The following is a 115,343-nucleotide window of genomic DNA, read 5'->3' as shown; positions in this document are numbered from 1 at the left end:
TGAAGTCGCGGTACAGCACCGGCGAGAACTGGTCGGATTCGGCGCCGAGGAAACCGTAGAAACGATCGAAGCCCTCGCGGGTCGGCCACCTGTCGAACGGGCCCGCTTCGCTGATCTCCCAGGTGGGCGTCTGGTGCATCTTGCCGAAGGCGCCGGTGGCGTACCCGTTGCCCTGCAGCACCCGGGCGACCGTCGCGGCGGAGTCGGGGCGGGTGCCGTTGTAACCCGGTGCGGCCGTGGCTTGTTCGGCGATGACGCCGAATCCGACGCTGTGGTGATTACGTCCGGTCAGGGTGGCCGCGCGGGTCGGTGAGCACAGTGCGGTGGTGTGGAATCTGGTGTATCCGACCCCGTCGGCAGCGAGCCGTTCGGCGGTCGGTGTCCGGCACGGGCCACCGTAGGCGGACGAGGCACCGAACCCCACGTCGTCGATCATCACGAGCAGCACGTTGGGGGCGCCTGCGGGCGGACGTACCGGTTGTGGGCGGGCGAACGGCTGGGACTGGTCCCGGTAGTCCACCGCGACGGACACCTGTGGTTGCTGCTGGACGATCGGGATCGAATGACGATTCATGCTGCACTTTCGGATAGTCGAGTCGGACGGTCGGTCAGTGGGCCGGGCTGACGGCGCGCTCGGGTGTCACCGTCTCGTCGAGCCCGCCGGTGGCGGGTTTACGGCCGTGCCGCATCAGCCCGGCGACGACGACACCGACGACGCCGACGGCACCGGCCCACAGGAAGCCCTGAGTCAGGGCGGAATCGGCATAGAGCGCGGCGTGGGTCTGTTGATTCACCGCTGCGACGTGGTGCGACATCACCACACCGGTGAGAGTCACCGACACGGCCGATACGAGCTGCATGCTCACCCCGGCGATCGAGGTGCCGACCCCGCTGTCCGCGGCCGGCAGCGAGTCCTGCACGAGATTCGCGTTGGACGAGTGCAGGAAGCCGACGGCGAAACCTACGAGGGCGCTCAAGATCCCCACCTGCCACTGCACCGTGAGCAGCTGCGAGCCGAGCACCATCGCGCAGAGGAACAGGACGCCCGCACCGAGCAGCACCTGCCGGGCACCGAATCGCTTGGCGAGCCAGCCGCCGAGCGGGCCCGCGAACATGCCGACGATTCCCATCGGGCAGGTCCACAGCGCGTATTCCGTGGCGGAGAGACCCGCGCCGTACGAAATTCCGGGCAGCCCGGCGGGGGTCTCCAGCAGGGTCGGCATGAGCATCGAGTGCGCGTTCATCATGTACGACACACAGGCCACGGCCAGGATCGTCGGCCCGAAGCGGGGACCGAACAGAATCTTCAGGTCGATCAGTGGATGGGGCGCGACGCGTTGCCAGGCTACGAATCCCACCAGCATCACCGCGCCGACCACGACCAGCGCGAGGGTGCTACCCGAACTCCATCCCCAACTCTGTCCCTTGGTGACCGCCAGCAGCAGGATCGCGACACCGGGACCGAGCAGCGCGGTGCCCAGGTAGTCCACGGGCCGGTCGGCCCGCGCCGGGGTTTCGGGAACGACGAGCCAGTAGATCGGCAACAGGATCCCGACGTAGATCGCCATGAACCAGAAGATCCCCGCGAACCCGAAACCGTCGATCAGCCAGCCCGCGATGAAGGGTCCGGCGAGAGCGGACATACCGATACCCGTCGCCACGGTGCCGAGAGCGACCGGAACGAAGTCCCGCGGCATGATTTCGCGTACCAGACTGTAGGACAGCGCGACGATGCCGACGAGCGCGCCCTGCATGGCACGGCCCACGAGCAGCACGGTGAACGAGCCGGCCAGCGCGCAGATCACGCTGCCGGCCACGAAGACGACACCGAGGATCAGGATGATCCGCCGTTTGCCCCAGCGGTCGGAGGCCTTGCCCATCAACGGCACCGATGTCGCTCCGGCCAAGGTCACGATGGAGATCGCCCAGGCGATGTTCAGGGTGTCGTAGGCCTTCGCCATATGCGGCATCGCGGGGTAGACCATCAGGATTTCGAAGGTTGCGATCTCCGAGAACAGGATGATCACCGCGAGTACGGCGAAGAGCCGACGCTTCGGCACAGGTCCGTGGGCCGGATTCAAATCTAGCGCCATCGTGGTCCTTTGTTCGCAGGGTGTGCCGGGGCGGCGAGCCCGCATGGGCGGCACGGAGAAGTAGTGAAGTTCGCGAATCGGCGGGGATGCCCGGCCTCGAAATGGGGACCGTAGTCACATCTGCCGATGATGGCGCTGCGCGGGTCCCACTCAGCGGCACGAGCGTCGCCGGCCATCGATCGGCATCAGAGTAGCGCGAAAGCCGCAGTAAGAGAACGAATTAGAAAATTTAAGTCAGTGTCTTGACGAATAAGACACTGACTTATACTGTCGACGGGTATGACAGGTGTCGACGGCGCCAAGGCCGCGATGATAGAAGCGGCGGAACGATTGTTCGCCGAGCACGGCGTCGACGACGTCTCCATGCGAGACGTCGCCGCGGCCGCCGGGCAACGCAACAACTCGGCGGTGCAATACCACTTCAACGGCCGAGACGGTCTGCTGCGTGAAGTGTTCCGCAACCGGATGACCGATATCAACCAGGCCCGGCACCTCTACCTGGCGGAGATCGACCGCGACGGGCGCGGCGACGATGTTCGTGCGCTGGTCGAAGCCGGACTCCTGCCGCTCACCAGGTTCCTCGGATCGGCGCCGGAGGGCAGCCACTACGCACGCTTCATCGCTCGCGTCGCACCCACCGTCGAATTCTTCGGCGCGGATTTCGACGAGACCGCAGACGCCAACCTCGAGGTGGTGAAGCGCCTGGTTCGCGCGCTCGACCATCTCCCCCGGCGCACCGCGCGCGAACGGGTGGAACTGATGTTCAACATGGTCGTCTCGGCCCTCGCCGTCTTCGAGCAGCGACGCGCGGAAGGCCGCCCGGCCACGAAGACGACCTTCGACGACACCGTCGACCACCTGATCGACATGGCTGTGGGCTCGTTGTCCGCCGCCGACAGCAGACGGGCCGGCCGCCGGCGACGAGCCTCCGCCGGCACCCGTTGATTCACTACCCGAAGGGTGCACCATGACTACACTCACCTCGTCGCGCACTGTCGAAATCGGTGACCACAGCATCGAATTCGGCCCGCGCGGCCTGCGCCGCAATCCCGAGACGTTCCAGCCGCCGGAATATCGCCTGATCGATCTGCACCCGGTCACGCCGTTCATCGGCGCCGAGGTGCGTGGCGTCGACCTGCGCGAGCCGAGCGACGACGTGATCGCGGAATTGAAATCCGCACTGCTCGAATGGAAGGTGCTGTTCTTCCGCGATCAGGACATCACCGGAACTCAGCACCGCGACTTCGCGCAGCACTGGGGCGAGCTCGAGGTGCACCCACTCCTGCCGCAGGGCGAGGTTCCTTCGGTGGTCCGCTTCGAACGCGGCGAGGACAGTCCCGGAACCGAGAACATCTGGCATGTCGATGTGACCTGGCAGCAGCGCCCACCACTCGGATCGATCCTTCGCTCGATCGACGTGCCGCCCGCCGGTGGCGACACCCTGTGGGCGGATATGGGCAATGCCTACGATTGCCTGTCCGACGAGGTGAAGGCCCGGATCGACGGCCTCGACGCGGTGCACGACTTCATGCCTTCCTTCGGTCGCTCGATGGCGCCCGAACAGCAGGAACGAATGCAGCAGCAGTATCCGCCGGTGCGGCATCCGATCGTGCGCACTCACCCCGAAACCGGACGCAAGACCCTGTTCGTGAACAGTCTGTTCACCACCCACATCCCCGACCTCGAGCCGGCTGAGGGCAACCGCCTGCTTCAGCACCTGTTCGACCAGGCCAAGGTTCCCGATTTTCAATGCCGCTTCCGCTGGCAGCCGAATTCCATTGCGTTCTGGGACAATCGGGCAACCCAGCACTATGCCGCCAGCGATTATTTCCCGCACCGTCGGGTCATGGAGCGCGTGGCCATTCTCGGCGATGTGCCCCGCTGAGCTCACCACCACCCGCACGCAGGGCGCCGGCCCGGCCACGCGGCGACGATGGCGTCCCCGCGCGTTACGCGACGGCGACGATCCGGATCCCCGGTTCACTCTTGCGAACGAACGCACCTTCCTCGCCTGGCTGCGAACTGCGATGGGTTTGGTGGCCGGCGCCGTCGGATTCGAGGCCATCGGTGACGAAATCGTCGGCGCCGCAGCACAACTGGTACTCGTCACGGGCATGCTCGCCGGTGCGGCGGTGGTCGCGGGATTCGCATTCCTGCGATGGCTCGGTGTCGAGCGCGCGATGCGCACCGGGGCGAGCCTGCCGGTTCCCGCCCTGGGCGCGCTGCTGGCAGCACTGGTCGGTGCCGTCGCGCTCGGCATGCTGGTACTGCTGACGGTCGGATGAGTACCGAGGCGCGTGCCGACCCCGGTCTGCAGCCGGAACGCACGACGCTGGCGCGGGTGCGGACCGCGGCGTCCTTCGCAGCACTCGGGGCACTGTGCGTGCGGTTCCTGCCCGCGGCCGTGGGGATCGCGATGCTGGGCGGCGCGACCGTACTGCTCGCCTGCACACTGCGCCGCCATCGACGGGTGTGCGCGGAGTTCGAGCAGGGGTACGTGCGCCCGGACTGGTGGTGGAATGTGTTCCTGGTGCTGGCGGTGTTCTTCGCGACGGGAGCAGCGGCGCTGCACGTAGTGGGCGAGGCACTGTGAGGGGGCTGCGGATACGGTGCGGTGCTCGAACCTAGGGATGCGCACGGGTATCGCGCCGGATGCTCCGGGCCCATTCGAATCCGAGATTCGGTGCCACGGCCGACAAGCTCGACCGCTCACCGAAACCGCCGCCGTGTGCTCCGCCGCGGGCACTGGTAGAACCGACCGTGACCGTTGTCGACTGTTCGACCGGCCACGTACCCCCACGACAGGAAGGCCGCCACCAGTGGATCGCAGCTCATTTCAGAAACTGTTCGACCTGAGCGGGCGCACCGCGATCGTCACAGGAGGCACCCGGGGTATCGGGCTCGCGCTGGCCGAAGGGCTGGCCTGCGCCGGAGCGAATGTCGTTGTGGCGAGCCGGAAACCGGAGGCGTGCGACAAGGCCGCCGAACGGATGCGGGAACTGGGCGCCGAGGCGCTCGGGGTACCGACGCATCTGGGTGAGGTCGATGCGTTGCAGGCGCTGGTGGCCACGACCGTCGAGACCTTCGGCGGGGTCGATATCGTGATCAACAACGCCGCGAATGCGCTCACTCAGCCGCTGGAAAGCATGCAGCCGGCCGCGGTGGACAAATCCTTCGCGGTGAACGTGCAGGGCCCGGTATTTCTCGTGCAGGCCGCGCTCCCCTATCTGAAGCAGAGCGAGCATGCCGCGGTGCTGAACTTCGGTTCGATCGGTGCGTTCGGATTCTCGGGCGGCCTCGCGATGTATTCGGCGGGTAAGGCGGCGCTGTTGTCGTTCACTCGCTCGATGGCCGCCGAATTCGCCGCTGACGGCATCCGGGTCAATGCCGTCACCCCCGGCGCATTCGACACCGATATGGTCCGCAACAATCCGACCGAGGTCGTCGAGGCAATGGCCGCCGCACCACTGCTGCGCCGGCTCGGCACCCCGGACGAGCTGGTCGGCACCATGCTGCTGTTGTGCTCGGACGCAGGCAGTTTCATCACCGGCCAGACCTTCGTGGTCGACGGCGGAACCATGCCGCGCTGACGCAGCACACGGCACGAGGGCCCGCTCGCACCTGGCGAACGGGCCCTCGACAGTCCGAAAGACCGTGAAGCTTACGCGGTTTCGGTGATCGGCCGGTCGACCCAGCTCATCAGGTCGCGCAGCTTCTTGCCGGTGACCTCGATCGGGTGCTCGGCGTTCTGCTTACGCAGCCCCTCGAGCTCCTTGTTGCCGCCCTCGACGTTGGCGACCAGACGCTTGACGAAGGTGCCGTCCTGGATGTCCTTCAGGATCGCTTCCATGCGCTTCTTGGTGTCGGCGTCGATGACCCGCGGGCCCGACAGGTAGCCACCGAACTCGGCGGTGTCGGAGACCGAGTAGTTCATCCGGGCGATGCCACCCTCGTACATGAGGTCGACGATCAGCTTCAGCTCGTGCAGCACCTCGAAGTAGGCCATCTCCGGCGCGTAACCGGCCTCGACCATGACCTCGAAACCGGTCTTGACCAGTTCCTCGGTACCACCGCAGAGGACGGCCTGCTCACCGAACAGGTCGGTTTCGGTCTCTTCCTTGAAGGTGGTCTTGATGACGCCGGCGCGGGTGCCGCCGATGCCCTTGGCGTAGGACAGAGCCAGGGCCTGGCCCTCACCCTTCGGGTCCTGGTCGACGGCGATCAGGGCCGGGACGCCCTTGCCGTCGACGAACTGGCGGCGCACCAGGTGGCCGGGCCCCTTGGGCGCGACCATGCCGACCGTCACGTTGGCCGGGGCCTTGATCAGGTCGAAGTGGATGTTGAGACCGTGGCCGAAGAACAGCGCGTTGCCGTCGGTCAGGTTCGGCTCGATATCGGTGGTGAAGATCGACGCCTGCGCGGTGTCGGGGGCGAGCAGCATGATGACGTCGGCCCACTCCGAAACCTCGGCGGGGGTGCCGACGGTCAGGCCGGCCTCTTCGGCCTTGGCCCGCGACTTGGAGCCCTCCTTGAGGCCGATGCGCACCTCGACGCCGGAGTCGCGCAGGCTCAGCGAGTGCGCGTGCCCCTGGGAGCCGTAGCCGATCACAGCGACCTTGCGGCCCTGGATGATCGACAGATCGGCATCGTCGTCGTAGAACATCTCGACTGCCACTGGTTTGGTATCCCTTCCGGATCATCCCCGCTCGTACGGGGAATCTAAATGCGATTTTGTTCGATATGGTCGAGCCCCGCGCTACCGGGAGGCCCGACGCCGACTGTCGATCCCGACTGATCTAGCGGGTCGCCGTGATCGACTTGGGGCCGCGGCCGACGGCCACGACTCCGGACTGCACGATCTCACGGATTCCGTACGGTTCCAGCATCCGCAGCAGCGCTTCGAGTTTCGACCGGGTGCCGGTCGCCTCGATGGTCAACGCGTCCGGTGACACGTCGATGACCTTAGCCCGGAACAGGTTGGCCGATTCGATCACCTGGGTGCGCACACTGGCGTCGGCGCGCACCTTCACCAGGATCAGTTCGCGGGCCACCGACGCGTCGGCGTCCTGCTCCACGATCTTGATGACGTTCACCAGCTTGTTGAGTTGCTTGGTGACTTGCTCGAGCGGCAGGTCCTCGACGGTGACGACGATGGTCATCCGCGAGATGTCCTTCACCTCGGTGCCGCCGACCGCAAGCGATTCGATATTGAATCCACGCCGGGAGAACAGGCTCGCCACCCGGGCCAGCACGCCGGGCTTGTCCTCCACCAGCACGCTGAGGGTATGGGTGGTGCTCACAAGTTACTTCCCTTCTCATTCCCCTCGCGGGCCATCGCCTCGTGGATGACGGCCGGCTCCGCGACCTGCTCGTCGTCGTCGAACAGCGGGCGGATACCGCGCGCAGCCATGATCTCGTCGTTGGAGGTTCCGGAAGGGACCATCGGCCACACCTGCGCGTCCTTGCCGACGATGAAGTCGATCACCACGGGGCGGTCGTTGATCGACTGCGCCTCGCGGATCGCGGCCTCGACGTCTTCTTCCTTCTCCACCCGAATGCCGTGGCAGCCCAGCGCCTCGGCGAGCTTCACGAAGTCGGGGATGCGCAGGGTGTGGGTGCCCAGATCGGTGTTGGAGTAGCGCTGCTCGTAGAACAGGGTCTGCCACTGCCGGACCATGCCGAGGTTGCCGTTGTTGATCAGCGCGACCTTGATCGGCACAGCCTCGACGGCGCAGGTGGCCAATTCCTGATTGGTCATCTGGAAGCAGCCGTCACCGTCGACCGCCCACACCTCTTTGTCCGGCGCGCCCATCTTGGCGCCCATCGCGGCGGGCACCGAGTAGCCCATAGTGCCCAGGCCACCGGAGTTCAGCCAGGTGCGCGGCTTCTCGTACTTCACGAACTGCGCGGCCCACATCTGGTGCTGACCGACACCGGCAACGTAGATCGCGTCGGGTCCGGCGAGCCGGCCCAGCGTTTCGATGACGTACTCCGGCGACAGCGAACCGTCGGAGGTGGGGCCGTAGCCGAGCGGGAACTGCTCGCGGATGCCGCCGAGGTAGGTCCACCACGCCGACAGCTCCAGCAGCGGCGCCTCGGCACCGGTGAAGATCGGATCGGACTTGAGGGTTTCGATCAGTTCGGTGATGACCTCGCGGCAGTCGCCCACGATCGGGACGTCGGCGTGCCGGTTCTTACCGATCTCGGCCGGGTCGATATCGGCGTGGATGACCTTCGCATTCGGGGCGAAGGAATCCAGCTGGCCGGTGACGCGGTCGTCGAAACGCGCGCCGAGGGTGATGAGCAGATCCGACTTCTGCAGGGCGGCGACCGCACCGACGGTGCCGTGCATACCGGGCATCCCCATGTTGAGGGTGTGGCTGTCGGGGAAGGCGCCACGCGCCATCAGCGTGGTGACCACCGGAATGCCGGTCAGCTCGGCCAGCTCCAGCAACTCCGGCGAAGCCTCGGCCTTGATCACACCGCCACCGACGTACAGCACCGGCGTCTTGGCCTCGGCGATCAGCCGCGCGGCCTCCCGCACCTGCTTACCGTGCGGTTTGGTGACCGGACGATAGCCGGGCAGCCGCATCTCCGGCGGCCAGCTGAAGGTGGTCTGGGCCTGCAGCACATCCTTGGGGATGTCGACCAGCACCGCACCCGGACGACCCGAGGACGCCAGGTGGAAGGCTTCGGCGATGATGCGCGGGATGTCGATCGCATCGTTGACCAGGAAGTTGTGCTTGGTGCACGCCATCGTGATGCCGGAGATGTCGGCTTCCTGGAAGGCGTCGGTCCCGATCAGGCCGCGCGCGACCTGGCCGGTGATCGCGACCAGCGGCACCGAATCCATCTGCGCATCGGCGATCGGCGTGACCAGGTTCGTCGCGCCGGGGCCGGATGTGGCCATACACACACCGACCTTGCCGGTGGCCTGCGCGTAACCGGTCGCCGCATGACCGGCGCCCTGCTCGTGCCGGACCAGGACGTGACGGACTCGGGTGGAATCGAAGAGCGGGTCGTAGACGGGGAGGACCGCACCGCCGGGAATGCCGAATACGGTGTCGGCACCGAGCTCCTCGAGGGAACGGACGACCGACTGTGCGCCGGTCACCTTCTCGGGCGGGACCTGGCGGCGATTTCCGGCCACCGCGGATGCCGCGGGAGCCGGCGATGTAGCCGAGGGCGCTGGCCTGCGAGCCGAGGGCCCTGGCCGTGCTGTTGGTGCGCTCACCGTCTTTTTCCTCACTGCTTGTCGTTCACCCGGCCCTGGCGCCGGCGCGAACACTGTCTGAACACAACTTGTCCGAACACAAAAAAGCCCCCGTCAGCCAGTGGCTGAGCGAGGGTGGCGCGTCGCAGTTGCGAGCTGACGTATCGACCTCGAGTCGTCAGGCTCAGCGCTGGACGCGCCGGCCGATTACGAGAAGCTCGTTTCGATTCACGCACTCGACGGTATGCGCGCGTGAGTCGATGAGTCAAGTTACTTGACCAGTCGGTGTCTCATTATGTGAGACGGGGCGGTTCGAGTGTCGCTTCACCATGATGCGAGGATGGGGGTGTGTCATCGCCGCAGCAGTCCGTGCCACCAGCTCAATCGTCCCACACCACGGAGTCGGGAACCGATACGGGGCGTGTGATCAGTATCCCTCGACTCGGGCACCTGGCCGTCTTTCTGCTGCTGTTCTGCGTAGCGTTCCCGTTCTTCGGATGGCCACAGGTGCTCTGGTTCCTGTTCGCGATCCCGATCGCCGCCGCCTGGTGGGTGGAGCGCACCCGCACCACGGTATCCGCCGCGGGACTGGACCTGCGTACAGCGTTCGGCTCCCGGCACGTCGACTGGTCGCAGGTGCGGGGACTGCGCATCCCCAAGCGCGGTTTCGTGCGCGTACACCTCACCGACGACTCCGAGACGGCACTGCCCGCAGTGGGCTACGACCGGCTGAAGGACCTGGTCGCGGCCTCGGGCGGACGCATCCCGGACCCGTTCGCGAAGGCCGAGGCACGGGAGGAGCCGGAGCAGGCACCGGCAGGGCATACACAGGCAGCGCAGGATTCGACGGGGCCGGGCGAACAGAGCGTGGCAGACACCACCGAGACGAACAACACAGACACAGAGACCAGCAACACAGCGGCCAGCGGCACCAACACCACCACCGGAGAGGGCGACACCAGCTCCGCGAGTACCGGCTCGACCGAGCCCGAAGGCACGCGCTGACGTCTCACCTCTGTATCCGCCCACCTGGCGGACCGTTCAGCCGCGGAGCACGGACCGGCGCAGCGCGGCGCTGCTTCGTTCGGCGACCACGAGGTCGGCCCAGCGGAGGACCGGAGTAACGTCGAGGTGCCGAACAGACGCTCTGCTTTCGGCGGAGGCTCTGCGCCGACCACCATCGGCGAGACGCTCGACACGGCGGCCGATCAGCCCTCGGTCCCGACACCGGAGACCACCGGACGAGCACCGCACCGATGAGCAGAGCCGCCGCGACACAGCAGAGCAGCTCCCGCGAGCCGACCCACCGAGGATCAATTTCATGCCACCGCTTCGCTCACGCACGACCACCGCCGGACGTAATGCCGCAGGCGCACGCGCACTCTGGCGGGCCACCGGCCTCACCGACTCCGATTTCGGGAAGCCGATCGTCGCGATCGCGAACTCCTACACACAGTTCGTGCCCGGCCATGTCCACCTCAAGGACGTCGGCGAGATCGTGGCCGATGCGGTCCGCGCCGCCGGCGGTGTACCGCGCGAATTCCACACCATCGCTGTCGACGACGGTATCGCCATGGGCCACGGCGGCATGCTGTACTCGCTGCCCAGCCGCGAGATCATCGCCGACTCGGTGGAGTACATGGCCAACGCCCACACCGCTGACGCGCTGGTGTGTATCTCCAACTGCGACAAGATCACCCCCGGCATGCTCAATGCCGCCATGCGGCTCAACATCCCGGCGGTGTTCGTCTCCGGCGGACCGATGGAGGCCGGTAAGGCCGTGGTCGTCGATGGTGTCGCCCAGGCACCGACCGACCTGATCACCGCCATCTCCGCCAGCGCCTCCGGCCAGGTCAGCGACGAGGGCCTCAGCGAGGTCGAGCGCAGCGCGTGCCCCACCTGCGGCTCCTGCTCCGGGATGTTCACCGCCAACTCGATGAACTGCCTCACCGAGGCATTGGGACTGGCACTGCCGGGCAACGGTTCCACCCTGGCCACCCATGCCGCCCGCCGCGCGCTGTTCGAGCGGGCCGGCAGCACCATCGTCGACATCGCAACCCGCTGGTACCGCGACGACGACGAGTCGGTGCTGCCGCGGAACGTCGCGAACGCCAAGGCCTTCCGTAATGCGATGGCCCTCGATGTCGCGATGGGTGGCTCCACCAACACCGTGCTGCACACCCTCGCCGCCGCCCAGGAAGGTGAGATCGATTTCGATCTCGACACCATCGACGAGATCTCGCGCCGAGTGCCGTGCCTGTCGAAGGTGGCCCCCAACTCCGACTACCACATGGAAGACGTGCACCGTGCGGGCGGCATTCCCGCCATCCTCGGCGAGCTGCGCCGTGGTGGGCTGCTGGAAACCGAGGTCAGCACCGTGCACACCGCCACCCTCGACGAGTGGCTCGACACCTGGGACATCCGTTCCGGCAAGGCATCCGAACAAGCTCTCGAGCTGTTCCATGCCGCACCGGGCGGGGTGCGCACCACCGAGCCCTTCTCGACCGACAATCGCTGGTCGTCGCTGGATACCGATGCCGACGGCGGATGCATCCGCGATATCGCGCACGCGTACACCGTCGAGGGCGGGCTGTGCGTGCTGCGCGGCAATGTCGCCCTCGACGGCGCCATCCTCAAGACCGCCGGAATCGACGAGGACCTGTTCACCTTCGAGGGCCCGGCCGTCGTGCTGGAATCCCAGGAAGATGCCGTGTCGGCGATCCTCGGCAAGAAGATCCAGCCGGGCGACGTGGTCGTCATCCGCTACGAGGGCCCCGCGGGCGGCCCGGGCATGCAGGAGATGCTGCACCCCACCTCGTTCCTGAAGGGCCTCGGCCTGGGCAAGGTGTGCGCGCTGATCACCGACGGCCGCTTCTCCGGCGGCACCTCGGGGCTGTCGATCGGCCACATCTCCCCCGAGGCTGCCAGCGGCGGCGCCATCGGACTCGTCGAGGACGGGGACCGCATCCGCATCGATGTGCACACCCGCGCACTGGAACTGCTGGTCGACGACGAGGTGCTGGCCGAGCGCCGCGCCAAGATGGACGCCCGGGAACGGCCGTGGCAGCCGGTGAACCGCGACCGCCCGGTCACCACCGCACTGCGCGCGTACGCGGCGCTGGCGACGTCGGCAGACAAGGGCGCAGTCCGCCAAGTGCCGGACCGCCACTCCGCGAATTAAGCGTGCTGTACCGCCTCTCCGCGAATCAAGCGTGCCGTGGAGTGCGAGGAGACTCGGGTGTCGGTCTTACGTTCAGTGGTCGGCTGAGTTCTGGGGGTACCCGGTGAGTTACCCATGTGCGTGCGAAATCAGTTGTCACGTGGCGTAGCGAATCAACTGCTCGGGGCAGCCGCTGAAGGGCGCGATACTCGGCGGCTTCGGATACATGCAGTGCATCACTCGGGTGCGGCAGGGCCGTCCCTCTCGGTGGGGGACGACCCTTCTCGGTGGGGCCGCCGAAGTCAGCGCACAGAATTACAGCCGCACCTCTAGCTGCGCAAATGCTTGCTCAGGTCGCCGGTGAGGTCCATCTCCACGCGGCGGCGGGCGAAGGACCACGTGCCGTCTTTGCGGCGGAACTCGTCGTAGTACCGGCCGCTGACGATCGGCTGGAGTGGCTGGTCGGGCGCGGCCTGCAGGACCGTGAAGTACGAGCGGCTGGTGGCCGTGTCGGCTTCCTCGTCCACCTGGATCGACAGGTTGGTCACCAGGTGCTTGGTGCGGGGTGTGCCGTCGTCGTAGCGGATCACGGTGTCGGTCATCGTCTTCTCGACGGCCTCGCTGCCGGCCCGACCACCCTGGCTACCGCCGAACACTCCGTCGGCGAACAGCGCGCCGACGCCGGCGAAATCACCTTGATCGACACACAGTGCGTAATCGGCGATCAGGCTTTCGATCGCTCGGTAACTCGGGGGCTCGGCGATATTCGACATGCCGGGACTCTAGAACTTCCGGGGGTACGGCGTTCTAGAAAATCCCGATGAACGGGTTGCCGCCGTGCAGGAAGATCCAGCCGACGGCCGCCGCGGCCAATGCCAGGACGAAGGCGACGAGCGATCCCCACGAGGGACGCACCGCCCAGCCGCGGTTGCGGTCGAACGACAGCCGGCCGGGGCCGGTGAAGATGAGCGCGGCAGCCAGGCCACCGAGGATCGACTCCAATTCCACCGTCTTGTACTGGAAATCGGGTGCCATCCCCTGCTTCCACAACCACGCGTCGATGATCGAGGCCAGGACCGCACCGGCCGCCAGCGGTGTCGCCAGACCGAGAATGATCAGTGCGCCGCCGCCCACCTCGGACACGGTGAGCATCGCGGTGGACAGCTCGATATGTTTCCAGCCGCCTTGCTCCAGCATGGCGCGGGTGCCGTCCAGTCCCGGTCCGTGGAACCAGCCCGCCAGCTTCTGCAGGCCGTGGTAGAGGAACGTCAGGCCGATGACCAGGCGCAGGATGAGCAGGCCCAGATCCGTTGTTCCGCGACGGTATTCCCGCGTGCGGCGCAGCCGTTCGGTATCACCGGCCACCGGGGCGGGCGGAATGCTGGCGAAGGCGTAGGTGGGCTCGTCGTCAGCGGAGCCGGAGGTGAGCTTCGGCCCCTCGTGCTTACCCGGCTCCGACGACGACGGAACCTCCGGATCGAGCCCCAGGTCGTCCTCGGTGCGCGGAACGTCCTTACCCGCGGCCGGTTTCACCGACGGGAATTCGCCGGTCGGGTTGTCGTACGGGCTGTGTGCCGCCGGTCCGGTGGGGCCGCCGGTCGAGCCGGACGGTTCGTTCGATTCCGGTGGCTGGTTCGGCTTGTCGTTCACGGGCTCAGAGTATGACGTGTGGCGGCGCCGTGGGGGGTGTTGCACGGCGTGTCAGCTGCGGGCGCCGACCCCTACGAGCGTTCGCGGCGGTATTTCCGTAACGTTTGGGCAATGAGTGTGGTTGTCGTCGGCCGTGTCGCGTCGATCCTCGCCGTCACCGTCGGCCTGGTCGCCGGGTGTGCCGGCTTCGACGATTCCGCGTCCGGCCCGTTCTCCCCCGCACCGACCGTCGAGCCCGAGGGCCGCGGCCCCACCGACGAGCCGACCCCGCCACCGACCGGCCAGCGGCCGACCGGTCCGTGCATCGACCCCGACCCCGCGGTCGTGGTGTCGTGCCTGGACACCACCGGCGGGCTGACGGTGCTCCCCGGAGGTCAGCAGGCGCTGGTCACCGAACGCACCACCGGGCGCATCCTGAAAGTCACCGCCGTCGATCCCAGTCAGGCACCGCCGGAGCCGCAGGAGGTCGCCCGGGTGGATGTGGATGCCGCCGGTGACGGTGGGCTCACCGATGTGGCGCTGTCCCCGAGCTACGGCGAGGACGGGCTGATCTACGCCTACGTCACCACCGCCTCCGACAATCGCGTGGTGCGGATCGGATCGGGCGGTGACCCGAAGCCCATCCTGACCGGAATCCCGAAGGGCGCTACCGGCAATCACGGTGCCATCGACTTCGTCACTCCGACCACCATGGCGGTGCTGACCGGCAATGCGGGCGATCCGGGTGCGGCAGGCGATCCCGGTTCGCTGTCCGGCAAGCTGCTCGAGATCGACAATCCGGCGCCGGGCCACGCCGACCCGAAGGTGATGGCCTCCGGGGTCGGTTCCGCCGGTGACATCTGCCCCGACCACCAGGACACTGTCTGGTTCACCGACCGCACCGCCACCGAGGACCGGCTGCAGCGTCTGGCCGCCGACGGCACCGTCACCACCGGATGGACCTGGCCCGATAAACCGGGCGCCGGCGGATGCGCTGCCGCGGTCGACGGCGTGGCGGTCGCGATGTCGGGTGCCAAGGCCCTGGCCTTCGCCGACGCCGACCCGAAGACACACGCGATCACCACCACGCCGACGATGGTGGCGCAGAACAAGTACGGCTCCCTGGGCGGGGCGACCATGGGCGGCGACGGCAACGTATGGGTCGGGACCGTCAACAAGCCCGAGGCGCCCGGTCCCTTCGACGACCGAGTCGTGCGTATCCCACCGCCGCAGGGCGGCGCCGGGGGCGGACCGGACTAGCGCGCGGCCCCAGCACGTGGGCCGCCGGAACAGCGGCCCGCGCTGCGCTCCGGCGGCCGGGTTCGACGCGCATGCGTGTCCCGGCCGGGTTCTGGTTCAGCGTGTGCTGTTCGGGCGGGTTTCGCCCGAACAGCACAACAGCTCTGCTCAGGCAGCTCCGCAGGCGGCCAGCACCAGTTCGCGCACGCGGGCGGCGTCGGCTTGACCGCGGGTCGCCTTCATCACGTCGCCGACGATCTTGCCGGCGGCCTGTACCTTGCCGGAGCGGATCTTGTCGGCGATATCCGGATTCGCGGCCAGCGCCTTGTCCACCTCGGCCTGCAGCGCGGAGTCGTCGGACACCATGCCCAGGCCCTTGGCCTCCACGATCTGTCCCGGGTCGCCCTCACCGGCGAGGACGAAGTCCACGACCTGCCGGGCCACCTTGGAGTTGATGGTCTTGGCGTCGACCAGTGCGACCACCTCCGCGACCTGCTTCGGGCTGATCGGCAGATCCTCGAGCCCGACCTCGCGTTCCTTGGCCCGCTCGGTGAGGTAGTTGACCCACCAGGCCCGGGCGGCGTCGACCGAGGTTCCCGCATCGACGGTCGCGATGATCAGGTCCAGCGCGTCGGCATTGACCAGATCGCGGAACACCTCGTCGGACAGACCCCAGTCGGCCTGGATGCGGGCGCGGCGCAGCCACGGGTACTCGGGAATGGTCGCGCGCAGTTCCTCGACCCAGGCGGCGTCCGGGGCGACCGGTCGCAGATCCGGCTCGGGGAAGTAGCGGTAGTCCTCGGCGGATTCCTTGGGTCGGCCGGGCGAGGTGGTGCCGTCGGTCTCGTGGAAGTGGCGGGTCTCCATGACGATGGTGCCGCCGGCGGCGAGGATCGCGGCCTGACGACGCATCTCGAACCGGACGGCGACCTCGACGCTCCGCAGCGAGTTGACGTTCTTGGTTTCGGTGCGAGTACCGAATTCCGTTGCACCCTTGGGCATCAGCGAGACATTGGCGTCGCAGCGCAGCGAGCCCTGCTCCATCTTCACATCGGAGACGTCGAGCGATTTCAGCACCTCGCGCAGCGCGGTGACATACGCGCGAGCGACCTCCGGGGCACGCTCGCCGGCACCGGTGACCGGCTTGGTGACGATCTCGATCAGCGGCACACCCGCCCGGTTGTAGTCCAGCAGCGAGTGGCTCGCGCCGTGGATACGACCGGTGGCGCCACCCACGTGCAGCGACTTACCGGTGTCCTCCTCCATATGGGCGCGTTCGATATCGACCCGGAAGGTGGAGCCGTCGTCGAGCACCACGTCGAGGTAGCCCTCGGTGGCGATCGGTTCGTCGTACTGGCTGATCTGGTAGTTCTTCGGCTGGTCCGGGTAGAAGTAGTTCTTGCGCGCGAAGCGGCCCCACGGGGTGATCGAGCAGTTCAGCGCGAGACCGATGCGGATCGCCGACTCGACCGCCTGCTGGTTGACCACCGGCAGGGCGCCCGGCAGGCCGAGGCAGACCGGGCATACCTGGGTGTTCGGCTCGGCGCCGAAGGTCGTCGGGCACCCGCAGAACATCTTGGTCTCGGTGCCCAGTTCGACATGCACCTCCATGCCCAGCACCGGCTCGTACCGGTCGACGACGTCGGCATAGTCCATCAAGTCCACCGTGGGTGCAGTCATGTCTCCAGTTTATGTAAGGGCGGTGACTTCTCCGCGCCGCCCCGGGTTCACCGGCTTCGGCCGGATACGGCAAACCCCCGCGCGGCCGGTAATCGACCGCGCGGGGGGTTCGTGGAGACCGCTATGGACGTCGATCAGTCGACAGCAATCGCCTCGATGATCGGCATGCGGGCCGCGCGCAACGACGGCGGAATCGAGCCGAGCAGCGCCAGGATCAACGCCGCGACCGCATAGACCACCAGCATCGGGCTGGGCTGGTAGACCACCTCGATGGTCAGCGCCTGTCCCATCGCGACCGTCGCCAGGTACTGCGTGGCCGCCCCCACCACCAGGCCCAGCAGGGCTCCGGTCAGGCCGATACCGGCCGCCTCGGTGAGCACTGTGCGCAACAGGAATCGGCGGCTGGTTCCCATGGCACGCAGCACACCCAGTTCGCGCCGGCGTTCCAGCACCGACAGCATCAGCGTGTTCAACAGTGCCGCCGTCGACACCAGCACCACGATCCACAGGATCGAACCCGACAGCGATGTCCCCTGTTTCACGCCCTCCGAGACCGCGTCGAGGGCTTGTGCGCCGGTGTCGACGTGCATTCCCGGTGGCACCACCGCCCGGATCGCGTCCATCACCCGGTCCTTGTCGGCCCCGGGCTCCATGGCGACGCCGAGCACCGTCTCACCGGGCCGCTCGTACCACTGGCGCAGCACCTCGAGGTCCATCAGCACGATGCCCGACAGCGCCGAGAAGTACGGGATCACCTTCAGTACCTCTACCGAGTGAATCCCGGTGGGGGTGGGCAGATCCACCCGCGCACCCTGCTCGGCGTGCAGTGACCGTGCCACATCGCGGGAGAGCACTACGCCCGCGCCGGTCGCCATCCGGTCCAGCACCTCGGGGCCCAGTCCGTCGAGCAGTGAGGAGCGGATGTTCGACTCGTAGGCCTGCAGCATCACCCGGTCACCGCCGACGGTGGCGAACGCCATCTGCCCCGAGCCCACCTGTGCGACTCCGGGCACCCGGCGCACCTGCTCCTTCAGGTCGGCGGGAAGCAACGGGCCGGTGGGGAATTGCGCCAGTGAGGTAGGGCTGACATACGCGTCGCGCTCCCCGAGGTCGGAGAACGAGTCCTTCGCCGAATCGACGAGATTCGCCGAGGCGCCGCCCATTCCGACGGTCGCGGTGACACCGATCATCACCGTCATCGCGGTAGCCCAGACCCGGCGCGGTGCCCGTTCGATGGTGGTAGCGCCCAATGCTCCGGGCGCACCGAAGATCCGGGCGATCGCCGCAGCCAGCTTCACCATCGGGCCCATCGCCGCGAAACACACACCGACCGCCCCCGCGATCGACAGCGAGATCGCGAGCAGCGACCCTCGTCCCAGGTCCGCGCGGGCGATGAAGACCGCTGCCACGATCATCGCCAGCCCACCGACCAGCGAGACCACCTTCAACCAGGGCCCGATCGCATCAGCCTTGCCGACCCCCACCGGCGCCAGTGCCTCGATCGGCTGCACCTTGTACACCTGCCGGGCCGCGATCGCCGCGGCCGCGACACTGGCCACCACACAGGCCGCGATCGCCACCGGAATCGCGTACCACGGCACGATGTACTCGGTGCGGGTTTCGACGGCGGCCATCATGGCCGACGGGATCTGATTGATCGAGGTGCGCCCGGCGAAGATACCGACCACCGAACCGATCGCGCCGCCGATCAGGCCGATGATCGCGGCCTCGGCGATCAGATCGCGCACCATGGGCCCGCGTCTGCCGCCGATGGCACGCAGCAGCGACAGCGTCGGGCGGCGTTGCGCCACCGCCATACTCATCGCGTTGTAGATCAGGAAGGCCGACACGATCAGGGCCGCGGCCGAGGCCATCGTGGTGGAGAACCGGACCAGTTGGATGGCGCCACCGGCCTGAGCGGCGCGCAGGCTGGGATCGGCCACCACGGCCCGACCACCGACCGCGTCGGTGAGTGCCGACCGCAGCGCAGCGATGTCGGCACCCGGTTCCGGGACGATCTGGACGGAGTCCAGCATTCCCGCGCGGCCCGCCAATTCCTGTGCGACGGGCAACGACGCGACCACGATATGGCCACTGTTGATCTTGTCGGCGGTGGCGTCGTCGATCACCCCGGCGACCGTCACCCGCGTCGAGCCGAGAGTGAAACTCTCCCCCTCGTGGTGGCCCAGTGCCGCGCCGACCAGAACCCCGTTGGGCACGGTCAGCAGCTTCACCGCTTGATCGCGCATGGCTCCGTCGAGGTCGCTGCCCAGTGCGGACACCGACGCGTCGGCGCCGATCAACAGAGTGTGGTCCTCGCTGAGACCGATACCGGTACGGATCATCGGCACCGCGGCCTGCACCCCGGGGACCTGCCGCACGGCGGGCAGGACGTCCTGACCGAATCCGCTCTCGGTGATTCCGGAGATCTCGAGCTGCGCCTTGCCGCCCAGTGCGGTCGTGAGTCGCTCCACCGAACCCGTCACCGAGCCGGAGATGCTGAGCACCGCCACCAGCAGTCCGGCCGATACCCCCATCACCGCCATCGACATCGCGGTGCGGCCCTTGTGGGTGAACAGTTCGCCGATATTGAACAGCCGCAGCCGATCCCAGCCGGCCGCGATCACGCGCGTATCACCTCGTCGCCGTCGCGAGCATCCTCGTCGCCGGAGTTCACGGCGGGCCGGCCGCGGCGCGCACCGGCCTCCTCGTTGGAACCGATCCGCCCGTCGCGCAGCGTGATCACCCGATCGCAGTACTCCACCGCGCTCATATCGTGCGTGACCATGACCACCGAATTGCCGGCGCCGCAGATATCGCCGAGCAGTTCCAGGATGGCGGCGCCGGTTTTGGTGTCGAGATTGCCGGTGGGCTCGTCGGCCAGGATCAGCGGCGGATCCATGATCAGCGAGCGTGCCACCGCGACCCGCTGCATCTGCCCACCCGACATCTCCGCCGGCCGGTGCTCGGCGCGATCGGCGAGCCCGACCCGGTCCAGCAGTTCCAGTGCGCGGGGTTTGGCCTTACGTAATCCGGTGCCGTCCAGCAGTTTCGGCACCGCGACGTTCTCCCACGCCGACAGTGTCGGGAGCAGGTTGAAGAACTGGAAGATGAACCCCACCCGGTGCCGGCGAAATTCCGACTGCCGGTTGTCGTCGAGGGTGCCGATCTCTTCGCCCTGAAAGGTGATCGATCCCGAATCCGGTGAATCCAGCGCACCGAGCAGATGCAGCAATGTGCTCTTTCCCGAGCCCGACGGGCCGATGATCGAGGTGAACTCGCCCGCCTCGATGCGCAGGCTCACCTTGTCGAGAGCGCGAACCCGCTGTTCACCCACGCGGTATTCCCGGACGATATCGGTCAATTCCAACATGGTGGTCGCCCCACCCACTTTCTGCTGTCGGTCCGGTTCCGGCGTGATTTCACCAGCGCCACAACCGGGTCGGATCGTCGCTCAGCGTGCCAGTACCGGCTCGCGCTGCCAATGCCCGGCCTCGTGCGCAGCGAGAATCGCATGCAGTTCCGGCTGTTGCGCGGCCAGTTCGCGATAGGCGTCGGCGGCGGACTGGCCCTGGATCTGCGCCTGATCCAGTTTCGCGCGTAAATGGTTGTCCCACCGATATCGCAGCGCGGCAAGTATTCCGGCGGGTCCCCCGAAGAGCCGATCGGATCCGGGGAGACCGGCCAGCAACTCGGGGGCCGTCGGGTCGACGGCCGCGCGAGCGAGTACCTCGTGCAGGATTTCGGTACGAGCGTGCTGGTCGTGCCAAGTCATCGCACCCTCTCCTCGAGCCGGGCATCCAGCGCGGTCGCCGGACGCGATGCGATTCACGCTACGGTCGCCGCGCGCGCAAGTCGTCGTGCCGAGGACGTGATTGGAACTCCTACCGCGGTAGGACCCGCGCCCCGTTCCGGGAACGATGCGGCGCCGGCGTACCGCGGGCTAGCCTGACACCATGGCTCCGACGAACGCCCGTGACCAGGGCAGGGTCGGCCGATCGTTGAGCAGGGTCGGCCGCCGTCTCGTCGATCTGATCAACGATCCCGCCGCGACGTTCCGGCGCCGCGTGGAGGAACTGGCGTTCGGCTATCCGGCCTCGGTGGTGATCACCGCGGATATCGCGATGCTGGTGGTAGCGGTCGCGGCCGCCGCACTACGCGTGCAGTACTTCACCACCGGGGTGCCGTTCCTGGCGATGGCACTGCTGATCGTCTGCTATCCGCTGCTGTTCTTCTTCGATCTGCCCCCGAAGCCCGCGGTATTCGCCGTCTCCGCCCTGGCCGGTCAGGCGCTGTTCCTGCTGCAACCGGTCTCACCGGACTGTTCGTCGCTGGTGCTGACGGTGATGGTGGGCATGGTGGCCGCCATTGCACCCAAGCGGATCAGTCTGTTCTGGATGGTCGTGGCGGTCGCGGAGATTCTGATCTTCTACGCGTTCGGCTACGGCGACGACATGGTCCAGGTGTATGTCGTCGGCATCGTGCTGGGCTGGATGGTCGGGCTGATGTTGCAGTTCCAGCGCCGGTCGCTGGATCAGGAACGCGAGAATCAGCAGATCCGCGCCGCCCAGGCCGCCGACGACGAACGCCGGCGGATAGCCCGTGAGGTGCACGATGTGATCGCCCACTCGCTCAGCGTCACGCTGCTGCATCTGACCGCCGCACGCCACGCCCTGGAAACCGATCGTGACGTCGACGAAGCGGTCGACGCACTCGGCGACGCCGAACGGCTGGGCCGCCAGGCGATGGCCGATATCCGGCACACGGTGGGCCTGCTCGACCAGCGGCCGTCGTCCATGGCACCCGAACCCGGTCTCGACGATATCGCCGATCTGGTAGCCGATTTCGTCGGCGCCGGACTGCCGGTGCACTACGAACTGAGCGGGGACGCCACCATGGTGTCGGCGTCGACCGGGCTCGCGCTGTATCGGATCAGCCAGGAATCGCTGTCCAATATCGCCAAACACGCGGCGGGCGCCGAGTCGGTACTGACCATCAGTGTCACCCCCGCCGAGGTGTCGGTGCGGGTGCGTAACACGCTGCCGGAGGGCCCGGCCCCACGCACCGGACGCGGAATGGGCATCAGCGGGATGCGGCAGCGCACCACCGCACTGGGCGGGACGCTGTCGGCCGGGCGCGCCGGTGAGCACTGGCAGGTCCTGGCCCGCATTCCATTCACCCCGGACGAGGGCTGCTCGTCGATGCCGTTCGAGGATCCGCTGTCGCTGGTGCGCGAGGCGATCACCTCACTGACCCGCAAACGCCAGGAGGGCGCGTGAATTCCCCGACCCCGTCGACCGAGCCCACCGCGACGACCACCGTGCTCGTCGTCGACGACCAGGAACTGGTACGCGGCGGACTACGCCGCATCCTGCGCCGCCGCGACGGTTTCGTGGTCACCGAATGCGGCGACGGCGACGAGGTCCCGGCGGCCGTGGCCACCTCCCGCCCCGACGTGGTGCTGATGGATCTGCGGATGAAACGGGTCGGCGGGATCGACGCCACGCACCTGCTGCGGACCCGCGACGACGCACCGCCGGTGCTGGTGCTGACCACCTTCGACGACGATCATCTGCTCTCGGGCGCGCTGCGGGCCGGCGCCGCCGGGTTCATCCTCAAGGACTCCCCCGCCGAGGATCTGATCCGGGCGGTGCGCACCGTGGCCGACGGCGGCTCCTGGCTGGACCCGTCGGTGACGGGCCGGGTGCTGTCGGCCTACCGCTCCGCCCGCGCCATCCCGGACGACTCCCGCTCACGGATGGGCGAACTCACAGCGCGCGAACTCGAAGTGCTGACACTCATCGGCCGCGGACGAGTGAATTCCGAGATAGCCGATCGGCTCGGAATCTCCGAAGTCACCGTAAAAACCCATGTGGGGCACATTTTCGGCAAGCTTGGACTTCGAGACCGCGCAGCCGCTATTGTGTTCGCGTTTGACCACGGCGTGGTCGCACCCGGAGAATCGGGGCCCTGAGGGGCAGGCACTCCGGTTCGCAACCGGCACGGTCGACCACCTTGCCCAGGAGTTGGAGGTTTACCGGTGGAAGTGCCGAGATCCCGGGCCGGCACCAAGTTCGGTCCCTACGAAGTGCGTTCGCTGCTCGGACGCGGTGGGACCGGCGAGGTGTACGAGGCGTTCGACACCGGTAAGGATCGCGTCGTCGCGCTGAAGGTCCTCCCCGAGGAACTCGCGCAGGACCCCGGCTACCAGCGTCGTTTCCGCCGTGAATCCCAGGCCGCGGCAGGTCTGGACGAACCGCACATCATCCCCATCCACAACTGGGGCACGATCGACGGCGTTCTCTACATCGAGATGCGGCTGGTCCGCGGCGAGAGCCTGCGCACCCTGCTGCGCCGCCAGGGGCAACTTGATCCCGAACGCGCCGTGGCGATCGTCGAGCAAGTGGCCGCGGCGCTGGATGCCGCGCATGCCGCCGGGCTGGTGCATCGCGATGTGAAACCGGCCAACGTCCTGGTCACGCCCGCCGATTTCGCATATCTCGCCGACTTCGGTATCGCACGCTCCGAGAGCGACAACGCGGCGACGACCACCGCCGGCTACGCCGCCGGTTCCTACACCTATATGGCACCGGAGCGCTTCGACTCCGGCCCGGTCAATGCTCGCGCCGATATCTATTCCCTCGCGTGTGTGCTCTACGAATGCCTCACCGGGCGGCCGCCGTTCCCGGCGGAAAGCATCAGCGTGCTGATCCGCGGCCACCTGTCCACCCCTCCGCCCTTCGCCAGCGCGGTGCGTTCGGACGTACCCGCCGCGATCGACGAGGTGATCGTGCGCGCGCTGGCCAAGGCCCCCGCCGACCGGTACCACACGGCGGGCCAATTCCTGGCCGCCGCACGCCGGGCCCTCGGTCACGGCGGTCGCGCGCCGGAGCCTGTGGGCGAGGCGAACACCTCGACGATCTTCGGGGCGGAACTGCTGTCCGGCGACCGCCCGGCCGATACCGGCTCGATGCAGGCGGTTCCGGCCGCAGCGCGCGAGGAAGACCTGCTCCGCGCCGCGGAGCCGACCACCTTCCAGCCTTTCGGACCGGAGGGGCCGACGATCGCCGCCCGCTTCCAGCCGCGTGGATACGCGCCCGCGGCAAGCGGGTCCGCAGACGAGGCGGCACCCGCGGATGCCACCCCTACCGGGCCGGAAGCGGAACCGCCCACGCAGGCCGAGGCACCGGAGGGGCCCGCCCAGCCGAGCCCGCCGGCAGCAACCTCACGGGGCTACGAAACCACCGGCACGCTGCGGATCATCACGCCACAGAGTGGGGACGAACGCGATACCTCCGGTGATCTGCCGGTGATCCGCCCCAACGACCCGACACTGGTCCGGCCGGGCGAGTTCAACTACACGCCGCTGCCCGGCGAGGGCACACCGCCCGCTCCCGCGGCACCGAGTTTGCCGCTGCGCACACCCCACCCGGCGGTCAGCACACCGCCACCGGCGGTCAGCCGACCCCACCGCACCGACGACGAGCGCGGCACTACCGCCGAGCACCCCTCGGCGGCGCAGCCACCGGCAGCGGCCGCTCCGGCCGCCGGTGGTGCGGCGGCGGGCGGCGCGGCGGCGGTCGGTGGTACCGCAGCCGTTGCCGGCGCAGCGGCTGTCGCCGGTACCGCGTCGACTGCCGATGCGTCGTCGGGTGCCGGTGCCGCAGAACAGCCGGCCCGGGCGGACAGCGATCCGCGCACCCAGTATCTGGATCCCTCGCAGTTCCACACCACGCCCGCAACCGACGCCTCCGCGCGGACCGAGTCGGTCGAGGCAGCCGAACCGGCCGCCGCGGCCATGCGGCCGGACGACGAGGACAGCGACTACCGGCAGGCCGATCCGGCCGATGCCAACGACGCGCCCACTCAGCTCCTGGATCCCATCCGCATCGACGACGAGTCCGGGGCGGCTGCCGAGGGCGCGACCGAGTTCCTGGACATCTCGCAGTTCAGCCACGCCACCGGCGAGCACGCACCCGCCGGTGCTGCTTCTGCTACCGAACTACTGGATATCAGCGAGTTCGGTACGGGCAGCGGCGTGCGCGGTTTCGACGACGAGGACTACCGCGATGACGAGGACGACTCGGATTACCGCGGCGCCGGGGAGTACTCCGATCAGGACTACGCGGACGAAGACTTCGCCGACGAGGACTATCACGACGACCGCTACGGTGACGATCCGGACGACGACTCGGTCCGGGACGAGGGTTTCGCGTTCAGCTCCACCGAACGCGGCAGGACCAAGACCAAGACCGCGAAGCGGCAGCGGTCGGTCGCGGTACCGATCGTGCTGGGCGCGCTCGGCGCCGCCATCCTGGCGGGAATCGTGGCGGTAGCTTGGCAGTTGCTGGGTTCCTCCGACAGCGACACCAGCGACAGCATCGCCTCCCCGGCCCAACCGGCCGTGACCGCCCAGCAGCCGAATGCCGGTGCCGCCGCACCCACCACGAGCACCGCGCCGACCGGCTCGACCACGAGCACCACCAGTGCGACCAGCACCACGAGCACCACGGCGGCACTGCCCGTCGGTGCCAGCCCGTGTTCGCAGAGCTCGGGAGTCGAGGACTCCTTCGGTAAGACGGCCACCGGCTCGTCGGTCACCTCGTGCGGCTTCGCCGAGGCGGTACGCGAGGCCTATGCGCAGGCGGCCGAATCGAGCGGCGCGACCAACGCGGCCAGCCCCCAGGCCACCACCTCGATCGTCGCGGTGAGCCCGGTGACCGGCCAGTCGTACCCTATGACCTGCACCAGTGACAACCGTGTCGTCACCTGTTCGGGCGGTGACAACGCGGTCGTCTATGTCTATTGACCCTTCGCCCAACAGGCACCGGGGTCGGCGGTTGTTCTTGGCAGGTATGGCATTTCTGGTTTCGGCGTGCGCGGCGCACGGTGCGGTGATCGCCCCGGAGCCGGCCCGGCCGCGGCCTGCGACGGACATGGCGCACCGGCCCCAGCTGCCGTCCACGCCCAGTCCGGTCGCGGCCGTACCCAGCGGCCTGGCGGCTGATTTCGCGCAGTTGCGGTCCGAGTTTCCCGGGCAGATGGGCCTGGCCGTGATGGCGGTGGGCGGCGACCGGGCCGTCACCCTGGGTGATTGGCACGCCGGGGTGGCGTGGTCGACGATCAAGGTGCCGTTGGCGCTGGCAGCGCTGCGGCGTGATCCGGTGGGCCAGGCCGACCTGGCGACGGCGGCGATCACCGAATCCGACAACGATGCCGCGCAGGCGCTCTGGATCTCGTTGGGCGGCGGCAAGCCCGCCGCCGAGGCGGTCGAGGCCGTGCTACGCGAGGCCGGTGACACCACCACCGATGTCGCCGACCGACACAATCCGGACTCCGCCGCGACCATCGACCATCCCATGGTCTTCGGGGCCACGCAGTGGAGCCTCGGTGATCAGGTGGAGTTCGCATCGCGGCTACCGTGCCTGCAGCAGGCCTCGCGGGTACTGGGGTTGATGCGCCGGATCACCGACGAGCAGCGCTGGGGGCTGGGATCGTTCGTCGGAGCCGAATTCAAGGGTGGCTGGGGACCCGACGACGATACCGGCGCCTATCTGCTGCGACAGTTCGGAATCATCCCCACCTGGTCCGGCGGGCTGGCGATAGCGCTTGCCGCCCATCCGGATTCGGGGGACTACGACGACGCGATCACGATGATGGACCGGATGGCGGCCGTCGTGGCCCGGCATGTGCACGAGTTGCACGGCGGGGAATGCAGACCATAGCCGCGACGCATATACACCGGTCCCGGTGCCGCATTTGACCCGCTGACCGGTACGGCACAGAATGCCTCGATCGAGGGTGGTGCCGTGTCGGACCGCCCGGGATGTGGAGGTAGAACGGTGTACAGACCATTGCGGTCGGCATATCGGCGTCCGGCGCTTCGCCGCACGCTCTCCGCACTCGGCGCCGGCTTGTTACTCGCAACGGCCGCATGCTCGTCCAGCACACCCAGCCAGCCCACGACCACCACCGAGGCCCCGCCGGCCGAGACGACCGTCCGGGCGACCCCGTTCGCACTGCCCGGCTCGCTGGCCGCAGATTTCGCGGAACTGCAGCCGAGCCTCGGCGGCCGGGCCTCGATGTCGATCATGGCCGTCGGTGGGCGGGGCGCCGCGGATATGGGCGAGTGGAGCCCCGGTCCGGCCTGGTCGACGATGAAAGCTCCGCTGGCACTCGCCGTGCTGCGGACCAATGGCAACACTCGCACATATCAGATGACGGCCGCGCTCACCGAATCCGACAACCTCGCCGCCGACGGGCTGTGGCAGCAATTGGGCACTCCGGACCAGGCCGCCCACGCGGTGCAGGCAGTACTGCGGGAAGGCGGTGACGAGCGCACCACCGTGCCCGCGACCCCGCCCCGCTCCCAATATTCCGCCTTCGGGCAGGCCGACTGGTCGCTGAGCGACCAGGTGCGCTGGGCGTCCCGGCTGCCGTGCCTGCCCGATTCCGATACCGTCACCGCGCTGATGGGTCAGGTGGTGTGGGGCCAGCAATGGGGGCTCGGACGGCTCGGCGACGCACGCTTCAAGGGCGGCTGGGGCCCGGATCCGCAGGGGAACTATCTGGTGCGTCAGTTCGGCCTGCTCCCCACGGCCCGCGGCGAGGTCGCGATCGCGATTGCCGCACAGGCGAGTTCCGGAACCTTCGACGACGGTGTCCAGATTCTCAACCGGATGACCGACCTGCTCACCAAGCATCGCGACGATCTCCCCGCCGGTCGGTGCCCCGCCGGGCAGTGACCGGTATCCGTGCTCGGCGGTTGCTGTAACCGAAAGTTGACGGGGGCGAGGCTGCGGGACGAGGCCCGGCGGGGCAAGATGGCGGCATGCGCATCGGAGTCTTGACCGGAGGCGGAGACTGCCCAGGCTTGAACGCGGTGATCCGAGCGGTTGTTCGCACGGCGAACGGCCGCTACGGCGACGCGATCGTCGGGTTTCAGGATGGTTGGCGCGGGCTGCTCGAGGACCGCAAGATCCATATCCACAACGACGACCGCACCGACCGCATCCTCACCAAGGGCGGCACCATCCTCGGTACCGCCCGGACCAATCCGGAGGTGCTGCGCGAGGGCCTGGGGCGGGTGAAACGCACCCTCGACGACAACGGCATCGATGCGCTGATCCCGATCGGAGGCGAGGGCACACTCACCGCCGCGCACTGGCTGTCCGAGGAAGGTGTGCCCGTGGTGGGTGTGCCCAAGACGATCGACAACGATATCGACTGCACCGACACCACTTTCGGGCACGACACCGCCGTCACCATCGCCACCGATGCCATCGACCGGCTACACACCACCGCCGAATCACATCAGCGCGTCATGCTGGTCGAGGTGATGGGCCGCCACGCCGGCTGGATCGCGATGAACTCCGGAATCGCCTCCGGCGCGCATCTGACCCTGCTGCCCGAGGTGCCCTTCGACGTCGACGAGGTGTGTACCATGATCAAACGCCGCTTCCAGCGTGGCGATTCGCATTTCATCCTGGTGGTCGCCGAGGGCGCGAAACCCGCCGAGCAGGAGTCGTTCCACCTGCGTGAAGGCGGTGTCGACGAATACGGGCACGAGCGCTTCACCGGAGTGGCCCATCAGCTCGGGGTGGAGATCGAACGCCGTATCGGTAAGGAGGTGCGCACCACGGTGCTGGGCCATGTGCAGCGCGGCGGTAAACCCACCGCCTACGACCGGGTGCTGGCCACCCGCTTCGGCCTGCACGCCGCCGAGGCGGTGCACTCGGGCCACTTCGGGCAGATGGTGACGCTGCGTGGCACCGAGATCGGCCTGGTGCCCCTCGCCGAAGCCACCAAACAGCTCAAGCTGGTGCCGACGGACCGGCACGCCGAGGCGGCGGCCTTCTTCGGGTGAGAGTGCCGGACGCGCAGGCTCACGCCAGCGGCAGTCCGCGACACCAGGAGTCGAACTCGGGATAGGTCTTGCCACTGTCCAGGCTCGTCCAGTACTCGTTGTGCGCGACGATCAGATACGTTGCGCGCGAGGAGTCGGTGAATTCGATGACGTTCCAGAACTCGTTGGGCACCGCGGATTCCTGGGTCCGCCACAGGTGACTGCGGTAGGCGACACCGTCGGCGCTGGTCCCCGATTGCGCCGTGTTGGCCGGCAGTGCCGCGATCGCACTGCTCACCTCGGACGACGATTTGTAGGCCAGGACCGCGTATTCGGGTTTGTCCACCGCACCCCAGCAGTCCCACGCCTCGGTCCAGTTCCCGAGTTTCAGGTCGGCGGTCTGTCCGGGGGCCCGCAGGGCCGAGGTGTCGGTCTCACGGAAACAGGACTGGCCGTCGTATCCGTCGCCCAGGCTGCCCCCGGCCGCCGACGGCTTCACCAACTGCGGGAACGTGGACTGCATGGCGTCGGCATGCGAAGCACTACCCCGGTGATCCGCGGCGTCGGCAGCGTCGCTGTCGCTGTCCACCACGGCGAACACGGCCACGGCGACCACAGCCACCAGGAGCAGCACCGCGAGGACGATGCCCACCACCACACCGGTGGAGCGCTTACGCGGCTGGGGAAAGCCAGCGACCGGTGCCCCCGGGCCGTACGACGGCCGGCCCGGCGCTGCGGGACCATAGTTACCCGGGGTGGTGGGCCCGTAGTTGCCGGGTGCGGTCGGGCCGAAGTGACCGGGCGCGGTCGAGCCATACCCCATGGGAGGTGCGGAAGTCGCACCGTACCCGGCATCCGGTAACGCGGCCGAGTACGGGGTTCCCGGCGCACCGGTCCCGTAGGCCACACCGCTGCCGGTCGGGGAGCCATAGCCCGGCCCGGCCGTCGGATCGGACGGGTAGCCGGCCGGCCCGGACGTTGTGGCCGGGGCTGCCGGATACCCCGGAGGTGCCGGCGCCGCTGCCGGCCCGGCGGAGGTCCCGGCGACGACCGGCGCCGGTGGAAATTGCGGTGGCGCAGCGGTAGTCGGTACCGGCGCCCCGGGGAATCCGTTCTGCCCCGCTGCGGGAGCGCTCAGTGCCGCGCGCGCCGCGGCCGCGAATTCCCGGCAGCTGCCGAATCGTTCGACCGACCGCTTGGCCATCGCGCGGGCGATCACCGCATCCATCGCCCGGGACAGCCCCGCGCGGCGGGCGCTCGCGGGTGGGACCGGCAGTTGCAGATGTCCGCGGATCACCTCGGTGGGGTGTTCGGAGTCGAACGGCCCGGTGCCGGTGAGCAGCCAATACAGCGCGCAGGCCAGGGAATACTGGTCGGAGCGGTGATCCAGTTCGGCGCCGGTCATCTGCTCCGGTGAGGCGTAGGCGAGGGTGGCGGTGAACATCCCGGCCTGGGTCAGATGGGTGGAATCCTCACGCAGGCGGGCGATACCGAAATCGGTGAGGAACACCCGCTCGCCCTTCCCATCGACCGCGCGGGCCAGCAGAATGTTGGCGGGCTTCACATCTCGATGCATGACACCGTTGCCGTGTGCATAGTCCAGGGCGTCGGCGACGCCCTCGATGATCTGCACGGCACGTTCCACCGGCAGGGTCCGCGGATCGACGGTGGCGGCGTCGATCCCGTCGACGTACTGCATGCAGATCCACAGCTGGTCGTCCTCCACGCCGCGGTCGTAGACGGCGACGATGCCCGGATGGTCGAGCTGGGCACACAGATCCGCCTCGCGTTCGAAACGGGCCCGGATCTCGGCGTCGGTGTAGAGCTCCCGGTTCAGCAGCTTCAGCGCGGTCAACCGGGGCAGGCGTGGATGCCGCGCCAGATACACCGACCCCATCCCCCCCTGCCCGAGCAGACGCTGCACGGTGAAGCCGGCAAATACGTCACCGTTGTCCAACACCTGCGTTCCCCCTTCCGGCGACTACCAGGTGGGGATCCTACCCGGACCACTCACCCCGGCGTGACCAGCCCGGATTCGTAGGCGATCACCACGGCTTGCGCGCGATCACGCAGGTCGAGCTTGGAAAAGACCTTGGACACATGGGTTTTCACTGTCTGCTCGGCCACGAACAGGGACTCGGCGATTTCGGTGTTCGACATCCCCTTGGCGATCAGCTCGAGCACCTCGCGTTCGCGCGGGGTGAGCATTCCCAGCGCCGGCGACGGCTTGGGACGGACCCGGCGGCGCGTGACGTCGGCGATCAGGCGACGGGTGACCGTGGGAGCCAGCAACGCCTGCCCCTCGGCGACGACCCGCACCGCTCGCACCAGTTCGTCGGCGGGCGCATCCTTGAGCAGAAATCCGCTGGCTCCCAAGCCCAATGCCTCGTAGACGTAGTCGTCGATATCGAATGTGGTGAGCATCAGTACCCGGACCGGCGGATCGAATCCGGCGGCGAGAATGGCACGGGCGGCCTCGAGTCCGTTCATGTGCGGCATCCGCACATCCATCAACACCACGTCGGGGCGCAGCCGCTTGGCCTCGGTCACCGCCACCGCACCGTCGGCGGCGTCTCCGATGACACTGATGTCGGGTTGGGCGGCCAGCAGCGCGCCGAAGCCCTGCCGCACCATGGCTTGGTCGTCGGCGATCAACACGGTTATGGGCATGACCGCCTCAGGGGTCTCGGCGCACGGGTTCTCATCGCCGCCAAGTCTGACACGAACACCCAGTCAGTGGGCAGCGCCCGGCAGCACCACGGCCGGGGAACCGGTCGGAATCGGCAACCGCGCGTACACCTGGAACCCACCGTCGGACCGCGGTCCGGCGGCCAGTACACCTCCGATCGATTCTGCTCGCGTGCGCATCCCGGCGATACCACTGCCGTCGGCCCCGGAACTGACCACCGCCACGGTCGGGTCGTTGCCGACGACGGCCTCCGCGGCCTCCGGGGTGACCGTGATCGCGACCGTCACCGCCGCGCCGGGCGCATGCCGGGACACGTTCGACAGCGACTCCTGCACGATCCGGTACAACGCCAGGCCGACGGTGTCGGGCACGGCCTCCAGGGTGCCGTCGATCGTCCACTCGACGGTCATCCCCGCGCGCCGCGCGCCGTCCAGCATGGTCACCACATCCGCGGCCGTCGGCTGCGGTGCGTGCTCGGGTAGTTGTCCGTCGCTGCGCAGCACGCCGAGCATGCTGCGGATCTCGTTGAGCGCCTCCCGGGCGGATCCGCCGATGGCCTCGAACTCCGCCCGCGCGGCCGGGGAGATATCGGCCACCCGGTAGGGCGCCGTCTGCGCCTGCACCACCACCATCGACATGTGGTGGGCCACCACATCGTGCAGATCGCGGGCGATCCGCGCCTTCTCCTCGAGAATCGTGCGGCGCGCTCGTTCGAGCTCGTTCTCCTCTTCCTGCCGCACCAGCGCCTGCCGCGACATCACCAGCCACCGCACCACCAGTCCGAAGCCGACCAGTCCGGTCATCGCCAGCGGCCAGCCGAAGCCGGCTTCGGCGAAGGACGACCCGGCCGACATGGTGGTGCCGAACAGCACCGACGACGAGATCCAGGCAATGAGCACGATCTGCATCGGCGCCCGCACCGCCACCGCGAACAGCAGCGTGAACAGCACCAGAATGTGCACGACCTGGAAAGACAGGTCGTTGCCGGGCTGATGCGGTATCGCCAGGGCGATCAGCAACGCCGCGCCTGCCGAGATCGCCCAGCCCAGGGCGGGGTTGACGCGCACCAGAGCCAGGGGGAACACCGCCAGAGCAGCGATGAACGGCTGCGCGGCCGGCGGAACCTGATGGGTGACGTGCAGTGTCGGCCACGCCACCGCGAACAGAGTGCCGATCACCAGCACCGTCGCGATGTCGAACCACAGCCGGGTGCGGCCCGGAGTCCGCGCCGAGGTCCGGACTCGCCGCACCGCGCGTATCGCCATTGTCATGGGTACGAGCCTAGAAATCCCGGTTCGATCCGTCCTCACCCCCGCGGTCGATATCGCACCCCCTACCCCGGTATGAGCCCGGTCGCGAGGCACACCCCGGTAGCGCGGCCGAAATCGATCTTCGGCGGGAGGTCGGCAGCGGGCCCGGATTCCTAATTTCGACTGCTATGAACGAAGTGACGGCGCCGGACGGTGCCGACTGTGCGGACCACGCCCCGGCCCCACGCCGGGCCGCCTCCGGGCGCCGGCCTCGCTCGACCGGGCGCGAGCTGCTGCCCGCCCGGCGGCGCGGTGCACCGTGGCGCCGAGGTCTCGCCGTCCTGGTGCTGCTGGGCAGTCTCGTCGCAGTGGTGGCACCCTCGGCGGGCGCGGCCGCGGCGGACGACGGCCCCTCCGATACTCGGCACGCCGCAACGACGGAGGATGCCTCCGCAGGAGCAGCGGTTCGCGCACTGACCAGCACCGACCCGTCCCGGGTGGTCGTCCCCCCGGATTTCGCGGCGTCGCTGGGCTATCTGCCCGCGACCATCGACGGCAGTGCGGCGAATCCCTCGGGTGAGTGTTCCTCCCCCGTCGCACTCCCGGCCGAATTCGATACCGCCTGTAAAGCCCACGACCTGGGCTACGACCTGCTGCGCTACGCGGACCGGCACGGCGGGGCACTCGGCCCGTGGGCCCGCAAGGCCCTCGACCGCACGCTGGAACAGCGGATGGTCGCCGCCTGTGCGGATCGCGACGCCGCGGTGGCGCGGCTGCGGTGCACGACGATGGCCGCCGTCGCGGCCGCGGCGGTCGACCTGAACTCGCTGCGCCAGCACTACGCCGCGCCCAGGCCCGAACAGTTCCTCGGCGCAACGCTTTCCGGTACGGAGGCGGGGCCGCGGGTGGTACAGATCCTCGCACCGCTCGCGATGGTGCTGCTGATGGTCGCGGCGCTGTTCGCCATCGTGCGCCGTACGATCACCCCGCGCACGAGGCTCGCCGGCGGGGCGCCGGACGGGCCGCGGCAGGTCGAACTGCGGCTCGGCACACCGGCGCGGCAGGCCCGGCCCACACGTCCGATGGAACGCAGTCCCGAGCCGACGTGGCGAACCGGTGCCGTAGTCCGCGCGGCTGCACCTGACCATTCGACCGAGGTCCGCGCCCGGTCACCGCACCGCGGTCGCGCCTCTCTACTTCGTGCGGTCACGCTCGCGCGCCGCGGCCGCGCACTGCTGCGGCAGACATGCACTGCCGTGCGGCGCCGAACGGGTGCAGACCTCCAGCGCGCAGGTCACCTGCTACTTCGAGGCGGGCGGCACGGGCGAGGGCTGGTCCACACGGTCGTATCCCGCAGCCGCCTGCACCTGGGTCGAGTGACGCGTCCCCTGGTTCAGCGAACGCCCCGGTCCGCAGCGCACCGGACGACCCGCTCCGCGGCGCGGCAGGCGCCCCGGTCTGCTGCGCGGCGATTCGCGACACTGTGCTCACCTCGGGTAGGGACCATCGTTGCCGCGGCCTCGGGTATCGCGGTATCGCTGGCACCGGGACTACTGCCACGCACCGCGATCGCACAGGCGATACTGACCGCGCTGCTGATCCTGATCGCACTCGCGGCCGCCGGCGTAGGACGAAAAATACTGGGCTACTTCGGGGTCGGCACAGACCGGTGGGCACGGCACCGTCGCGCGGTGGTGATCGGGAGCACGGCGCTGGTATCCACCATCGCGGGGTACGACTGGTACTGGCAGAACCGGCTGCGTGGCGCAATGGATTTCCCCGCACTCGGCCCGTGGTACTGGCTGCACTGGGCGGTAGGAGTGGTGGCTGTGCTGGTGCCGGTAATGCTGTTCGCACGCGGACTGCACTGGGCGGCAGGGTATGCCGGGCGGCTACCGACCGCGGCGGCAATCGCGGTGACGGTGCTGGCCGGACAGTTCGCGGTTCTTCCGGCCCTGGTCGATCGGCAACAGAGCGCCTTCGCGGCAGCCGATACGACCATGGACCCGACCGTGGTGCAGCCGGTTTCACACTCCCGCTCCGGAAGTGCGGATTCCGAGGTGAGCTGGGCCTCGCTCGGGGCCGAGGGACGTAAATTCGTCTCCGACAAGGGCAGTTCGGCCCGGGTGTACATCGGTCTCGATTCCGCTCCGGATCTCGATTCCCGTATCGCCCTGGCACTGCGAGAGATCGAACGGGCCGGCGGGTTCCGCCGCGGACATCTGGTCCTGATGATTCCCACCGGGTCGGGCTGGCTGGATGCCAAGGCCGCGCACGGCCTGGACGAACGGTTCGGCGGCGACGCGACGCTGGTCGGCATGCAGTATTCGAAGGCACCGAGCTGGGTCACCTTCCTGTTCGCCCGCGAGGACGCGGAACGATCCGCGCGCGAGCTGTTCACCGCGCTGGAAAGCCGCCTGGCGACCATGGACCGTCCTCCGGAGCTCTTTGTCTACGGTCAGAGCCTCGGCGCGACCGCGGGCAGCGCGATCTTCGCGGGCGACGACGACGAACGTTCCCGGGTCTGTGCGGCACTGTGGGCCGGTCCGCCCGCCGCGGCGGTCCATCACGGCGGCGCGACCGTACTGGCCAACTCCTCCGATCCGGTGGTGCAGTGGTCACCGCAGTTGCTGTGGCGGGCACCCGATCTCACCGGCACCCGCACCGACGCACCCCACCCGCCGTGGTTGCCGGTGGTGAGCTGGGTGCAAACCACCGCCGATATGCTGTCGGCACTGGCTCCGGGACCGGGGCACGGCCATCGCTACGGCACCGATCAGGGCACCGCGCTGGGTTCGTGCTGATCAGCACCCGTGCCTGCGCCCAGCGCAACGTATGCTATACCGGTTCTCGCAGGTCAGAACTGTAAAGCGGCGGAAGGACAGCATGGACAAGCCCACGAAATCGGTGGAATTCGAGACCATGCTGCTCGGCCGCTACACCCTCAATCCGCGGTACCGCCGCGACGGCACCCGGCTCGATCGCAGCGCATATCTACTGCTGAGCCGACTGGCCATCGAGGGACCGATGTCGATCGGGCAACTCAGTGAGGCGTTCGGGCTGGACGCCTCCACGCTGAACCGGCAGACCGCGACCCTGTTGCGCGCCGGAAGCGTGGAGCGCATTCCGGACCCCGACGGTGGGATGGCCCGCAAGTTTCGCATCACACCGGACGGCCTGCAGGACCTCGAATCCGAACGCGAAGCCAATATCGAGGGGCTCAGCCGCGTCCTGACGGACTGGCCGGACGAGGACATCGTGCGCTTCGCCGGATACCTACAGCGCTTCAATACCGATATCGAGCGCCTCGACGGTCGCCCCTGGCCCCGACCCTGACCAGCCGTCTGCCCTGCGACACGCGTCGGTGCCGTTGCGTGCGCCGCGGTCACGGCCGAGTACACGGCGCCGGCGACCGAGGCGGCCGCGGCGCGGTCGAATAGGCGACGCTACTGATCCAGTGGGCCACGGTGGTGAGATACGCTGCGGCCCCGCCCAACCCGGCCGGTTCTCGGCGGGAAGGACGGGGCCGTGAGTGGTGAGGGGTGGTCAGTCGATCGGGCCGCGAGCCGCCTCGTAGGCAGCACCCACCCGGTAGAGCCGGTCGTCGGCCAGTGCGGGGGCCATGATCTGCAGCCCGACCGGGAGACCGTCATCCGCACTGAATCCCGACGGCACCGACATGCCGCAGTGCCCGGACAGATTGGTCGGCAGGGTGCACAGGTCCGACAGGTACATCGCCAGCGGATCGTTCACCTTCTCGCCCAGCTTCCACGGCGTGAACGGGCTGGTCGGCGAGACCAGCACGTCGACGCTCCGGTAGGCCTTGTCGAAGTCCTGCGCGATGAGGGTGCGTACCTTCAGCGCCTGACCGTAGTAGGCGTCGTAGTAGCCGGCCGACAGCGCATAGGTGCCGATCATGATGCGCCGCTTGACTTCCGGACCGAAGCCGGCCTCGCGGGTCAACGACATGACCTGCTCGGCCGAATGGGTGCCGTCGTCGCCGGCGCGCAGGCCGTAACGCATCGCGTCGAAGCGGGCCAGGTTGGACGAGACCTCGCTGGGCATGACCAGATAGTAGGAGGCCAGCGCGTATTCGAAGTTCGGGCAGGACACCTCGACGACCTCGGCACCCAGCTCCTTCAGCTGCGCCACCGCGGCGTCGAACGAGGCGAGCACGCCGGGCTGATAGCTGCCGGAATGCAGTTCCTTGACCACTCCGACCTTCACACCGGACAGATCACCGCGGGCACCCTCGCGCGCGGCCTGCACCACCGGTGCGACCGGAACATCGCGCGAGGTCGAATCCCGTGGGTCGTACCCGGCGATCACCTCGTGCAGCAGCGCCGTGTCGAGCACCGTGCGCCCGCACGGGCCGCCCTGGTCCAGGGAAGACGCGCAAGCCACCAGGCCGTAGCGCGACACGGTGCCGTAGGTGGGCTTGGTGCCGACGGTCGCGGTCATCGCGGCCGGCTGCCGAATCGAACCACCGGTGTCGGTGCCGATCGCCAGCGGCGCCTGGTAGGAGGCCAGCGCGGCCGCCGAGCCACCACCGGAACCGCCCGGAATGCGGCCGGTGTCGCGCGGGTTGCGGGTGGGGCCGTACGCGGAGTTCTCGGTGGACGAACCCATCGCGAATTCGTCCATATTGGTCTTGCCGAGGAGGGGGATGCCGGCGGCCCGCAGCTTGGCCGTCACCGTTGCGTCGTAGGGCGACACCCAGCCCTCGAGAATCTTCGACGCGCAGGTGGTGGGCATATCCGTGGTGGTGAAAACATCCTTGAGCGCCAACGGGACTCCCGCCAGCGGGGAGGCGACGGTGCCCGCGGCGATCGCGGCGTCGACCTCGGCGGCGGTGGCCAGCGCCTGCTCACCGGCCACGTGCAGGAAGGCGTTCAGTTCACCGTCGACCTCGGCGATGCGCTGCAGATGCGCCTCGGTGACCTGCACCGAGGACACCTCTCCACCGTGAATCTTGTCCGCCAGCTCGGCCGCGGTCAGTTTCGTGAGGTCACCCGTGCCGCTCATTCGCCCTCTCCCAGGATCTGCGGGACCATGAACCGCTGCTCATCGACGGCGGGCGCACCGGACAGCGCCTCACCCGGGGTGAGACCGGGGACCACGACATCCGGGCGAGTGACGTTCGTGTCCGGGTTCGGCGACGCGGTGGCGGGCACGTCGGCGGCGACCTCGGTGATGACCCGCACGTGACTCAGGATCGAATCCAGCTGACCGGCATACAGATCGAGCTCTTCGTCGGTGAGAGCGAGCCGGGACAGCCGGGCGAGGTGTGCGACCTCGTCGCGGGATATGGCGGGCACCGCGAAACCCCTTTCGGCAGGTTGGTGCATGTCGGTGGCGCAGGGCGCTGCGCACAGACCACCCTAATGGGGTCGGGACGGGCGGGGGCAGCGCACCCCCGCTGCGAAGCGGACACAAGGTTGACACCACAACGTCACCCGGTCTGCACTGGCACGGCGCCCGGGATCGGCCGACAATGGGTGTGGCATACGTCACTACGCCCGGTTCGGGTGGTTTGCGCTGAAGCAGCGGGTGTAAGTATAGCGAGACTCGGGTATCCGTCCGAAAGTCTCGGTCGCACAGGAAAGGAAGGAAAGCACGTGTCATTTCTGCTTCGCGTGCAACTTCCGGATCGCCCAGGAAGTCTTGGTTCACTCGCCCTCGCATTGGGCTCCGTCGGCGCCGACATCCTCTCGCTGGATGTGGTCGAACGCGGCGCCGGCTATGCGATCGACGATCTGGTGGTGGAGGTCTCCTCGGGCGCGCTGCCCGATACGCTGATCACCGCCGCCGAATCGCTCACCGACGTACGAGTCGATTCACTTCGCCCGTACTCCGGCATCCTCGACACCCATCGCGAGCTGGAATTGATCGATCAGGTCGCCACCGCGCGCGACGACCGGCTGCAGGTGCTGGTCGACGGCGTACCACGGGTGCTGCAGGTCGGGTGGAGCACGGTGATGGACATGGGCACCGACGGCGGCCGGCGCCTCGTCGGCAGCGCCAGCGCACCCGAGACACAGGCAGGCAGCGTGCCGTGGATGCCCCTGGAGAAGCCCCTCGCCCTCGATCCCGACGCCGACTGGGTACCACAGATCTGGCGCGATATGGATACCAAGCTCGCCGCTGCACCACTGGGCAACACCGGCAAGGCGCTGCTACTCGGCCGTCCCGGCGGACCCGATTTCCGTCCGTCGGAAATCGCGCGGCTGGGTTATCTGGCGGGGATCATCGCCACCGTACTCACCTGATCGACCAGGTGCGGACGCCGAGTGCAGTTGGCGCACAGGCCAGGTCGGCTAAGGAGCGTCACCACAGCCATCCGGCTCGGGCGGTGACACGGCTCAGGTGGTGGCGCGACGCATGACCGTGAGTGGCAGCCCGGCGTCGGTCTGCCAGTCCCGGTCGGCCGCGTGCAGGAACCCCGAACGCTGGTAGATGCGGCGGGCGGCGGCCATGGTCGGCATCGTGGTGAGCACGACCGCCTCGAACCCCTCGGCAGCGGCGGTGTCGAGCACAGCGCGAACCAGCGCGGTTCCCACGCCTGCGCCCCGGGCCTGTGGTGACACCGCCAGCATGCGGAACTCCAGCTCACCGGGCCGCGCGATATCGGCGTAGGGCGTGCCGGGCCGGGCAATGGTCAGCGAGCCGACCACCTCGGAATCACGCACCGCGACAAGTACTTCCGCGTCCTTCGCGCGCGTCTCGGTATCACCCAGCTCGGCAACATACGGGCTCTGTGCCGGCACATGCCCCTCACCGACGTAGATGTCCACCGTCAACCGTGCGACAGCCGCGAAATCGTCCGGTTCGGCAGCTCGCACCCGCACCAGGGAATCCCATTGCTCCATGGCCCCATGGTGCCATCCGCCGCTGACTAACTCTCCTGCTCGGCGGCGCCGCTCTCGGCGTCACCCGTCTCGGTGTCGGCGTCCGCGCTCGGTGGCGCCACCGCCTCGGGGCCGTCCGCGAGCAGGGTGCGGAATCCGTCCTCGTCGAGAATCGGTACCCCCAGCTCCTCTGCCTTGGCGGCCTTGGTCCCCGGCGCCTCGCCGATCACCACGAAGGCCGTCTTCTTCGACACGGAACCGGCCGCCTTACCGCCACGGACCAGAATGGCTTCCTTGGCCTCGTCACGCGAAAAACCTTGCAGCGAGCCGGTTACCACGATGGACAGCCCCTCGAGGTTGCGCGCGATGGATTCGTCGCGCTCGTCTTCCATCCGCACCCCCGCGGCGCGCCACTTGTCGACGATGGTGCGGTGCCAGTCGACTGCGAACCATTCCTTCACCGCGGCAGCGATGGTCGGGCCCACGCCGTCGACGGCGGCGAGGGTTTCGGTCGAGGCTTCCTCGATGGCGCTGATACTGCCCAGTTCACCGGCCAGCGCGCGGGCTGCGGTCGGCCCCACGTGGCGGATGGACAAGGCGACCAGCACACGCCACAGCGCTTGCTCCTTCGCCGAATCCAGGTTCTGCAGCAGCCGCTTGCCGTTAGCCGACAGCTCACCCTTCTTGTTGACGAAAAGTGTTGTGCCGAGCAGTTTGTCCTCGGACAGGTCGAACAGGTCGCCCTCGTCGGTGAGCACGCCCGACTTCAGCAGATCGCCGGCCGCCTCGTAGCCGAGTGCCTCGATATCGAAGGCGCCGCGCCCGGCCATGTGGAAGACCCGCTCCCGCAGCTGCGCGGGGCAGTAACGCTGATTCGGGCAGCGGATATCGGCGTCGCCCTCTTTCTGCGGCGCGAGTTCGGTACCGCATTCGGGGCAGTGCGTGGGCATCACGAATGCGCGTTCGCTGCCGTCGCGCACATCGGCCACCGGGCCGAGGACCTCGGGGATCACGTCCCCCGCCTTGCGGATGGTGACCGTATCGCCGATCAGCACACCCTTGCGCACCACCTCCGACGCATTGTGCAGGGTGGCCATCGCGACCGTGGAGCCGGCGACGGTCACCGGTTCCATCACGGCGAACGGGGTCACCCGGCCGGTACGCCCGACATTGACCTGGATGTCGAGCAGACGGGTGGTGGCCTCCTCCGGCGGATACTTGTACGCGATGGCCCACCGCGGCGCCCGTGAGGTGGTGCCCAGCCGGCGCTGCAACGAGAATTCGTCGACCTTGATCACCTGGCCGTCGATCTCGTGCTCGATATCGTGGCGATGCTCGCCCCAGTAACGGATGCGTTCGACGACGGCGTCGGCCCCCTGCACCCGCACGGTATGCGCCGACACCGGCAAACCCCACGCCGCCAGCGCCCGATACGCCTCGTACTGCGAGGTCGGACTGAACCCGGACATCCGGCCGAAGCCGTGGCAGATCATGCGCAGCCGCCGCCGGGAGGTGACCGACGGATCCTTCTGGCGCAGTGAGCCCGCCGCGGTATTGCGCGGATTCGCGTACGGAGACTTGCCCTCGGCGACGATCGCTGCGTTCAGATTCTCGAAATCCTCGAGCCGGAAATACACCTCACCACGCACCTCCAGCAGCTCCGGGATCGGGAACTCCGTCGTGGTGCTGAGCTGTTCGGGGATGTCGTCGATGGTGCGGGCGTTGAGGGTGACGTCCTCACCGGTCCGCCCGTCACCGCGGGTGGCACCGCGCACCAGCTTGCCGTTCTCGTAGACCAGGTTGAGCGCCACGCCGTCGATCTTCACCTCGCAGACGAAATGCGTCTGCGGGCCGGTCTCGGCCAGTACCCGCGACACCCAGGTGCGCATCTCCTCCTCGTCGAACACATTGTCCAGCGACAACATGCGCTCGAGGTGGTCCACCGCGGTGAAATCGGTGGCGAAACCGCCCCCGACCAGTTGCGTCGGTGAATCGGGCGTGCGCAGATCCGGATGCGCTTCCTCCAGCGCCAGCAACCGCTGGAACAGCGCGTCGAACTCGCCGTCGGAGATGATCGGCGCATCGCGCACGTAGTACCGGAACTGATGTTCGCGGACCTGCTCGGCCAGCTGCTGCCATTCGGTGCGCTCGTCGGCCGTCGCCGCATCGGCGGTATCGGCCGCCTCGGCGGCGCGTGCGTCCTCGATCCCGGATTCACTCACGTGTGGCAGGTTAGCCCAGCCCACCGACATGACCGTGGACCGTTCGCACCACGTCAGGCAACAGATCCGGAGGCGGGTTCGCGGGGGCGGCCACCTAGGCGTTCGTCCCGGACGGTGTGGCGGCGGGCCAGGTGGCGGGCGCGGATTCGAAGGTGCGCTCGGCGTTCGCGAGCACCGCGCGACCGAGTGCGTAGTTGCCGGTGCCGCCGATGATCGCACCCAACCCCATCGGGAGCGCCCGGCCGAACAGCAGCGCGCCGCGCTTGGCGATGAAGCCGACGACGAACTTGCGTGCCATCGGGTTGTCGATCGAACGCACCACCGGAAGTTTGTCCGCTACCGCCGAAGCCCAATCCTTGGCCGACTGCGCTGCGCCCTTGCCCAGCAACTGCGCACCGCCTTCACCCAGCACCACCGCGACGACCAGCGCCCGGCGCTGCTCCGGCCTCATCGACCGCATGCCGCGCAACTCCCCCACCGACACCGCGTACAGCGCCGACGCCTCCATGAAGAACACCGACTCCACGCCGCTGGCCGCCAGCCCGACCAGTGTTCCCACCCCGGGCACCGCGGCCGACAGGCCGGCGATCGTCCCGCTCGCGGTCACCGCGCCCAGATAGCGCCACTGCAGCCCCCGCTCGATATCGGCCGGTGTCCGTTCCGGGTGCTTGCGGCGCAATCGATCCACATACTTCGCCGCCAGCGGGGCCTGCACTCCGGTCCCCGCCCGCACCAGCACTTCGCCCGACTTCTGCAGTACGCGTTCGAACACCTCGACCAACCCCTTTCGCCGATACGAGCGACCCTACGGACAGGCGACGGGTCGTGCCAGGCCGACACGACCCGCGACGCCGCACCGCGCCCTGATGTCGCGGTCCGGCCGTGCAGGCGGCAGGATGACTCGGGTGCTGCGTAGTTTTCAGGTGACCAACCACCGATCCCTCGCCGAACCGCAGGAATTGCGGCTGGTCGGGAGCCGCGCGGGTGCACTCCCCGCACCGGTGACCGCCGTCCACGGTGCCGCCGCGAGTGGAAAATCCGGGCTGATCGACGCGCTGGCCCATATGCGCGACGCGGTCCTGCACTCGGTGACCGGCTGGGACCCGTACGCCGGCCCGGTGCGCACGCCGCATCTCGGATTCGCCGACCGCCCTTCGGAATTCGAGGCTACCTTCGTCGCCGAGGGCACCCCGTACAGCTACGGTTTCCGGCTCGACAACGCCGATGTGACCGCGGAGTGGTTGCACAGTCAGCCACGTAATCGCAAGCGCATCGTGTTCGAGCGCGAAGGCGACCAGATCCGGATCGGCCCGATGTTCGAAGCGGTCCGCTACGGCATCACCGCACTCGTCCCGCTGGTCCGGCCGAACGCGTTGCTCCTCAGCCTGACCGGGCAGATCTATGCGGAGGCACTGGTCCCGGCCTACCGGTGGTTCGCCACCCAACTCGACGTGCAGCACGGACCTGCCGATACCGCCACCATCGCCGAACGGCTGGGCGGGCACATCAGCCGCTCCCCCGACAACGCGGCCCGGTTACTGATGCTGTTGCGCTCGGCCGAACTGGGCATCGAAGACGTACTGCTGGCCGAGAACGATCCGATGTATGCCGACTACCTGCGCGAGCTGGACAGCGAAATCGCGACGCTGACACCGGCGCAGGCCCGGCAGGTGCAGGACATACCGGGACTGGATCCGATCGCGCTCGAGCGCGAGCTCAGTAATATGCGTGCGGCCCGCGACACCCTCTACGCGCGCATGGTGGCCCGGCGCGGTCCCGGGGTCGCGCTGACCCACGAGGGAATCGAGGCGGCCTTCGATATCGCCGACGAATCCGCCGCCACCCTCGCACTGCTCCGGCTGCTGCCCACGATTCTCGACGCACTCGACACCGGGCGGGTGCTGGCGGTCGACGATATCGACACCCACCTGACCGGAGACACCGCCGATCGCCTGATCCAGTTGTTCCAGAATCCGGAGACCAACGCCCGCGGCGGACAGTTGATCTTCACGACCCGCAACCGGACACTCGTCGATCGCGGGAACGGGCGCTCACAGGCGCGGCGGACCACTGTCTGGCAGCTGCGCCGCGATGCCGCGGGCCGGAGTGTCCTCGGTACCTCCTGACTGCGGTGCCGGACCGGCACTGCGCGACGCGACCGGCACCGGCACTGCGCAGCCCAACCGTCGCCGACGGGACGCAGCCCGACCGACGCCGACGGGGCGCCGCGGGCGTCTCCGGCCGGATAATCCGCTCGCCGCGAACGCGTCCAGCCACCGACGCCCGGTTTGTCCGCCTACCATGGACCTATGCTGCTGGAGATCGTATTCGTCATCCTGATCGCCGGGGCACTGGTGGCTCTGCTGATGAACTGGCGACGCAACCGGGGCTCCGGCGGATCGGGAGCCGGGGCAGGGTTCGGCGGATTCCAGCGCACCCCACCCGAGGCCGGCACGCTGCGCGTCACCGGCGCCAGCCCGCCGCCGACCGCCCAGGGCGAGCAGTTCGTCACCATCACCGGCACGATCACCGGCCCCACCGTCGCGGGCGAAACCGTCTACGGGCGCTTCGTCTGGGATGTCAACCAGTGGCCGTTCCCCGGCGACGACCTTCCGGTGGTGTACCCGCCGGGTAAGCCGCAGCACTGGCAGATCGGTCACCCCGCGGTGTAAGTCCAGCCGCCGCACCGGTGACACCCGTCCGGCCGGCCGCACCTGCAGGCTCGTAGCGGCCGGGACGTAGTGGCACCCGCCGGCCACCTACTCGGCCGTGAGCGATTCCGGTTCGTCGGCATAGCGGTGCGCAATCTCGGAGGTCAGTTCGAGTGCGCGGCGCGACCAGCCGAGCGACGCGGCCCCCAGTCCGCACGCCGGGGTCACCACGATCCGCTCGGCCAGGGTGCGTCGGCCGAAGCCCAGCCGGTCGACGAGACGCACTCCGGGCTCGGCCAGCTGCCGCCAGGTCGGCGGCGTGGTGGGCTCGGTGGTCGGCACCAGGCCCAGCGCGAGAATCTTGCCACTGTCGAGCAACTCGCCGACCGCATCGAGATCGCGGGTGCCGATAGTGGCTACATCGAACCCCACTGCCGCAGCGGCACTTCCGCGCAGGAACGACAGCGGCGGCCGGGACGCGCAGCTGTGAATCAACACCGGCCCGGGCTGGGCGGTGATCACCGTGTCCAGAATGTGCAGGGCCTCGGGTTCCGGGAGCGCACGCACCGTGTTGAGCACACTGGCCCCGCGCAAGGTACCCGCGAGCACCTCCGGCACCAGCGGTTCGTCCAGTTGCACCACGACCTCGGCGCCCAGCCTGGTCCCCACCTCGGCAGCATGGGTGGCGAGTCCTTCGGCCAGCGACTCCGAAAGATCACGCACCGCACCGGAATCGGTGAGAATGCGATGCCCGTTCATGAGCTCGACCTGCGCCGCGAGACTCAGCGGGCCGATCGCCTGCACCTTGACCACCCGCCCGGTGCCGCTGGAACCGGTTGCCTCCCACGCCTCTTCCAGAGCGTCGAGGTCGGTGCGCAGCAGATCGAACGCCCGCCGGGCGAGAGCCCCGGGGCGGGGACCGAGCCGATAGCCACGCGTGGTGGTGTCCAGCTGCATATCGACCAGCAAGGCCGAGGCGCGACCGACCATATCCGAACCCGCACCGCGGCCGGGCAACTCGGGCAGATGGGCCAGGTCCGGCAGCTCACCGACTATGGTGGCAGCCGCCTCCCGCGCATCGGTGCCCGGCCACGACCCCACGCCGGTGGCGATACCGGTACGCAGCGACCGAACTCCGACGTTGTTCTCGCTCAAGCTATTCACCCATCTCCGTCACACTCGAACACCAGGCGAACGGCGCGGCAGTGCTTCGCGCCGACGCTCAGCGCGCGGACGGCTGCACGGAATCTGCGGTGCCGGCCACGCTCGCCTGCTCGGTGCCGCTGATCGTGGCACTGCCGATCACTTGATCGCCGGCCGGGTCCGGTCGATAGGCGACCACGGCTTGCCCGCGTGCGACTCCGGTGAGCGGCTCGTGGAGCCGGGCGATGAGCCCGCCGTCGACGGCCGCCACGGTCGCCGGGGCCATACCGCCGTGAGCACGCACCTGCACCACGCAGTCGAACGGCTCGGTGGGTACCTCCCCGGAGGTCCACACCGCACGATCCGCGGACACCGTCCACACATCCAGATCCTCGGCGGGCCCGACGTGCACGGTGCCGGAATCCGGATCGATCCCGGTCACGTAGCGCGGGCGGCCGTCGGCAGCCGGACCCGGAAGGCCCAGTCCCTTGCGCTGCCCGATGGTGAACCCGTGTACTCCCTCGTGATCGGCGAGCTTGTTGCCGTCGTTGTCGACGATCGCGCCGGGACGCACTCCGATCGAGGCGCCCAGGAAGGCACGGGTATCACCGGAGGGGATGAAGCAGATGTCGTGCGAATCGGGCTTGTTCGCGACCGCGAGACCACGCTCGGCCGCCTCGTCGCGAATACGGGGCTTGGGGGTGTCGCCCACCGGGAACATCGCCCGCGACAACTGGTCGGCGGTGAGCACGGCCAGCACGTAGGACTGATCCTTGTCCGCGTCGACCGCACGCCGCAGCACACCGTCGTTCAGCTGCGCGTAATGACCGGTGACCACGGCGTCGAACCCCAGGGCCACCGCCCGATCGGCGAGGGCCGAGAACTTGATCTTCTCGTTGCAGCGCAGACACGGATTCGGGGTCTCCCCCGCAGCATAGGCGGCGACGAAATCGTCGATCACATCTTCTTTGAACCGGTCCGCGAAATCCCAGACGTAGAACGGAATTCCGAGCACGTCGGCGGCGCGACGGGCATCACCGGCGTCTTCCTTGGAACAGCACCCGCGCGATCCGGTGCGCAGCGTTCCGGGGTTGGCCGACAGGGCCAGATGTACCCCGACCACCTCGTGACCGGCCTCGACCGCACGCGCGGCGGCTACGGCGGAATCGACGCCGCCACTCATCGCTGCCAGCACTCTCATCGCGAACCTCCCTTCGCACCGGCCAATCCGGCCGCTTCGGCCCGTTCCACCACCGAGGGCAGAACTTCCAGCACTCTGTCGATATCGGCCCGGGTGGTGGTGTGTCCCAGCGAGAACCGCAGCGAACCGCGAGCGCGGCGCGGCTCGACCCCCATGGCGATCAGTACGTGACTCGGTGCGGCCACCCCGGCATTACACGCCGAGCCGGTCGAGCATTCGATGCCGGCGGCGTCGAGCAGCATCAGCAACGAGTCACCCTCACATCCCGGGAAGGTGAAGTGCACATTGCCGGGCAGCCGGCGTTCCCCGGTGCCACCGTTGAGCACCGCATGGGGCAGGTGCGCCCGCACCCCCGCGATCAGATGATCACGCAGCTCGGTGAGCTCGGCGGTGCGCTCGGGCAGCTCCCGCACCGTCTGGCGGAGCCCGGCGGCCAGCCCGACCGCCGCCGGCACATCGGAGGTTCCCGAACGCAGGTCCCGCTCGTGACCACCACCGTGCAGCAGGGGAACACAGCCCACCTGCCGGCCGAGGAGCAGCACGCCCGATCCGTGCGGACCACCGAACTTGTGGCCGGCGAAACTGGCGGCTGCCAAGCCGCCGGCCGCGAAATCGATGGGCAGCTGTGCGGCGGCCTGGACCGCGTCGCTGTGCATCGGAACATCGAATTCTCGGGCGATCGAGGCCAATTCGGCGATCGGCTCGATGGTGCCGACCTCGTTGTTCGCCCACATCACGGTCACCAGCGCGGTGTCGGCGGCATGGATGGCCAGCGCCTCGCGCAGCACCTGTGGCGAAACGATCCCGTCGGCGTCCACCTCCAGGTAGGTGATCTGCGCACCCTCGTGCTGCTCGAGCCACTCCACCGCGTCCAGAACGGCATGGTGCTCGATCGCGCTCACTAGAATGCGGGTGCGATGCGGTTCGGCGTCCCGGCGGGCCCAGAACAGCCCCTTGATGGCGAGATTGTCACTTTCGGTGCCGCCCGAGGTGAAGATGACCTCCGAAGGGCGCGCGCCCAGATCGGCGGCTACCGATTCGCGCGCCTCTTCCAGCAGGCGTCGCGCGGTGCGGCCGGAGCCGTGCAGCGACGAAGCATTACCGGCCGCGCTCAGCACAGCCGTCATCGCCTCGACGGCGGCCGGGAACATCGGTGTCGTGGCCGCGTGATCGAGGTAGACCGTCTTGGGGGCCGCTGCGACCGGACCCGGGAAAGCCGACATCATGACCGAACCAGCCTATCCCACCGTTGACCTGCACACCTCGAGGGCATCCTTCCACTTTCCACACGCTGCCGACGATTCATCCACGTTCGGCAACCAGTCGGACCGGCCGGCCTATTCCCGACACGCCCGGCCAGGGAATTCCTTTCCACTCGTCGGCGGAAATCCCCTCCCGGCACGATCGGGCTGTCGGAGACGAATCCGGAGCCGATGTGTGCTAATTGTTTGCGGAGCGTCAATAACCCCGATCGCGACGCCCCTGTCTACCGCCGCGGGGAAGAGTACCAGCCGAAAATTACTGAATGGCATAACATTTCGTAACATCGACAAAAGACTGTCTAGTTTGCGCTTCAACATGATCACGTCTAGGTTGGTAACTGAGCGATTACCGCAGCGGGGTTAACCTCATTTCCGGTGCCGCGCCGCCGTAGTCGCCGGGGGGACTCACAGAAATTCGACGATGCAGTCCGGGGCGTGGTGCACCTCCCGGACCACGAGGGTGAGGAGAACGGTGAACGGCGAACCGGGCACGGCAGCTCCGTCGGCGACCCTGCTGGTGGAGGAGATCATCGATCGCTACGGATCGGTGGAGCAGTTCTGTAATCAACTGCGCCACGATCTCGACGATCCGACGGTCGAACTGCCGCGCATCCCCGTCGTCCGTTCCAGCGGCCAACGGCCCGTCGGCACCGGCAACCTCGCCTGGTCACAGGCAACTCCGAAACCCCCTTCCCGGCCTGCTCCAGACCCACCCAGCCGCCCTGCCGTGCAGAATCCGGTGTCGATCCCCGAGGATCCCGGCGGGCCGGACAGTCGGGGCCCGGCCGAGTCGAACACGGCCGAGTCGAACACGCTGCGCGGACTGTGGCGCAGGCTCCGGTCCTTGTTCTGAGGCCGTCGGCCGGGGCACCGGAGCGGTGGTTCGAAAGCACTCGAACGCGCCCGGGATCGGGCGTTACCCGCCGCTCCGGGCCCTCGGGCGTACTGTCGCCCCATGCGTCTGAGCACCCGGAATCAGCTGGACGGAACCGTACTGTCGGTAACTCGCGGCGAGGCCATGGCCGTGGTCCGGGTGCGCCTCGACGGTGGTGACGAGATCACTTCCTCGATCACCCGCGACGCGGTCGAGGACCTCGGCATCGGCGAGGGGTCGGTTGTCAAGGTCCTGATCAAATCGACCGAGGTCACGCTGGGCGTCGAATAAGAGCCCTGCCGGCAGGCGGACCCGTTCGGCTCGGCGTCGAGCCCGGTGCGTGGTCGGCTCCTCGGCCCCACCGGGCGCTCACAGTAGCCTGGTGGGGCTCCGCGTGCCGCGGCGGTGCGCGTCTGCCGATGAAGGATTCTTCGATGCCCCTCACACTCCGTCCGGATTCGCGGCTGCGGTCGTCTCGCGACGGGCGGGTGCTACTCGGCGGTGCACCGTCGCGGATGCTGCGACTGACCCCGTCCGGAGCCCGAATGGTGCGCGCCTGGCTGGCCGGCCAACCGGTCGGGGACGCTCCCGCCGCGCGGGCGCTCGCGCAGCGATTGCTCACCGCGGGGCTGGTCCACCCGCACGCCACCGCCGGTCGCCGCACCGTGGACGAGGTGTCGATGGTGACACCGGTGAAGGACAACGAGGCGGGGATCGCCCGCCTACTCGCCGCGACCACCGAGCTCGCGACCCGGGTGATCGTCGACGACGGTTCGGTGACACCGCTGGCCTCGGCCACCGTCCGGCATCGCCGGGCCCGCGGTCCGGGTGCGGCACGCAACAGCGGGCTGCGGGAGGTGCGCACCGAACTCGTCGCATTCCTCGACTCCGATGTCGTCCCGGATCCGGGCTGGCTCGATACCGTCCTGCCGCTGTTCGATGATCCGGCGGTCGCGGCGGTCGCGCCGCGAGTGCGCACCTTCGCGCACGGCGTACTGGGCCGATACGAGGCTCGGCGGTCGAGCCTGGATATGGGCGGCGAGCCGGCGCTCGTCCGCCCCGGCAGCCGGATCGGTTATGTGCCGAGTGCGGCGCTGGTGGTGCGCCGTACCGCGCTCGCCGAGCTCGGCGGATTCGATGAGACGCTGCGCTACGGCGAGGACGTGGATCTGATCTGGCGCCTGGTCGCGGCCGGTCACGTGGTGCGCTACCAGCCCGAAGCGGTGGTGCGGCACGCCCCGCGTGCAACGCTGCGGGCCTGGTTACGCCAGCGCTACGACTACGGAACTTCCGCAGCGCCGCTGGCAGCACGCCATCCCGGGCAGTTGTACTGCGCCCGGCTGCCGCGAACCACCGGATGGCGCTGGCTGACGGTCGTCGCGGGGCACCCGGGCCTGGCTTCGGCAACGGTGGGCGCGCCCGTGCGCAAGCTGCGCGAACTGCGCGGGCACGGTCTCCCGTTGTCGACGGCGGTGTCGGTGGTCGGTGCGGCCGAACTGGCGGCGGTCGCTCAACTGGCCGACGCGTTACGCCGGATCTGGTGGCCGGCAGCGCTTCTCAGCCGACGCGGCCGACGCCTGCTGCTGGCGGTATACCTGCCGACCGCGGCGGGCGCGGCCGTGCGAGGACGTGATCCGCGCGCCGCGCTGCTCCGCATCGCCGACGATCTCGCCTACGGCGCCGGAGTCTGGGCGAGCTGCCTGCGCTCCCGGCGCGTCGAACCGCTGCTCCCGCAGCTGTACCGAACCGGAGTTTCCGCCGATGCGACTCGCTGACCTCACCTCCGCCGACCTCGGTGCACGGACCGCTCCCCCGTTCCTGGCAGTTCCACTCGGCGCCACCGAACAACACGGACCGCATCTGCCCCTGGGCACCGACACCACCGTCGCGGTCGAGCTGTGCGGCCGCCTCGCCGCGGCTCGCACCGATATCGTGGTGGCGCCCGCGATCGCGTACGGCTCCAGCGGGGAGCACTCCGGATTCCCCGGAACCCTGTCCATCGGTCACCGTGCGCTGGAACTGCTGGTCGTCGAATTGGTGCGCTCGGCAGACGAATTCGCGGGGGTGATCCTGGTCAACGGCCACGGCGGCAACTTGGCCCCGCTGCGTGCCGCGCAACGCCTGCTCACCGAGGAAGGCCGCACCACACTGCTCTGGTCCCCGACCGGGCCCGCCGACGACACCCACGCCGGACACACCGAAACCTCCGCCATGCTGCATCTGACACCCGACCGCGTCGCCATGCAGCGCGCCCGCCCCGGCAACACCGACCCGCTCCCCGCCCTGATCGCCGACCTGCGTAGCGGCGGGGTGCGAGCGGTGAGCCCCACCGGCATCTTGGGCGACCCGACGCACGCCACCGCAGCAGCCGGCGCGCAGATCCTCGAGCACTGGGCCGAACACCTGCTCGCAGCGGTGAACCAGCGTTTCCCGCAGTAGTCCGACCACGGACCGTACCCGGCTCCGTCGGCCGCACCCGACCGCCACCGTGCGGTCCTGGCGAATGGTCACCCATCTCACCGTATCGACCGAGAACCGGGCGTGCCGATTACATTGTCGCTATGGGCGATTGCACCGCGAGAGGCGTGCTGTGGCTGCTCGGATAGTGGGCGTGGTTCTTGGCGCGGGGGCAGGGCGACGGTTCGGACGGCCCAAGGTCACGGTCGCCGGTTGGCTCGATGCCGCGGTCGCCGCGCTGCGAGACGGGGGATGTTCGGAGGTCGTGGTGGTCCTGGGTGCGGCTCGGGTTCCGGTGGGGGCCGGGGTTACCGCCGTGGTTGCCGAGAATTGGGCGAACGGGGTGAGTGCGTCGGTACGGGCGGGAGTGGTTCGCGCGCAAGAGATGGGCGCGGATTACGTGGCCCTGCACGTTGTGGACACGCCCGATGTGGGGGCGCAGGTGGTAGCGCGGGTGATCGAGGCCGCGGTGGCATCCCCCCTGGGTGTGGCGCGGGCGAGTTTCGCCGGGCGGCCGGGGCACCCGGTGGTGATCGGGCGGCAGCACTGGGGGCCGATGCTTCCGACACTCACCGGTGATCGTGGTGCCGCGCGGTATCTACGGGCGGTCGACGTTCGGGCGGTCGAGTGCGGTGACCTGGCCGGCGGGCTCGATATCGACGAACCCCGGGAAGCGGAGCCGCCCGATCCGACGGTCGGCCGGGATCTCTGACCGGCACCCGAAGGGCCACCCGAGCACTGCGCGGACCGGACGCGGCCGGACTGCCGTGTCGACGTCGCGTGCGCCGGCCTCCCCCCTGCGGCAGCGAGCGGGCGCGGGAACCACGAGCAAAGGCTCGACCGTCGGCGAGGCCGAGCCTCCCGAAGAGTGCTACTTGTCTGCCTGCCGCGACCGTCGCGCGCGGGCCGAACGGTGTCCCTGTACCAGGGTCAGCAACAATACTCCGGCCAGCGCCGCGGCGATGGCGCCGTAACGCGCCGCGTTGCCGCGGCCGGCAGCGGCGAGCAGGTCCAGGGGCTCGGCGGGTGCGCGGGATGTGGACGCAACATGGAGGCGCTCTGCGATGGGCGCGGCCGCTGCGCTCGCGCTCGGCAGCGCCGATTCGCCCGCGCCGGTCAGCGACGCGGACCGCATCGTGCCGTCGACAGTGTTCGCCGGCTCGGCCGTACCGTCGACCACCGTGCTGGTGATCTCGTCGGCGAGATTGGCGGCGAACTGCCCGATCAGCGTTCCGGCCACATCGGCCAGTGCACCACGACCGAATTGGGCCGGCTTACCGGTGATCGACAGATCGGTGTCGACGAAAACCTCTGTGCTGCCGTCGTTCTCGACCAGCTTGCAGGTGATGGTGGCCTTGGCGGTGCCGTTACCGCGGGTCTCGCGGCCGCGGCCCTCCAGCACGGCGATACCGGCCTGTTCGTCCTGGGAGACGACCTTGATGATGCCGTTGTAGCTCAGCCCCACCGGCCCCAGCTTCACCTTGATCTTGCCGTGGAAGTCGTCTCCGTCCCGGGAGGTGATGGTGGCGCCGGGGACACAGGGCGCGATGCGCTCGAGGTCGAGCAGCACCGGCCAGGCCTGGGTGGCAGGGGCGGGAATAGTGAAGGTGTTGTCGAGTTTCACAGGTGTCCTCGCTGTCAGGCCCGTGCGGCCGGCGAGGACGTCTGCGCCTCGTCGCCGCCGGTGCTCGCTTCGGCATCGCTGCGCCGGCCGTCGGCAGCGGCACGCACCGCGCGCACGATGCCCTGATATCCGGTGCAGCGGCACAGATTTCCCGAGATGGCGTCGCGAATCTCGGTGTCGGACGGGTCGGGATTGTCGCGCAGGAATGCAGTGGCGGAGACGATGAAACCGGGAGTGCAGAATCCGCACTGCAGACCGTGTTCGGCCCGGAACGCCTCCTGCACCACCGACAGCTGCCCGTCGGCACCGGCGATTCCCTCGACGGTGGTCACCTCGGCGCCGTCGGCCTGCACCGCGAACATCAGGCAGGCGCGCACCGCCTCCCCGTCCAGCAGCACCGTGCACGCACCGCACACCCCGTGCTCGCAACCCAGGTGGGTGCCGGTCAGGCCGCAGTGCTCACGCAGGTAGTCGGCCAGGGTCAGTCGGGCCGGGACGGTATCGTTGCGGCGGAACCCGTTGACCCGCAACCGGATATCGACGTCAGTCATTACTCGCCTCCTCCATCGCGCGGTGCCATGCCCGCGCGACCATCGTCGCTCCGACCCGTCGCCGGTAGTCGGCCGAACCGTGCACATCCGCCGGAATGCCGGTCAGCTGTGCCGTTGCCGAGGCGCCGACCTCTCCGGCCGTGACCGACGTGGCGGGGCACCCCAGCAGCCCTGCCTCGGCGTCGCGAGCACGGACCGGGGTGGGGCCCAGCCCGAACAGTCCGATCGCGCAACGTTCGATCCGGGAGTCCCCGTCGAGCCGAATCGCGACCGCGGCGCCCGCCATCGCGAAATCACCGGCGCGACGCGCGAATTCCTCGATCGCGAAGCCGCAGCGTCCCTCCCACGTCTCGAAGGTGATCGCCGTGAGCATCTCGTCGGGTTCCAGCGCGGTGGTCCACATCCCGGTGAAGAAGTCGGCCGCGGCGATCGTGCGCCGCCCGCGTGGCGACAACGCCTCGATCTCGGCGTCGAGAGTCAGTGCCACCACCGGATATTCGCCCGCGGCATCGGCGTGTGCGATCGCGCCGCCGATCGTGCCGCGGTTGCGGATCTGGAAGTGCCCGATCAGCGGTGTGGCGCGGTGCAGCAGCGGCACCGCGCGCCGCACCTCCGCGGAGGCACCGACCGCCGCATGCGTGGTTCCCGCGCCGATGCGCACGGCTCCCGCGTGGGTGTCGATGCCGCGCAGTGCGTCCAACCGCCGCAGGTCGACCAGATGGTCGAAGACAGCAAGTCGCAGGGCCAGCATCGGCACCAGGCTCTGTCCGCCGGCGATGATCTTGGCCTCGTCGCCGAGTTCGGCCAGCAACGTCACCGTTTCCTCGGGAGAGCCGGGCGCGTAATAGTCGAACCTCGCCGGTTTCACACCGCCTCCTTCCCGGCGCCACGCGCCTGTTCCACCAGGCCCACGATGCGCGCGGGCGAGAGCGGCAGCTCGCTGATCTCGACCCCGAACGGCGTCAGCGCGTCGGCGACGGCATTGATCACCGCCGGTGCGGAGCCGATCGCACCGCCCTCGCCGACGCCCTTGAAGCTGCCGGGTCCCGGACTCGGCGTCTGCACATGTCCGACCTCGATCACCGGCACCTCCGTGGCCGTGGGCAGCAGATAGTCCAGGAAAGTGGTGGCGACCGGATTACCGTCCTCGTCGTAGGCGAGATGTTCGTAGAGTGCGCCGCCGATGCCCTGTGCGGTGCCGCCGTAGATCTGTCCCTCCACCACGTTGGGGTTGATCATCGGACCGACGTCTTCGCTGACGATGTAGCGCAGAATCCGCACCGCCCCGGTCTCCACATCCACCTCACAGGTGCACACATGAGTGGCGTTCGCCCAGATCGCCATCTGCCCGGTCTTGTGCCGGCCGTTGGCTTCCAGTCCGGGCTGCACGCCGTCGGGCAGGCTGTCGGCCTGGAAGTAGGCGATATCGGCGAGCTCGGCGAGGGTGAGCCCGTTGTCGGTGCCGCGCACACTCGCACGGCTGTCGGCGAATTCGATGTCCTCAGGGGCGGCATTCAATCTGCTCGCGGCGATCGCTGCCATCCGCTCGCGCAGGACGGCGGCGGTCTGTTCGACGGCACCCGCGGTCATCGAACCGGAGCGGCTGCCGCCGGTACCGCCGCCGAACGGGGTGATCGCGGTATCGCCCTGGATGGTCCGCACATCCGACAGGCGTGCCCCCAGCGCCGCCGCGGTGAGCTGCACGACCGTTGTCTCCAGGCTGTTGCCCGCCGAACCACCGGCCACGTACACATTGACCTTGCCGCTGGGTTCGATGCGGATGGTGGCACCCTCGGTGCTGAGGAAAGGGCTCGCACCGGTCGTCGGCTCCACATAGGTGCAGGTGCCGACGCCGAGGTAGCGGCCCCGGTCGCGTTCGACCCGCTGCTCGGCGCGGAAGGCGTCGTAGTCCAGCATCTCGACGGCCTGCTCGAGGGTTTCCAGCGGTGAGATGTTGTCGTAGGTCATGCCGTTGGGGTTCGCCCACGGTAATTCGTCGCGCCGCAACATATTCCGGCGCCGCAGCTCCACCGGGTCGATGCCGATCCGGCGCGCGGCGGTGTCGAGCAGAACCTCGCGAGTCACCGATTCGAACTGCCACGGGCCACGATAGGCGACGCGGCCGACGGTATTGGAGTACACGAATTTCGCGGAGAATGCGGCGTCGGTGATGCGGTAGGGCCCCGGGAACAGAATGCCGACGACGACGCCACCGGTGATCGGCGACGGTATCGGATAGGCGCCGACGTTCTGGACATGATCGACGGAGGCGGCGACGATCCTCCCGTCGGCGTCGAAGGCCATTGCCGCATCGGCCTTTTCGTGCCGCGCCAGCCCGGAAGCCATCAGATTCTCCTGCCGGTCCTCGATCCATTTGACCGGAACTCCGAGTGCGCGCGAGGCCAGCAGCACACAGGTTTCCTCGCGCAGTGGCAGCTGTTTGAGTCCGAAGCCGCCACCGGTGTCGCGGGCGATCACCCGGACCTGATGTTCGTCGATGCCGAGCAGCCGGGCACAGAAGGCGCGCACCTCGTGCGGCGACTGCGTGGAGATCCAGATGGTCATCTCCGCGGTCGAAGCCGACCACTCCGCGACGACACCCCGGGTTTCCATCGGCACCGGCAGGTAGGCCTGCTGAAAGATGCTCTGGCGCACCACATGTGCCGCGGACTCGAACAGCGGTTCCAGATCGGCGGCGGGCCGGCCGCCCATTTCCCCGGCAGAATTGGCCGCGAATCCGGCATGCACCAGATTCGGCGACTCCGGTGCGGTGGTGTAGTCGACCACCGCGTCGAGAGGTTCGTAGTCGATGACGATCAGTTCGGCCGCGTCTTCGGCGATATACCGGTCGGCGGCGATCACCAGGGCGACCGGGTCACCGACGAACCGCACTTCCTCCTCGGCGAGCGGTGGCCGTGGCACCGGGGGCATGCCCGCCATATCGAGGTCGTAGGAGATCTCGTGCGCACCGGGGTTGAGACCCGCGGCGGTGTAGACCGCCAGCACGCCGTCGAGTTCGAGTGCCTCGGAGATATCGATGTCACCGATCCGGGCGCGGGGCAGTGGGCTGCGCACGAAACAGGCGTGCATCAGGCCGGAGCGGGTCACATCGTCGACGAAGGTGCCGGCGCCGGTGACCAGGCGGGCATCCTCGATCCGGGGAACCCGGGCGCCCACGACGGACGCGCTGCTGGTGGTGGTCGTCGAGGTCATCAGCGACTCGCTCCTCTCGGTTGTAAGTAATATATGCCGAAAGTGAGTATGTAGCTACAGTATAGGGAGAATGGAATTCTCTCAGGAGGTGACCGTGCGCGAACTCGGCGGGCAACTGCGGCACTGGCATGCCGCTGGAACCGGCTACGCACTCGCCACCGTGATCGGCGTGCGCGGCAGCGCACCGCGACCGGTCGGCACCACCATGGCGGTCGACGAGTCCGGGCAGGTACACGGCAGCGTGTCCGGCGGCTGCGTGGAGGGCGCGGTGTACGAGGAATGTCTGGCGGTGATCGCCTCCGGGCAACCCACGCTGCACACCTTCGGCTACAGCGCCGACGACGCCTTCGCGGTCGGACTGACCTGCGGCGGAGAACTCGACGTCTTCATCTGCCGGATCACCGAAACCCAGTACGCGGCTGTCGAATCGGCGCTGGTTCCGGACGGCCCGGTGGCACTGGTGTACGACCTCGAATCCGGGGAATTGGCGGCGATCCGGTCCCGGACCGGTGTCGGCGCGGACTTCGACCCGGCCGTACTGACCGAGGCCCGCGCCATGCTCGACACCGCCACTACCGGGGTACGCACCATCGGCTGCACGGACCGGGAACGCACCGTCTTCGCGGCTTCCTTCGCCCCCGCACCCCGCATGATCATCTTCGGTGCCACCGATTTCACGACCGCGCTGTGCCAGGTCGGCCGCCTGCTCGGCTACCGCGTCACGGTGTGTGAACCACGCCCGATCTTCGCCGAGCGCGCCCGGCTACCCGACGCCGACGAGGTGGTACGCGATCGCCCGGACCGATATCTGCGCAGCACGCAGGTGGATTCGCGCACGGTGATCTGCGTGCTGACCCACGATCCCAAATTCGACATTCCGGTGTTGTCGGAGGCGCTGCGGCTCCCGGTGGCCTATGTGGGCGCGATGGGTTCGCGCCGATCCGACCGCGAACGCCGCCGCGAACTGCGAGCCGGCGGAATCTCCGAGGCCGAACTGTTCGGCCTGCACTCCCCCATCGGCCTCGAACTGGGCGGGCGCACTCCCGGGGAGACCGCGGTATCGATCGCGGCCGAGATCGTGGCCGGCCGCCGCGGCGGTTCGGGACGGCCGCTGTGTGAAACCGACCGCCCGATCCATACCGGTACCGAACTCGCATGCTGAACGAATTAGCATCCAGGCGTGGCGAAGTTGAACGTATCGGTCGACGTACCGTTGTCTCCCGACCTGGCATGGTCACATGCCTCGAACCTGGCCGAGCTGGATCGGTGGCTGGTCATGCACGAGGCGTGGCGTGGCCGAGTGCCCGAGGAGCTGACCCCCGGCACCGAGCTGGTCGGGATCGCCTCGGTGAAGGGATTGCGCAACCGCGTGCGCTGGACCGTCCGCACCGCGGAACCGCCCCGCAGACTGGTGCTGCGCGGCGCGGGCAAGGGCGGCGCCAAACTGGGGTTGGACCTCCGCGTGGCAGCCAAGGGCCCGGGCTCCGCGGTCACCGTTGACATCGACCTGGGCGGACGCCCGTTGTTCGGGCCGATCGGATCGGCGGTCGCCCTCGCACTGCGCGGCGATATCGAGCGTTCCCTGGACCGTTTCGTCGAGCTCTACTGCTGAACAGGGCCATCGAGCCCGGCTGTCACCGCGGCTCGAGCACGACGATCGGGATGACACGACTGCCGGCCTGCTCGCGATAGAACTCGAAGTCCGGCGTCATCGCCACGAAGGATCGCCACAGCTGCGGATACTCCTCGCCGGTGGCGATTCTGGCGCGCACCGCGCGGACCTCACCGTCGAGCCGGATGGTGACGTCCGGGTGGGCGAGCAGATTGTGGTACCACGCCGGGTGGTTCGGTTGCCCGGCCTTGGACGCCGCGATCGCCACCGCCGCACCGGCCTCGACGTACATCAGCGGCGAGGTGCGAGGAGTGCCGGATTTCGCGCCGGTGTGGTCGAGCAGCAGGATGCGCGCGGACTTGCGACCCGGCATATACCCACCGAGCCGGCCCTTGGACCAGCGGTACAGCGCCGCGTGGACCCGGGTCGACCGCCGCCCCGCGTAGATTCCCCGCCGGTTCGCGAACCGGGAAGCAGCGGAGATCGTTTCGGCGAATCTCGTCATGGGAACCAGTAAACACCGGATGTCCTGGTCGGATCCCGCTTCTCACGCCATTGCTCGCACGCCGGTGCGACTCGCGCCATCGTTCCGCAACAGCGGAGCAAAACACTTTCTGAATGCGTAGTTGCGGCAATATACTCCCACTTATGACAGATATGCGGATCAGTGAAGCGGCGGCGTTGCTGGGGGTCAGCGACGACACTGTGCGGCGCTGGATCGAGCAGGGCCGGCTGCCGGAGGTCCGGCTCGACAGTGGACGCAAGGGGGTGCGCGGCGCGGATCTGGCGACGCTGCTGAGCAAGCAGCGTGCCGAGGCTCAGGGGGCGGGTGTCACTGTCGCGGCGTCGGCGCGTAACCGGATGCGGGGCATCGTGACCCGCGTCGTCACCGACACCGTGATGGCACAGGTGGAGATGCAGGCGGGACCGTTCCGGCTGGTATCGCTGATCAGCCGGGAATCGGTGGACGAACTCGGTCTCGAGGTCGGCAGTGTCGCCGTGGCCTCGGTCAAGTCGACCCATGTGGTGGTCGAAATACCGGAAAGTTGACCAGAATGCACATGATGCGAAGCCTTGCCGGCACGGCCGCCGCCCTGCTGACCGTCGCGGGGTTGGCAGGGTGCGGCGCCGACGACTCCTCCACCGATGCGGGCTCGGGCCAGGTTTCCGGCACCGTCACCGTATTCGCGGCCGCCTCCCTGACCGAAACGTTCACCGACCTGGGACACCGGTTCGAGCAGGCACATCCCGGAGTACGGGTGGTGACCAGCTTCGGCGGTAGTTCCGCACTGGCGCAACAGATCATGGCCGGCGCCCCGGCCGACGTCTTCGCCTCCGCGGCACCGGCCAATATGCAGCAGGTCGTCGACAGCGGCGATATCAGCGCCGAGCCCGCGACATTCGTGAGCAATCGCCTGGAAATCGCGGTGCCGAAGGGTAATCCGGGCACGATCACCGGACTGGCCGACTTCGGGAAGAGCGGCCCGCGCCTGGCTGTATGCGCCGAGCAGGTGCCGTGCGGAGCCGCGGCGCAGAAGGTGTTCTCGGCGAGCGGGACAACCCCGCAACCGGATACCCGCGAAAAGGATGTGAAGGCCGTTCTCACCAAGGTCGAACTCGGCGAGGTGGATGCGGGACTGGTGTACCGCACCGATGTACAGGCGGCGGGCGACAAGGTGGAGGGCATCGACTTCCCCGAGTCGGCGCAGGCGGTCAACACCTATCCGATCGCGCCGCTGGCCCACGCACCCAACGCCGCCGCGGCCGCGTCGTTCGTCGAATTCGTGCACTCCGGCCCGGCGAAGCAGGTGTTCGCCGACGCGGGATTCGACACTCCGTGAGCCGGGCGCGGCGGCGGGCGGCAACGGGGCGGCGGCCCCTGGTGCTCGTGATCCCCGCTGTCTGCGCTCTGGCTTTCCTGGTGATCCCGTTGATCGGGTTGCTGGTGCGGGCGCCGTGGTCGACGCTGAGCGAACGGCTGTTCAGCGCCGAAGTCGGTACCGCGCTGCGGCTTTCGCTGATCTGTGCGACCTGCGCGACCGCAATATGCCTGGTACTGGGTATCCCGCTCGCCTGGCTGCTGGCTCGCGCCCGCATTCCGGGACGCGGCGTGGTCCGGGCACTGGTGACGGTGCCGCTGGTGCTGCCACCGGTGGTCGGGGGTGTCGCGCTGCTGCTGGTCTTCGGGCGGCGCGGGCTGATCGGCCAGTATCTCTACGGCTGGTTCGGTGTCTCCCTGCCGTTCACCACTCCCGGTGTGGTGGTGGCCGAAGCCTTCGTCGCCATGCCGTTCCTGGTCATCTCGGTCGAGGGTGCGTTGCGCGGTGCAGACACCCGGTACGAGGAGGCCGCGGCCACGCTCGGCGCCACACCCTGGTACACCTTCCGTCGCGTGACACTGCCCTCGATCCTGCCGGGCGTGATCGCCGGCGCGGTGCTGTGCTGGGCGCGGGCGCTGGGCGAATTCGGTGCCACGATCACCTTCGCCGGTAACTTTCCCGGCCGCACCACCACCATGCCACTGGCGGTGTATCTGGCCCTCGAGACCGACCCCGATGCCGCGATCGTACTCAGCCTGGTGCTGCTGATCGTGTCGGTCGTGGTGCTGGTGTCGTTGCGGGAGCGCTGGATCCGAGGTGCGGTATGACGGGGGTGCTATGACACTGCGGGCACGGCTGGGGGTGCGGCGCGCACATTTCCGCCTCGACATCGACATCGAGGCGGCACCCGGCGAGGTGGTGGCGCTGCTCGGCCCCAACGGCGCGGGGAAGACCACCGCATTGCGGGCGCTGGCGGGCCTGGTTCCGCTCGACAGCGGGCACCTGGCGGTCGGCGACCAGGTCTGGGACGAGCCGCCGGGTACCTTCGTTGCCGCCGAGGACCGCCGCGTGGGTGTGGTGTTCCAGGATTACCTACTGTTCCAGCATCTTTCGGCGTTGGAGAATGTGGCGTTCGGGTTGCGAGCACGGGGAATGCGCCGCGGCCCGGCCCGCGATCGCGCCACACACTGGCTGGACCGGGTCGGGCTCGTCGACTACGCCCGCGCCACGCCGCGCACCATGTCCGGTGGGCAGGCACAGCGCGTGGCGCTGGCGCGCGCACTCGCCACCGATCCGCAGGTACTGCTACTGGACGAGCCGCTCGCCGCCCTCGATGCCGGAACCCGTCTGCAGGTACGCGCCGATCTCGCCCATCACCTCGACGATTATCACGGCCACACCGTGCTGGTCACCCACGATCCGCTCGATGCGATGGTCCTGGCGGACCGGCTCGTCATCCTCGAGCAGGGCACGGTGGTGCAGCAGGGCGCACCGAGCGAGGTCGCGCGCCGCCCGCGCTCGGAGTATGTCGCGAATCTGGTGGGGCTCAATCTCTTTCGTGGGTGCGGTACGGGAACGACGGTAACGGTCGACAGCGGGGGCGAGCTGACGGTGTCCGAGCCCGCCGCGGGCGAGGTCTTTCTCGCCTTCGCCCCCACCGCCGTCGGCGTCTTCCCCCGGCGACCGGAGGGCAGCCCGCGCAACACTTGGCCGGTCACCGTCGCGGGCCTGGAACAACACTCCGACCGCACCCGGGTCCGCCTCGAAGGGACCCCGCCGGTCCTCGCGGATATCACCCCCGCCGCGGTCGCCGAGCTACGCCTGCAGCCGGGAATGCCACTGTGGGCCGCGGTCAAGGCCACCGAGATCAGCGTCTATCCGGCGTAACCCGGCTCGAGTCAGGCAGCCGTCTGCGCCGCCGCAGCCTTGTCCTTCTTCTGCTTGGCATAGAACATCTTCCCCACCTGCAGATACGACGCCTTGTCGGCCACCGCGGTGCTGAAGCGACGCACCACATCGTAGAAATGACCGTCCCGGCCGATCACCACCCGCTGCTTGCCCTTCATGGTGGTATCGACCATGCGCCGGGCCACCGCCTCGGGTTTGGCGGAGAACATCTCGGCCGCCTTCTCCGGGGCACCGAGCATTCCCGCGCTCTTGCGCACCAGATCCGTCCACACCGCACCGGGCAGCACCGTGGTGACGGTGACGTTGGTATCGGCACGCAGATCCTGTGCCATGCCGTAACCGAACAGTGCGAGCGCGGCCTTGGACGCGCCGTAGGTCGCAGACCCCGGCACGCCGACGATTGCGGACAGGCTGGAGGTGTTCATGATGACCCCCTCGGGCCGCTTCAGCAGATGCGGCAGGAACGCCCGCGACATCCAGACCGCACCGAAGAAGTTCACCCGCATGATGGTGTCGATGCGTTCGTCGCTCACGTCGATCGTGGTCTGGAACTGCTGTGCGATACCGGCGATATTGAACAACCCGTCCACATGGTCGTGGGCCGCGAGCACGCTGCCGGGGAAGGCCGCCACCGCGTCGCGATCGGAGATGTCGAGCACGTGGGTGGTGAACCGCGACCGATCCGAGACCAGTTCGGCCGTACCGGCGAGCGCCTGCGGGTCCAGGTCGGCGCCGGCGACGGTCGCGCCGCGGCGCACCAACTCCAGCGTGACACAGCGCCCGATGCCGTTACCGGCTCCCGTGACGACGAAGACTTTTCCCGAAACCTGCAACGTGGTGTCCTTTCGATTCTTCCGCGGGCTCGAATGCCCCGCCCGCTCGCGCGACGATACCGCCGCGCCGGCGGCGCCCTACGGCGCCATGTCGACCCAGCCGGTGAAGCCCGACGGGTCGTGGCGGCCCATCACCGCATGCTCGTACAGTCCCCAGCCTTCCTGTCCGTTGCAGGTGGCCTTCGCGACATGGTCGATGGTGCTGTAGGGCAGCAGCCCCACCAGCTCGGGCGCGGTCAGATCGTATTCGGTGGCCAGCGACCAGTCGCGGCCCTTCCATACGCCGTGCGCCCATTCCGGATCGCCGACGTAGCCGCAGCCGCGTTGCAGGTTCACGTAGGTCTGCGGCTCGACATCGACCACCAGGGCCTCACCCTTCGGGGTGGTCAGGTGGATGCGCGCACTCGTGGGGGTACGGGTGCCGGCGGCGTAGCTGGTCTCGAAGCGCGGCCAGCCCAACTGCTCGACCCGACCGTCGGCGAAGACCCGGGTGGCGTGGTTGAGCGTGCGGAACCCGTCCGGATTCTCCTGGGCGATGATCACCAGCATGAAATCGTCGAAACGCAGCGGCACATAGGTCCACCAATGCCCTTCGCGCGGCTCCTCGGCGCGGCGGCCGGCCGGATCGGGATCACCGCTGGGCCGGATGCCCCACGAGCGGTCGCGGCTGCCCAGCCACACCTCGGGGTCGACGGTGATGTCCTCGCCGTACACCGACAGGGTGCCCGACCAGGTCCCGACCTGCGCGAAGCGGGACGCCTCCAGAATCGGGCGCGGGCCGTCCATATTGATGTGCAGTTCCTCGAGCACCGCGTCGAAGCTGCCGTCCCAGGTGAGGTCGAACGACAGCTGGTCGTGCTCGCAGATCACCCGGACCTGCTCCAGTGGCTCGATGACCTCGATGCGGTAGCCCCCGACCTGTGATTCGGTACCGCGCTGGTCGTAGGCATCGGAGAAACGGACCGCCAGCTGTTTGTCGCCCTTGCGGACGGTCGCGAACGCGTCCACCACGCCGAGATTCGGATAGACGCCGAAACCGGAGACCAGGAACGTCCCGCCGTCCCGATTGTGGGCGTTGAAATAGTTGCGGTCGTAGAAGTTCCGGTCGGTCGTCGCGGTTCGCGCCATCGACAGCGGCGCCTGATGGACCGGGTACTCGTCGAGCCGGTGGGGCTTCATCACTTCTCCCATTCGTCGGTGCCGTAATCGGCGCGCACGCAAGTGGTCCATTACTGGCACACCCGGATCGGCGGCGGCCAGCACCAGGCCCACCCACCGGACACCACCGAACGCGACCTGGGCCGCAGCGAGCGCTCACCCGGCGGGGGCGGACTCCGCGCCGGGTATCGTTGGCCACAGCGTGTCCGGGTACGTGCGAGTGCCGGATCTCCGGGCCGTCGCTCGATGACGGGCTCGTTCTCCGGCCGAGAACAACGAAAGGTTCGTCGGCGTGCTGAACGAGCTACAGGAGTTCGTGACCGGTGCAGCGGACTCCCCCTGGGTATACCCCGCACTCTTCGCGGTCTGCGTCATCGACGCGTTCTTTCCGCCGGTCCCCAGCGAATCGGTCATCGCGGCCCTGGCGGCCATCGGCAGCTCGACCGGTTCACCCGCGTGGTGGTGGCTGATCCCGACCGCAGCGCTGGGGGCGATCATCGGCGACAACATCGCCTACGGAATCGGCCACACCATCGGGACGGAGCGATTCGGCTGGATGCGCACACCGAAGATCGCGCATGCGTTCGACTGGGCCCGCCGCATGCTCGACGAACGGGCGGCGTTGCTCATCATCACCGCGCGCTACATCCCGGTCGGCCGGATCGCGGTGAACGTGACCGCGGGCGCGACCGCGTATCCGTGGCGGAAATTCTTCCCGCTGTCGATGATCGGCGGTATCAGCTGGGCGATCTATTCGGTCGCGGTCGCCAGCCTGTTCGGGCATTGGCTCGAGAACCGGCCGCTGCTGGCCGCGGTCATCGGAATCGCCTGCGCCGTGGTGCTCGGCTTCGTCGTCGATCGCGTGGTCCGCCGCCTCTTCGGCCGGACCGACACGAACGGCGACGAAGCCGAGGACCGTTCGGACGACACCGCTTCCGAAGGTGAGACGCGTTGATTACGGTCGGACCGACTGTGGCACCGGCGTACTGAAATAGTGGGGCCCATGGATCTGTGGGACCGCTACGCCCGCGCCGTCACCGCGCGGCGAGCATGGATTTTCGCGCTGGCCCTGGTCGTCGTCGTGATGGGTGTGCTCGGGATGGCGGGATCCGGCGGCTCGGAGGCCGGGCCCGATTCGCTGCCCGGCGACTCCGAATCCGCCCAGGTGAAGCAGGCGCTGCGCGAATTCCCCGATGCCGGTGCGGCACCGGCGATCCTGGTGGTGACCCGGTCCGACGACCAGGAGCTCGATGCCGGCGACCGCGCCGCCGCCACCGCGGCACTCGAACGGATGCAAGCCACCGAACCTGCTGCCGCTCAGCAGCAATCGGCTCCTCCGGTCACCGCACAGGACGGCAAGGCGGTGATCGGGCAGGTTCCGGTGGACTCGAGCCTCTCCGGCTTCGATCTGAAGGACCAGATCTCGGAGTTACGCTCCGCGGCCCGCGACGGACTACCTCCGGCGCTCACCGCCCGCGTCACCGGCGGCCCCGCCTTCGGCGCCGATATCGCCGACGCCTTCTCCGGTGCCAGCATCACCCTGCTGGGTGTCACCGCCGCCGTCGTGGCCGTGCTGCTGATCGCCACCTACCGCTCCCCGGTGCTGTGGCTGGTTCCGCTGCTGGTGATCGGCGTGGCCGACCGGGTCGCCAGTGTGGCCGGTTCGAGCCTCGCCGCGCTGACGGGGCTGAGCTTCGACGGCTCCACCTCCGGCATTACCAGTGTCTTGGTGTTCGGCGCAGGCACCAACTACGCACTGCTGATGATCTCGCGCTACCGCGACGAACTGCGCCGCGAACCCGATCACCGGCTGGCCCTGCGCCGCGCGGTACGGCGGGCCGCACCGGCCATCGCCGCCAGTAACGCCACCGTCGTCCTCGCCCTGCTGGTGCTGCTGCTGGCGGCACTGCCGTCCACCCGCAGCCTCGGCGCATTCGGTGCGGTCGGCCTGGTCATCGCCCTGGTCTCGGTACTGCTGGTGCTGCCGCCCGCACTGGCAGTATTCGGTCGCGGACTGTTCTGGCCGTTCGTCCCCCGGGCCGATGCCGAGGCTGCCGCTCCCGAAGGAGTCTGGCATCGCGTCGCGGTGCGGGTCACGGCCCACCGGCTGGTCGCCGCGATCGGGTCGGTCGCACTACTGGCGGTGCTGGCGTGCGGGCTGACGGGCGTGCACAGCGGCCTCACCCAGACCGAGCAGTTCCGGGTCACCTCCGAATCGGAGCTCGGTTACGACACCCTCGCGCAGCATTTCCCGTCCGGCGCCTCGACTCCGGCGACGGTCGTCGCCGACCGCGCCGCCGCCGACCGCGTGCAATCGACCCTGTCCGCCACCCCGGGCGTCGACTCGGTGATCCCCACCGGGACCACGGACGATCTCGCACGCTGGGCGGTGACACTCGATGCGGCGCCCTCCTCATCCCAGGCGTTCGACACCGTGACCGCGATGCGGCAGGAGCTGAGCGGACTCGACGCGCATGCTCTGGTCGGTGGTTCGGATGCGCAGGAACTCGATGTCCGCGACGCCGCCGACCGCGACCAGAAGGTCGTGATCCCGCTCATCCTGGTCGTTGTCACGCTGGTGCTGCTGATGTTGCTGCGCGCACCGGCCGCGGCCCTGATACCGGTCCTGGCCACCGCTCTCAGCGCGGTCGCCGCGATCGGTGCCGGTGGCTGGCTGACCATCCACGTGCTGGGTTTCCCGGCACTGGACACCACGGTGCCGCTGTTCGCGTTCCTGTTCCTGGTCGCCCTCGGCGTGGACTACACGATCTTCCTGCTCGCCCGCACCCGGGAGGAGACACCGCAGCACGGCACGATCGACGGCATCGTGCGTGCGGTGTCGGCGACAGGTGCGGTCATCACCAGTGCGGGCATCGTGCTGGCGGCTGTGTTCGCGGTGCTCGGCGTGCTGCCGTTGATCACCCTCACTCAGCTCGGCGTGATCGTGGGCATCGGCATTCTGCTCGACACCTTCATCGTGCGCACCATCGTCATCCCGGCGATCTTCGCCCTGGCCGGGCCACGGATCTGGTGGCCGACGCGGCTGCAGGAGACGCAGGCACCGGCAGACAAGGCCTCGGCCGCTGTCGGATAGCCGTCACACCGCGCACCGGGGTGGACCCGGCAGCACGCCGGCTAGCGCTCGGCTATCGAGAGCAGGGCAGCCCGGACATACTGTGGACCGTCCGCGGGTAGCCGCCCGGTGCCGTCGTCGTGACAGTTCACCGTGGATTTTCCGGCTACGGCCGGATACGTCCAGATCGCCACCCATTCGGCGCCCTCGACAGCGAGCGGCTGGAAATCGCCCGGGACCGGCGGCTGCAGCGGCAGCGGCTGATTCGTAGGATCGGTCACTTCGCACGCCAATCCGGCGGCGCCGGCACCCCACCACTGCGGCGCATAGATCCCGACCAGGCCGTCCCCCGGCGCGGTGCCCACCAGCGCGTCCGCCGGGATGTCCACCGGCGTGGGTTGTCCGAGTTCGACCGGTTGCCCGGCGGCCGCGCGAGGATCACAGGCCGATCCGGTCGGCCCGGTCCCGCCGTCGGGGACACCACCCGGGCACGGCGGTGCTGCGGAACTGAACACCGGCGGGGTGGTTCCGGGCTCGCTCGTCGAGCTCTGATCGTTCGAACAGCCCTGCAGTGCGACGACAGCCGTCAGCACAGCCACGCCCACTGTCAGCGAAGGCAACCTCATATCGATACTCCCTGCGTCGAGACCGAGCGGGGCCATCACGATGCCGGCCGGAGTTAATTTTCGGCAATCATACCGTGCAGGCCTGCGTGCCGGATGTAGGAATCCCTGCATCCCTTCGCGCAGAAACCGACACGCACCCCGTCGTGCTCGATCGGCATCGACGCCGCCACATCCGGCACCAGCATCCCGCAGGTCGGATCGAGGAGCTTGCCCGCCGGGATCTTTCTGGCGTCACCGTTCACCACCGCGGCGCGGTAGTCCGCGGTGAGGAAGTCCAGCACATCGTCGGCCGTCGCCTGCTTCCCGTCGCAGCCGATCGATCCGTCGGGGACCCCGTTGATCCGCACCCAGAGCGAGCCGGGATCACGTTTCCACCCGTGCGCGGCATCGAGCCGGTTGACCGCGGCGCGCACCGTGCCGATGTAGAACCGCGCACCCTCGTCCTCGATCCAGGCCTGCGGGGTGGTGACGGTGACGATCAGCGGCGGCGGATCGCCCCGCCGGTAGGGGCCGTTGCCCGTGCGCCATCCGGTCAGTTCGTGGAATGCCAGGTGCGTCGCGAGCGCCGCGCGGCGCATCGTCTCCTCCGGGGCGTGCCCCGGCGCCGTCAGCGTATCGGTCACGCTCGAGCCGAACAGCTCACGATCGGCATCGTCGAAAGCACCTGCAGGGTGGGCGATTTCGAACAAGAACATGGTGACAACTCCTCGGTCGGACGGCAATATGGGCCTCGTGCCACCACCCTGCGCCGCCCGCCGGCCACTGTCGATGACCTCGGAGGTCATGGCCCACGGCCGCCCGCTGTGCCACGGTGGAACGGTGACCAGCACAGTGCAACCGGTGGGCGAGATCCTGCGATCCTGGCGCCGCCGCCGCGGTCGGTCCCAACTCGACCTGTCCCTCGCGACCGGGGTCTCGGCCCGACATGTGAGCCGGATGGAAACCGGCCTCGCGCAACCGAGCCGCGCGATGATCGAGCGCATCTGCACCGCGCTCGAGGTGCCGCTACGCGAACGGAACCGGGCCCATCTGGCCGCCGGTTTCGCACCGCAGCACACCGAACGTGCCCCGAGCGATCTCGGAGCGGTCACCGTCGCACTCGAGTCGCTGCTGCACGCCCACGAGCCGTATCCGGCCGTCGCCATCGACGTGTGCTGGGACGTGGTGGCGGCGAACGCGGCGATGCATCGCTTCCTCGGCCTGATACCGGAGGCGGTCGCCGGTCCCCCACTGAACATGTTGCGCGCAACCCTGCATCCCGACGGCCTCCTCGCACACCTGCGCAACCCCGAGCAGTGGCGGGCCAACGCACTCCGTCGGGTACGACGTCAGCTGGACCGCACGGCGGACCCGCGGCTGCGGGACCTGCTCACCGAACTCCGGTCGTATCCGGGATCCGACACCGACCGGGAGCCGCCGGTCGCGGAAGAGATCGTGGTCCCGATGCGGATGACCATCGACGGCGCGGACCTCGCCCTGCTGTACACCGTCACCGTTTTCGGCGCGCCCTGCGACATCACGGTGGACGAGATCGCGATCGAGACATTCCTGCCCGCGGACGACGCCACCCGTGAATTGCTCGTCACGATGGCCGCCACTGCGGCGGCAACCTCCCCCGCAGCAGGCTCGATCGTGTCACTGTCGCCCGCGACGTAGCGTCCCTGCGCATGTTCCGCTGGGCTGAACTCGTGTGGTATCGGGTGCAGCCCGATTCCTAACCTCGGTTCATCCGAGGAAGGGATCCGGAAATTGCAGTCGCTCGCTTGCCACACCTGCGACGCTCGTGTATTCGTCGCGAAATACAGCCCCGCTCACACGAGCGTCCAATGGACCACCGAGTCCGCACGGACGTGTCCGGAAATGGCGGCCGCGGCCGGCCGCAGCGCCTATCTGCTGCGCTGCGAAGCGCTCGACCGCACGATCGACGAGGCCGCCACTCGGGGCGCGATCACTCCGACCACGCGGTCCGAGCCCGATGTCGAACCCCTTGCCGCAGCAGAGGTCCGCACGATCCCCCGGTGACCTCGGTGCTTGTCCCGTTCGATCCACCCACACAATTCTGGAGCAGCCGATGACTGTCGAACACGAGCGGATCGAGGTCCGCAATATCGAGACCGGGAGCAACCCGACGCGTTTCGCGCGCGGCTGGCATTGCATCGGTCTGGCAAAGGATTTCCGGGACGGTAAACCGCACCAGGTCAAGGTCTTCGGCACCGAACTCGTCGTCTTCGCCGATTCGACCGGCAAGCTCAACGTCCTCGACGCCTTCTGCCGGCACATGGGTGGAAATCTCGCGCGGGGCGAGGTCAAGGGCGACGCGATAGCCTGCCCGTTCCACGACTGGCGGTGGAACGGCAAGGGCCGCTGCGAATCGGTTCCCTACGCACGCCACGCCCCCAAACTGGCCCGCACGCGGGCCTGGACCACCATGGAGCGCAACGGCATTCTGCTGGTGTGGAACTGCCCGCAGGGATCCGAACCGCCTGCGGAACAGGCGATTCCGGAGATCGAGGGATACGAGGACGGGCGGTGGACCGACTGGACGTGGACCACGATCCAGGTCGAGGGTTCACATTGCCGCGAGATCGTCGACAACGTCGTCGATATGGCGCACTTCTTCTACGTGCACTATCAGATGCCGGAATACTTCAAGAACGTCTTCGAAGGTCATATCGCGGGCCAGCATATGCGGTCCTACGGCCGGGACGACATCAAGACCGGCGTACAAATGGATATCCCTGAAGCGCAGACTATTTCGGATGCCTTCTACTATGGCCCGTCCTTCATGCTCGACACGATCCGCACCGTCGCCGACGGTCGTACGGTCGAGTCCAAGCTGATCAATTGCCACTACCCGGTCACCTCGAACTCGTTCGTCCTCCAGTTCGGCACCATTGTCGAAAAGATCGACGGCATGACCGACGCGCAGACCGCGGAGATGGCGACGCTGTTCACCGACGGACTCGAAGAGCAGTTCGCCCAGGACATCGGGATCTGGAAGCACAAGTCCCGCATCGAAAATCCGCTGCTCACCGAGGAAGACGGCCCGGTATATCAGCTCCGGCGCTGGTACAGCCAGTTCTACGTCGATCTGGAAGACGTCACCCCGGAAATGACCCAGCGATTCGAGTTCGAGGTCGACACGAGTCGCGCGCTCGAATCATGGCACCAGGAAGTCGCCGACAACCTCTCAGTGTCCGGACAGTGATGCCACCGCCGGCCCTGCCTGCACCGAGGCAGGGCCGGAATCGGTGTCACGAGGGCGCATTCCGTCGACGAATACCGAGATCATGGTGCGGGCGAGCTCGGACAGTGCGTGCTCGGCGTCCGGACGGAACCAGCGCGAGGCGTGCCAGACCGCGTCGTAGACGAGCTCCTGAAAGATCCGGGGATCGATATCGGCACGGAGGTCGCCGGTGACGACACCCTCTCTGATGGCATCGCGCCAGGCCATCTCCATGATGTCGGCGGAGGCCGCCATATCGGCCGCTACCAGGCGTTCCCGCATGTACTCTCCCTCGCGGCGCCAGATCGAGGTGGCGCCGTGGTACTGCTCGCCGGTCTCCAGCGCGATCGTGGCGAGCGCAACGAGCCGTTCGACCGGCGGCAGATCTCGCGCCAGTACCTCCGTGCATCGCGTCGAGAGATCCTCGATGTATTCGCGGATGAGTTCGGTGACGATCGCTTCCTTGGACGGAAAGTAGTGGTAGAGCGCACCCGAGTAGACACCCACCGCGTCGGCGATCTCACGGATCGTGGTCGCGGAAACTCCCTTGTGGGCGAAGATCTCGGCCGAGCGGTCGAGGATCAGCTGTTTACGTTCCTGAGGATCCACGATCGCTCCCCTGTCGGATTCGGGTGTGGCTCATCCACGACGCCGATTGTGCCACACGCGTTGATCAAGCGATCAACGACGTCGGCCGCCCGGAACCGTTCTCGCCCAGGGCTCGCCAGATCAGTTGCGCCGCCGAGCGGACCGGCATCGCCAGCGCCACCGCGTCCACCACCTCGACCGGCCCGGTCACCGAGACAGCTCCCACGCAGCCGCGACTGCTGCCGATCGGGGCCGCCACACAGGCGATACCCGGCACAGATTCCTCACGTTCCACGGCCAGCCGCCGCCGTCGAATCTCGGCGACCTCCTGGCGATCCAGCGCACCCACCGCGACCGGGGCCGGCGCGGTCGGGGGGCGGTCCGCGGAATGCTCCGGCCGGACGTGCGCCAGCAGCACCTTGCCCAATGCGGTCCGCAACGCCGGCCGCCTCCCGCCGATGCGCGAGGGCACGGCGACGAGCTCAGGGCCGACCTTGTCCAGGTAGCGCACATCGTTACCTTCCAGCACCGCGAGGTGCACGATCAAACCACTGACCGCGTGCAGTTCGTGCAGCATCGGATGGGCGGCTCGATGCAGGTCGTCGTGCCGTTGCGCGAGTGCGCCCCACTCGAACATGGTGCGGCTCAACGCATAGACATGCCGACGTCGGCTGACCCAGCCCAGCTCCACCAATCGCGACAACATGCGATGGACGGACGAACGTGGCAGCCCGGTCCGCAAGGACAATTGCGACAGGGTGAGTTCGTCCCCGCCACTGAACTCGTCGAGCAGAGCTGCGATGCGGTCGATGACCGCCGGGGAAGAGTCGTCGCCGTTGCGCACCTGTACCTCCATCGGCGAGCCGGACCGTGAACAGCCCGGATGCGACATTGATCAAGCGATCAATCAATAGATGTCGACACGATAGCAGGCAGTCGGGATCTTCCGAAGCGGTTTCGGGGCGCCACTCGGTGGCGCCGCGCCGGGGCCGCCGCTCAGTGGGAAAGTTTCGACGCCACCAGATCGACCGCCAGCGCCAGGTCGCGATCGACTCCCGGGGGTATCCGTCCCACCGAGCCGGTCAGCGACAGGGCCGCAATCTCGCGGCGACCGGCATCGAAGGCCATGGCCACACACCACACGCGTCCACCGGCACCACATTCGGCGATGTTCTCCCGCACGGCTGGTCGCTGCCCGACCCGCCGCGCCAGCAGCGCGGCCCCCTCCGCGGTGTCCCGGGCGGGCCGACGCTGCCCGACCCGGGTGGGCAGGGCGGTCGCGGCCCAGCGGCCGCCGACCTTTTCCAGATACAGCACGTCGTCACCGTCGAGAACCGTCAAGTGCACGGCCATGGCGGTGCGTTGATGCAACCGGTACGCGATGTCGACGGCCGCACGGTAGATCCGGTCGTGATGCTGTGCCAGCGAGCCGAGTTCCACCATTTTCGGCCCGAGGTAATAGGTGGTGCCGCTGCGGCGCAACCACCCGACCCGCACCAGCTGCGACAGCAACCGATGGGTCGAGGAGCGGGGGAAGCCGGTGTACTCCGACAGCTCGGTGAGCGTCAGACTGCCGGCCTCACGAAACGGTTCGAGTAACAACAGCACGCGGCCCATCACGGTGCGAGGCGGGTTGTGGATAGCGGTCACGAGCACTCCGAAGACGAGACGGCCCATTGATTGATCAAACAATCAATGGACGGGATCATAGATCGGCCCGGGTCTCGGAAGGAGGAATCCGCCGAAACCCGGGCCGGGGGTCGAGCAGTGTGAGCTACGGGCGAGCGTGGATCAGCCGGCCTCGAAGGATGTTGCGGGTCAGATCATTGCGCGGTACGGCCCCTGCGGATCGCCACCGAGCTGGGTGAGTGCCGCCGAGTGGTAGATCACCCCGGGCACGTGGATGGCGTGGGTCAGGCCGACATGAGCGTCCCGCCAGAACCGCTGCATCGGCGTCTTCAGATGCACCGCCGCCCCACCGGCCCGGGCGAAGACCTCGTCCATCGCACGCACCGCGCGCCACGCCGCCGCGATCTGGGTGCGTCGGCCGACCGCGCGCTCCTCGAAACCGATCTCCAGCCCGCGGTCGGTCTTGTCCCAGAAACGGTCGACCGTTTCCAGCAGCGATACCCGGGCGGCGGAGATCTCCGCCGCCGCCTCGCTGACGGCGAACAGGACATAGGGATCTTCCTTGATCGGCACGCCGGTGACCTGCACTCGCTCCTTCTGCGCGGCGACATAGCAGGCCAGCGCGCCCTCGGTCATCCCGATCAGCGACGAGGTGATCCCCAGGGGGAAGATGCACGAGAACGGGAAACGGTACAGTGTCTGGTCACGGCCCGCGTGACGCCATCCGTTGCCACTGAGCACGATCTCGGCGTCGATGGTCCGGTACTCCGGTAGGAACGCGTCCTTCACGATCAGGTCCTTCGACCCCGTGCCGCGCAGACCGATGACATTCCAGCTGTCCTGGTCGATCTCGTAGTCCGAACGCGGCAGCAGCACATGACGTACCTCGCCGGTGCGATTGCCGTCCTTGTCGCCGACGGCCGCACCGATCATGACCCACCCGCAGTGATCGGTGCCCGAGGAGAAGGACCACCTGCCGTTCAGGATGTAGCCACCCTCGACCGGAACCGCGACTCCCATCGGCGCGTAGGGCGATGCCATCCACATATCGTTGTCCTCGCCCCAAACCTCTTGCTGTGCGCGGGGATCGAAGAAGGCGAGTTCCCACGGATGCACACCCACGATGCCTGCGACCCAACCCGCGGCACCGTCGAGCGCGGCCAGCGCCATAACGGTCTCGGCGGCCTCGCGAGGATGCCCCTCCAGACCGCCGTACTCCTTCGGCTGGAACATCCGGATGATGCGGGAATCCCGCAGATGCTTCGCGGTGGTGTCGGTGAGCCGCATGAGGGTCTCACCTTCGACGGCGCCGGCGCGGATCTCGTCGGCGTGCTGCATGATGCTGTCCAGTACATGGCCCATGGCGGCACACACTCCCAGCGCGGAGGGCCCGGCACACCTGGATTTCCGTTGAACGGAAACGGCGGCGCCGGGACGCACCGATACCGGTAGAACGGTGCGAACGGCACCGCCCACGCGGGTGCCCGACAGCGGAACAGGAGCGCTATGACCGAGACCGCAGATGTGGTGGCTGCCCTGCTCGATCGAGTACAGGCACTGGAGGACAAGGCCGCGATCCAGGAGGTACTGACCGCCTACGGTCCCGCCGTCGACGCCGGCGACGCCGACGCCGTCGCCCGGCTGTGGGCCGACGATGCCGTGTACGACATCGATATCCGGGTGATGGAGGGGCGCGACGCGATCACCGACATGGTGCGCACCCCACCGCACCAGGACTTCATCAACGAGGGATGCGGGCACCTGCTGGATCCCGTCCACATCCGGGTCGACGGCGATACCGCGGTGGCGACCTGTCACTCACTGCTGTTGCGCCGCAACCTCGACGAAGACTCCTTCCGGGTCTGGCGCGTCACCGCCAACCGTTTCGAACTCGCACGCATCGACGGCAGATGGCTCATCCGGCGCCGCACCGCCCGGGTCCTCGACGGCAGCGCGGCCGCCCGCGAACTCCTCGCTCGCGCCGACCGCTGATCACCTGTTCGCGGCGGACGACTTCGGGAATTCCGGGCCGGCCTTCCGGTCAACGGGAAGGGGCGTTGGCCGGGCCCGGAACCGGACTTACCGTCAGCTCGGCACGAGTATGCAGCGCAAGGAGGCGGTGGAGCAGTGGTGAACTTCGATGACGAAGTGGATGTTCTGGTGGCAGGGTCGGGTGGTGGCCTGGCCGGGGCCTACACCGCTGCCCGGGAGGGGCTTTCGGTGGCCGTGGTGGAGGCGACCGACAAATTCGGTGGGACGACGGCATATTCGGGTGGCGGTGGCGCCTGGTACCCCTGCAACCCGGTTCTGGAACGTGCCGGCGCGAACGACACGCTCGAGGACGCGCTGACCTATTTCCGCGCGGTGGTCGGTGACCGCACCCCGGCCGATCTCCAGGAAACCTATGTCCACCGCGGGCGCGAGCTCATCGAATACCTCGAAAGCGACGACCATTTCGAGTTCCAGGCCTACCCGTGGCCGGACTATTTCGGATCGGCACCCAAGGCGCGCAACGACGGTATGCGGCACGTCGTACCCGCGCCGCTGCCGGCGGCCGAGCTCGGCGAACTGCACGACCAGTTGCGCGGCACACTGGACACCGACCGCTTGGGAGCCGAACCTACCGACACCCTGATCGGTGGCCGAGCGCTGATCGGTCGCTTCCTGAAGGCACTGTCGACCTACCCCGAGGTGCGTTTGCACCGCAACGCCGCCCTCGTCGAACTCGTGGTCGAGGAGGGCACCGTCGTCGGCGCCGTGATCGAGAAGCCCACCGGGACGGTCACGATCCGGGCCCGGCGCGGTGTGCTCCTGGCCGCGGGCGGATTCGAAGGCAACGACGAGTTGCGCCGGCACTACGGCGTACCCGGCCAGGCCCGGGACACGATGGGGCCGCCCGGAAACCAGGGGCGCGCGCATCAGGCCGGTATCGCCGCCGGTGGTGATGTCGACCTCATGGATCAAGCCTGGTGGTCACCCGGACTCACCCACCCCGACGGTCGCTCCGCGTTCGCCCTGTGCTTCACCGGCGGCATCTTCGTCGGGCCCGACGGCAAACGATTCGTCAACGAATCCGCACCCTACGACCGGCTCGGCCGCGCCGCCATCGAACGGCTCCGCGACGGCAGCCTGACCCTGCCGTTCTGGATGATCTACGACGACCGCGACGGTGTCGTCCCACCGATCCAGGCGACGAACGTGTCGATGGTCGAACCCGAGAAATACGAGGCTGCCGGGCTCTGGCATACCGCAGATACGCTCGACGAACTGGCGGCAGCGATCGGTGTCCCGGCCGCGGATCTCACCGCCACCGTGGCGCGGTTCAACGCCATGGTCGCGGCGGGCGCCGACACCGATTTCGGCCGCGGCGAAGAAGCCTACGACCGCGCCTTCACTCCGGGGCAGTCGCCGCTGGTCCCCATCGACCGGGCACCGTTCCACGCGGCGGCATTCGGGCTGTCCGATCTCGGCACCAAGGGTGGTCTGCGCACCGACCGCAACGCCCGCGTACTCGACCACGCCGGGTCGCCCATCGCCGGGCTGTACGCCGCGGGTAACACCATGGCCGCGGTCAGCGGCACCGTCTACCCCGGTGGCGGCAATCCGATCGGCGCGTCGATGCTGTTCAGCCACCTCGCGGTGCTGGACATCCTCGGCCGCGGAAAGTGAGGATTTTGCACCGTGAGTTCGCGCGAGGTCGGACAGGGTTTCGACGAGGAATTCGACGTCGTCGTCGTGGGGTCGGGTGCGGCGGGTGCGGCTGCGGCCCTGGCCGCGCATCAGGTCGGCGGCGACATTCTCGTGGTCGACAAGTGTGACGAGGCCACGGCGGGTGGCAATACCCGCGTATCCGGTGGCGGCTGGTGGGTCAATCGTGATCCCGAGCGGGCGCGAATCTTCTTGCGCGCCCTGAACGGTCCCTTTCCGGTCGCCGAGGACGTCGTCGACGCGTGGGCCACCGAGACCGCCGAGGTGTCGACCTGGTTGCGGGAGCTGGGAGCCGAGGTCGCCATGAGCGGCGACTACCACACCGAACCCGAATACCACGCGGTCGAGGGCAGCGACTGTTACGCCGGAATGGACACGATCGCCGGGCACATGGGAAACGGTCTGCTGCACGGCTTTCTGCGGGCGGCATTGACCGATCGGAATATCGAAACCCGGTACGAGACCGCCGCCACCGGCCTGATCGTCGAGGGCAGCGCAGTGGTCGGCGTCGAGGTCGCCGGTGCGGACGGTCCGCAGCGCATCGGGGCACGGGGCGGCGTCGTCCTCGCCACCGGCGGCTTCCAGGCCGATACCGGCATGGTGCGCGACTACCTGCGCGTCACCGATCACGTGCTGTGGGGGTCACCCGCCGCGACCGGCGACGGCCACCGGATGGCCCAGGCCGTGGGCGCCGACCTGTGGCATATGGGAAATATGATGAGCATCACCGGAGTTCGCGGTGATGACGGCAACGGCAACTACCTGGCGTTGTGGAACGCACACAACTATCTGTGGGTGGACGCCGACGGCCGCCGGTTCATCGACGAGACCACCTCGCCGTGTCACGGACATATCCTCCGCGGCGGCTCCTACGAACTGTTCCCGCTGCAACCCTTCCACCTGATCTTCGATGAACAGATGCGGACCGCCGGACCGTTGAGCCCGGCACCCGATGTCCTGCCGGTGGGCTGGAACCTGCTCATGAACGGGTCACGCTGGAGTGCGGACAACAGTGCCGAAATCGATCGCGGACTGATCGAGCGTGCGGACTCGATCGCCGAACTGGCCGAAACGATCGGCCTCGACACATCGACGCTGCAGCGCACCGTCGATGGGTACAACGCCGCATGTGCGCAAGGGACCGACGAACACTTCGGCCGCGCCCCGGAACAGCTCGGCCCGCTACGGCAAGGCCCCTTCTATGCACTGCGGGTCACGCCGCTGCTGGGGTGGACCAACGGCGGACCACGTCGTGACGGACGGGCACGTGTTCTCGACACACACGGTGCGGTGATCCCCGGCCTCTACGCCGCCGGTGAAATCAGCTCCACCTACAGCTGGTGCAAGGACGGCGGATTCCACATCGGTGACGCCCTGGCATTCGGACGTGTCGCCGGGCGCGACGCCGCCCGCAGGGCATGATCACCGCCGCCCGCACGGCATGACCACCGCCGCGCGCTACCGGTTCGTGAGTTCGGCGATCACCGTCTCGGGCCGGGGGCGGTCGGCGATCTCGGCGGCCACCTCGCGGGCCCGACGGCGGTATCGGCCGTCCTCGAGCGCCGCAGCGACAGCGGGTGCGATCCCTGCTGCCGCGTCGACCGTGATCGAGGTTCCTGATGCGGCGGCGCGCGCGGCATTGATGGGCTGGTCGGCGCCCTGCGGCCACAGCACCATGGGCAGACCGTGTGCCATGGCGCCGAGAATGGTGCCCACACCGCCGGCCCCGACCACCAGATCCGCACGCTCGAGCAACTGCTCGAGCGGGACGAAGGGCACGTACAGCACCCGCGCACCGTCCGGCCCGGACTCCTGTTCGCCGTCCGGGCGAGCGGTGGGGTGTCGCAGCGAGGAGCCCAGGGTCGCGATCACGTGGGCGCCGGTCTCAGCGACCGCCGCCACGGCCGCGGTGAGGGTGTCCGGGTCCGAGAAGATGGTGCCGAAGGTGACCAGCACGGTGGGTGCGTCATCGGCATCGAAGCCGGGCAGATCGAGTGCGACGTCGGTCGGCCTCCGGTGTGCTCGGGCCCGGACCGGCCGGACTGTGGTACCTGGCGACCAGTCGGGGTCCTGCAGCCCCGGTGGGCACGGGTCGATATAGCTCGCGGCCGCCGCGACCTCGCGAAGCTGCACCCGGTCGTACCGACCCGCAGCAGCACGATCGATCTCGTCGGTGATCACCGCGGGCAGCGCCGGACCGAGACCCGCACGATGCCATTCGATCCCCAGCCGAGCGGCGATCATCGGCCCCACCGCGTCGAACGGCTCGGCGACGACCAGCTCCGCACCCCATTCGGCGGCCCGATCGATGCTGTCCGCGACGGCGAGGTCGACCCGGGCACCACCGAAGATCTCACCGATCACCGCGGGCGTCGGATGGAACACATCCGCGCCGGTGCGCCGGGCCGCCTCCTCGGAGAATTCGTCCGGCATCACACCCGCAGCAAGGAATTCCACCTCCGGTGGAAGTTCCGGAGCGATCACGTCCCTGAAGCCGCCGCTCGTCACCAACCCGACGGCATGCCCGGTATCGACCGCTGCCTGCATGAGCGGAACCAAGGGCAGGATGTGGCCGAAGGCAGGAGTCGCGCTGAACAACAGTTTCATGGGCACCCGTTCATCGTCGCCGGCATCGGCGCCGGTTCGATCTGGTTGAGCTTGCAGTGCAATCGAATTCACCCTACGGCACCGCAAGTCGACGATCAGAACGTGTTGACCGGAGCCGGCGGGAATGTGACCGGCAGCGCCGTCAAAGCCCGGTGAAACGGCCCGGGGCGCCACACCGGGGTGCCGTCCGGCATCGCCGGGCGCATCTCGGGCAGTGCATCGAGCAGCTGGTCGATGGCGTCCTGCGCCACCAGGTAGGCCAGCGACTGCGCCGGACACGCGCGGGGCCCGACGCCCCACGCCAGATGCGAGCGGTTGCCGGTGTGGTCGGCGGCCCGGATCGCGGGATCGTTGTTGCAGGCAGCCATGCTCACCAGCACCGGCTGATGTGCGGGCAGCCAGACGTCCTCGATCAGGATCGGTTGGCGAGGGTAGGTCATCAGCAGATTCGCCACCGGTGGGTCGTCGAACAAGACCTCGTCGAGGGCGTCGCGAGTGGACATGCTCCCGCCCATGACATGTCCGCCGAAGCGGTCGTCGGTGAAGATCAGCAGCAGCGTGTTGACGATCAGGTTCTGCTGCAGCTCGATGCCTGCGCCGTACAAACTGGCCAGATGACTGACCATTTCGGTCTCGTCGAGGCCGGCCGGATGTTGCAGCAGCCGGGACGTGACGTCGTTGCCGGAGTCGGCCTGTTTGTGGGCCACCAGATGCTGCAATGCCTCGTTGATGGCTTGATTGCCTTGTTCGGCATCGATTCCCTCGAACATGGCGGCCATGCCACCGGCCACCCGTTGCCCGATCTCCGGCGGGCACCCCAGCAGTGCATTGACCACCGCGAACGTCAGCGGAAATGCGTACTGGCCGATGAGATCCGCGGTGCCGGCCTGACAGAAGGAGTTGATCAGGGGAATGGCAATCCGCTCCACAGTGGTATGGAACGCATACAGATCAACCTCGTTGATACTGGCGGTGACAGCCCGCCGGTAGCGTTCGAAGTCGGGCCCGGAACTCCTACTCGCGGTGGGACGCCACTCCATGATCGGCAACACCGGGCACTCGGCCGGAATATCCTGTTGCCAGGTGCGCGGATCGGCGGGGAAGTGCTCGGGATCGTTGAGAATCCGCAGCGCGGTCCGATAGCCGATCACCAAGGTGGCCGGTACCCCCGGCGCCAGCTCGATCGGCACCAAAGAGCCGTATCGTTGTCGCATTTCACGGTAGACGAGGTGTGGATCCGAGGAGAATTCCGGCGTGAAAAGCGGTACCCGCGGCTCGTCGGAGACGACCGGAGAACCATGGGCGACCGGACAGGAGGAAACATTCACGTTCGGCGTACTCATTCAGCCGGCCGACATGCCGTGGTCGAGCGCGATCGCCTGGCCCGTCGAGCCGGCGGACGCATCCGACAACAGCCAGACGATGCTCTCGGCCACATCCTGTGGTGTCAGCAGGATTCCGGTGGGATGCAAGGCAGCGGCCTCGGACTCGGTGAACATCCCGGCGTTGATCGCATGATCCAGCATCGCGGTGCGGACCACCCCTGGACAAACGGCGTTGACCCGAATCCCCTGTGTCGCATACTCGATCGCCGCGGTGCGCGTCAGCGCCACCACCCCGCCCTTGGCCGCCGAGTACGACGCGATGCCCAGCGGAAGACCGACCAAACCGGCTACCGAAGCGGTGTTGACGATCGCGCCGCTGCCCTGGGTGAGCATCTGCTGGATTTCGTACTTCATGGACAGCCAGACACCTTTGAGGTTCACCGCATGCAGGGTGTCCCACGCCTGTTCCGAACTCTCGTGCAACGCCACCCCCTGCTCTTCGATGCCGGCGTTGTTCACCGCGCCGTCCAGTCGGCCGAATCGGTCCACCGCTGCCTGGACCAGAGCCTGCAGGTCGGTCGCAGCGGTCACATCGGCGCGAACGAAGAACGCATCGCCGCCGCCGTCGGTGATCCTGGCAACCGTCTCGTTCCCGCCGTCCACGTCGATATCGGCGACGACCACACTGCCGCCGTACTCGGCAATGCGCTGTGCGGTTGCCGCACCGATCCCCTGTGCCGCTCCCGTGACGACGACGCTCTTCCCGGCTAGCAACGAATCAGCCACTGTAGGCTCCTTTTTCGAGATTGTAGCGTTGGTCGATGGGTTCGAAGCGGGCGAACATTAGCACGCGAGAACAGCTTTCGGCGGCACGCGCTTCCCGCCTGCGGCAGGCGGGAAGCAGCTGGTGAACGCTCGAGGAGAGCCGACACGTGGTACACCCGGACACAATCCCGCTGGATGTGCGCCGTGCGGCATACGCTTCGAAGTCCGAACCCGTCACCGACCCTGCTGCTCCGATCCGCTGGACCGATCCGGGGTAGCGCCGCATCGACCATGAGGAGCGAGACATGCAAGCCGTCGTAGTTCTCGATCGGGCCGCCGGCCTCGCCGGGCTGCACTCGGCCGACCGGCCCTATCCCCATGCAGCGGAGAACGACGTCATCGTGCGCGTCCACGCCGCCGGTTTCACGCCGGGCGAACTGGACTGGCCGGCGACCTGGACCGATCGCGCCGGGCGCGACCGCACACCGAGCATCCCCGGGCACGAGCTGTCCGGTGTCGTCACCGAGCTCGGATTCGGCACCACCGGGCTGAGCATCGGACAGCGAGTGTTCGGAATGGCGGACTGGGCCCGCGACGGCGCCCTCGCCGAATACGTCGCCGTCGAGGCCCGCAATCTGGCGCCGCTGCCCGCCGACGTGGACCACGTCACCGCTGCGGCACTCCCGATCGCCGGCTTGACCGCCTGGCAGGGGCTGTTCGATCACGGACATCTGAGCGCAGGTCATAGCGTGCTCGTGCACGGCGTCACCGGAGCTGTGGGATCGGTAGCCGCGCAACTCGCCCGGCAAGCCGGTGCCTACGTGATCGGCACCGGCCGCAGCTCGAGCCGCCGCCGGGCGGCAGAACTGGGCGTCGATGCCTTCATCGATCTGGAGACGGAGAAACTCGCCGACGCGGGCAGTGTCGATGTGGTCTTCGACGTGCTCGGCGGTGAGTTCCTGGAACCGTCCGCCGCACTGGTCCGCCCGGGCGGCACGCTCGTCACCATCGCACTCCCGACCGATATTCGGCCCGCGGACGGCCGGACGGTCTTCTTCGTCGTGGAACCCGACCGGGTGCGTCTCGCCGATCTCGTCCAGCGCGTCCGCGACGGCCGACTCACACCGGCGGTGGGTGCGGTGCGGCCGTTGTCGGAAGCCGCGGAGGCGCTGCAACCGGCCAACCGAGCGAGCGGGAAAACCATCGTCTCCGGCGGCGACCGGTGAGTGGGGCCGCGGACGCCCACCGGGCCATGGCCGAGGGATGTTTCACCAGCCTTGCGGTCGCCCCGGCAGTGAACGCCGTACGCACGATCGCCACCGACCTGAAGCCCGTAACTAACGTGTGTAGTCGAGAATCGAGCGAGCGAGGGCGTCAGGGGCCTCGAGCATCGCCATATGTCCGACGCCGCGAAGGTATTCGAGTTCGGCCCCCGGCACTGCCTCGTACTGGCGCGCCGAAGCCGGGTCCCATCGAGGGTCGGAATCCCCGAAGATCACGAGAGGCGGCTTCCCGGCGGCGAGGAGACGCTCGGGCACAGTCCCCGCGACGATGTAGTCCATGTTGGCGGCGAGAATTGCGCGGATCCCGCGATAGGTCGTCCTGCGCAGATCCGCCACAGCTGCGTCGGGCACCGTGATCGGGGCCGCTGCAGTCGCTGCCAGTCCGCGCAGGATCATCGAGTCGGTACGAATCGCCCACACGAGCGGGCCCAGGGGCGGCGAGGCGAGCGCCTTGACGATTGCCGGCTCGGGCAAGAGCGCTGCGGGACCCGGCCCCGTACCGACCAGGACCAGCTCGCCGACCAGGTCCGGACGACGCTCCACGAGAGCGGTAGCGACATACCCGCCGCTGGAGTGACCAACCACCTTCGGATTCCGGCACCCGAGCTCGTCCAACACTGCCGCTGTCCGGTCCGCCTGCTGGGGAACAGCGTAGGTGGACGGCGGCTCGGATCGGCCGCATCCCGGAAGGTCGATCGTGATCACCCGATACGCGGTGGCGAGCGACGGCACCAGCGGCGCCCACGTCGAACCGGTTGCGCCCGAACCGTGGATGAGCAACAAGGGCGGTGCTGCCGCGTCCCCATCGATGACAACGTGCACCCCGTGGACTGTCGTGTCGATACCTGTCGTGCCGGGGTTCGATTCGCTCATGACGACAGCTTCGCCGGAGACTCGTCGCCCCCTCTTGTACAAATGTCACATTTCCGTGGTCCCGAGGCCGACATGCGGCCGCGTCGTTCAGACCGCGCTTCGTGCCTGCGACGACCCGAGTGCGCGTATGGCCTCCGCGGTCGCCCACTGAGCTTCCGCCTGCGCGAGGGCAGCATGCGCCTGTGCCTGAGCGATCACGTTCCGCCGTTCCGCGCCGCTGGCCGCGTCGCCGGCGGTCAGGCCACTGAGCAGCGCCTCGGCGCGCTGCTTGTGAGTGGTGTAGTCATCCATCGCGCAATTCTCGCACGCCGGGCAGGGACGCGGTCGCAGTCGAAATTTCAAGGGGTGGACGCTGTTCCGAGATCAAAGCGGATGCCGGCGCGGAGCATATCCGTGGCCGACAGTCCGATCATGTCGCGAAAGGTTTCACTGAAATGCGACGGGGTGGCGAAACCGGCGTCGATGGCGGCGCGAGTGAGGTCGTGGCCGGCGGCCGCGCCGCGAACCGTACGGACGATGCGGCTCCACCGTTGATAGCCACGGAAGGTAGTGCCGTACTGCTGGGTGAACAGTCGCAGGAAATGTGTGGTGGACAGACCCATCTTCGCGGCGATCTGATCAGCTCGGAAGGTCCGGTCCGGATGGTCGCGGATGATGGTGGCGACCTCTTCGATGCGCGGATCGGTTACCGGCGCGGGACCGGCGACGGCACGGGCGTAGATGCGATCGGGGTCCACGTCCACGTCCTCGGCCAAGCACAACTCGACCAGTTCTCGTTCCCGTCGATGATTGAGTCCGAAAACCCCTGAGGAATAGGCCATCTCGTCGGAAATGGCCGTGGCGGGCGCACCGGCGGGCTCGACGAACAGTGCCAGAATCCAGCCCTCGGCGGCGACCAGCCGCTGTGTCGTGCGAGCGGGGGCGAAGAAACTGCCCGTGCGGATCCGGCCGTGTTCGGCGGTGTGCACAACGAGCGGGCCGTGCAGTCCGACGCTGAGCATGGCGACCGACGGGCAATGCGGTTCGACGCCGAGATCCGGCCCGATGTAGCCGACATGTCCGGCCCGCGCCCAGGCGACCGGCGCCCGAGCCGGACCGCAGATTTCCGAAAGCGGATCAGTGTCCACACCTGTCAGGGTATCGCTGCGCCACCGAGAGCGTCGGAGGCGAGAAGCACTACCGGAAGCACGGAGACACTCGATGCGCAGCGATACCGCCGAGACGAAAGCGAAATCCCCGCCCCCGAACGATCTCGAGCCGGCCCGGCAACAGTCCGGGTCATTGCGTCCCTTTGCCGGCAGCTTCGCCGCTGTACTGATCTTTCAGGTCATCGGCGCCCTCGCCGGACTGGCACCGCTACTCGCCGTCATCGAACTGGGCCGGATCCTGCTCTCCCCCAACCCGATCGATCACGGTCACGTCTGGGTTGTCGTTCTCGCGGGCGCGATCGGCCTGCTGGTCCGGCTGCTGTTCACGGCGGCATCGGCAGCCATCGGACATCTACTCGACGGGCGGGTACAGCTGTCGCTGCGCCGGCAACTGGCCGCGGGGCTGGGGCGGGTGCCGATCGGCTGGTTCTCCCGCCGCCGGACCGGCGAGCTGGCACAGGTGGTGGGCGACGATGTGAGCGCCGTGCACCCGTTCATCGCACACACGCCCGGCGAGCTCGTCTCCGCCTTCGTGGTGCCGCTGGTTTCGCTGATCTATCTGTTCACTATCGACTGGCGGCTGACGCTCGTCACGCTCATCCCGGTAGTCCTGGCGGTGGCGCTGGTGCCGGCGATGATGACTCCGGCCCGGCTGCGCGAACAGGAAGAGTTCGATGCGGCCATGGGGCAGGTGGCGAACTCCGTCGTGGAGTACGTGCAGGGCATCGCGGTGGTCAAGGCATTCGGCGGTTCCGGGCAGGCCCACCGCGCATTCCGGACGGCCGTGGATGATTTCGTCGGGACCTTCTTCCGCTGGGGCCGCGGTCTCGCCCCGATCGCCGCGGGCATGCAGCTCGTGCTGTCGCCGCCGTTCGTCCTGCTGGTCGTGTTGACCGGCGGTGCGATGTTGCTGGCGAACGGTTCGCTCGCACCCGCCGATCTGTTGCCGTTCCTGCTGCTGGGACTGGGCCTGACCGCCCCGGTGGCCGCCCTCGGCCACGGCTTCGACGAGATGCAGGCCGCGCGGCGCGCGGTCGGCCGGATTCGGGAGGTACTCGCTGTATCGCCGCTGCCGGAGCCCGCGCATCCCGTTGCACCCCAGGGACATCGGGTGGAACTGCGCGGTGTTCGGTTCGGCTACGACGCAGAGCACGAGGTGCTGCGCGGAATCGACCTGGTGCTCGAAGAGGGGACGGTCACCGCACTCGTCGGGCCATCCGGAAGCGGTAAATCCACCCTGGTACAGCTACTGCCACGCTTCTTCGATCCGACGCACGGGTCGGTCATGCTGGGCGGGACCGATCTGCGTGACATCGACAGCGATGTGCTGTACCGGAACGTCGCCTTCGTCTTCCAGGATGTTCGCCTGCTCCGAGCTTCGGTCGCCGACAATATCGCGCTGGCCGTACCACGCGCCGACCGCGCCGGTGTGGTGCGCGCCGCCCAGCTGGCGAACATCCACGATCGTATTCTCGAGCTGCCCCACGGCTACGAGACCGTGCTCGGCACGCAGGCCCAGCTTTCGGGCGGTGAGGCTCAGCGCATCGCACTCGCCCGCGCACTACTCTCCGACGCGCCCATCCTGGTGCTCGACGAGGCGACGGCCTTCGCCGACCCGCAGACCGAACAGGCAGTGCGGCAAGCACTGTCGACACTGGCAGCACAGCGCACCATTCTGGTCATCGCCCATCGCCTGGAGACAGTCGCCGACGCCGACATCGTCGTGGTGCTGGAGGACGGGGTGATCGTCGAGCACGGCCGGCCGGACGACCTGTTGGCCCGCGGCGGCAGGTTCGCCGCTTTCCGGCAGGCCCACCGATCAGCGATCGCGGACGGATCCGAAACCCCACAGGGAGATGAGTACCGATGATTCGAATGCTGCTGCGCGTCCTCGGACCCGAATACGCCGCGCCGGTGCGCCGCACGGTTGCCCTCATGACAGCAACCGCCGTGGTCGAAGGATTGTCCTACGGCCTGCTGGTTCCCATTCTGCGCGCCCTGTTCGGGGATACTCCCGCGCAGGCCCGTCCGTGGCTGGTCCCCTTCGGTGTCGCGGTCGCGGTCTACGCGGTGCTGCGCTATCTCAGTGATCTGTCCGGCTTTCGCGTCGGAACCACCCTGCTGCGAGGGATGTACTACCGGATCGGTGAGCATCTGGGCCGTCTACCTCTCGGCTGGTACAGCGGCGGCCGTGTCGGCGAGGTGTCGGTGCTGGCCAGTCGTGGAGTCCTGGAGGCCATGAGCGTTATCGCACATCTGCTGGCACCGTTTCTCTTCGCCGCGGTAACCCCCTTGACGATCGTCCTCGTCCTGCTGTCCTACAACTGGCAGCTGGGTGTGGCCGCGCTGGTCGCCGCGCCGATCGTGGCGGCGATCAGTGGCTGGACGGCCCACGCAACCGCCGCCGCAGATGCGGAGCGCTCCGAGCTCGACGCCGCAGCCGCCGAGCGGGTCATCGAGTATCTCCGGGCACAGCCGGTACTGCGAGCCGGCGGCCGAACCACTGCGCGCTTCACGCTGCTCGACGACTCGCTCCGCGAACTGGAACGCGCGTCGCGCCGGTCGACGGTGGCCGCACTACCGGGAGTCGTCGGTCTCACCCTCACAGTGCAGGCGATGTTCACGGCCCTGCTCGTCCTGGGCACCTATCTCGCCCTGGGCGGCGAAATCGGAGTGGCAGAACTCTTGGCGGTCCTGGTATTGGCCGCCCGCTGCGCCGATCCACTGCTGTCGCTATCGGATATCGGCGGCAAGCTCCGTGGCGCGCGCGCCGTGCTGGCCGGGCTCGACACACTGTTGCGCACCGAACCGCTGCCCGAACCTGCCGATCCTGTCCGGCCCGGCCGTCATGACCTGGAGTTCGAGTCCGTCTCCTTCCGGCACGGCGACCGGCAGGTGTTCGACAACGTGTCCCTCACGGTGCCTCCGGGCAAGCGGCTGGCCGTCGTGGGCCCGTCGGGTGCGGGCAAAACCACGATGCTGCAACTGCTCGCGCGGTTCTATGACGTGGACTCCGGCGCGGTGCGAATCGGCGGTGTGGATGTACGTGCGATGAACTCGCAGGAGTTGATGGCCCGGTTCGCCATCGTCTTCCAGGACGTCCATCTGTTCGATGGAACCATCGAGGAGAACGTGCGTCTCGGCCGCCCCGGCGCGACCGAGGCGCAGATGCGGGCCGCCGCCACCGCCGCGGGCCTGGACGAGGTGATCGAGCGGCTCCCCGACGGCTGGAACGCGCTGGTCGGCGAAGGCGGCATGCTGCTGTCGGGCGGTGAGCGCCAACGGGTTTCCATCGCCAGGGCGCTACTGAAGGATGCACCCATCGTGCTGCTGGACGAGGTGACCTCCGCCCTGGACCCGGTGAACGAGGCAGCGGTCCACGCCGGTATCGAGCGCCTCATGGCCGGCCGAACCGTAGTGATGGTGGCGCATCGCCTGCGCACCGTCCGCCGCGCCGATCACGTCGTCTTTCTCGACGGCGGTCGAATCGTGGAACAGGGAAGCCACGAGGAGCTGGTCGGCCGGGGCGGCCGCTACGCCGCGTTCTGGGCGATATCCCAACCACTGTCGGCCGTTGACAACCGCCGGGTGGAGAACGCTCGTCTCTAAGCGGTCCTCGCCGCGGTAGTCGCGGCGGTGGGTGTGTCGGTGGTTGCCGTCGGTCGGGCAAGAACCAGCAGGGCGATCGTCGCGACGGCGGCGCAGATCAAAATGCTCGTAGCCATCCCGGTCGCCGAGCTGCCGACCAGCGGTGACACCACGGCCGCCAGGCCGAACTGGCCCGCACCCATCACTGCCGAACCGGTCCCCGCCGCATGCGGAACTTGCGCCTGGCCGAGCGCGGTGGCATTTCCCATGATGAATCCGAGTGTCGTGGTCATCAGGAACATCAGCGGGAGGACCACCCAGCGCTCGGTCCCACCGACAGTCACCGCGAGTACCAGGGCCAGCCCGGTTGTCAGGAGGGTCAGCACGCCGAAGGTGAGGAGTTGGCGGGCATGGAATCGGCCGATCAGCCTGGTGTTGACGATATTGCCGCCGACGATTCCGATCGAGTTCACTCCGAATACGAGGGAGAACTGCCCCGGGCTCAGGCCGAGTGCGTCCTGCGCCACGAACGGTGATGCGGAGATATAGGAGAACAGTGCACCGAAGCCGAACATGAACGTCATCGTGTAGCCGATGAAGCGCCGATTCCCGGCTACCGACCGCATGTTGCGGGCCAGCGCAATCAGTCCGCCGCTGTGCCGCCGCTCCGGCGGCAAGGTCTCGGGGATCACCATCGTGATACCGAGAACCATCAGCACTCCGGCGCCTGCGAGCACCCAGAAGATTCCACGCCAGCCGATCGGACCGAGCAATGCGCCACCGAGCAGTGGCGCCAGCACCGGGGCCACCCCGCCGATAATCATCATGATCGAAAACAGCTTCGCGGCCTCATCGCCCTTGGCACGATCAGCAATCGCCGCGCGAGCCAGCACGATCGCCGCACCGCCGCTCAGCCCCTGCAGCAGTCGAGCGGCAATCAACACCTCGATGCTCGGAGCGAGTGCACACAACATGCCGGTGATCACGAACGTGACGGTGCCACCGAGCAACAGCTTGCGCCTGCCCCAGCTGTCGGACAGCGGACCAATGATGATCTGACCGATTCCGAGTCCGGCCATGAAGGTCGTCAAGGTCAACTGGACGGTCGAAGCCGACGTCACCAGGTCGTCTTCGACAGTGGGAAGACCCGGCAGATACATATCGGTGGCGAGCGGCGCGGTAGCGGACAACAACGCGAGAGCCATCAGCATGGGAACGGAAATAGCTCGGGACACATGTGAATCCAGCGGTGCGGACGTTCGAGTTTATTCCGACATTTCAGTTGATCTTCGTCACCGCCATGCCGGGCTGGTGCAGCGGGGGCCAATCCGACCGGACGACGGCTGCTGCCTCAGCCGTGGACGAAAAGCATTGTCAGAACGACGTGCAGGGCTGTTCCGGTCAGGATGCTGAGCACGGCATTGCGCCGCCACAGATGCACCGCAACCGTGACGGCGAGGGCCGGTCCGGTGACGGTCCACTGGGCGGGGGTGCTGTCGCGCAGGGTGTACGCGGCGAGAACGACCATCACACCGACGGGCATGTGCCGGCTCAGGTAGGCAACGGTAGCGCTGGTCCGCAGCGGTGCCAGCAGGGCGAACGGCAGTGCGCGCAGTGACCAGGTGATCGCGGCACATACCGCGACGGCCGCAATCAGGTAGCCGGTGTCAGGCACGAGTGAGCTCTTTCCTGGCGAAAGGTCGACCGATCAGCAGGGCAACGGTGAACAGCCCCAAGGCGACGGGCAGCATCTGCCCCGGGAGCAGGACTCGTGCAACCAGTGCACACAGCAGCGCCACGATCACGACCGGGATATCGCGTTCGGCACGGTAGCCGTCGACGGCGAGTACGACGAACAACGCGGTCAGGGCGAAGTCCAGGCCGTCGAGCTGTACCGGCAACAGTGCCGCGGCACCGGCGCCCACGACGGCGCCCGCGACCCAGTAGCCCTGACACAGGACCTGCAACCACAGGATGCGCCGGCCGCGCCACTCCCGCGCCGATGCGCCCGTGGTCAGTGCGTAGGCCTCATCGGTCAGCGCGAAGGTCGCATACCCCTTTGCCCATCGGCCGCGGACCCGGTGCAGCGGAAAGGAGAGCGCGTAGAAGACGTGGCGGAAGTTGACCAGGAACGCGGTCAACGCCACCTGAGCCAGCGGGGTGGCAGCGACGACGAGCCCGATGAGCAGGAACTCCAGGGACCCGGCGTAGACGACACCGGCGAATACCGGCGCCCACCACCAGGCCAGCTGCGAATGCACGACCAACACGCCCAGAGCCACGCCGAGGGGAAACAGTGCCAGCCCGACCGACCCGGAGTCGGCCAGCGCCGCCCGCAGATCCGACGGCGCCGGTTCGGCGCCGGGAGCCGCAGGATCGGACGGGGTGGTCTCCCTTGAACTATCCACCTGGTCATTTTATGTCTCTTAGCGGGTAATATGGTTTCCAAAAATGCCTCGTATCAGCGAATGTGAGACATCGATGCAGCTGGATTCGGTCGATAGAGATATTTTATTCCACCTCCGCCAGGACGGCCGCCTGACGAATGTCGAACTGGCCAAACGCGTGGGCCTGACCCCACCGCCCTGCCTGCGCCGGGTGAAGCGGCTCGAGGACGCCGGGATCATCAGCGGCTACCGGGCCCGCATCGATCCGGCGGCGACCGGTCGCGGGTTCGAAGTCGTCGTCGCGGTGGAAATCAGTATCAACGACCTGCAGACCGTGGAGGAATTCGAGAAGGCCATCGCCACTTACGACGAAGTCGTCGAATTCCACCGTCTCTTCGGTCGTCCCGACTACTTCGTCCGGGTCGCGGTAGCCGACCACGAGGTCTTCGAAACCTTCTTGACCGGCAAGCTCATGGGTTTGCGAGCCGTCGCCCGGGTGGATTCCCACCTGATCATGAAGAAGATCAAAACCGACGACTGAGCACCGGCAATTCAGTCCCGATTCGATCGGCAACGGTCCGAGCACCAGGGGGCCGCGGCGGAAACCTGTTGTCTCGGCGGGCTTCCGGCAAGGAGTTCCAGTGCGTGGGCGGAGGGTGATCCGGGTTTCGTCCCATAGACCATCAGTGTCTGTTCGGGGTCGTCTCCTGGGATCAACGCCTGGTAGGTGACGGTGAGGTCGCCGACGAGCGGGTGGTGGTATCGCTTGGTGCCGGTGCTGCGTTCGTGGACGTGATTGCGGGCCCACAGGCGCCGGAATTCGGGGCTCTGGATCGAGAGGGCTCCGACGAGGCGACCCAGTAGCGGGTCTTCCGGGTGTCGCCCGGCGTCCATGCGGAGCATGGCGGCGGTATCGGCCGCCACCTGCTCCCAGTCTGCGTAGAGCTCGCGTGCGTGCGGGTCGAGGAACACGAACCGGGCCTGGTTGCGCTCCTCGGGTGGCATGTTGTCGAAGTCGGCGATGAGACGTGCCGCAAGGTGGTTGTGCCCCAGGACGTTCAGCCCCCGTCCGAGCACGAAGGCGGGGCGGCGGACCGTCTCGAAGGTATCGAGCAGTGATTGCGTCGCCGCATGTAGTCGTTGTGGCTTTGCTGCCCGTCGACGCCGGGCAGGCGCAGGACGGGCGACCCTGTGGAGATGCGCTCGTTCGGACTCGTCGAGTCGGAGCGCGTCGGCAATCGCCTCGAGCACCTCCGGGGAGGCGCTCTTGCTGCGGCCCTGCTCGAGACGGGTGTAGTAGTCGACGCTCACGCCGGCGAGCATGGCGAGTTCTTCCCGGCGCAATCCATCCACCCGCCGCCGCCCGCCGTCGACGATACCGGCCCGCTCCGGGGTCATCCGTCCGCGTGCAGCACGGAGGAAATCCGATAGACGGGGCTCGAGTTGTTCGGACATATCCCCAGTCTCCTCGTCCTCGCCCGGAGGTGAGAGGCCGCTGGGGTGCCCAGTTTGTCCCAGGAAACGGTGGGCCTTCTCGGGGATCTCGTCCGCTTTCACGATGGATGAGTCGCGGTTCCGCGGCGGACCTTCAAATCCCTTCCGAAAGGAACTACTTCATGTCTGTCTGGATGATCACCGGTGCGGCACGCGGACTCGGGCTGGAGATCGCTCGTGTCGCCCTGGCCGGCGGCGAGCAGGTGGCCCTGGCCGCACGCCGACCCGAGGCGATCCCCGAGAACGTCCGCAACCACGCGAATGCACTGACGGTACGTCTCGACGTCACCGACGCGGCACAGATCACCGCCGCGATCACCGAGATCACGAGCCACTTCGGCTCGATCGACGTGTTGGTCAACAACGCCGGCCGTGGGCTACTGGGCGCACTCGAGGAAATCACCGACGCCGAAGCGCGTTCGCTGTTCGACGTCAACGTGTTCGGCCTGATCAACACGACTCGTGCGGTCCTGCCCGTCATGCGTGCGGCAGGTTCGGGCAAGCTCGTGCACATCGGCTCACGCTCGGGCTACGAGGGCGAGCCCGGGGTGAGCATGTACTCCGCATCCAAGTTCGCCGTCGCCGGCATCAGCGAGGCGCTCGCCGCTGAACTGGACCCCTTCGGGATCCAGAGCATGGTGGTCGAACCGGGCGTGATCCGCACCGACTTCCTCGACCTCTCCTCGGTGCGAATGCCCGAGGGCCGGATCGCCGCCTACGACGGCACCCCTGCCCACGACACGCTGGATTGGGCCGGCGAGGCAAACCACACTCAACTCGGCGACCCGGTCAAGATGGCGGCCTTCATCTACCAGGTCACCTCTGGGCCGCGGCTGCCGCTGCACCTGCCCATCGGGCAGGACGCGCTGGACCGCCGCACGGTGATGACCGAGCGCCTCGCACGCGAACTCACACCTGTGCGGGAGGCATCCGCCGCCACGGCGCACGTCGAGAGCGCGTGACCCGCCGCCGCGCCCCATAACGGAACCTTCACCGAGTACAACGGGTTCCGCAACCTCAGCGCACGAATGACCAAGTGGCACTGCCGCACCCGAAGCTACTCGATCCATGCCTGCCTTCCATGCCCTTGTATCCGGCGCGCCGCGCGAACGACATAGTCGGCTGGAACCGAGTGCCGGGCGCTGTGCGCTACGCGTGTTTCACGCTCAGCGCATACAGCTAACAGCGATCGGAGGTGTCGGGTTGCATTGGTGCGATGCGGACTCGACACGGGACACGGTGAGCGTGGAACGAGAACACGTTGAGGGGGAGCCGGTGCGACCGCGCACCTACACAGGACGGCTTGTTACCCGTCAACGCGAAAACCGCAGATCAGAAAGCTTCTGATCTGCGGTTTCGAAGTGGAGCTAAGGGGACTCGAACCCCTGACCCCCACATAGAGCGTCATGAGCCCACCAGCCCGGACAGGACCGGTGTGCGGAGCCCAACCCCAACGATCAGCTCAGCGCGGCGACCGCCTTAACCGGGTAGGGCAGGTACACGACTTCGCGAAGCATGCTCGGCTGTAACGGAATTAAGCGCTTTGATCGCAGCTTTCTGCGAAGGCAAACCCGCGCGGCGCCTCTCCGCGGGTTGCCCCCGAGACCAGCAGCAGGCAATCGGCCCCGCGCTGATCGTTGGTCAGAACGTCAAATTCCCCGACGGACGACAGGAAAGCGGCCCGGTTCACCTCGCCGAGATGGCCAGGAGCACGAGAAGAGGGCTGACCAGCACAAAGGGTGGAACCCGCCGATAGTGCCGCCTTCAGTTCTCGAACAGTCTCCTCTCGGCGAAAGCCTAAGACCGATGCCACCTCGACGACGAAAGCGCGGGGTTAGCGGTGGGCCCGCTCGAGTCTTGCATCTACCGCCTTCTTCCCGACGTGGCACGCGGCCGACGCAGTGCGATCAGAGCTTCTCGATCGCACTGTGGCGTCCGACTACGCCTGCGGGCAACGACGCACTTTGCACCCTGGCCAGGCTGATGACGACCGTCAGATACGCCCCACCACGAAAACTATCCAGGCATGCACCGAGTCGTGGTAGACAGCCTGGCCAGCGGCCAGCATCCGTGTGTCGGGGGTGCGTCTCCCTGGGTGATGAAGCCCTTACCGGGCCTCAAGCGAACAGAGCGGTGAATCGCCAGTCCAGTACCTGCTGTGGCGGTGCGTCCCCGCGATGGGAGAAAACAATCGATCGCAGGTCGAGGGTTCCGCCGGTTGGCAGTATCGACGCGTTCTCGACGTACAGGTCGCTGGTGAGGGTATCTCCTTCGGCGACTGCGGCCGTATGATCGCAGGATTGCCAGCCGAGTACTGTCACCATGTTCGGCAGCGCTCGTACTGCCTGATCGAGGGCGATACCGATGGAGTGGCCACCGTAGACGAGGCGACCGGTGGGACTCGTCCGCTCATCGTGGTGTGTGGCAGCGATATTGAGGGTGAGCCGGGCCAGTTCGGGTGCACTGCTGACGACATCGCCGCTCGAGGTGAACCTGACACCCACCAGCGACGGGTCGAAATGCGGTCCTGACACTGCGGATCGGTAGGCATCGAGATCGGTTCCTTCGGGCACTGCCCAGTCCGTTGCGTGCGATTCGCCGATCGTGGACAGATCGTCGGTACGGGTCACCTCGACCGGATCGACCGCGGGGTCGACCGGCAGCATGGCGCATCGGTGGAAGTCCAGCACGGTCCGTCCGTGCTGGTCCACTGTACTGATACGCAATACGGCTAGACCCGTCGCCGGGCGACCGGGTCTGATCGAGTTGCTTTTCAGGCCGACGACCGCGGTGGTGGTCGACAGCGTGTCACCGATCGAGGGCAGGCGATGTAGTCGCAGGCCGCGGTAGAAGAGGTTGGCTTTGACGTGATTGGTGGCCAGAGTCGATTGTCCGATCGCGATATCGGTGACAAGCCCGGGGTGCGCGACCGGGCCACCGGCGACCGTTGCCGCCAGCGACCTGTCGAGCATCAGGCGCAATCGATTGCCGACGATCGCCTGGTGCGCGGCAGCGAGCCCGTCGGTCAAGGTGACGGCGGGGGCGGTATCGAAGACCTGCCCGACGGCCAACCGGTCGAAGTAGGGCCCGCCGACGACAACAGTCCGGGTGTGGTCGAGAGTTGTCATTGCCTCGCTCCGATCTTGGTCAGCGTACGGCGGGCGGCGACGGCAAGAGCTTCGTCGAGCATCCGGCCGTCGAGTTGAACGGCTCCCACACCCTGTTCCTCCGCTTGTTCGAGTGCGGACAGCACCCGCCTGGCGAAGTCGACCTGTTCAACGCTCGGAGTGAACAATTCCAGCGTGGTGCCGGCCTGTGCCGGGTGCACAACCCATTTGCCATCGAACCCGAGATCCGCGGCCCAGTGGCCCGCACGGCGGAACGCCGGGTCGTCGGCGATTCCGAGGAAGGGACCGTCGATCGCCTGCACGCCCGCCGCACGCGCGGCATGTAGTACCCGGTCCTGAACATAGAGCCACTGTTCGGGCGGGGCCGCGGGCGACCGGCCCAGTGCGGCACCCAGATCGGCGTATCCGATGATCACGGCCTCGATCCGGGACCCGGCGGCGATCCGGTCGACATTGTGGATTCCGGCGGGGGTTTCCACCAGTGCCTGCAGTCGCACCTCCGTGCCGCCGGCCTTGTCGAGTATCCGGTCGGCGGCCTCGAGGTCCACGGTCGAGCCGACCTTCGGAATCACGATCGAGGACAGGGCATCCGCCACTTCGCAGAGTGCGGACAGGTCACGGCGGAACCATCGGGTATCCGGTCCGTTGACCCGGACGGAGACCGGCCGCCGGGGTCCGTACTCACCGACCAGCTCGGCCACGACCTCCCGCACCTCGTCCTTGCGACCGGCAGTGACAGCATCTTCGAGATCGAGAACGACCTCGTCGACAGAAGAATCGAGTGCCTTGCGGGCCTTACGCTCATCCGACCCGGGTGCGACCAGAATTACTCGCCGGCATGTAGCAATCACGATGAGTCCTGCCGATTACTTCGCGACGCGTGTCGGCGAATCGATAGTCACTGCTTCGACTCGTGACTCACGCAGTCGCAAGCATTCGGTGCTGTCCAGCGCCGGCGAGGCGCACAGGTAGAGCTGGTCGCCGCGTGCACCACCGGTTGCGCAGGCCAGGACGAGTCGGCTGGACCGTACCCGCTCGATTTCCCGGCCCTCCGCGTCGATTCGAACTGCGGCGCGGCCGAATACATCCGATACCCAGATATATCCCCATGTATCCATTCCGATGCCGTCCGGCGCGAAGTCGACGAACAGCTCCTTGCGCTCGGTGAGACTGCCGTCGGGAGCAAGGCGGAAGCGAGTCAGCCGTGCGCCGAACGACTCGGCGACGAATAAATACTCCCGGGTTTCGTCGACGACGATTCCGTTGCTGAACGCCAGCCCGGAAGCCACCTCCCGGTATTCGCCGTCCGTTTCGACCAGGAAGAGTCGGCTGGTCGCCGGCGGGGTGAACCGGCCGTGGCATACGTTGTCGATATCTTCCGGATCGGAGAGGAAGGCGTGGGGGTCGAATCCGGTTTCGCCGACGTAGCATCGGCCGGCGGAGTCCACTGCCAGATCGTTCAGTGTCGAGATGACCGAATCGGAGAGGTCCGCGTGCACGACCATTTCATCGTCGTCGAACCGGACGATTTTTCGCTCCTGCATGAGAACCACCAGGAGACGTCCGTCGGGTAGCCACCCGATGCCTCCGGGCGCGCTCGCAACCTCGATCGTGCGTGTATCCGAACCGTCCGGCCGAACCGAGATAACTCGGTTCAGATGCATGTCGACGAACCAGACGCGACCGTCGTGGTAGCGCGGGCACTCGGTGAACGAGTATCCGTCGGCGACGACTTCGAAGGAAGAGTTGACAGTCATCGAAATACTCCATTTCTTGGATCAGGCTTCGGAACGCACGGCTGTTCCCTCGGCCTCGGTGACAGACCATGTTTGCGGACGTCGCGGAATCGCGGCAGCGAGTATCGCACCGAGAATTCCGAATGCCGCAAAGACGTAGAAACTTGTTTCGACGCTGCTACCGGCGGCGACGAGGAATCCGATCAATGTCGGGCCGCCGAGTGCTCCGACCCGGCCGGCGCACGAGATCCACGACAGTGCGGCGACTCGGGAGTTGTCGGGATAGTCCGTCGCCACGAATCCGGACATCAGCAGCTGCGCTCCGAGAGTTCCGGCACCGGCGACGAATACAAGGACATAGACCAGGCCCAGCGGAAGCGCGATGCTGAGGGCGAGAATGCTCGCTGCGGCGGCGAGAAATACTGCGATCATCACCGTCCGCGGCCCTGAGGCGTCGGCGCGCCTGGCGAGTAGCGGCGGAATTGTGGCCGCACCCAGATTGAGAGCAATCAGGAAGGTCAGTGCCGACCCGAGTTCGTATCCGTTCGCGCGCATCAGCTGCGGAAGCCAGGTATTCAGCCCGTAGGTCAGCACCAGCCCACTCGCACTCATCAGTCCGAAGACGATGGTTCGCACCCATACTCCGTCGACGAACAACGCCTTCGGGCCCCGCGCAGTGCCGGAACTCGGGTCGTCCTGCGATGCGTCTGCATAATCCGCGGGACGGCGCGTTGCCGAGGATTCGGGAAGGGTGAAATACATCAGTGGCACCAGTGTGACCAGGGGCAGAGCACCGAGCGCGAAGAGGAAGCGCCAGCCCAACGGCTCCAGCGCTACTACGCCGACGAGCGCGGCGACAACACCTCCGACGGGGTATCCGGACCAGGCGATGGCGCTGTATCGATTCCCCTTCCCCTCCGGCGCGAATTCCACCGCAAGCGCCGCCGCGAGCGGAACGAACGCGCCGATACCCAGCCCCGCCAGGAAACGGGCCCCGCCGAGCATCTCAGCGGTCGGCGCCACAGCGCAGAGCGCCATCCACGCCGAGAACCAGGCGCACGAGGCGATGGTCAGCATGCGCCGGCCGATGAAATCGGCCAGTGCACCGGAGACCAGGGAGCCGATCAACATACCCACGACCGTGAGAGTGCTGATCAGCCCCGCTGTCGCCGGCCCGATATCCCATCCCTGCGGGGACACCAACTGGGGCAGAACTGTCCCGTAGGAGACCAGGTCATACCCTTCAAATGCCAATCCGGCGAAACACAGTGCCAGTACCGGGATTCGGGATCTGGCGTTGACTCTGGACATGGTGACTCCCTCATATAGACGACATTCCGCGCTCCATATGCCGAGGCGTGCCGCGCTGTCGTCGCGGGCCTCTACCCCCCGGGCGGCCGAATCGGCTGAACGGGTGGGGAGGCTGGGATACCTCGCCGACGAACCGGTCCGAATCGGAGACTCCGGCCGCATATCGAGAAGCGCGTGGCAGCATCGGTCCGGCCTCGGCTCGCGGCGATCGGCCGGGTTGTCTGCGCGGCGACCTGCGTGCACTGGCAGTGCGTATGTCCGGAAGTGAGCCTAAGCACAACAGGTCGTTGTGTCAACCATCACCATGTCGAGTCAGTTCCGAATTTGCCCTGTTACGGCTACTACCAGGGCGTCGACCGACGTTGCGTCATGTCGGCGACACCCCCCGGGTCTACGCTCGCAGCATGGACAACACTGCATCGACTGAGACGACAGAGCTGCTCCCGGTGCGTGAGCAGCAGCGGTTGATGACACGCCGGCGAATATTGCATGCGGCACGCACGGTTTTCGAAGAGCGCGGTTACGGGGAAGCGTCCATCGGCGATATCACCAAGGCCGCGAAGATCAATCGATCCACCCTCTACCTCCACTTCGCCAACAAAGCCGAGGTTTTCAACGAGGTATACGAGGCCGTCCGCAAGCAGCAAAGCGCACGCTACTGGTCACTACTGAACGTCGCGCTCGAGGAAGGCACCGAGTCTGCGCTGCGGAACTGGCTCGACAACGCCTTGACCTGGTGGGAGGACCACGCGAAACTGTTGCCCGCGATTCACGAAGCCATGGCCGGCGATCTCGAGGTAGCCGCGCGCTGGAAGGACCAGATCGACCAGCTCGCGCACGAACTCGACGGATACCTGCAGACGATCCCGCCGGAGCACCGTGACGAACGGCAACTGCGCATCGAACTGCTGATGGTGCAACTCGATCAGCTGTGCTTTCGATGCATCGTGCAGAAGGTTTTCATACTGGAGCGCGCGACCCTGCTCGATGTGGTGACCGGACTGTGGGGCGACGCCCTGAACCTGAAGAAGGACCGTAGCTCCTGACCGCTGCCCGCCCGGGCTCTTCGGTCTACGAATACACACGCTCGACGAGTCGCCCCACTTTCGCGCAGTCGAGAACCGGAGCCGAGTTCACCTACACGGCGATCAACCTCCCTCCCGTCGCCACAGAGACCGGCACGCCGCCCCCGGCGGCGTGCCGGTTATCGGCGCCTGTCCACGGAAGCGACCACTCGAAATTTACTCGACATAGTGTTGCTTGACTCACCATCATGTTGCGCGTAACGTCCCCACAGATGGTGAATAGGCGAAAACCGTCGACGGACCGGCCTTTCGAAGCCGGGTTCCTGTTGCGCGCTTACGCCGATCTCCGCGCGGTGCCATCGATCCGATGACGAACCGCCTCTCCGACCGGTGGCATGCCCACCGATGTGGACCAATCCGGAAGACAGGACCAGTCAAGTGAACGAGATCCAGAGGGGTCGGCCCGAGACCTTCCCCGAGGCAATGGCCGCGCTGGCCGAATCATTCGCCGATACGGAAGCCGTGGTGGCACCGGAAGGACGACTTACCTTTGCCGAATTAAATTCCCGCTGTAAAGATTTCGCCGGATCGCTGGCCGCGGCCGGCCTGCGTCCCGGTGACCGGGTGGGAGTACTGCTGCCGAACGGCCTGCGCTGGCTCGTCGCTGTGCTGGGCGCCCAGCGCGCGGGACTGACTGCCGTTCCGATCAACACCTGGTATCGCTCCAACGAACTGGCGCATCTGATCGCCTCCGCGGATCTGCGGTTGATCGTGACCGAGGATCTCGTCTTCGGCAAGGACATCCCCGCCGAACTCGCCGCCGCCGGATATCCCGGAACATACACATCCGCCACACGCGGAGAGCAGTACCTGGGGGCATTACTGTGGCCGGCCGCCGAACCCTTTCCGCCCGCTGCACAGCGCGGACCTTGCCCACCACAGACGTGTGGACCGTCAGATCCGGCAATGATTCTCTACACCAGCGGCAGCACAGCACTTCCGAAACCGGTTCCCCTCGAACACGGCAAACTACTGCGCAATGGTCGCGCGATGGGTGATCGCATGCATGTGGTCCCCGGTGATCGCCTGTGGTTCGCGATGCCGTTGTTCTTCGGGTACGGCGCGTGCAACGCCCTTCCCGTCGCACTGGCCCACGGGATCACCCTCTGTATCCAGGAGAAGGTCGAAGGCGATGCGGCCCTGGAATTCATCGAGGCCGAGCGCTGCACTGTGTTCTACGGCCTGGCCACCGCCGTGCGCGCCCTGCTGGCTGCGCCGAGTTTCGGACGACGGGACATCTCGTCGCTGCGGACGGGACCAGTCGGATTCAATGCCGAGGACAAGCGACTGGCGATCGAAGGCCTCGACATAACCGAAGCGTGCAGTGCCTACGGGCTGACCGAGTCATACGGCTTCGTCACCATGTCCGACGCTCACGACGACCTCACGATCAAGCTCAATACGCAGGGGATATGCCTTCCCACCCAGGAAATTCGGATCACCGACTCCACAGGCGCTCCGTGCCCGCCCGGATCCGTGGGCGAGATCGAGATCCGCGGTTGTGTCATACCCGGCTATCTGGGCGGCACCGAGATCAACGCCGGTACACGGACCGCGGACGACTGGTTCCGCACCGGTGATCTCGGTGTGCTGGACGCCGACGGAAGATTGTCCTTCGGCGGGCGCTGGAAGGAAATGCTCAAGATCAAAGGGATCAACGTGGCGCCGCTCGAAGTGGAGGAGATCATATCCGGCCACAGCTCGGTGGACCAAACGTACGTATTCGGGTTGGAGACCCCGGAAGGTGACCAGGAGATGGCCTGCGTTGTGGTGCCGGCCGTCGCTGTCGGCGACCACGAAGCGCTTGCCCGCACGCTGACCGAGTACATCCGCGCTCGTGCCGCCAGTTATAAGGTGCCCGGCCGTTTCGTCGTGATGGAGTCGGCGGCGGTACCGCAGACTGCCACCGGCAAGGTGAGCAAGCTGAAACTGCGCGACATGCTCACCGAGGGCGTGCGATGAGCACCGCCGAAACAATCCGGCGCACGCCGCGCTTCGCCGAGCTTCCGGTACTGCCGGACCGCGACGAACATCACGGCTGGGATGTATGGGGCCGCCACGACGAAATCGGCACGCTCAACCTCATCGGACCCCGGCAGCGGCTCGCCGCAGCCCGCACCATCCGGACCGGCGAGATGATCTCGCTGTGCCTGCCGTTGGACGAGCCGAATCCGGGCTTGTTCGGCGAACGCGCTCCCTACGACCATATCGTCGAAGACACCGCAGCCGGGCACGACGACCGGCTCGACCACTTCTATCTGCAGGGCTCCTCCCAATGGGACGGGCTCAGGCATATCCGTGCCGGACGCAACGGCTACTGGGGTGGTCGGCAGGAGTCCGACCTCGCGACCACCGACACCCTCGGAGTCGATCACTGGGCAGCCCATGGGTTCGGCGGGCGCGGAGTTCTGGTCGATATCGCCCGCTACCTCGCCGACATGGGAACCCCGATGGCCCCGGACGAACCGGTCGTGATCACCGCAGCCATGCTCGACGCGGCGGCGGCTGCCCAGGGAACAACCTTCGAGTCGGGCGACATACTCGTGATTCGCACGGGTTGGACGGAGTGGTACCGCACGCGCCCACTACAGCACCGGCTCCGTATGCGGGACACGATCGGTGCCGGGTTCGCCTGCCCGGGGCTGGATTCATCGAAACAGATGGCCGGCTATCTCTGGGACAACGAATTCGCGGCGGTGGCTGCCGACAACGTCGGCGTGGAAGTCTTCCCGATCGACCGCCGGAAGGGATTCCTGCACCGCCGCCTGATCGCACTACAGGGCATGCCGCTGGGCGAGTTGTGGGCTCTCGAAAGGCTCGCTGCCGCATGCGTCGACCGCGGTCACTACGAATTCCTGCTGGTATCCGGAGTCCTTCCCTTGCCACGCGGAGTAGGCAGCCCCGCGAACGCCCACGCCATCATCTGATCCGCCTTCAACGAGGAAAGGAACTTCCGCTGTGCCACTCGGTCCGCTCCGACAGGTAGCCATAGTCGGGATCGGGATGACCGAAGTCTCCCGGCGCTCCCCCCGCACCGCACTGGATTTCGCCGCCGAAGCGTTACGGCTGGCACTCGATGATGCCGGCCTGCGTGTACACGAAGTCGACGGGCTGTTCACCAATGTCGGCTATCCACTAGCCGTCGACTACGACCGGATGGCCGAAGCGTTCGGGCTCGGAATCCGAGCAGCGGTGCAGACATGGACCCACGGACGCTTCGTCGGACCGGCTCTGCAAGCGGCGGTGCAATCGGTTGCCCTCGGAATGTCCGATATCGCGGCATGCGTGGCGGGCGTATCTTTCTCCGGACTCGGCACGGTCGGTGGCGCCGGAGATCTCGAAGGTATGCGCCAAGGCGGCGGGTCGCACGGGGAACTGCCGCACTACGGTATGACGGCACCCGGCGCCGGGGCAGCGATGGCCTTCCAACGCTATTGCGCCCGATACGGCTACGACCCGGAGCTCATCGCCGCGGTGCCGATCGCCTTCCGCAAGCACGCCCGGCTGAACCCGGCCGCGCAGATGACCGATGCCCTGGAAACCGACGACTACCGACACCAGCCCTTCGTCGTCGAACCGTTGCGCCGGCCGGACTTCGCCCTGCTCAGCGACGGCGGCGGATGTCTGCTCGTCACCACCGTCGAACGTGCCCGCGACCTGCGCCGGCCCGCCGTGGTCGTGGCCGGAATGCAAGGACTGCACGCCGGTCGCAACGAATTCATCTTCGCCCCACCCGGACTCGGGGTCTTCTCGCAGAGCGACACCCGGCGCATCGAGCGCAATACCGTCTACACCCAGGCGGGGCTGACGGGGCCGGCCGATATCGACTCGCTGCAGCTGTACGACGCCTTCTCACCCAATCTGGTGTTCGTCCTCGAGCGCTTCGGATTCGCCGGAGAAGGACAGGCCCTCGACTGGCTGCAGAACGGCCGGATCGAACTCGGCGGTGAGCTTCCGGCCAATACCGCCGGGGGTCTGCTGTCCGAAGCACATATCTGCGGATGGGGTCACATGGTCGAGGCGGCCCGCCAGCTTCGCGGTCAGGCCGGGCCCCGGCAAGTGACCGGCTGCGAAACCGTCCAGTGGGCCACTCCTTTCGGAGATTCGCTCATTTTCACAAAGGACAGGTGATCAGACAGTGTCGGACCGACGCCCACTTCCCCTCCGCTACCCCGAGGACATCGAGCACCTCGACGGGGCGGCGAATTCCCTGCTGCGCATCCCCCGATGCCGCACCTGCGATCGGCGATTCTGGCCACCCGGGCCCGTATGTCCCCACGACTTCACCAGCGATATCGGCTGGGACACCGATCCGGGAACCGGTCGTGTCAACAGCTGGGTCCGGTTCCACAAACAGTATTTCGCCGGAGACGAGGTGCCCTACATCGTGGTCCAGGTCCGGCTCGACAGCGGCCCCAACATCACGACGACATGGGCCGGCGATGCGGAACCGGTCATCGGCGAGCCGGTTTCGGTGTCGTTCCGGACGGTGGACGAGCACACGCCCCTGCCGGAGTTCGGCCCGGTGGTCAGGGAATGTTCGCGATGAATACCGCTGTGGTCGAGGACCTGCGCCGCGCGCTTCCACCCGGCCGGACCATCGACGACCCTGCCATTCTCGACAGCTACGCACACGACGAAGCCGTGTGGGCCCCGCACCGCCGGCCGGTGGCCGTCGTGCGGCCGCGAAGCGCGGAAGAGATTCAGCAGATCGTTCGCATCTGCCTGGAACACCGCGCACCGGTGGTGGCCCGCGGCGCGGGAACCGGGCTGTCCGGCGGCGCCAACTCGGTCGACGGCGCCGTCGTGCTGTGCACCGAACAGATGACAACGATCAAGGAGATCGACACGACCGAACAACTCGCCGTCGTCGAGCCCGGTGTGGCGAACGACGATCTCCGGAAGGCCTGTGCCGACCACGGCCTGTGGTACCCGCCGGACCCGGCGAGCGCCCAGTGGTCGACGATCGGCGGGAATGTCGCAACGAACGCCGGCGGTCTCTGCTGCGTGAAGTACGGCGTCACCCGCGATTACGTACTCGGCATGCAGGTGGTCACCGGTCGCGGGGAGCTGGTGCGGCTCGGCCGCCGCACCGCCAAAGGAGTCGCGGGTTATGACCTGGCGGGTCTGATGGTCGGTTCCGAGGGAACACTCGGCATCATCTCCGAGGTAACGGTACGTCTCCGCCCGGCACGTCCGCCGGAACGTACGATCGCCGGCTACTTCGACTCACTTGCCGCCGCCGGGCACGCAGTTGCGGCGGTCGGGACGGCGGGTCTCATACCGTCGGCACTCGAACTCATCGACCGCCACACCCTTCTCGCCGTCGACGCATGGAAAAACATGGGGCTGTCCGACGAAGCGGATGCCGTACTGCTCGCGCGCACCGATACGCCGGGGGCCGGCGGCGAAGAGGAAGCCGCGGCAATTCTGGCCTGCTTCACCGAGTCGGGTGCGAGCTGGGCGGCGATCTCGTCCGACCCCCAGGAGGCCGAAGCGCTGTTCGCGGCCCGCCGGCTCGCGTACCCGGCCCTCGAGCGGCTCGGGCCCGTCCTCACCGAAGACGTCTGCGTGCCCCGTGCCTCCGTTCCCGAGATGCTCACCAGGATCGAGGCGATCGGGCAGCAGCACCGAATCACCATCGCCAACGTTGCCCACGCCGGTGACGGGAATCTGCACCCGCTACTGATCGTCCCTGCCGACGACGCTGACGCGAGGCGACGGGCCGAATATGCCTTCGAGCGCATACTCGATTCCGCGATCGAGCTGGGCGGCACGGTCACCGGCGAACACGGTGTCGGGCTGTTGAAACGCAACGGGCTGACTCGGGAGTTGACCGAGCCGGTTCTGGCCATGCACACAGCGGTGAAACAGGCCCTCGACCCGCACGGCATGCTCAACCCCGGAAAAGTGATCGCACCGTGCGCGCCGCGCTGCTGACCCGGACAGGCGGACCCGGCGCTCCTCGCGCACCAGTGTCGCGCCGCAGCCCGGCACGCCGGCCATCGACCAAGTCATCGAGCCGGTATTCGACAGTGCCGCAGCCGAAATAGGGTGCCGGCCCGTCAACCATCCAGTATTCGATCACTCGAGGAGAGATATCCATGGACAGCACCGAACTCGACCGCACCCGCTTCTACGTCGAGGGACAGTGGGTGACACCGCTGGCGGGCGATACTCAGGTATCCCTGGAAGCCGCGACCGGAAAACCATTGGGGACGGCAGCCCTCGGGTCGGCAGCCGATATCGACGTCGCCGTCCGTGCCGCCGAACGAGCACTGCACGGTCCGTGGGGCAGCACGACAGCCGCCGAGCGAGCAACCATCATGCGCCGGTTCGCCGAAGCGCTGGCTGCCCGGGCCGATAACACCTCGGCCCTGGTCAGCCGGGAGAACGGCATGCCCATCGCACTGTCCCACGCCTTCAACGGTGCAGCGCCCGCGGGACTGCTCCAGATGTATGCCGACACCATCGAGTCCACACCCTTGGAACGGGCCCGGCCCAGCCAGGCTGGGTCCACCATCGTGCGCCGTGAACCGGTCGGTGTCGTCGGGGCGATCACACCGTGGAACTATCCGCAGGTCCTGGCGATGATGAAGATCGCTCCGGCGCTGGCCGCGGGCTGCACGGTCGTGCTGAAACCGGCTCCGGAAACGGCGCTCGACGGCTACGTTCTCGGCGAGGCCGCCGCCGAGGCGGGTCTGCCGCCGGGCGTGCTGAACATCGTGGTGGCGGGGCGGGAGGCAGGTGCGGCGCTGGTGTCGCACCCGCTGGTGGACAAGATCGCCTTCACCGGTTCCACCGCGGCCGGACGGATCATCGGCGCCGAATGCGGCCGGCTGATCCGCCGCTGCACCCTGGAACTCGGCGGCAAGTCCGCTGCCGTCGTGCTCGACGACGCCGATCTCGCCACCTTCGTCGCCGGGCTGGGCGACGCCACATTCCAGAACAACGGGCAGACATGTACTGCGCAGACGCGCGTGCTCGCGCCGCGTTCCCGCTACTCCGAAGTCGTCGACGCTGTTGCCCAGTACGCGCGCGATATGGTGCTGGGCAACCCTTTGGACCCCGCGGTGACATGCGGACCGATGGCCAGCGAAGCCCAGTTGGAGCGCGTGCTCGGCTACATCGACCTGGGCAAGAAGTCCGGCTCGAAGCTCGTGGCCGGCGGCGCCCGCCCGGCCGGCCTGCCGGATGGCTGGTTCGTCGAACCGACCGTCTTCGCCGATGTCGACAACTCGGAGCGCATCGCACAGGAAGAAATCTTCGGACCAGTCATCACCGTCACGCCCTACGACACCGACGACGACGCCGTCCGGCTGGCCAACGACAGCGAGTATGGCCTCGGCGGATCGGTGTGGACCTCCGACGAGGACCGCGGTATCGCCGTGGCACGCAAGGTCCGCACCGGCACCATCGGCGTGAACTACTACATGCAAGACCTCGGCGCTCCCTTCGGCGGCATGAAGAGCAGCGGCATCGGACGTGAACTCGGGCCGGAAGCCCTGGACGGTTACCTCGAGTACAAGTCGATCTACGCCGGCGCCGCACAGGCCGGTTGAACCCGGCCCCCGAAGGAGGAACATCGTGCTTGCACAGACTGCGGGACTGTCCGACGTCCAGACCGAGATTCTGGCCACCGTACGCACTTTCGTGAACAAGGAAATCATTCCCAACGCACCGGAGCTCGAACGAGCCGACCGCTACCCCGCCGAGATCGTCGAGACCATGAAGAAAATGGGCCTGTTCGGCCTGACCATTCCCGAAGAGTACGGAGGTCTGGGCGAGTCACTGCTCACCTACGCGCTTGTCGTCGAGGAGATCGCCCGCGGCTGGATGAGTGTCTCCGGTGTGATCAACACACATTTCATCGTCGCCCACATGATCGCTCAGTACGGCACCCCGGCACAGAAGAACAAGTATCTGCCGCTGATGGCGACCGGCGAGATCCGGGGTTCGTTCTCGATGTCGGAACCCGATCTGGGCTCCGACGTCGCGGCGATCAAAACCCGCGCCCGGCCCGACGGCAACGACTACATCATCGACGGCGCCAAGATGTGGCTCACCAACGGCGCCTCGTCCAACCTCATCGCGCTGCTCGCGCGCACCGGCGGGGACGATGTGAAGCCCAGCCGAGGGCTGACGACCTTCCTGGTCGAGAAGCCGGAGGGCTTCGGCGAGGTCGCGCCCGGCCTGACAATTCCAGCGAAAATCGAGAAGATGGGATACAAGGGCGTCGACACAACCGAAGCTGTCTTCGATGGTTTCCGGATCCCGGCCACCCAGGTCCTCGGTGAAGCACCGAATCGCGGATTCGCCTTCATGATGGACGGCGTTGAGGTCGGCCGCGTCAATGTCGCGGCGCGTGCCTGCGGGGTCGCCATCCGGGCGTTCGAACTGGCCATCGAGTACGCGCAGCAACGCAAGACTTTCGGGAAACCGATCGCCGAACACCAGGCCATCGCGTTCAAGCTCGCAGAAATGGCATCCAAAATCGAAGCCGCGCATCTCATGATGGTCAACGCCGCACGCCTGAAGAGCACCGGCGAACGCAACGATATCACCGCGGGTATGGCAAAACTACTGGCCAGCGAATACTGCGCCGAAGTCACCCAGGAATCGTTCCGAATCCATGGCGGCTACGGATACTCGAAGGAATTCGAGATCGAACGACTGATGCGAGAAGCGCCTTTCCTGTTGATCGGCGAAGGGACCAGCGAGATCCAGAAGACCATCATCAGCCGGGGCCTGCTCCGCGAATACCGACCGAGAAACTGAACGCAGCGCACTGATACATCCACGGCTCGCGCCACAGCCCACCACCGACAGGATGGAATTTCATGTCCCTCGACTCCGACAAGCTCCCCCTATCCGGACTTCGAGTCGTGGAGGTATCCAGTTTTGTCGCCTCGCCGCTGTGCGGGCTGACACTCGCACAACTCGGCGCCGAGGTGATTCGTGTCGATCCGCTGGGAGGCGCGGCCGACCACACCCGATTGCCGACCACCGGCAACGGCACCAGCATCTACTGGACCGGCCTGAACCGAGGCAAGCAATCCGTCGCTTGCGATATGCGCAGCCCTGAAGGGCAGCGCGTGATCCAGCGACTGATCACCGCACCGGGCGACGGCGGCGGCATCCTGGTGACCAACGCCGGCGGACGGGAATGGCTCGGACACGACGTCCTCGAACGGATCCGGGCGGATGTCATCACCCTCGAGATCCTCGGCCGGCGCGACGGGACACCCGGCGTCGACTACACCGTCAACGCGGCCGTAGGGTTCCCGTTCCTCACCGGTCCGGCCGGCAATCCGGAACCGGTCAATCACACGCTTCCCGCATGGGATATCGCGTGTGGTTTCTACGCCGCGTTCGCGCTCACCGCGGCGGTGTTGCACCGCACGAAAACCGGGGCGGGTACCCAGATCACACTTCCTCTCGAAAACATCGCATTGTCGCTTGCCGGAACTCTCGGATACCTCACCGAGATTCAGGTCAACGGCAGTGAAAGACCCCGGACGGGTAACCATGTGTACGGCACCTACGGAACCGATTTCGTGGCCGCCGACGGTTCCCGTTTCATGATCGTCGCCCTCACTCCGAGACACTTCCGGGGGCTCGTCGCGGCGACCGGCACCACCGCCGCTGTCGAGGCGCTCGAGTCGGCACTGGGCGCGGACTTCACACAGGACGCCGACAGGTTCCGCTACCGCGATCTGCTCACCGCGCTGTTCGCCGACTGGTTCGCACAACACACCGCCGACCGGATCACCTCCGCATTGCGCGAATGCGGTGTCCTCCACGAGCGCTACCGGACCTTCACCGAAACCTTCGCCTCACCGGATGTCCAGGACAACCCGCTCTTCGCCGAGCTCGACCAGGCAGGCGTCGGAAATTACCTGGCGGCCGGCACGGCAGCGCTGTTCGACAACCGGCACCTACGCTGCGGAGCCGCACCAAAGCTCGGACAGGACACTACCCACGCCCTCACCCGGGTCACCGGGTTGCCGGAGTCGGAGATAGCGGAAATGGTCGAATCGGGGATCCTGGGCAGGGATGCGCGAGAATGAGATGGGCACTGGGTTCGTTCGCGCCCGATAGCCGTAAGGGTTACTGCGTCGGGGGAATCGTCCGGGAGTCCGCGAGCGCACAGGCGGCGATCGACCGGGTGAGGCCGGAGAAGGTGCGCGGGTCCCAACCGGTCAGTTCGCGCCATCGGCCGAGTCGGTAGACAACCGTGTTGGCGTGCAGGTGGCTGGTGCGTGCGCACTGGGTGATCGACATGTCGGCCGCAGCGAAAGCAGCAACCGTCTCGCGGAGGGACGGGTGGGCGTCGGCGATCTCGGCGGCGTGGTAGACGTCGTCATCGAGGAGGTCGGCGAGGCTCATCACGCAGTTGATGAGCCAATCGTCATCGAATCTGCTGACGGCGTTCCGGGCGGATGTCGCGGACAGGGCGAGCTGAGCCTGCCGCAACGACCGTGCGGCTCCGTCGACCCCGGGATGACCGGAACCGATACCGACTCTGAAGGCGGCGGTCGCGAGTGACTCCACAACCTGGGCAATGCTGTTGTCGTGCGCTTGGATCACGACGACCTGTACAGCGCCGATACCTCCCCGAGCGATCACCAACCCGTCCGCGAAATGCGGCCCGGGTTCGACAGCGCTGTCCGATTCCCCGCGCTTCCGGGCGTACGCGAGCCCTACAAAGGGCCTTGCGGAGTCGAATCCGAGGTACTCCGCCAACCTGGCGGCTTCGGCGCCGCGGGCATCGGTGTTGAGTAGATCGATCAGTCGCTGCGACACCGCCATCTGTACTCGATCACGGGCACGGGTCTCGGATCCGTGTGCAAGAGCAAGAGTGGATGTCACCGATTGCAGTGATTCGAGCATGAGGGAAGCCAGTTCCGGCAGCAGCTTCTGTACCTCCCCCGGGGCCGCACTCAAGTGCCTCCAGAGTTCTCGGTCACCGACGTGGTACGCCCTGATGACCACGTCGAGCGCAATCGCCTGGCGAGCGCGGCGCCGGGCCAGCGCCCGCACCTCGCCGAGATCATCCTGATCCCAGGTTCGCCGTTCCCCGAAAGCTATGAGCCTGCGCCGGAGCTGCTCCCGGACAGCTTCCCGGTGCTCGTCGTAGGGAACCAGCGCGAAGTCGGCGAGTTCGGTGCGAATCCGGGCGACCGCGTCATCGGTGATCGTGTCGAGCCGGTCGAGCACCGAGTCGACAACACCGACCACCGGCCCCCAAGAAGCTTGACTCACGATTACCTCCTTTTGTGTAACTCTCACAATGATAGCGGTCGCGCACACCGATAATTCGCGGATTTCACCGTGGTTTCCCACCGTGAGCCACGGAAGAATGTCACAAAGATATCCAAACATCCGGGCAGTGCGGCTCGGCAGACAGGAGGCGGTTGTGCCCGAGTTGCACGCGCGAGATTTCACGTTGAGCGACCGATACAACATGACAGACGGAGAGCTGTTCCTGACGGGCCTGCAGGCGCTGGTCCGGGTTCCCATGGAGCAGAGCCGCCGGGATGCCGCGGCGGGACTGCGTTCAGGAATCCTGATCAGTGGCTACGAAGGCTCACCGCTGGCCGGCTACGACCTGGAGCTCAACCGGCAGCGTGAACTCCTGGACCAGCAGGAAATTGTGTTCCGGCCGGGCGTCAACGAAGAGTTGGCGGTCAATGCTGTGCAAGGTTCGCAGCTGGCCTCCGCCTCGCCGAACTGCGAATACGACGGCGTTATCGGCGTCTGGTACGGCAAGGCGCCGGGACTGGACCGGGCCAGCGATGCGCTGCGCCACGCGAATCTCGGCGGGGCCGCACCCAACGGCGGGGCCCTCGTTCTGGTCGGCGACGATTCGATCGCGAAATCCTCGACCGTGCCGAGTAGTTCGGAGACGGCGATGGCAGAGCTCGGCCTCCCGATCTTCGTCCCCGCAGACCCCCAGGAGGTCCTCGACTTCGGATTACACGCGATCGCGATGTCGCGATTCAGCGGTGTGTGGGTCGGGATGAAACTCGCCACCAATGTCGTCGACGGGGCAGCGACGGTGCAACTCGACCGCGCACGAGTAGCCGCGACCTCGCCCAGCCGTGTCATCGACGACACCGAGTTCACGCACCGGGTTTCCGCAGATTTTCTCCAGCCGAATCTGGCTCGGCTGGAAAAGAGCCTCATGTACGAGCGGCATGAGCTCGCCACCCGGTATGTCCAGGTCAACGAGATCAATCGAGTTATCGGTGACAGCCGAGCGAAACTCGGCGTGATCACCGCCGGCGCGCCCTTCCGGGATACCCTCCAGGCACTCGAACGCATCGGGATTTCTCAGGCCGATCTCGAACGATCCGGGATCCGCATCCTCAAACTGGGCGTGATCAACCCGCTCGACCGCAATGCCGTACGCGACTTCTGCACCGACCTCGATGAGGTCGTCGTGATCGAGGAGAAACGGGCATTCGTGGAATTGGCGGTCAAGGACGCCTTGTACGGCACACCCGGCGCACCTCGGGTAGTCGGGAAACGAGATGAGAATTCCCGTCCGCTGCTTCGTGCGGATTCCGATCTACCGCCCGAACTCCTGGCGGAAACGCTCGCGCGACGCATCCGTACCGTGCTGCCGGATACAGTGGCAGAGCTCGGGTTGAAAGATGTCGAGCGACGACCGGCGCGATTGACACTGCCCTTGCTCACCCGCACGCCCTATTTCTGTTCGGGCTGCCCCCACAACCGCTCCACTGTCGTGCCGGAAGGTTCGCTGGTCGGTGCCGGTATCGGCTGCCACACACTCGCCAAATTGATGCCCGAAGACCGCGTGGGCGACATCGCCTCCCTCAGCCAGATGGGCGGCGAGGGCGCAACGTGGATCGGCATGGAGCCGTTCGTCAGCGACAAACACATGTTCCAGAACCTCGGTGACGGCACGTTCCACCATTCCGGGAGCCTCGCTATCCGGGCCGCGGTGGCCGCCGGGGTGAACATCACCTACAAGCTGCTCTACAACGATGCCGTGGCCATGACCGGCGGACAGGCGGCCGTCGGAAAGATGTCCGTACCCCAGATCGTCCAGGAACTGCTGGCCGAAGGCGTCACCCGTGTCGTGATTACTACCGATCAAGTCGAGAAGTACCGCAAGATCAAGCTGCCCAGATCGGTGAAAGTGCTCGACCGAGCAGAACTGATCCCCATCCAGGAGAAGCTGGCCGCAACGCCAGGGGTGACGGTGCTGATCCACGATCAGGAATGTGCGACCGAGTTGCGACGCAAACGCAAGCGAGGACTTGTCGCGGAGCCGTCGACACGGGCCTTCATCAACGAACGGTTGTGCGAGGGCTGCGGAGATTGCGGACAGAAGTCGAATTGCATGTCCGTTCAGCCGGTCGAGACCGCATTCGGCCGAAAGACCCGCATCGATCAGGCGTCCTGTAACAAGGACTACTCCTGCCTCGACGGCGACTGCCCGTCATTCGTCGCTGTCGAACCCGGCACCTCCGCGCGAAAGAAAACCGCCGAGCCGGAAATGCCCGAACTGCCGGAACCGGCTCCGAAGGTGAGCCCTGAGGCATTCAACGTACGAATCACCGGTGTCGGCGGCACCGGAGTCGTCACCGCGGCACAGATTCTCGCCACCGCCGGCGCGCTCGCGGGCCTGCATGTCCGCGGTCTCGACCAGCTGGGCTTGGCACAGAAAGGCGGCGCAGTCGTCTCCGATCTGAAATTCTCGGCCGGCCCAATCACAGGAACCAACAAGCTCGCCGACGGTGAATGCGATCTGTACCTCGGCTGCGATCTGCTGGTCGCAGCCGACGAAAAGAATTCGAGAGCCGCGTCGAGCCGGCGAACGATCGCGGTGATCTCGACAGCCCAGGTACCCACGGGATCGATGATCCTCGAACCGGGCACCGACTTTCCCACGGCGGAATCGATCCGGCACTCTCTCGATGCAGTGAGCCGCGCAGGCGATTCGGTCTACGCCGACGCCCGCGAGATCGCATACCGCGAATTCGGGACCGACCAGCTGGCCAATATGGTGCTTGTAGGGATAGCGGTGCAGGCGGGCGCCCTGCCGATTCCCCTGGCTTCGATCGAGAAAGCGATCGAACTCAACGGAGTCGCGGTCGCCGCGAACCGCCGGGCGATCGCGGTCGGGCGCAGGCATGTGCTCGAGCCGCACACCGGTACAACTGCGAAACCCCGAGCGAAGAAGTCCGGGATAGCCGGTGCCTCAGCCGAGTTGCACCGGGCAATCACGCAAATCGACGGCATCAGCGAAGCATTGAAGGACCGGGTGGGATTTCTCGCGACGGACCTCGCGGACTACCAGAATGCTACGTACGCAATCTCTTTCATCACCTTCATCCGAAACACCGCCGCTCGGGAAACCCGGGCACTGGGAACTCCCGGTGCGCTGACCGCGGCGGCCGTGGAGTCGATGTTCAAACTGATGGCCTACAAGGACGAATACGAGACAGCACGCCACTACCTGGATCCCGAATTCGACCGGGCGGTCCGCGAACAATTCGGCGACGACGCGACCTACCGCTACAAGCTACATCCGCCCGTGTTCCGCGCGATGGGACTGAAGAACAAACTCTCACTCGGGCCGTGGTTCAAGCTCGCGCTGCACATTCTGCGCCGTAGCCGCGGGCTCCGGGGAACGCGGCTCGATTTGTTCGGCTACGCCCACGTGCGGAAGGTCGAGCGGGCACTGATCGAGGAATTCGCGGAACTCACCGCGGAAATGGTCCCGCTCGCCACACCGGAAAACGCCGACCGAGTCGAGGCCATTCTGGCCATGCCTCAGGAAATCCGGGGATACGAACACATCAAGCTGGACAGCGTCGCGGAGTATCACCGGAAAGTGAAGGAGGCACGCGACCTCATTCCGGCTGCGTCCCCGTAACCCGGCCCCGACCGGATCGCCGCCGGGCCCAGCAATCGCGACCAAATCGCCCCGGGTTCGGTGCGCACCATGCCGTGCGGATCGGGCCCGGGGCGGCTCGGCTTTTCTCGATCACAGCGGCGAAGGTGCCAACGAGGCCACCGAGGCATCGGCAGTGGTAAGCACTGCGGCGGGCCGCGTCGAACGAGGACTCCACGCCTCGGCAACAGCTCGGGCGGAACACAATCCTGCGCAGGCAGGTCGGTAACTCGGGCAGACCTTGGACCCACGCCGACCAGTACACGCCGGATTACGGTGACTTGCCGACGTGCTTTCCGCCCCGAGACTTGGCGTGGTGCACTTCAGCTGGTGTGGCGGTCTCGGGCAACGGGCCGCAGTCCCCCGTTTATAGCGTCGTCAGCGAAGCTGAGACAGCACCTCGGCAAATGTATCCATCGCCGGCTCCGGCACTGTGATGTAGCTGATCCCGGATTCAGCTCGGAGCCGGTGCAACTCTTCCGCAATCCGGGTCGGTGACCCGATGAGCAGAGTAGGAACATCCGCGAGCTGGTCTTCGGTCATTGTGTCGTCGAAGCGACGCAACCCACGGACGACTTCCTTGCGGGTGCCGTCGAGGGAGACCGCGTGAATCAAAAGGTTGAGCTCCGGGCCGGGCGCACGGCCTCTGACGTGTTCGG

The 115,343-nt window shown here is 67.5% G+C and carries 103 protein-coding genes (1 of these 103 only partly in view); 53 read left to right on the top strand and 50 right to left on the bottom strand.

Features of this window, described 5'->3' with window-relative positions:
* Together NV2_RS09365 and NV2_RS09360 are read right to left on the bottom strand one after the other, a co-directional pair.
* Positions 1-574, bottom strand: partial view of an arylsulfatase gene (locus NV2_RS09365; protein ID WP_067871142.1) — the beginning only. Its footprint begins 1,769 nt before the window's first position; 574 of the gene's 2,343 nt are visible here — the first part of the coding sequence; it begins with the start codon at positions 572-574; the stop codon falls past the left edge of the window.
* Positions 575-608: 34 nt separating this feature from the next.
* Entirely contained in the window at positions 609-2,093 is a 1,485-nt protein-coding gene (locus NV2_RS09360) for an MFS transporter (RefSeq protein ID WP_067871141.1), read from the bottom strand.
* A 279-nt stretch (positions 2,094-2,372) separates the two neighbouring features.
* Between NV2_RS09360 and NV2_RS09355 the strand changes: the two genes are divergently transcribed.
* The 5 genes from NV2_RS09355 to NV2_RS09335 all read left to right on the top strand — a co-directional run bounded on the left by NV2_RS09355 (position 2,373) and on the right by NV2_RS09335 (position 5,683).
* Positions 2,373-3,038 (top strand): TetR/AcrR family transcriptional regulator, encoded by a 666-nt coding sequence (locus NV2_RS09355; RefSeq protein ID WP_067871140.1) that lies wholly within the window; start codon positions 2,373-2,375, stop codon positions 3,036-3,038.
* 22 nt (positions 3,039-3,060) lie between these two features.
* Positions 3,061-3,978: a TauD/TfdA dioxygenase family protein gene (locus NV2_RS09350; RefSeq protein ID WP_067871139.1), complete on the top strand. Its 918-nt coding sequence runs from the start codon at positions 3,061-3,063 to the stop codon at positions 3,976-3,978.
* Positions 3,965-4,378 (top strand): YidH family protein, encoded by a 414-nt coding sequence (locus tag NV2_RS09345; RefSeq protein WP_067871138.1) that lies wholly within the window; start codon positions 3,965-3,967, stop codon positions 4,376-4,378. The genes NV2_RS09350 and NV2_RS09345 overlap by 14 nt, the downstream gene beginning before the upstream one ends.
* The gene (locus tag NV2_RS09340; RefSeq protein WP_067871137.1) at positions 4,375-4,686 is read left to right on the top strand and encodes a DUF202 domain-containing protein; all 312 of its coding nucleotides are present in this window, start codon (positions 4,375-4,377) and stop codon (positions 4,684-4,686) included. Before NV2_RS09345 ends, NV2_RS09340 begins: the two co-directional genes overlap by 4 nt.
* Before the next feature lie 226 nt (positions 4,687-4,912).
* The gene (locus NV2_RS09335) at positions 4,913-5,683 is read left to right on the top strand and encodes an SDR family NAD(P)-dependent oxidoreductase (RefSeq protein WP_067871136.1); all 771 of its coding nucleotides are present in this window, start codon (positions 4,913-4,915) and stop codon (positions 5,681-5,683) included.
* A 71-nt stretch (positions 5,684-5,754) separates the two neighbouring features.
* Here NV2_RS09335 and ilvC read toward each other — a convergent pair whose 3' ends face one another.
* The 3 genes from ilvC to NV2_RS09320 all read right to left on the bottom strand — a co-directional run bounded on the left by ilvC (position 5,755) and on the right by NV2_RS09320 (position 9,327).
* The gene (ilvC, locus tag NV2_RS09330) at positions 5,755-6,768 is read right to left on the bottom strand and encodes a ketol-acid reductoisomerase (protein WP_067871135.1); all 1,014 of its coding nucleotides are present in this window, start codon (positions 6,766-6,768) and stop codon (positions 5,755-5,757) included.
* A gap of 121 nt (positions 6,769-6,889) precedes the next feature.
* Positions 6,890-7,393 carry an acetolactate synthase small subunit gene (gene ilvN / locus NV2_RS09325; protein ID WP_067871134.1) on the bottom strand — a complete coding sequence of 168 codons (504 nt, stop codon included), beginning with the start codon at positions 7,391-7,393 and terminating at the stop codon, positions 6,890-6,892.
* A complete protein-coding gene (locus tag NV2_RS09320; protein WP_067871133.1) occupies positions 7,390-9,327 on the bottom strand; it encodes an acetolactate synthase large subunit in 1,938 nt (645 codons plus the stop codon). Before NV2_RS09320 ends, ilvN begins: the two co-directional genes overlap by 4 nt.
* Before the next feature lie 402 nt (positions 9,328-9,729).
* Between NV2_RS09320 and NV2_RS32660 the strand changes: the two genes are divergently transcribed.
* Both NV2_RS32660 and ilvD read left to right on the top strand, forming a co-directional pair.
* On the top strand, positions 9,730-10,311 hold the full coding sequence (locus NV2_RS32660) for a PH domain-containing protein (protein ID WP_084474213.1): 582 nt from the start codon (positions 9,730-9,732) through the stop codon (positions 10,309-10,311).
* Positions 10,312-10,627: 316 nt separating this feature from the next.
* The gene (gene ilvD, locus NV2_RS09310) at positions 10,628-12,487 is read left to right on the top strand and encodes a dihydroxy-acid dehydratase (protein WP_067871132.1); all 1,860 of its coding nucleotides are present in this window, start codon (positions 10,628-10,630) and stop codon (positions 12,485-12,487) included.
* A 308-nt stretch (positions 12,488-12,795) separates the two neighbouring features.
* Here ilvD and NV2_RS09305 read toward each other — a convergent pair whose 3' ends face one another.
* A complete protein-coding gene (locus NV2_RS09305; protein ID WP_067871131.1) occupies positions 12,796-13,239 on the bottom strand; it encodes a nuclear transport factor 2 family protein in 444 nt (147 codons plus the stop codon).
* Between the two features lie 34 nt (positions 13,240-13,273).
* The gene (locus NV2_RS09300) at positions 13,274-14,116 is read right to left on the bottom strand and encodes a DoxX family protein (RefSeq protein ID WP_067871130.1); all 843 of its coding nucleotides are present in this window, start codon (positions 14,114-14,116) and stop codon (positions 13,274-13,276) included.
* Positions 14,117-14,227: 111 nt separating this feature from the next.
* Here NV2_RS09300 and NV2_RS09295 point away from each other — a divergent pair, with 111 nt between their 5' ends.
* Complete coding sequence (locus tag NV2_RS09295) at positions 14,228-15,355, top strand: PQQ-dependent sugar dehydrogenase (RefSeq protein ID WP_067871129.1); 1,128 nt, start codon at positions 14,228-14,230, stop codon at positions 15,353-15,355.
* Positions 15,356-15,502: 147 nt separating this feature from the next.
* Here NV2_RS09295 and gatB read toward each other — a convergent pair whose 3' ends face one another.
* From gatB to NV2_RS09275, 4 genes are all read right to left on the bottom strand, one after another.
* Entirely contained in the window at positions 15,503-17,014 is a 1,512-nt protein-coding gene (gene gatB / locus NV2_RS09290; RefSeq protein WP_067871128.1) for an Asp-tRNA(Asn)/Glu-tRNA(Gln) amidotransferase subunit GatB, read from the bottom strand.
* A 134-nt stretch (positions 17,015-17,148) separates the two neighbouring features.
* Positions 17,149-19,641: an ABC transporter permease gene (locus NV2_RS09285; protein ID WP_067871127.1), complete on the bottom strand. Its 2,493-nt coding sequence runs from the start codon at positions 19,639-19,641 to the stop codon at positions 17,149-17,151.
* Complete coding sequence (locus NV2_RS09280; protein ID WP_067871126.1) at positions 19,638-20,387, bottom strand: ABC transporter ATP-binding protein; 750 nt, start codon at positions 20,385-20,387, stop codon at positions 19,638-19,640. Before NV2_RS09280 ends, NV2_RS09285 begins: the two co-directional genes overlap by 4 nt.
* Positions 20,388-20,468: 81 nt before the next feature.
* Positions 20,469-20,789, bottom strand: coding sequence for a hypothetical protein (locus NV2_RS09275; protein ID WP_067871125.1), 321 nt, complete (start codon positions 20,787-20,789; stop codon positions 20,469-20,471).
* A 181-nt stretch (positions 20,790-20,970) separates the two neighbouring features.
* Here NV2_RS09275 and NV2_RS09270 point away from each other — a divergent pair, with 181 nt between their 5' ends.
* From NV2_RS09270 to NV2_RS09245, 6 genes are all read left to right on the top strand, one after another.
* Positions 20,971-22,293 (top strand): sensor histidine kinase, encoded by a 1,323-nt coding sequence (locus NV2_RS09270; protein ID WP_067871124.1) that lies wholly within the window; start codon positions 20,971-20,973, stop codon positions 22,291-22,293.
* Positions 22,294-22,334: 41 nt separating this feature from the next.
* On the top strand, positions 22,335-22,988 hold the full coding sequence (locus NV2_RS09265; RefSeq protein ID WP_067871221.1) for a response regulator transcription factor: 654 nt from the start codon (positions 22,335-22,337) through the stop codon (positions 22,986-22,988).
* Positions 22,989-23,054: 66 nt separating this feature from the next.
* Positions 23,055-25,823, top strand: a complete 2,769-nt coding sequence (locus NV2_RS32945; RefSeq protein WP_067871123.1) for a protein kinase domain-containing protein — start codon at positions 23,055-23,057, stop codon at positions 25,821-25,823.
* Between the two features lie 46 nt (positions 25,824-25,869).
* Positions 25,870-26,739, top strand: coding sequence for a serine hydrolase (locus NV2_RS09255; protein WP_245662522.1), 870 nt, complete (start codon positions 25,870-25,872; stop codon positions 26,737-26,739).
* A 117-nt stretch (positions 26,740-26,856) separates the two neighbouring features.
* Entirely contained in the window at positions 26,857-27,759 is a 903-nt protein-coding gene (locus NV2_RS09250; protein WP_245662521.1) for a serine hydrolase, read from the top strand.
* Positions 27,760-27,845: 86 nt separating this feature from the next.
* Positions 27,846-28,880 (top strand): ATP-dependent 6-phosphofructokinase, encoded by a 1,035-nt coding sequence (locus tag NV2_RS09245; RefSeq protein ID WP_067871121.1) that lies wholly within the window; start codon positions 27,846-27,848, stop codon positions 28,878-28,880.
* Between the two features lie 19 nt (positions 28,881-28,899).
* Here NV2_RS09245 and NV2_RS09240 read toward each other — a convergent pair whose 3' ends face one another.
* The 3 genes from NV2_RS09240 to NV2_RS09230 form a co-directional block, all read right to left on the bottom strand.
* On the bottom strand, positions 28,900-30,819 hold the full coding sequence (locus NV2_RS09240; RefSeq protein WP_067871120.1) for a serine/threonine-protein kinase: 1,920 nt from the start codon (positions 30,817-30,819) through the stop codon (positions 28,900-28,902).
* 50 nt (positions 30,820-30,869) lie between these two features.
* Positions 30,870-31,529 (bottom strand): response regulator, encoded by a 660-nt coding sequence (locus tag NV2_RS09235; protein WP_067871119.1) that lies wholly within the window; start codon positions 31,527-31,529, stop codon positions 30,870-30,872.
* Positions 31,530-31,592: 63 nt separating this feature from the next.
* On the bottom strand, positions 31,593-32,819 hold the full coding sequence (locus tag NV2_RS09230; RefSeq protein ID WP_067871118.1) for a sensor histidine kinase: 1,227 nt from the start codon (positions 32,817-32,819) through the stop codon (positions 31,593-31,595).
* A 167-nt stretch (positions 32,820-32,986) separates the two neighbouring features.
* Between NV2_RS09230 and NV2_RS09225 the strand changes: the two genes are divergently transcribed.
* Complete coding sequence (locus NV2_RS09225; protein ID WP_245662520.1) at positions 32,987-35,602, top strand: alpha/beta-hydrolase family protein; 2,616 nt, start codon at positions 32,987-32,989, stop codon at positions 35,600-35,602.
* 82 nt (positions 35,603-35,684) lie between these two features.
* Entirely contained in the window at positions 35,685-36,134 is a 450-nt protein-coding gene (locus tag NV2_RS09220) for a MarR family winged helix-turn-helix transcriptional regulator (protein WP_067871117.1), read from the top strand.
* Positions 36,135-36,344: 210 nt separating this feature from the next.
* On the opposite strand, the gene gatA is transcribed toward NV2_RS09220, so the two are convergent.
* Together gatA and gatC are read right to left on the bottom strand one after the other, a co-directional pair.
* A complete protein-coding gene (gene gatA, locus NV2_RS09215) occupies positions 36,345-37,823 on the bottom strand; it encodes an Asp-tRNA(Asn)/Glu-tRNA(Gln) amidotransferase subunit GatA (RefSeq protein ID WP_067871116.1) in 1,479 nt (492 codons plus the stop codon).
* Positions 37,820-38,116: an Asp-tRNA(Asn)/Glu-tRNA(Gln) amidotransferase subunit GatC gene (gatC, locus tag NV2_RS09210; protein ID WP_067871115.1), complete on the bottom strand. Its 297-nt coding sequence runs from the start codon at positions 38,114-38,116 to the stop codon at positions 37,820-37,822. The genes gatA and gatC overlap by 4 nt, the downstream gene beginning before the upstream one ends.
* Positions 38,117-38,416: 300 nt before the next feature.
* Here gatC and NV2_RS09205 point away from each other — a divergent pair, with 300 nt between their 5' ends.
* Positions 38,417-39,067: an ACT domain-containing protein gene (locus tag NV2_RS09205; RefSeq protein WP_067871114.1), complete on the top strand. Its 651-nt coding sequence runs from the start codon at positions 38,417-38,419 to the stop codon at positions 39,065-39,067.
* Between the two features lie 93 nt (positions 39,068-39,160).
* Here the strand turns inward: NV2_RS09205 and NV2_RS09200 are convergent, their stop codons facing one another.
* The 3 genes from NV2_RS09200 to NV2_RS09190 form a co-directional block, all read right to left on the bottom strand.
* The gene (locus tag NV2_RS09200; RefSeq protein ID WP_157102817.1) at positions 39,161-39,667 is read right to left on the bottom strand and encodes a GNAT family N-acetyltransferase; all 507 of its coding nucleotides are present in this window, start codon (positions 39,665-39,667) and stop codon (positions 39,161-39,163) included.
* 26 nt (positions 39,668-39,693) lie between these two features.
* Positions 39,694-41,868 carry an NAD-dependent DNA ligase LigA gene (gene ligA / locus NV2_RS09195; protein WP_373863543.1) on the bottom strand — a complete coding sequence of 725 codons (2,175 nt, stop codon included), beginning with the start codon at positions 41,866-41,868 and terminating at the stop codon, positions 39,694-39,696.
* Between the two features lie 94 nt (positions 41,869-41,962).
* Positions 41,963-42,640 (bottom strand): hypothetical protein, encoded by a 678-nt coding sequence (locus NV2_RS09190; protein ID WP_157102816.1) that lies wholly within the window; start codon positions 42,638-42,640, stop codon positions 41,963-41,965.
* 124 nt (positions 42,641-42,764) lie between these two features.
* Between NV2_RS09190 and NV2_RS09185 the strand changes: the two genes are divergently transcribed.
* Both NV2_RS09185 and NV2_RS09180 read left to right on the top strand, forming a co-directional pair.
* On the top strand, positions 42,765-43,994 hold the full coding sequence (locus NV2_RS09185; RefSeq protein WP_210749389.1) for an AAA family ATPase: 1,230 nt from the start codon (positions 42,765-42,767) through the stop codon (positions 43,992-43,994).
* A gap of 183 nt (positions 43,995-44,177) precedes the next feature.
* Complete coding sequence (locus tag NV2_RS09180) at positions 44,178-44,540, top strand: hypothetical protein (protein WP_067871112.1); 363 nt, start codon at positions 44,178-44,180, stop codon at positions 44,538-44,540.
* Positions 44,541-44,627: 87 nt separating this feature from the next.
* Here the strand turns inward: NV2_RS09180 and NV2_RS09175 are convergent, their stop codons facing one another.
* From NV2_RS09175 to NV2_RS09165, 3 genes are read right to left on the bottom strand one after another with little or no spacing between them, the layout of a single operon-like run.
* Positions 44,628-45,683, bottom strand: a complete 1,056-nt coding sequence (locus NV2_RS09175; RefSeq protein ID WP_245662519.1) for a methionine synthase — start codon at positions 45,681-45,683, stop codon at positions 44,628-44,630.
* A 58-nt stretch (positions 45,684-45,741) separates the two neighbouring features.
* Positions 45,742-46,863, bottom strand: a complete 1,122-nt coding sequence (gene mnmA, locus NV2_RS09170) for a tRNA 2-thiouridine(34) synthase MnmA (RefSeq protein ID WP_067871111.1) — start codon at positions 46,861-46,863, stop codon at positions 45,742-45,744.
* The gene (locus NV2_RS09165) at positions 46,860-48,089 is read right to left on the bottom strand and encodes a cysteine desulfurase family protein (protein ID WP_067871110.1); all 1,230 of its coding nucleotides are present in this window, start codon (positions 48,087-48,089) and stop codon (positions 46,860-46,862) included. Before NV2_RS09165 ends, mnmA begins: the two co-directional genes overlap by 4 nt.
* Positions 48,090-48,597: 508 nt before the next feature.
* On the opposite strand from NV2_RS09165, the gene NV2_RS09160 reads away from it, so the two are divergent.
* The 5 genes from NV2_RS09160 to NV2_RS09140 all read left to right on the top strand — a co-directional run bounded on the left by NV2_RS09160 (position 48,598) and on the right by NV2_RS09140 (position 52,168).
* Complete coding sequence (locus tag NV2_RS09160; protein WP_157102815.1) at positions 48,598-48,978, top strand: hypothetical protein; 381 nt, start codon at positions 48,598-48,600, stop codon at positions 48,976-48,978.
* A gap of 102 nt (positions 48,979-49,080) precedes the next feature.
* Entirely contained in the window at positions 49,081-49,290 is a 210-nt protein-coding gene (locus NV2_RS09155) for a TOBE domain-containing protein (protein WP_067871108.1), read from the top strand.
* A gap of 143 nt (positions 49,291-49,433) precedes the next feature.
* Entirely contained in the window at positions 49,434-50,774 is a 1,341-nt protein-coding gene (gene mftF, locus NV2_RS09150) for a mycofactocin biosynthesis glycosyltransferase MftF (protein WP_210749388.1), read from the top strand.
* Entirely contained in the window at positions 50,761-51,438 is a 678-nt protein-coding gene (gene mftE / locus NV2_RS09145; RefSeq protein WP_067871106.1) for a mycofactocin biosynthesis peptidyl-dipeptidase MftE, read from the top strand. The genes mftF and mftE overlap by 14 nt, the downstream gene beginning before the upstream one ends.
* Positions 51,439-51,601: 163 nt before the next feature.
* Complete coding sequence (locus NV2_RS09140; RefSeq protein WP_245662528.1) at positions 51,602-52,168, top strand: nucleotidyltransferase family protein; 567 nt, start codon at positions 51,602-51,604, stop codon at positions 52,166-52,168.
* Between the two features lie 159 nt (positions 52,169-52,327).
* Here NV2_RS09140 and NV2_RS09135 read toward each other — a convergent pair whose 3' ends face one another.
* From NV2_RS09135 to NV2_RS09120, 4 genes are read right to left on the bottom strand one after another with little or no spacing between them, the layout of a single operon-like run.
* Positions 52,328-53,080, bottom strand: coding sequence for an SRPBCC family protein (locus tag NV2_RS09135; RefSeq protein WP_067871104.1), 753 nt, complete (start codon positions 53,078-53,080; stop codon positions 52,328-52,330).
* A 14-nt stretch (positions 53,081-53,094) separates the two neighbouring features.
* Positions 53,095-53,631 carry a (2Fe-2S)-binding protein gene (locus NV2_RS09130; protein ID WP_067871103.1) on the bottom strand — a complete coding sequence of 179 codons (537 nt, stop codon included), beginning with the start codon at positions 53,629-53,631 and terminating at the stop codon, positions 53,095-53,097.
* Entirely contained in the window at positions 53,624-54,499 is an 876-nt protein-coding gene (locus NV2_RS09125) for an FAD binding domain-containing protein (RefSeq protein ID WP_067871102.1), read from the bottom strand. Before NV2_RS09125 ends, NV2_RS09130 begins: the two co-directional genes overlap by 8 nt.
* Positions 54,496-56,844: a xanthine dehydrogenase family protein molybdopterin-binding subunit gene (locus tag NV2_RS09120; RefSeq protein ID WP_067871101.1), complete on the bottom strand. Its 2,349-nt coding sequence runs from the start codon at positions 56,842-56,844 to the stop codon at positions 54,496-54,498. Before NV2_RS09120 ends, NV2_RS09125 begins: the two co-directional genes overlap by 4 nt.
* Positions 56,845-56,914: 70 nt before the next feature.
* On the opposite strand from NV2_RS09120, the gene NV2_RS09115 reads away from it, so the two are divergent.
* Positions 56,915-58,006 (top strand): XdhC family protein, encoded by a 1,092-nt coding sequence (locus tag NV2_RS09115; RefSeq protein WP_157102814.1) that lies wholly within the window; start codon positions 56,915-56,917, stop codon positions 58,004-58,006.
* Between the two features lie 18 nt (positions 58,007-58,024).
* On the top strand, positions 58,025-58,456 hold the full coding sequence (locus NV2_RS09110; RefSeq protein WP_067871100.1) for a type II toxin-antitoxin system Rv0910 family toxin: 432 nt from the start codon (positions 58,025-58,027) through the stop codon (positions 58,454-58,456).
* 22 nt (positions 58,457-58,478) lie between these two features.
* Here NV2_RS09110 and NV2_RS09105 read toward each other — a convergent pair whose 3' ends face one another.
* On the bottom strand, positions 58,479-58,961 hold the full coding sequence (locus NV2_RS09105; protein WP_084474207.1) for a nitroreductase/quinone reductase family protein: 483 nt from the start codon (positions 58,959-58,961) through the stop codon (positions 58,479-58,481).
* 143 nt (positions 58,962-59,104) lie between these two features.
* Between NV2_RS09105 and NV2_RS09100 the strand changes: the two genes are divergently transcribed.
* From NV2_RS09100 to NV2_RS09085, 4 genes are read left to right on the top strand one after another with little or no spacing between them, the layout of a single operon-like run.
* Positions 59,105-59,506, top strand: coding sequence for a TOBE domain-containing protein (locus NV2_RS09100; RefSeq protein WP_067871099.1), 402 nt, complete (start codon positions 59,105-59,107; stop codon positions 59,504-59,506).
* A 14-nt stretch (positions 59,507-59,520) separates the two neighbouring features.
* On the top strand, positions 59,521-60,297 hold the full coding sequence (gene modA / locus NV2_RS09095) for a molybdate ABC transporter substrate-binding protein (RefSeq protein WP_067871212.1): 777 nt from the start codon (positions 59,521-59,523) through the stop codon (positions 60,295-60,297).
* Entirely contained in the window at positions 60,294-61,103 is an 810-nt protein-coding gene (gene modB, locus NV2_RS09090) for a molybdate ABC transporter permease subunit (RefSeq protein ID WP_067871098.1), read from the top strand. Before modA ends, modB begins: the two co-directional genes overlap by 4 nt.
* Positions 61,104-61,113: 10 nt before the next feature.
* Entirely contained in the window at positions 61,114-62,163 is a 1,050-nt protein-coding gene (locus tag NV2_RS09085) for an ABC transporter ATP-binding protein (protein WP_067871097.1), read from the top strand.
* An 11-nt stretch (positions 62,164-62,174) separates the two neighbouring features.
* Here NV2_RS09085 and NV2_RS09080 read toward each other — a convergent pair whose 3' ends face one another.
* Entirely contained in the window at positions 62,175-63,017 is an 843-nt protein-coding gene (locus NV2_RS09080; RefSeq protein ID WP_067871096.1) for an SDR family NAD(P)-dependent oxidoreductase, read from the bottom strand.
* A 78-nt stretch (positions 63,018-63,095) separates the two neighbouring features.
* The gene (locus tag NV2_RS09075; RefSeq protein WP_157102812.1) at positions 63,096-64,196 is read right to left on the bottom strand and encodes an Rv3169 family protein; all 1,101 of its coding nucleotides are present in this window, start codon (positions 64,194-64,196) and stop codon (positions 63,096-63,098) included.
* A 271-nt stretch (positions 64,197-64,467) separates the two neighbouring features.
* Here NV2_RS09075 and NV2_RS09070 point away from each other — a divergent pair, with 271 nt between their 5' ends.
* Positions 64,468-65,130, top strand: coding sequence for a DedA family protein (locus tag NV2_RS09070; protein WP_210749387.1), 663 nt, complete (start codon positions 64,468-64,470; stop codon positions 65,128-65,130).
* Between the two features lie 48 nt (positions 65,131-65,178).
* Positions 65,179-67,269 (top strand): MMPL family transporter, encoded by a 2,091-nt coding sequence (locus NV2_RS09065; RefSeq protein ID WP_067871095.1) that lies wholly within the window; start codon positions 65,179-65,181, stop codon positions 67,267-67,269.
* A 41-nt stretch (positions 67,270-67,310) separates the two neighbouring features.
* Here the strand turns inward: NV2_RS09065 and NV2_RS09060 are convergent, their stop codons facing one another.
* Entirely contained in the window at positions 67,311-67,874 is a 564-nt protein-coding gene (locus tag NV2_RS09060) for a hypothetical protein (protein WP_157102811.1), read from the bottom strand.
* A 53-nt stretch (positions 67,875-67,927) separates the two neighbouring features.
* Positions 67,928-68,569, bottom strand: a complete 642-nt coding sequence (locus tag NV2_RS09055) for a hypothetical protein (RefSeq protein WP_067871093.1) — start codon at positions 68,567-68,569, stop codon at positions 67,928-67,930.
* A 124-nt stretch (positions 68,570-68,693) separates the two neighbouring features.
* Between NV2_RS09055 and NV2_RS09050 the strand changes: the two genes are divergently transcribed.
* The 3 genes from NV2_RS09050 to NV2_RS09040 all read left to right on the top strand — a co-directional run bounded on the left by NV2_RS09050 (position 68,694) and on the right by NV2_RS09040 (position 71,082).
* Entirely contained in the window at positions 68,694-69,530 is an 837-nt protein-coding gene (locus tag NV2_RS09050) for a helix-turn-helix domain-containing protein (protein ID WP_210749386.1), read from the top strand.
* A gap of 204 nt (positions 69,531-69,734) precedes the next feature.
* Complete coding sequence (locus NV2_RS32170) at positions 69,735-69,896, top strand: hypothetical protein (protein WP_245662518.1); 162 nt, start codon at positions 69,735-69,737, stop codon at positions 69,894-69,896.
* A gap of 49 nt (positions 69,897-69,945) precedes the next feature.
* Entirely contained in the window at positions 69,946-71,082 is a 1,137-nt protein-coding gene (locus tag NV2_RS09040) for a 3-ketosteroid-9-alpha-monooxygenase, oxygenase component (RefSeq protein WP_067871091.1), read from the top strand.
* On the opposite strand, the gene NV2_RS09035 is transcribed toward NV2_RS09040, so the two are convergent.
* From NV2_RS09035 to NV2_RS09020, 4 genes are all read right to left on the bottom strand, one after another.
* Entirely contained in the window at positions 71,065-71,709 is a 645-nt protein-coding gene (locus NV2_RS09035) for a TetR/AcrR family transcriptional regulator (RefSeq protein ID WP_067871090.1), read from the bottom strand. The two genes, NV2_RS09040 and NV2_RS09035, sit on opposite strands and share 18 nt — an antisense overlap.
* A 64-nt stretch (positions 71,710-71,773) precedes the next feature.
* Positions 71,774-72,532: an IclR family transcriptional regulator gene (locus NV2_RS09030; protein WP_067871209.1), complete on the bottom strand. Its 759-nt coding sequence runs from the start codon at positions 72,530-72,532 to the stop codon at positions 71,774-71,776.
* 152 nt (positions 72,533-72,684) lie between these two features.
* Entirely contained in the window at positions 72,685-73,338 is a 654-nt protein-coding gene (locus NV2_RS09025) for an IclR family transcriptional regulator (protein ID WP_245662517.1), read from the bottom strand.
* Positions 73,339-73,506: 168 nt separating this feature from the next.
* Positions 73,507-74,679, bottom strand: a complete 1,173-nt coding sequence (locus tag NV2_RS09020; RefSeq protein ID WP_067871208.1) for an acyl-CoA dehydrogenase family protein — start codon at positions 74,677-74,679, stop codon at positions 73,507-73,509.
* A gap of 144 nt (positions 74,680-74,823) precedes the next feature.
* Between NV2_RS09020 and NV2_RS09015 the strand changes: the two genes are divergently transcribed.
* The 3 genes from NV2_RS09015 (at position 74,824) to NV2_RS09005 (ending at position 78,447) form a co-directional block, all read left to right on the top strand.
* Positions 74,824-75,309, top strand: a complete 486-nt coding sequence (locus tag NV2_RS09015; protein ID WP_067871088.1) for a nuclear transport factor 2 family protein — start codon at positions 74,824-74,826, stop codon at positions 75,307-75,309.
* A gap of 135 nt (positions 75,310-75,444) precedes the next feature.
* A complete protein-coding gene (locus NV2_RS09010; protein WP_067871087.1) occupies positions 75,445-76,986 on the top strand; it encodes an FAD-binding protein in 1,542 nt (513 codons plus the stop codon).
* 12 nt (positions 76,987-76,998) lie between these two features.
* Positions 76,999-78,447, top strand: a complete 1,449-nt coding sequence (locus NV2_RS09005; protein ID WP_067871086.1) for an FAD-dependent oxidoreductase — start codon at positions 76,999-77,001, stop codon at positions 78,445-78,447.
* Between the two features lie 36 nt (positions 78,448-78,483).
* Here the strand turns inward: NV2_RS09005 and NV2_RS09000 are convergent, their stop codons facing one another.
* From NV2_RS09000 to NV2_RS08990, 3 genes are all read right to left on the bottom strand, one after another.
* The gene (locus NV2_RS09000; RefSeq protein ID WP_067871207.1) at positions 78,484-79,632 is read right to left on the bottom strand and encodes a glycosyltransferase; all 1,149 of its coding nucleotides are present in this window, start codon (positions 79,630-79,632) and stop codon (positions 78,484-78,486) included.
* 95 nt (positions 79,633-79,727) lie between these two features.
* Complete coding sequence (locus NV2_RS08995; protein ID WP_067871085.1) at positions 79,728-80,975, bottom strand: cytochrome P450 family protein; 1,248 nt, start codon at positions 80,973-80,975, stop codon at positions 79,728-79,730.
* Positions 80,976-81,743 carry a glucose 1-dehydrogenase gene (locus tag NV2_RS08990; protein WP_174550565.1) on the bottom strand — a complete coding sequence of 256 codons (768 nt, stop codon included), beginning with the start codon at positions 81,741-81,743 and terminating at the stop codon, positions 80,976-80,978.
* A 284-nt stretch (positions 81,744-82,027) separates the two neighbouring features.
* Here NV2_RS08990 and NV2_RS08985 point away from each other — a divergent pair, with 284 nt between their 5' ends.
* The gene (locus NV2_RS08985) at positions 82,028-82,948 is read left to right on the top strand and encodes an NADP-dependent oxidoreductase (protein WP_067871084.1); all 921 of its coding nucleotides are present in this window, start codon (positions 82,028-82,030) and stop codon (positions 82,946-82,948) included.
* Between the two features lie 111 nt (positions 82,949-83,059).
* Here the strand turns inward: NV2_RS08985 and NV2_RS08980 are convergent, their stop codons facing one another.
* The 3 genes from NV2_RS08980 to NV2_RS08970 form a co-directional block, all read right to left on the bottom strand.
* On the bottom strand, positions 83,060-83,878 hold the full coding sequence (locus NV2_RS08980) for an alpha/beta fold hydrolase (protein ID WP_067871083.1): 819 nt from the start codon (positions 83,876-83,878) through the stop codon (positions 83,060-83,062).
* Positions 83,879-83,965: 87 nt separating this feature from the next.
* Positions 83,966-84,169 (bottom strand): hypothetical protein, encoded by a 204-nt coding sequence (locus NV2_RS08975; protein ID WP_067871082.1) that lies wholly within the window; start codon positions 84,167-84,169, stop codon positions 83,966-83,968.
* Positions 84,170-84,216: 47 nt separating this feature from the next.
* Positions 84,217-85,005, bottom strand: a complete 789-nt coding sequence (locus NV2_RS08970) for a helix-turn-helix domain-containing protein (protein WP_067871081.1) — start codon at positions 85,003-85,005, stop codon at positions 84,217-84,219.
* A 73-nt stretch (positions 85,006-85,078) separates the two neighbouring features.
* On the opposite strand from NV2_RS08970, the gene NV2_RS08965 reads away from it, so the two are divergent.
* Both NV2_RS08965 and NV2_RS08960 read left to right on the top strand, forming a co-directional pair.
* On the top strand, positions 85,079-86,896 hold the full coding sequence (locus NV2_RS08965) for an ABC transporter ATP-binding protein (protein WP_067871080.1): 1,818 nt from the start codon (positions 85,079-85,081) through the stop codon (positions 86,894-86,896).
* A complete protein-coding gene (locus NV2_RS08960; RefSeq protein ID WP_067871079.1) occupies positions 86,893-88,635 on the top strand; it encodes an ABC transporter ATP-binding protein in 1,743 nt (580 codons plus the stop codon). The genes NV2_RS08965 and NV2_RS08960 overlap by 4 nt, the downstream gene beginning before the upstream one ends.
* Here NV2_RS08960 and NV2_RS08955 read toward each other — a convergent pair.
* The 3 genes from NV2_RS08955 to NV2_RS08945 all read right to left on the bottom strand — a co-directional run bounded on the left by NV2_RS08955 (position 88,632) and on the right by NV2_RS08945 (position 91,022).
* Entirely contained in the window at positions 88,632-89,825 is a 1,194-nt protein-coding gene (locus NV2_RS08955; RefSeq protein WP_067871078.1) for a multidrug effflux MFS transporter, read from the bottom strand. The genes NV2_RS08960 and NV2_RS08955 overlap by 4 nt on opposite strands.
* A 140-nt stretch (positions 89,826-89,965) precedes the next feature.
* On the bottom strand, positions 89,966-90,289 hold the full coding sequence (locus NV2_RS08950; protein ID WP_067871077.1) for a branched-chain amino acid transporter permease: 324 nt from the start codon (positions 90,287-90,289) through the stop codon (positions 89,966-89,968).
* The gene (locus NV2_RS08945; RefSeq protein ID WP_084474205.1) at positions 90,282-91,022 is read right to left on the bottom strand and encodes an AzlC family ABC transporter permease; all 741 of its coding nucleotides are present in this window, start codon (positions 91,020-91,022) and stop codon (positions 90,282-90,284) included. Before NV2_RS08945 ends, NV2_RS08950 begins: the two co-directional genes overlap by 8 nt.
* Before the next feature lie 79 nt (positions 91,023-91,101).
* Here NV2_RS08945 and NV2_RS08940 point away from each other — a divergent pair, with 79 nt between their 5' ends.
* Complete coding sequence (locus tag NV2_RS08940; RefSeq protein ID WP_210749408.1) at positions 91,102-91,542, top strand: Lrp/AsnC family transcriptional regulator; 441 nt, start codon at positions 91,102-91,104, stop codon at positions 91,540-91,542.
* 11 nt (positions 91,543-91,553) lie between these two features.
* Here NV2_RS08940 and NV2_RS08935 read toward each other — a convergent pair whose 3' ends face one another.
* The gene (locus tag NV2_RS08935; RefSeq protein ID WP_084474203.1) at positions 91,554-92,456 is read right to left on the bottom strand and encodes a helix-turn-helix transcriptional regulator; all 903 of its coding nucleotides are present in this window, start codon (positions 92,454-92,456) and stop codon (positions 91,554-91,556) included.
* A 161-nt stretch (positions 92,457-92,617) separates the two neighbouring features.
* On the opposite strand from NV2_RS08935, the gene NV2_RS08930 reads away from it, so the two are divergent.
* Complete coding sequence (locus NV2_RS08930) at positions 92,618-93,457, top strand: SDR family oxidoreductase (protein ID WP_067871075.1); 840 nt, start codon at positions 92,618-92,620, stop codon at positions 93,455-93,457.
* A gap of 1,155 nt (positions 93,458-94,612) precedes the next feature.
* Here the strand turns inward: NV2_RS08930 and NV2_RS08925 are convergent.
* From NV2_RS08925 to NV2_RS08910, 4 genes are read right to left on the bottom strand one after another with little or no spacing between them, the layout of a single operon-like run.
* The gene (locus tag NV2_RS08925) at positions 94,613-95,623 is read right to left on the bottom strand and encodes a MaoC family dehydratase (RefSeq protein WP_067871074.1); all 1,011 of its coding nucleotides are present in this window, start codon (positions 95,621-95,623) and stop codon (positions 94,613-94,615) included.
* A complete protein-coding gene (locus NV2_RS08920) occupies positions 95,620-96,474 on the bottom strand; it encodes an HpcH/HpaI aldolase/citrate lyase family protein (RefSeq protein WP_373863542.1) in 855 nt (284 codons plus the stop codon). Before NV2_RS08920 ends, NV2_RS08925 begins: the two co-directional genes overlap by 4 nt.
* A gap of 15 nt (positions 96,475-96,489) precedes the next feature.
* Entirely contained in the window at positions 96,490-97,380 is an 891-nt protein-coding gene (locus NV2_RS08915; RefSeq protein ID WP_067871073.1) for an SMP-30/gluconolactonase/LRE family protein, read from the bottom strand.
* A gap of 21 nt (positions 97,381-97,401) precedes the next feature.
* The gene (locus NV2_RS08910; protein ID WP_067871072.1) at positions 97,402-98,670 is read right to left on the bottom strand and encodes an MFS transporter; all 1,269 of its coding nucleotides are present in this window, start codon (positions 98,668-98,670) and stop codon (positions 97,402-97,404) included.
* 404 nt (positions 98,671-99,074) lie between these two features.
* On the opposite strand from NV2_RS08910, the gene NV2_RS08905 reads away from it, so the two are divergent.
* From NV2_RS08905 to NV2_RS08865, 9 genes are all read left to right on the top strand, one after another.
* A complete protein-coding gene (locus NV2_RS08905) occupies positions 99,075-99,716 on the top strand; it encodes a TetR/AcrR family transcriptional regulator (RefSeq protein WP_168436136.1) in 642 nt (213 codons plus the stop codon).
* A 417-nt stretch (positions 99,717-100,133) separates the two neighbouring features.
* Positions 100,134-101,717 carry a class I adenylate-forming enzyme family protein gene (locus tag NV2_RS08900; RefSeq protein WP_245662516.1) on the top strand — a complete coding sequence of 528 codons (1,584 nt, stop codon included), beginning with the start codon at positions 100,134-100,136 and terminating at the stop codon, positions 101,715-101,717.
* Complete coding sequence (locus NV2_RS08895) at positions 101,714-102,682, top strand: cyclase family protein (RefSeq protein ID WP_067871070.1); 969 nt, start codon at positions 101,714-101,716, stop codon at positions 102,680-102,682. Before NV2_RS08900 ends, NV2_RS08895 begins: the two co-directional genes overlap by 4 nt.
* A gap of 76 nt (positions 102,683-102,758) precedes the next feature.
* Positions 102,759-103,886 (top strand): thiolase family protein, encoded by a 1,128-nt coding sequence (locus NV2_RS08890; RefSeq protein WP_067871069.1) that lies wholly within the window; start codon positions 102,759-102,761, stop codon positions 103,884-103,886.
* 7 nt (positions 103,887-103,893) lie between these two features.
* The gene (locus tag NV2_RS08885) at positions 103,894-104,304 is read left to right on the top strand and encodes a Zn-ribbon domain-containing OB-fold protein (protein WP_067871068.1); all 411 of its coding nucleotides are present in this window, start codon (positions 103,894-103,896) and stop codon (positions 104,302-104,304) included.
* Positions 104,301-105,695 (top strand): FAD-binding oxidoreductase, encoded by a 1,395-nt coding sequence (locus NV2_RS08880; protein ID WP_373863541.1) that lies wholly within the window; start codon positions 104,301-104,303, stop codon positions 105,693-105,695. Before NV2_RS08885 ends, NV2_RS08880 begins: the two co-directional genes overlap by 4 nt.
* Before the next feature lie 164 nt (positions 105,696-105,859).
* Positions 105,860-107,317 (top strand): aldehyde dehydrogenase, encoded by a 1,458-nt coding sequence (locus NV2_RS08875; RefSeq protein ID WP_067871066.1) that lies wholly within the window; start codon positions 105,860-105,862, stop codon positions 107,315-107,317.
* A 25-nt stretch (positions 107,318-107,342) separates the two neighbouring features.
* Positions 107,343-108,533 (top strand): acyl-CoA dehydrogenase family protein, encoded by a 1,191-nt coding sequence (locus NV2_RS08870; RefSeq protein ID WP_245662515.1) that lies wholly within the window; start codon positions 107,343-107,345, stop codon positions 108,531-108,533.
* 62 nt (positions 108,534-108,595) lie between these two features.
* Positions 108,596-109,825, top strand: a complete 1,230-nt coding sequence (locus NV2_RS08865; RefSeq protein WP_067871065.1) for a CoA transferase — start codon at positions 108,596-108,598, stop codon at positions 109,823-109,825.
* A gap of 40 nt (positions 109,826-109,865) precedes the next feature.
* Here NV2_RS08865 and NV2_RS08860 read toward each other — a convergent pair whose 3' ends face one another.
* Positions 109,866-111,020, bottom strand: coding sequence for a PucR family transcriptional regulator (locus NV2_RS08860; protein ID WP_168436135.1), 1,155 nt, complete (start codon positions 111,018-111,020; stop codon positions 109,866-109,868).
* 154 nt (positions 111,021-111,174) lie between these two features.
* On the opposite strand from NV2_RS08860, the gene NV2_RS08855 reads away from it, so the two are divergent.
* Entirely contained in the window at positions 111,175-114,666 is a 3,492-nt protein-coding gene (locus NV2_RS08855) for an indolepyruvate ferredoxin oxidoreductase family protein (RefSeq protein WP_067871063.1), read from the top strand.
* Positions 114,667-115,343: the final 677 nt, after the last annotated feature.

Origin of the sequence: Nocardia vermiculata NBRC 100427, from assembly GCF_001613265.1 — a bacterium.
In the GTDB taxonomy this organism is placed as follows: Bacteria; Actinomycetota; Actinomycetes; order Mycobacteriales; family Mycobacteriaceae; genus Nocardia; species Nocardia vermiculata.
Note: the sequence above shows the minus strand (reverse complement) of the source record. Positions and strands in the feature narration are given on the sequence as shown.

Bases quoted from the DNA above. Each gene is read 5' to 3' on its own strand.
- NV2_RS09305 (WP_067871131.1), bottom strand. From the start codon at position 13,239: ATGTCGAATATCGCCGAGCCCCCGAGTTACCGAGCGATCGAAAGCCTG.
- NV2_RS09280 (WP_067871126.1), bottom strand. From the start codon at position 20,387: ATGTTGGAATTGACCGATATCGTCCGGGAATACCGCGTGGGTGAACAG.
- NV2_RS08935 (WP_084474203.1), bottom strand. From the start codon at position 92,456: ATGTCCGAACAACTCGAGCCCCGTCTATCGGATTTCCTCCGTGCTGCA.
- NV2_RS09180 (WP_067871112.1), top strand. From the start codon at position 44,178: ATGCTGCTGGAGATCGTATTCGTCATCCTGATCGCCGGGGCACTGGTG.
- NV2_RS09065 (WP_067871095.1), top strand. From the start codon at position 65,179: ATGGATCTGTGGGACCGCTACGCCCGCGCCGTCACCGCGCGGCGAGCA.
- NV2_RS08915 (WP_067871073.1), bottom strand. From the start codon at position 97,380: ATGACTGTCAACTCTTCCTTCGAAGTCGTCGCCGACGGATACTCGTTC.
- NV2_RS08895 (WP_067871070.1), top strand. From the start codon at position 101,714: ATGAGCACCGCCGAAACAATCCGGCGCACGCCGCGCTTCGCCGAGCTT.
- NV2_RS09015 (WP_067871088.1), top strand. From the start codon at position 74,824: ATGACCGAGACCGCAGATGTGGTGGCTGCCCTGCTCGATCGAGTACAG.
- NV2_RS09115 (WP_157102814.1), top strand. From the start codon at position 56,915: ATGGAATTCTCTCAGGAGGTGACCGTGCGCGAACTCGGCGGGCAACTG.
- gatB (WP_067871128.1), bottom strand. From the start codon at position 17,014: ATGACTGCACCCACGGTGGACTTGATGGACTATGCCGACGTCGTCGAC.
- gatA (WP_067871116.1), bottom strand. From the start codon at position 37,823: ATGAGCGGCACGGGTGACCTCACGAAACTGACCGCGGCCGAGCTGGCG.
- NV2_RS08980 (WP_067871083.1), bottom strand. From the start codon at position 83,878: ATGAGCGAATCGAACCCCGGCACGACAGGTATCGACACGACAGTCCAC.
- NV2_RS08995 (WP_067871085.1), bottom strand. From the start codon at position 80,975: ATGAGTACGCCGAACGTGAATGTTTCCTCCTGTCCGGTCGCCCATGGT.
- modA (WP_067871212.1), top strand. From the start codon at position 59,521: ATGCGAAGCCTTGCCGGCACGGCCGCCGCCCTGCTGACCGTCGCGGGG.
- NV2_RS09340 (WP_067871137.1), top strand. From the start codon at position 4,375: ATGAGTACCGAGGCGCGTGCCGACCCCGGTCTGCAGCCGGAACGCACG.
- NV2_RS09185 (WP_210749389.1), top strand. From the start codon at position 42,765: ATGACTCGGGTGCTGCGTAGTTTTCAGGTGACCAACCACCGATCCCTC.
- NV2_RS32170 (WP_245662518.1), top strand. From the start codon at position 69,735: ATGGCGGCCGCGGCCGGCCGCAGCGCCTATCTGCTGCGCTGCGAAGCG.
- NV2_RS09085 (WP_067871097.1), top strand. From the start codon at position 61,114: ATGACACTGCGGGCACGGCTGGGGGTGCGGCGCGCACATTTCCGCCTC.
- NV2_RS09360 (WP_067871141.1), bottom strand. From the start codon at position 2,093: ATGGCGCTAGATTTGAATCCGGCCCACGGACCTGTGCCGAAGCGTCGG.
- NV2_RS09255 (WP_245662522.1), top strand. From the start codon at position 25,870: ATGGCATTTCTGGTTTCGGCGTGCGCGGCGCACGGTGCGGTGATCGCC.
- mnmA (WP_067871111.1), bottom strand. From the start codon at position 46,863: ATGAGAGTGCTGGCAGCGATGAGTGGCGGCGTCGATTCCGCCGTAGCC.
- NV2_RS08975 (WP_067871082.1), bottom strand. From the start codon at position 84,169: ATGGATGACTACACCACTCACAAGCAGCGCGCCGAGGCGCTGCTCAGT.
- NV2_RS09060 (WP_157102811.1), bottom strand. From the start codon at position 67,874: ATGAGGTTGCCTTCGCTGACAGTGGGCGTGGCTGTGCTGACGGCTGTC.
- NV2_RS09245 (WP_067871121.1), top strand. From the start codon at position 27,846: ATGCGCATCGGAGTCTTGACCGGAGGCGGAGACTGCCCAGGCTTGAAC.
- NV2_RS09020 (WP_067871208.1), bottom strand. From the start codon at position 74,679: ATGGGCCATGTACTGGACAGCATCATGCAGCACGCCGACGAGATCCGC.
- NV2_RS08890 (WP_067871069.1), top strand. From the start codon at position 102,759: ATGACCGAAGTCTCCCGGCGCTCCCCCCGCACCGCACTGGATTTCGCC.
- NV2_RS09345 (WP_067871138.1), top strand. From the start codon at position 3,965: ATGTGCCCCGCTGAGCTCACCACCACCCGCACGCAGGGCGCCGGCCCG.
- NV2_RS09270 (WP_067871124.1), top strand. From the start codon at position 20,971: ATGGCTCCGACGAACGCCCGTGACCAGGGCAGGGTCGGCCGATCGTTG.
- NV2_RS09350 (WP_067871139.1), top strand. From the start codon at position 3,061: ATGACTACACTCACCTCGTCGCGCACTGTCGAAATCGGTGACCACAGC.
- NV2_RS08930 (WP_067871075.1), top strand. From the start codon at position 92,618: ATGTCTGTCTGGATGATCACCGGTGCGGCACGCGGACTCGGGCTGGAG.
- NV2_RS09230 (WP_067871118.1), bottom strand. From the start codon at position 32,819: ATGACAATGGCGATACGCGCGGTGCGGCGAGTCCGGACCTCGGCGCGG.
- NV2_RS08985 (WP_067871084.1), top strand. From the start codon at position 82,028: ATGCAAGCCGTCGTAGTTCTCGATCGGGCCGCCGGCCTCGCCGGGCTG.
- NV2_RS09155 (WP_067871108.1), top strand. From the start codon at position 49,081: ATGCGTCTGAGCACCCGGAATCAGCTGGACGGAACCGTACTGTCGGTA.
- mftF (WP_210749388.1), top strand. From the start codon at position 49,434: ATGCCCCTCACACTCCGTCCGGATTCGCGGCTGCGGTCGTCTCGCGAC.
- NV2_RS09235 (WP_067871119.1), bottom strand. From the start codon at position 31,529: ATGCCCATAACCGTGTTGATCGCCGACGACCAAGCCATGGTGCGGCAG.
- NV2_RS09165 (WP_067871110.1), bottom strand. From the start codon at position 48,089: ATGATGTCGGCTTTCCCGGGTCCGGTCGCAGCGGCCCCCAAGACGGTC.
- NV2_RS08925 (WP_067871074.1), bottom strand. From the start codon at position 95,623: ATGACAACTCTCGACCACACCCGGACTGTTGTCGTCGGCGGGCCCTAC.
- NV2_RS09200 (WP_157102817.1), bottom strand. From the start codon at position 39,667: ATGGAGCAATGGGATTCCCTGGTGCGGGTGCGAGCTGCCGAACCGGAC.
- NV2_RS08865 (WP_067871065.1), top strand. From the start codon at position 108,596: ATGTCCCTCGACTCCGACAAGCTCCCCCTATCCGGACTTCGAGTCGTG.
- NV2_RS09220 (WP_067871117.1), top strand. From the start codon at position 35,685: ATGGACAAGCCCACGAAATCGGTGGAATTCGAGACCATGCTGCTCGGC.
- ilvD (WP_067871132.1), top strand. From the start codon at position 10,628: ATGCCACCGCTTCGCTCACGCACGACCACCGCCGGACGTAATGCCGCA.
- NV2_RS09225 (WP_245662520.1), top strand. From the start codon at position 32,987: ATGAACGAAGTGACGGCGCCGGACGGTGCCGACTGTGCGGACCACGCC.
- NV2_RS09295 (WP_067871129.1), top strand. From the start codon at position 14,228: ATGAGTGTGGTTGTCGTCGGCCGTGTCGCGTCGATCCTCGCCGTCACC.
- NV2_RS09120 (WP_067871101.1), bottom strand. From the start codon at position 56,844: ATGACCTCGACGACCACCACCAGCAGCGCGTCCGTCGTGGGCGCCCGG.
- NV2_RS09355 (WP_067871140.1), top strand. From the start codon at position 2,373: ATGACAGGTGTCGACGGCGCCAAGGCCGCGATGATAGAAGCGGCGGAA.
- NV2_RS09100 (WP_067871099.1), top strand. From the start codon at position 59,105: ATGACAGATATGCGGATCAGTGAAGCGGCGGCGTTGCTGGGGGTCAGC.
- NV2_RS09055 (WP_067871093.1), bottom strand. From the start codon at position 68,569: ATGTTCTTGTTCGAAATCGCCCACCCTGCAGGTGCTTTCGACGATGCC.
- NV2_RS09105 (WP_084474207.1), bottom strand. From the start codon at position 58,961: ATGACGAGATTCGCCGAAACGATCTCCGCTGCTTCCCGGTTCGCGAAC.
- NV2_RS08955 (WP_067871078.1), bottom strand. From the start codon at position 89,825: ATGCTGATGGCTCTCGCGTTGTTGTCCGCTACCGCGCCGCTCGCCACC.
- NV2_RS08960 (WP_067871079.1), top strand. From the start codon at position 86,893: ATGATTCGAATGCTGCTGCGCGTCCTCGGACCCGAATACGCCGCGCCG.
- NV2_RS08910 (WP_067871072.1), bottom strand. From the start codon at position 98,670: ATGTCCAGAGTCAACGCCAGATCCCGAATCCCGGTACTGGCACTGTGT.
- NV2_RS09275 (WP_067871125.1), bottom strand. From the start codon at position 20,789: ATGACTTGGCACGACCAGCACGCTCGTACCGAAATCCTGCACGAGGTA.
- NV2_RS08880 (WP_373863541.1), top strand. From the start codon at position 104,301: ATGAATACCGCTGTGGTCGAGGACCTGCGCCGCGCGCTTCCACCCGGC.
- NV2_RS09130 (WP_067871103.1), bottom strand. From the start codon at position 53,631: ATGACTGACGTCGATATCCGGTTGCGGGTCAACGGGTTCCGCCGCAAC.
- NV2_RS08875 (WP_067871066.1), top strand. From the start codon at position 105,860: ATGGACAGCACCGAACTCGACCGCACCCGCTTCTACGTCGAGGGACAG.
- NV2_RS09040 (WP_067871091.1), top strand. From the start codon at position 69,946: ATGACTGTCGAACACGAGCGGATCGAGGTCCGCAATATCGAGACCGGG.
- NV2_RS08905 (WP_168436136.1), top strand. From the start codon at position 99,075: ATGGACAACACTGCATCGACTGAGACGACAGAGCTGCTCCCGGTGCGT.
- mftE (WP_067871106.1), top strand. From the start codon at position 50,761: ATGCGACTCGCTGACCTCACCTCCGCCGACCTCGGTGCACGGACCGCT.
- NV2_RS09000 (WP_067871207.1), bottom strand. From the start codon at position 79,632: ATGAAACTGTTGTTCAGCGCGACTCCTGCCTTCGGCCACATCCTGCCC.
- NV2_RS08965 (WP_067871080.1), top strand. From the start codon at position 85,079: ATGCGCAGCGATACCGCCGAGACGAAAGCGAAATCCCCGCCCCCGAAC.
- NV2_RS09075 (WP_157102812.1), bottom strand. From the start codon at position 64,196: ATGAAGCCCCACCGGCTCGACGAGTACCCGGTCCATCAGGCGCCGCTG.